118 protein-coding genes, 1 tRNA gene and 2 pseudogenes (2 of these 121 running past the window's edge) are annotated in these 114,933 nt (G+C 58.4%); 56 read left to right on the top strand and 65 right to left on the bottom strand.

What is annotated here, in order from left to right:
* The 5 genes from BGO89_08565 to BGO89_08545 all read left to right on the top strand — a co-directional run.
* Positions 1-48, top strand: the final stretch of a protein-coding gene (locus tag BGO89_08565) for a hypothetical protein (GenBank protein OJX60030.1). The gene continues 624 nt to the left of window position 1, outside the view; only the last 48 of its 672 coding nucleotides appear in the window; its start codon lies beyond the left edge, outside the window; it ends in the stop codon at positions 46-48.
* 25 nt (positions 49-73) lie between these two features.
* Positions 74-1,021: a hypothetical protein gene (locus tag BGO89_08560; GenBank protein OJX60029.1), complete on the top strand. Its 948-nt coding sequence runs from the start codon at positions 74-76 to the stop codon at positions 1,019-1,021.
* Positions 1,018-1,359, top strand: coding sequence for a hypothetical protein (locus BGO89_08555; GenBank protein OJX60028.1), 342 nt, complete (start codon positions 1,018-1,020; stop codon positions 1,357-1,359). The genes BGO89_08560 and BGO89_08555 overlap by 4 nt, the downstream gene beginning before the upstream one ends.
* A 69-nt stretch (positions 1,360-1,428) precedes the next feature.
* Positions 1,429-2,322, top strand: a complete 894-nt coding sequence (locus tag BGO89_08550; protein ID OJX60027.1) for a hypothetical protein — start codon at positions 1,429-1,431, stop codon at positions 2,320-2,322.
* 33 nt (positions 2,323-2,355) lie between these two features.
* Complete coding sequence (locus tag BGO89_08545; protein ID OJX60026.1) at positions 2,356-3,393, top strand: sn-glycerol-3-phosphate ABC transporter ATP-binding protein UgpC; 1,038 nt, start codon at positions 2,356-2,358, stop codon at positions 3,391-3,393.
* Here BGO89_08545 and BGO89_08540 read toward each other — a convergent pair.
* Positions 3,388-3,729: a hypothetical protein gene (locus tag BGO89_08540; protein ID OJX60025.1), complete on the bottom strand. Its 342-nt coding sequence runs from the start codon at positions 3,727-3,729 to the stop codon at positions 3,388-3,390. The genes BGO89_08545 and BGO89_08540 overlap by 6 nt on opposite strands.
* Positions 3,730-3,760: 31 nt before the next feature.
* Positions 3,761-4,606 carry a 3-hydroxybutyryl-CoA dehydrogenase gene (locus tag BGO89_08535; protein ID OJX60024.1) on the bottom strand — a complete coding sequence of 282 codons (846 nt, stop codon included), beginning with the start codon at positions 4,604-4,606 and terminating at the stop codon, positions 3,761-3,763.
* Between the two features lie 165 nt (positions 4,607-4,771).
* On the opposite strand from BGO89_08535, the gene BGO89_08530 reads away from it, so the two are divergent.
* Positions 4,772-5,512, top strand: a complete 741-nt coding sequence (locus BGO89_08530; protein ID OJX60023.1) for a hypothetical protein — start codon at positions 4,772-4,774, stop codon at positions 5,510-5,512.
* Here the strand turns inward: BGO89_08530 and BGO89_08525 are convergent.
* The 3 genes from BGO89_08525 to BGO89_08515 all read right to left on the bottom strand — a co-directional run bounded on the left by BGO89_08525 (position 5,454) and on the right by BGO89_08515 (position 9,948).
* A complete protein-coding gene (locus tag BGO89_08525) occupies positions 5,454-6,245 on the bottom strand; it encodes a prolipoprotein diacylglyceryl transferase (protein OJX60022.1) in 792 nt (263 codons plus the stop codon). The genes BGO89_08530 and BGO89_08525 overlap by 59 nt on opposite strands.
* A 129-nt stretch (positions 6,246-6,374) precedes the next feature.
* Entirely contained in the window at positions 6,375-8,942 is a 2,568-nt protein-coding gene (locus BGO89_08520) for a hypothetical protein (protein OJX60021.1), read from the bottom strand.
* 232 nt (positions 8,943-9,174) lie between these two features.
* Complete coding sequence (locus BGO89_08515; protein OJX60020.1) at positions 9,175-9,948, bottom strand: hypothetical protein; 774 nt, start codon at positions 9,946-9,948, stop codon at positions 9,175-9,177.
* A gap of 206 nt (positions 9,949-10,154) precedes the next feature.
* Between BGO89_08515 and BGO89_08510 the strand changes: the two genes are divergently transcribed.
* Entirely contained in the window at positions 10,155-11,486 is a 1,332-nt protein-coding gene (locus BGO89_08510) for a 16S rRNA (cytosine(967)-C(5))-methyltransferase (protein ID OJX60049.1), read from the top strand.
* 29 nt (positions 11,487-11,515) lie between these two features.
* On the top strand, positions 11,516-11,890 hold the full coding sequence (locus BGO89_08505) for a hypothetical protein (GenBank protein ID OJX60019.1): 375 nt from the start codon (positions 11,516-11,518) through the stop codon (positions 11,888-11,890).
* Between the two features lie 112 nt (positions 11,891-12,002).
* Here the strand turns inward: BGO89_08505 and BGO89_08500 are convergent, their stop codons facing one another.
* Positions 12,003-12,968, bottom strand: a complete 966-nt coding sequence (locus tag BGO89_08500; protein OJX60018.1) for a hypothetical protein — start codon at positions 12,966-12,968, stop codon at positions 12,003-12,005.
* A 79-nt stretch (positions 12,969-13,047) separates the two neighbouring features.
* On the bottom strand, positions 13,048-13,599 hold the full coding sequence (locus BGO89_08495) for an ATP:cob(I)alamin adenosyltransferase (protein ID OJX60017.1): 552 nt from the start codon (positions 13,597-13,599) through the stop codon (positions 13,048-13,050).
* 45 nt (positions 13,600-13,644) lie between these two features.
* On the opposite strand from BGO89_08495, the gene BGO89_08490 reads away from it, so the two are divergent.
* Positions 13,645-14,466, top strand: a complete 822-nt coding sequence (locus BGO89_08490; GenBank protein ID OJX60016.1) for a metallophosphoesterase — start codon at positions 13,645-13,647, stop codon at positions 14,464-14,466.
* Positions 14,467-14,491: 25 nt separating this feature from the next.
* Positions 14,492-15,952 (top strand): pyruvate kinase, encoded by a 1,461-nt coding sequence (locus BGO89_08485; GenBank protein ID OJX60048.1) that lies wholly within the window; start codon positions 14,492-14,494, stop codon positions 15,950-15,952.
* 3 nt (positions 15,953-15,955) lie between these two features.
* Here the strand turns inward: BGO89_08485 and BGO89_08480 are convergent, their stop codons facing one another.
* From BGO89_08480 to BGO89_08470, 3 genes are all read right to left on the bottom strand, one after another.
* Positions 15,956-18,757: a hypothetical protein gene (locus tag BGO89_08480; GenBank protein OJX60015.1), complete on the bottom strand. Its 2,802-nt coding sequence runs from the start codon at positions 18,755-18,757 to the stop codon at positions 15,956-15,958.
* A gap of 124 nt (positions 18,758-18,881) precedes the next feature.
* Positions 18,882-20,012 (bottom strand): hypothetical protein, encoded by a 1,131-nt coding sequence (locus tag BGO89_08475; protein ID OJX60014.1) that lies wholly within the window; start codon positions 20,010-20,012, stop codon positions 18,882-18,884.
* A 12-nt stretch (positions 20,013-20,024) separates the two neighbouring features.
* Positions 20,025-20,798, bottom strand: coding sequence for a hypothetical protein (locus tag BGO89_08470; protein OJX60013.1), 774 nt, complete (start codon positions 20,796-20,798; stop codon positions 20,025-20,027).
* Between the two features lie 86 nt (positions 20,799-20,884).
* Here BGO89_08470 and BGO89_08465 point away from each other — a divergent pair, with 86 nt between their 5' ends.
* Positions 20,885-22,030, top strand: a complete 1,146-nt coding sequence (locus BGO89_08465; protein ID OJX60047.1) for an acyl-CoA dehydrogenase — start codon at positions 20,885-20,887, stop codon at positions 22,028-22,030.
* 28 nt (positions 22,031-22,058) lie between these two features.
* Here BGO89_08465 and BGO89_08460 read toward each other — a convergent pair whose 3' ends face one another.
* A complete protein-coding gene (locus BGO89_08460) occupies positions 22,059-23,726 on the bottom strand; it encodes a hypothetical protein (protein ID OJX60012.1) in 1,668 nt (555 codons plus the stop codon).
* Positions 23,723-24,082, bottom strand: a complete 360-nt coding sequence (locus BGO89_08455; GenBank protein ID OJX60011.1) for a hypothetical protein — start codon at positions 24,080-24,082, stop codon at positions 23,723-23,725. Before BGO89_08455 ends, BGO89_08460 begins: the two co-directional genes overlap by 4 nt.
* Positions 24,083-24,213: 131 nt before the next feature.
* Between BGO89_08455 and BGO89_08450 the strand changes: the two genes are divergently transcribed.
* From BGO89_08450 to BGO89_08435, 4 genes are all read left to right on the top strand, one after another.
* The gene (locus BGO89_08450; GenBank protein OJX60010.1) at positions 24,214-24,399 is read left to right on the top strand and encodes a hypothetical protein; all 186 of its coding nucleotides are present in this window, start codon (positions 24,214-24,216) and stop codon (positions 24,397-24,399) included.
* Positions 24,400-24,525: 126 nt separating this feature from the next.
* Positions 24,526-24,834 carry a 50S ribosomal protein L21 gene (locus tag BGO89_08445; GenBank protein ID OJX60009.1) on the top strand — a complete coding sequence of 103 codons (309 nt, stop codon included), beginning with the start codon at positions 24,526-24,528 and terminating at the stop codon, positions 24,832-24,834.
* Positions 24,835-24,846: 12 nt separating this feature from the next.
* Positions 24,847-25,107 (top strand): 50S ribosomal protein L27, encoded by a 261-nt coding sequence (locus tag BGO89_08440; protein ID OJX60008.1) that lies wholly within the window; start codon positions 24,847-24,849, stop codon positions 25,105-25,107.
* Between the two features lie 135 nt (positions 25,108-25,242).
* Positions 25,243-26,226: a malate dehydrogenase gene (locus tag BGO89_08435; protein ID OJX60007.1), complete on the top strand. Its 984-nt coding sequence runs from the start codon at positions 25,243-25,245 to the stop codon at positions 26,224-26,226.
* 83 nt (positions 26,227-26,309) lie between these two features.
* Here BGO89_08435 and BGO89_08430 read toward each other — a convergent pair whose 3' ends face one another.
* From BGO89_08430 to BGO89_08400, 7 genes are all read right to left on the bottom strand, one after another.
* The gene (locus BGO89_08430; protein ID OJX60006.1) at positions 26,310-26,984 is read right to left on the bottom strand and encodes a hypothetical protein; all 675 of its coding nucleotides are present in this window, start codon (positions 26,982-26,984) and stop codon (positions 26,310-26,312) included.
* On the bottom strand, positions 26,984-27,832 hold the full coding sequence (locus BGO89_08425; GenBank protein OJX60005.1) for a hypothetical protein: 849 nt from the start codon (positions 27,830-27,832) through the stop codon (positions 26,984-26,986). Before BGO89_08425 ends, BGO89_08430 begins: the two co-directional genes overlap by 1 nt.
* A 224-nt stretch (positions 27,833-28,056) precedes the next feature.
* Positions 28,057-29,082, bottom strand: coding sequence for a hypothetical protein (locus tag BGO89_08420; GenBank protein OJX60004.1), 1,026 nt, complete (start codon positions 29,080-29,082; stop codon positions 28,057-28,059).
* Entirely contained in the window at positions 29,079-29,582 is a 504-nt protein-coding gene (locus tag BGO89_08415) for a hypothetical protein (GenBank protein OJX60003.1), read from the bottom strand. Before BGO89_08415 ends, BGO89_08420 begins: the two co-directional genes overlap by 4 nt.
* A 10-nt stretch (positions 29,583-29,592) precedes the next feature.
* Complete coding sequence (locus tag BGO89_08410; GenBank protein OJX60002.1) at positions 29,593-30,240, bottom strand: hypothetical protein; 648 nt, start codon at positions 30,238-30,240, stop codon at positions 29,593-29,595.
* Positions 30,237-30,740 carry a hypothetical protein gene (locus BGO89_08405; protein ID OJX60001.1) on the bottom strand — a complete coding sequence of 168 codons (504 nt, stop codon included), beginning with the start codon at positions 30,738-30,740 and terminating at the stop codon, positions 30,237-30,239. Before BGO89_08405 ends, BGO89_08410 begins: the two co-directional genes overlap by 4 nt.
* Entirely contained in the window at positions 30,737-31,867 is a 1,131-nt protein-coding gene (locus BGO89_08400) for an undecaprenyldiphospho-muramoylpentapeptide beta-N-acetylglucosaminyltransferase (GenBank protein OJX60000.1), read from the bottom strand. Before BGO89_08400 ends, BGO89_08405 begins: the two co-directional genes overlap by 4 nt.
* Positions 31,868-31,968: 101 nt before the next feature.
* Here BGO89_08400 and BGO89_08395 point away from each other — a divergent pair, with 101 nt between their 5' ends.
* Together BGO89_08395 and BGO89_08390 are read left to right on the top strand one after the other, a co-directional pair.
* Positions 31,969-32,718: a hypothetical protein gene (locus BGO89_08395; GenBank protein OJX59999.1), complete on the top strand. Its 750-nt coding sequence runs from the start codon at positions 31,969-31,971 to the stop codon at positions 32,716-32,718.
* Positions 32,715-34,376: a hypothetical protein gene (locus BGO89_08390; protein OJX59998.1), complete on the top strand. Its 1,662-nt coding sequence runs from the start codon at positions 32,715-32,717 to the stop codon at positions 34,374-34,376. Before BGO89_08395 ends, BGO89_08390 begins: the two co-directional genes overlap by 4 nt.
* A 36-nt stretch (positions 34,377-34,412) precedes the next feature.
* Here the strand turns inward: BGO89_08390 and BGO89_08385 are convergent, their stop codons facing one another.
* From BGO89_08385 to BGO89_08375, 3 genes are all read right to left on the bottom strand, one after another.
* The gene (locus tag BGO89_08385; GenBank protein OJX59997.1) at positions 34,413-35,270 is read right to left on the bottom strand and encodes a hypothetical protein; all 858 of its coding nucleotides are present in this window, start codon (positions 35,268-35,270) and stop codon (positions 34,413-34,415) included.
* A 66-nt stretch (positions 35,271-35,336) separates the two neighbouring features.
* Complete coding sequence (locus BGO89_08380; GenBank protein OJX59996.1) at positions 35,337-37,025, bottom strand: hypothetical protein; 1,689 nt, start codon at positions 37,023-37,025, stop codon at positions 35,337-35,339.
* Between the two features lie 5 nt (positions 37,026-37,030).
* The gene (locus BGO89_08375; GenBank protein OJX60046.1) at positions 37,031-37,495 is read right to left on the bottom strand and encodes a hypothetical protein; all 465 of its coding nucleotides are present in this window, start codon (positions 37,493-37,495) and stop codon (positions 37,031-37,033) included.
* Positions 37,496-37,659: 164 nt separating this feature from the next.
* Here BGO89_08375 and BGO89_08370 point away from each other — a divergent pair, with 164 nt between their 5' ends.
* The 3 genes from BGO89_08370 to BGO89_08360 all read left to right on the top strand — a co-directional run bounded on the left by BGO89_08370 (position 37,660) and on the right by BGO89_08360 (position 40,597).
* Positions 37,660-38,370 (top strand): hypothetical protein, encoded by a 711-nt coding sequence (locus BGO89_08370; protein ID OJX59995.1) that lies wholly within the window; start codon positions 37,660-37,662, stop codon positions 38,368-38,370.
* A 105-nt stretch (positions 38,371-38,475) separates the two neighbouring features.
* Positions 38,476-39,861 carry a hypothetical protein gene (locus tag BGO89_08365; protein OJX59994.1) on the top strand — a complete coding sequence of 462 codons (1,386 nt, stop codon included), beginning with the start codon at positions 38,476-38,478 and terminating at the stop codon, positions 39,859-39,861.
* Between the two features lie 4 nt (positions 39,862-39,865).
* Entirely contained in the window at positions 39,866-40,597 is a 732-nt protein-coding gene (locus BGO89_08360; protein OJX59993.1) for a hypothetical protein, read from the top strand.
* Here the strand turns inward: BGO89_08360 and BGO89_08355 are convergent, their stop codons facing one another.
* Complete coding sequence (locus BGO89_08355; protein ID OJX59992.1) at positions 40,598-41,485, bottom strand: hypothetical protein; 888 nt, start codon at positions 41,483-41,485, stop codon at positions 40,598-40,600.
* 45 nt (positions 41,486-41,530) lie between these two features.
* Here BGO89_08355 and BGO89_08350 point away from each other — a divergent pair, with 45 nt between their 5' ends.
* The 4 genes from BGO89_08350 (at position 41,531) to BGO89_08335 (ending at position 46,981) form a co-directional block, all read left to right on the top strand.
* Positions 41,531-43,204: a hypothetical protein gene (locus BGO89_08350; GenBank protein OJX59991.1), complete on the top strand. Its 1,674-nt coding sequence runs from the start codon at positions 41,531-41,533 to the stop codon at positions 43,202-43,204.
* Positions 43,205-43,314: 110 nt separating this feature from the next.
* Positions 43,315-45,324 carry a hypothetical protein gene (locus BGO89_08345; GenBank protein ID OJX59990.1) on the top strand — a complete coding sequence of 670 codons (2,010 nt, stop codon included), beginning with the start codon at positions 43,315-43,317 and terminating at the stop codon, positions 45,322-45,324.
* 28 nt (positions 45,325-45,352) lie between these two features.
* Positions 45,353-46,417 (top strand): hypothetical protein, encoded by a 1,065-nt coding sequence (locus tag BGO89_08340; GenBank protein OJX59989.1) that lies wholly within the window; start codon positions 45,353-45,355, stop codon positions 46,415-46,417.
* 18 nt (positions 46,418-46,435) lie between these two features.
* Positions 46,436-46,981, top strand: coding sequence for a dTDP-4-dehydrorhamnose 3,5-epimerase (locus BGO89_08335; GenBank protein OJX59988.1), 546 nt, complete (start codon positions 46,436-46,438; stop codon positions 46,979-46,981).
* A gap of 15 nt (positions 46,982-46,996) precedes the next feature.
* On the opposite strand, the gene BGO89_08330 is transcribed toward BGO89_08335, so the two are convergent.
* The 7 genes from BGO89_08330 to BGO89_08300 form a co-directional block, all read right to left on the bottom strand.
* Positions 46,997-47,767: a hypothetical protein gene (locus BGO89_08330; GenBank protein OJX59987.1), complete on the bottom strand. Its 771-nt coding sequence runs from the start codon at positions 47,765-47,767 to the stop codon at positions 46,997-46,999.
* The gene (locus BGO89_08325) at positions 47,768-48,163 is read right to left on the bottom strand and encodes a hypothetical protein (protein OJX59986.1); all 396 of its coding nucleotides are present in this window, start codon (positions 48,161-48,163) and stop codon (positions 47,768-47,770) included.
* A gap of 339 nt (positions 48,164-48,502) precedes the next feature.
* Positions 48,503-49,912 carry a hypothetical protein gene (locus BGO89_08320; GenBank protein OJX60045.1) on the bottom strand — a complete coding sequence of 470 codons (1,410 nt, stop codon included), beginning with the start codon at positions 49,910-49,912 and terminating at the stop codon, positions 48,503-48,505.
* A 22-nt stretch (positions 49,913-49,934) separates the two neighbouring features.
* Positions 49,935-51,212, bottom strand: a complete 1,278-nt coding sequence (locus tag BGO89_08315; GenBank protein OJX59985.1) for a phosphopyruvate hydratase — start codon at positions 51,210-51,212, stop codon at positions 49,935-49,937.
* Positions 51,213-51,219: 7 nt separating this feature from the next.
* Positions 51,220-51,525 carry a hypothetical protein gene (locus BGO89_08310; GenBank protein OJX59984.1) on the bottom strand — a complete coding sequence of 102 codons (306 nt, stop codon included), beginning with the start codon at positions 51,523-51,525 and terminating at the stop codon, positions 51,220-51,222.
* 3 nt (positions 51,526-51,528) lie between these two features.
* Positions 51,529-51,852: a thioredoxin gene (locus BGO89_08305; protein OJX59983.1), complete on the bottom strand. Its 324-nt coding sequence runs from the start codon at positions 51,850-51,852 to the stop codon at positions 51,529-51,531.
* Positions 51,853-51,895: 43 nt separating this feature from the next.
* Complete coding sequence (locus tag BGO89_08300; protein ID OJX59982.1) at positions 51,896-52,528, bottom strand: dephospho-CoA kinase; 633 nt, start codon at positions 52,526-52,528, stop codon at positions 51,896-51,898.
* Positions 52,529-52,580: 52 nt separating this feature from the next.
* On the opposite strand from BGO89_08300, the gene BGO89_08295 reads away from it, so the two are divergent.
* From BGO89_08295 to BGO89_08285, 3 genes are all read left to right on the top strand, one after another.
* Positions 52,581-52,655 (top strand) — tRNA-Glu (locus BGO89_08295).
* 176 nt (positions 52,656-52,831) lie between these two features.
* On the top strand, positions 52,832-53,239 hold the full coding sequence (locus BGO89_08290; protein ID OJX59981.1) for a hypothetical protein: 408 nt from the start codon (positions 52,832-52,834) through the stop codon (positions 53,237-53,239).
* A 171-nt stretch (positions 53,240-53,410) separates the two neighbouring features.
* Positions 53,411-53,689 carry a hypothetical protein gene (locus BGO89_08285; protein ID OJX59980.1) on the top strand — a complete coding sequence of 93 codons (279 nt, stop codon included), beginning with the start codon at positions 53,411-53,413 and terminating at the stop codon, positions 53,687-53,689.
* A gap of 65 nt (positions 53,690-53,754) precedes the next feature.
* On the opposite strand, the pseudogene BGO89_08280 reads toward BGO89_08285, so the two are convergent.
* A pseudogene (locus BGO89_08280) lies at positions 53,755-54,081 on the bottom strand (hypothetical protein).
* Positions 54,082-55,031: 950 nt separating this feature from the next.
* Here BGO89_08280 and BGO89_08275 point away from each other — a divergent pair.
* The 6 genes from BGO89_08275 to BGO89_08250 all read left to right on the top strand — a co-directional run bounded on the left by BGO89_08275 (position 55,032) and on the right by BGO89_08250 (position 59,144).
* The gene (locus BGO89_08275; protein OJX59979.1) at positions 55,032-55,256 is read left to right on the top strand and encodes a hypothetical protein; all 225 of its coding nucleotides are present in this window, start codon (positions 55,032-55,034) and stop codon (positions 55,254-55,256) included.
* Positions 55,257-55,363: 107 nt separating this feature from the next.
* Complete coding sequence (locus BGO89_08270; protein OJX59978.1) at positions 55,364-55,675, top strand: hypothetical protein; 312 nt, start codon at positions 55,364-55,366, stop codon at positions 55,673-55,675.
* A 175-nt stretch (positions 55,676-55,850) separates the two neighbouring features.
* On the top strand, positions 55,851-56,519 hold the full coding sequence (locus tag BGO89_08265) for a hypothetical protein (GenBank protein ID OJX59977.1): 669 nt from the start codon (positions 55,851-55,853) through the stop codon (positions 56,517-56,519).
* Positions 56,520-56,605: 86 nt separating this feature from the next.
* The gene (locus BGO89_08260) at positions 56,606-56,896 is read left to right on the top strand and encodes a hypothetical protein (protein ID OJX59976.1); all 291 of its coding nucleotides are present in this window, start codon (positions 56,606-56,608) and stop codon (positions 56,894-56,896) included.
* 47 nt (positions 56,897-56,943) lie between these two features.
* Positions 56,944-57,765 carry a hypothetical protein gene (locus BGO89_08255; GenBank protein OJX59975.1) on the top strand — a complete coding sequence of 274 codons (822 nt, stop codon included), beginning with the start codon at positions 56,944-56,946 and terminating at the stop codon, positions 57,763-57,765.
* A 902-nt stretch (positions 57,766-58,667) separates the two neighbouring features.
* On the top strand, positions 58,668-59,144 hold the full coding sequence (locus BGO89_08250) for a hypothetical protein (GenBank protein OJX59974.1): 477 nt from the start codon (positions 58,668-58,670) through the stop codon (positions 59,142-59,144).
* 320 nt (positions 59,145-59,464) lie between these two features.
* Here BGO89_08250 and BGO89_08245 read toward each other — a convergent pair whose 3' ends face one another.
* A complete protein-coding gene (locus BGO89_08245; protein OJX59973.1) occupies positions 59,465-60,124 on the bottom strand; it encodes a hypothetical protein in 660 nt (219 codons plus the stop codon).
* 199 nt (positions 60,125-60,323) lie between these two features.
* Here BGO89_08245 and BGO89_08240 point away from each other — a divergent pair, with 199 nt between their 5' ends.
* Genes BGO89_08240 through BGO89_08220 form a run of 5 tightly spaced genes read left to right on the top strand, consistent with a single transcriptional unit; the run spans position 60,324 to position 66,734 of the window.
* Positions 60,324-61,859 (top strand): phytoene desaturase, encoded by a 1,536-nt coding sequence (locus BGO89_08240; protein ID OJX59972.1) that lies wholly within the window; start codon positions 60,324-60,326, stop codon positions 61,857-61,859.
* Positions 61,834-63,696, top strand: coding sequence for a hypothetical protein (locus BGO89_08235; GenBank protein ID OJX59971.1), 1,863 nt, complete (start codon positions 61,834-61,836; stop codon positions 63,694-63,696). The genes BGO89_08240 and BGO89_08235 overlap by 26 nt, the downstream gene beginning before the upstream one ends.
* Complete coding sequence (locus BGO89_08230; protein ID OJX59970.1) at positions 63,693-65,189, top strand: diapolycopene oxygenase; 1,497 nt, start codon at positions 63,693-63,695, stop codon at positions 65,187-65,189. Before BGO89_08235 ends, BGO89_08230 begins: the two co-directional genes overlap by 4 nt.
* The gene (locus BGO89_08225; GenBank protein ID OJX59969.1) at positions 65,186-66,259 is read left to right on the top strand and encodes a hypothetical protein; all 1,074 of its coding nucleotides are present in this window, start codon (positions 65,186-65,188) and stop codon (positions 66,257-66,259) included. The genes BGO89_08230 and BGO89_08225 overlap by 4 nt, the downstream gene beginning before the upstream one ends.
* Positions 66,252-66,734: a hypothetical protein gene (locus BGO89_08220; protein ID OJX59968.1), complete on the top strand. Its 483-nt coding sequence runs from the start codon at positions 66,252-66,254 to the stop codon at positions 66,732-66,734. Before BGO89_08225 ends, BGO89_08220 begins: the two co-directional genes overlap by 8 nt.
* A 9-nt stretch (positions 66,735-66,743) precedes the next feature.
* Here BGO89_08220 and BGO89_08215 read toward each other — a convergent pair whose 3' ends face one another.
* From BGO89_08215 to BGO89_08200, 4 genes are all read right to left on the bottom strand, one after another.
* The gene (locus BGO89_08215) at positions 66,744-67,439 is read right to left on the bottom strand and encodes a hypothetical protein (GenBank protein ID OJX59967.1); all 696 of its coding nucleotides are present in this window, start codon (positions 67,437-67,439) and stop codon (positions 66,744-66,746) included.
* 159 nt (positions 67,440-67,598) lie between these two features.
* Positions 67,599-68,003, bottom strand: a complete 405-nt coding sequence (locus BGO89_08210) for a hypothetical protein (GenBank protein ID OJX59966.1) — start codon at positions 68,001-68,003, stop codon at positions 67,599-67,601.
* 4 nt (positions 68,004-68,007) lie between these two features.
* A complete protein-coding gene (locus tag BGO89_08205; GenBank protein OJX59965.1) occupies positions 68,008-68,724 on the bottom strand; it encodes a hypothetical protein in 717 nt (238 codons plus the stop codon).
* Between the two features lie 115 nt (positions 68,725-68,839).
* Complete coding sequence (locus BGO89_08200; protein ID OJX59964.1) at positions 68,840-69,268, bottom strand: hypothetical protein; 429 nt, start codon at positions 69,266-69,268, stop codon at positions 68,840-68,842.
* Between the two features lie 229 nt (positions 69,269-69,497).
* On the opposite strand from BGO89_08200, the gene BGO89_08195 reads away from it, so the two are divergent.
* Both BGO89_08195 and BGO89_08190 read left to right on the top strand, forming a co-directional pair.
* Positions 69,498-69,884, top strand: coding sequence for a hypothetical protein (locus tag BGO89_08195; GenBank protein ID OJX60044.1), 387 nt, complete (start codon positions 69,498-69,500; stop codon positions 69,882-69,884).
* Positions 69,885-69,893: 9 nt separating this feature from the next.
* Positions 69,894-70,553, top strand: a complete 660-nt coding sequence (locus BGO89_08190; GenBank protein ID OJX59963.1) for an RNA polymerase subunit sigma-24 — start codon at positions 69,894-69,896, stop codon at positions 70,551-70,553.
* A 252-nt stretch (positions 70,554-70,805) separates the two neighbouring features.
* On the opposite strand, the gene BGO89_08185 is transcribed toward BGO89_08190, so the two are convergent.
* The 8 genes from BGO89_08185 to BGO89_08150 form a co-directional block, all read right to left on the bottom strand.
* Positions 70,806-71,996 carry a cell filamentation protein Fic gene (locus BGO89_08185; protein ID OJX59962.1) on the bottom strand — a complete coding sequence of 397 codons (1,191 nt, stop codon included), beginning with the start codon at positions 71,994-71,996 and terminating at the stop codon, positions 70,806-70,808.
* Between the two features lie 467 nt (positions 71,997-72,463).
* Positions 72,464-73,183 carry a hypothetical protein gene (locus BGO89_08180; protein ID OJX59961.1) on the bottom strand — a complete coding sequence of 240 codons (720 nt, stop codon included), beginning with the start codon at positions 73,181-73,183 and terminating at the stop codon, positions 72,464-72,466.
* A 139-nt stretch (positions 73,184-73,322) separates the two neighbouring features.
* Complete coding sequence (locus BGO89_08175; protein OJX59960.1) at positions 73,323-73,892, bottom strand: hypothetical protein; 570 nt, start codon at positions 73,890-73,892, stop codon at positions 73,323-73,325.
* Positions 73,893-74,207: 315 nt separating this feature from the next.
* A complete protein-coding gene (locus BGO89_08170; protein OJX59959.1) occupies positions 74,208-74,792 on the bottom strand; it encodes a hypothetical protein in 585 nt (194 codons plus the stop codon).
* A gap of 174 nt (positions 74,793-74,966) precedes the next feature.
* On the bottom strand, positions 74,967-76,382 hold the full coding sequence (locus BGO89_08165) for an RND transporter (protein ID OJX59958.1): 1,416 nt from the start codon (positions 76,380-76,382) through the stop codon (positions 74,967-74,969).
* Positions 76,382-79,555, bottom strand: coding sequence for a multidrug transporter AcrB (locus tag BGO89_08160; GenBank protein ID OJX59957.1), 3,174 nt, complete (start codon positions 79,553-79,555; stop codon positions 76,382-76,384). Before BGO89_08160 ends, BGO89_08165 begins: the two co-directional genes overlap by 1 nt.
* A gap of 26 nt (positions 79,556-79,581) precedes the next feature.
* Positions 79,582-80,685 (bottom strand): efflux transporter periplasmic adaptor subunit, encoded by a 1,104-nt coding sequence (locus BGO89_08155; GenBank protein ID OJX60043.1) that lies wholly within the window; start codon positions 80,683-80,685, stop codon positions 79,582-79,584.
* Between the two features lie 138 nt (positions 80,686-80,823).
* The gene (locus BGO89_08150) at positions 80,824-81,138 is read right to left on the bottom strand and encodes a hypothetical protein (GenBank protein ID OJX59956.1); all 315 of its coding nucleotides are present in this window, start codon (positions 81,136-81,138) and stop codon (positions 80,824-80,826) included.
* A gap of 66 nt (positions 81,139-81,204) precedes the next feature.
* Between BGO89_08150 and BGO89_08145 the strand changes: the two genes are divergently transcribed.
* Positions 81,205-81,432 carry a hypothetical protein gene (locus BGO89_08145; GenBank protein OJX59955.1) on the top strand — a complete coding sequence of 76 codons (228 nt, stop codon included), beginning with the start codon at positions 81,205-81,207 and terminating at the stop codon, positions 81,430-81,432.
* 5 nt (positions 81,433-81,437) lie between these two features.
* Here BGO89_08145 and BGO89_08140 read toward each other — a convergent pair whose 3' ends face one another.
* Entirely contained in the window at positions 81,438-81,890 is a 453-nt protein-coding gene (locus tag BGO89_08140; protein ID OJX59954.1) for a hypothetical protein, read from the bottom strand.
* 190 nt (positions 81,891-82,080) lie between these two features.
* Between BGO89_08140 and BGO89_08135 the strand changes: the two genes are divergently transcribed.
* Together BGO89_08135 and BGO89_08130 are read left to right on the top strand one after the other, a co-directional pair.
* Positions 82,081-82,794 carry a hypothetical protein gene (locus tag BGO89_08135; GenBank protein ID OJX59953.1) on the top strand — a complete coding sequence of 238 codons (714 nt, stop codon included), beginning with the start codon at positions 82,081-82,083 and terminating at the stop codon, positions 82,792-82,794.
* 172 nt (positions 82,795-82,966) lie between these two features.
* Positions 82,967-83,926: an NAD(P)-dependent alcohol dehydrogenase gene (locus tag BGO89_08130; GenBank protein ID OJX59952.1), complete on the top strand. Its 960-nt coding sequence runs from the start codon at positions 82,967-82,969 to the stop codon at positions 83,924-83,926.
* Positions 83,927-85,026: 1,100 nt separating this feature from the next.
* Here BGO89_08130 and BGO89_08125 read toward each other — a convergent pair.
* A complete protein-coding gene (locus BGO89_08125) occupies positions 85,027-88,425 on the bottom strand; it encodes a hypothetical protein (GenBank protein ID OJX59951.1) in 3,399 nt (1,132 codons plus the stop codon).
* Positions 88,426-88,519: 94 nt separating this feature from the next.
* Here BGO89_08125 and BGO89_08120 point away from each other — a divergent pair, with 94 nt between their 5' ends.
* Complete coding sequence (locus tag BGO89_08120; protein OJX59950.1) at positions 88,520-89,962, top strand: hypothetical protein; 1,443 nt, start codon at positions 88,520-88,522, stop codon at positions 89,960-89,962.
* Between the two features lie 174 nt (positions 89,963-90,136).
* On the opposite strand, the gene BGO89_08115 is transcribed toward BGO89_08120, so the two are convergent.
* The 5 genes from BGO89_08115 to BGO89_08095 form a co-directional block, all read right to left on the bottom strand.
* Positions 90,137-90,637 (bottom strand): hypothetical protein, encoded by a 501-nt coding sequence (locus tag BGO89_08115; protein OJX59949.1) that lies wholly within the window; start codon positions 90,635-90,637, stop codon positions 90,137-90,139.
* 123 nt (positions 90,638-90,760) lie between these two features.
* Entirely contained in the window at positions 90,761-92,137 is a 1,377-nt protein-coding gene (locus BGO89_08110; protein OJX59948.1) for a two-component sensor histidine kinase, read from the bottom strand.
* Positions 92,134-92,826: a DNA-binding response regulator gene (locus tag BGO89_08105; GenBank protein ID OJX59947.1), complete on the bottom strand. Its 693-nt coding sequence runs from the start codon at positions 92,824-92,826 to the stop codon at positions 92,134-92,136. The genes BGO89_08110 and BGO89_08105 overlap by 4 nt, the downstream gene beginning before the upstream one ends.
* A gap of 99 nt (positions 92,827-92,925) precedes the next feature.
* Positions 92,926-93,444: a GNAT family N-acetyltransferase gene (locus tag BGO89_08100; GenBank protein OJX60042.1), complete on the bottom strand. Its 519-nt coding sequence runs from the start codon at positions 93,442-93,444 to the stop codon at positions 92,926-92,928.
* A gap of 2 nt (positions 93,445-93,446) precedes the next feature.
* Entirely contained in the window at positions 93,447-93,785 is a 339-nt protein-coding gene (locus BGO89_08095) for a hypothetical protein (protein ID OJX60041.1), read from the bottom strand.
* Between the two features lie 147 nt (positions 93,786-93,932).
* Here BGO89_08095 and BGO89_08090 point away from each other — a divergent pair, with 147 nt between their 5' ends.
* Positions 93,933-94,307 carry a hypothetical protein gene (locus tag BGO89_08090; protein OJX60040.1) on the top strand — a complete coding sequence of 125 codons (375 nt, stop codon included), beginning with the start codon at positions 93,933-93,935 and terminating at the stop codon, positions 94,305-94,307.
* A gap of 3 nt (positions 94,308-94,310) precedes the next feature.
* Here BGO89_08090 and BGO89_08085 read toward each other — a convergent pair whose 3' ends face one another.
* The 4 genes from BGO89_08085 to BGO89_08070 all read right to left on the bottom strand — a co-directional run bounded on the left by BGO89_08085 (position 94,311) and on the right by BGO89_08070 (position 97,621).
* A complete protein-coding gene (locus BGO89_08085) occupies positions 94,311-94,745 on the bottom strand; it encodes a hypothetical protein (protein ID OJX59946.1) in 435 nt (144 codons plus the stop codon).
* A 110-nt stretch (positions 94,746-94,855) separates the two neighbouring features.
* Positions 94,856-95,233, bottom strand: a complete 378-nt coding sequence (locus BGO89_08080) for a hypothetical protein (protein ID OJX59945.1) — start codon at positions 95,231-95,233, stop codon at positions 94,856-94,858.
* Between the two features lie 78 nt (positions 95,234-95,311).
* The gene (locus tag BGO89_08075; protein OJX59944.1) at positions 95,312-96,838 is read right to left on the bottom strand and encodes an MFS transporter; all 1,527 of its coding nucleotides are present in this window, start codon (positions 96,836-96,838) and stop codon (positions 95,312-95,314) included.
* A 204-nt stretch (positions 96,839-97,042) separates the two neighbouring features.
* Positions 97,043-97,621 (bottom strand): hypothetical protein, encoded by a 579-nt coding sequence (locus BGO89_08070; GenBank protein ID OJX60039.1) that lies wholly within the window; start codon positions 97,619-97,621, stop codon positions 97,043-97,045.
* 135 nt (positions 97,622-97,756) lie between these two features.
* On the opposite strand from BGO89_08070, the gene BGO89_08065 reads away from it, so the two are divergent.
* On the top strand, positions 97,757-98,731 hold the full coding sequence (locus BGO89_08065) for an AraC family transcriptional regulator (protein ID OJX59943.1): 975 nt from the start codon (positions 97,757-97,759) through the stop codon (positions 98,729-98,731).
* Between the two features lie 76 nt (positions 98,732-98,807).
* Here the strand turns inward: BGO89_08065 and BGO89_08060 are convergent, their stop codons facing one another.
* Positions 98,808-99,287 carry a hypothetical protein gene (locus BGO89_08060; protein OJX60038.1) on the bottom strand — a complete coding sequence of 160 codons (480 nt, stop codon included), beginning with the start codon at positions 99,285-99,287 and terminating at the stop codon, positions 98,808-98,810.
* 204 nt (positions 99,288-99,491) lie between these two features.
* Here BGO89_08060 and BGO89_08055 point away from each other — a divergent pair, with 204 nt between their 5' ends.
* The 4 genes from BGO89_08055 (at position 99,492) to BGO89_08040 (ending at position 102,838) form a co-directional block, all read left to right on the top strand.
* Positions 99,492-100,742, top strand: a complete 1,251-nt coding sequence (locus BGO89_08055) for a hypothetical protein (GenBank protein ID OJX59942.1) — start codon at positions 99,492-99,494, stop codon at positions 100,740-100,742.
* 132 nt (positions 100,743-100,874) lie between these two features.
* Complete coding sequence (locus tag BGO89_08050) at positions 100,875-101,456, top strand: hypothetical protein (GenBank protein OJX59941.1); 582 nt, start codon at positions 100,875-100,877, stop codon at positions 101,454-101,456.
* A gap of 183 nt (positions 101,457-101,639) precedes the next feature.
* The gene (locus tag BGO89_08045) at positions 101,640-102,242 is read left to right on the top strand and encodes a hypothetical protein (protein OJX59940.1); all 603 of its coding nucleotides are present in this window, start codon (positions 101,640-101,642) and stop codon (positions 102,240-102,242) included.
* 104 nt (positions 102,243-102,346) lie between these two features.
* Positions 102,347-102,838: an ATPase gene (locus BGO89_08040; protein OJX60037.1), complete on the top strand. Its 492-nt coding sequence runs from the start codon at positions 102,347-102,349 to the stop codon at positions 102,836-102,838.
* A gap of 84 nt (positions 102,839-102,922) precedes the next feature.
* Here the strand turns inward: BGO89_08040 and BGO89_08035 are convergent, their stop codons facing one another.
* Both BGO89_08035 and BGO89_08030 read right to left on the bottom strand, forming a co-directional pair.
* Positions 102,923-103,699: a hypothetical protein gene (locus tag BGO89_08035; GenBank protein OJX59939.1), complete on the bottom strand. Its 777-nt coding sequence runs from the start codon at positions 103,697-103,699 to the stop codon at positions 102,923-102,925.
* A 68-nt stretch (positions 103,700-103,767) separates the two neighbouring features.
* A complete protein-coding gene (locus BGO89_08030; protein ID OJX59938.1) occupies positions 103,768-104,190 on the bottom strand; it encodes an OsmC family peroxiredoxin in 423 nt (140 codons plus the stop codon).
* 246 nt (positions 104,191-104,436) lie between these two features.
* On the opposite strand from BGO89_08030, the gene BGO89_08025 reads away from it, so the two are divergent.
* On the top strand, positions 104,437-106,170 hold the full coding sequence (locus BGO89_08025; protein OJX59937.1) for a hypothetical protein: 1,734 nt from the start codon (positions 104,437-104,439) through the stop codon (positions 106,168-106,170).
* Between the two features lie 209 nt (positions 106,171-106,379).
* On the opposite strand, the gene BGO89_08020 is transcribed toward BGO89_08025, so the two are convergent.
* The 3 genes from BGO89_08020 to BGO89_08010 form a co-directional block, all read right to left on the bottom strand.
* A complete protein-coding gene (locus tag BGO89_08020) occupies positions 106,380-106,757 on the bottom strand; it encodes a hypothetical protein (GenBank protein OJX59936.1) in 378 nt (125 codons plus the stop codon).
* Between the two features lie 155 nt (positions 106,758-106,912).
* A complete protein-coding gene (locus BGO89_08015) occupies positions 106,913-107,494 on the bottom strand; it encodes a DNA-3-methyladenine glycosylase (GenBank protein OJX59935.1) in 582 nt (193 codons plus the stop codon).
* A gap of 25 nt (positions 107,495-107,519) precedes the next feature.
* Positions 107,520-109,784 (bottom strand): hypothetical protein, encoded by a 2,265-nt coding sequence (locus tag BGO89_08010; protein ID OJX59934.1) that lies wholly within the window; start codon positions 109,782-109,784, stop codon positions 107,520-107,522.
* Between the two features lie 133 nt (positions 109,785-109,917).
* Between BGO89_08010 and BGO89_08005 the strand changes: the two genes are divergently transcribed.
* Positions 109,918-110,556, top strand: a complete 639-nt coding sequence (locus BGO89_08005) for a peroxidase (protein ID OJX59933.1) — start codon at positions 109,918-109,920, stop codon at positions 110,554-110,556.
* Between the two features lie 289 nt (positions 110,557-110,845).
* Here the strand turns inward: BGO89_08005 and BGO89_08000 are convergent.
* Both BGO89_08000 and BGO89_07995 read right to left on the bottom strand, forming a co-directional pair.
* Positions 110,846-111,314: pseudogene (locus BGO89_08000) on the bottom strand (hypothetical protein).
* A gap of 165 nt (positions 111,315-111,479) precedes the next feature.
* Positions 111,480-111,851 (bottom strand): hypothetical protein, encoded by a 372-nt coding sequence (locus BGO89_07995; protein OJX59932.1) that lies wholly within the window; start codon positions 111,849-111,851, stop codon positions 111,480-111,482.
* Positions 111,852-112,058: 207 nt separating this feature from the next.
* On the opposite strand from BGO89_07995, the gene BGO89_07990 reads away from it, so the two are divergent.
* Positions 112,059-112,484, top strand: a complete 426-nt coding sequence (locus BGO89_07990) for a glyoxalase (protein ID OJX59931.1) — start codon at positions 112,059-112,061, stop codon at positions 112,482-112,484.
* On the opposite strand, the gene BGO89_07985 is transcribed toward BGO89_07990, so the two are convergent.
* A complete protein-coding gene (locus tag BGO89_07985; GenBank protein ID OJX59930.1) occupies positions 112,445-112,879 on the bottom strand; it encodes a DoxX family protein in 435 nt (144 codons plus the stop codon). The genes BGO89_07990 and BGO89_07985 overlap by 40 nt on opposite strands.
* 135 nt (positions 112,880-113,014) lie before the next feature.
* Here BGO89_07985 and BGO89_07980 point away from each other — a divergent pair, with 135 nt between their 5' ends.
* The 3 genes from BGO89_07980 to BGO89_07970 are packed head-to-tail and all read left to right on the top strand — an operon-like array spanning position 113,015 to position 114,810.
* Entirely contained in the window at positions 113,015-113,611 is a 597-nt protein-coding gene (locus tag BGO89_07980; GenBank protein ID OJX59929.1) for a hypothetical protein, read from the top strand.
* Positions 113,612-113,636: 25 nt separating this feature from the next.
* Positions 113,637-114,557: a dTDP-4-dehydrorhamnose reductase gene (locus BGO89_07975; GenBank protein ID OJX59928.1), complete on the top strand. Its 921-nt coding sequence runs from the start codon at positions 113,637-113,639 to the stop codon at positions 114,555-114,557.
* A 37-nt stretch (positions 114,558-114,594) separates the two neighbouring features.
* Positions 114,595-114,810 (top strand): hypothetical protein, encoded by a 216-nt coding sequence (locus BGO89_07970; GenBank protein ID OJX59927.1) that lies wholly within the window; start codon positions 114,595-114,597, stop codon positions 114,808-114,810.
* Positions 114,811-114,931: 121 nt separating this feature from the next.
* Here the strand turns inward: BGO89_07970 and BGO89_07965 are convergent, their stop codons facing one another.
* Positions 114,932-114,933, bottom strand: partial view of a magnesium chelatase gene (locus BGO89_07965; GenBank protein ID OJX59926.1) — a 2-nt sliver only. It continues 1,543 nt past the right edge of the window; only 2 of the gene's 1,545 nt are visible here; the start codon falls outside the window, past its right edge; its stop codon straddles the right edge of the window (only 2 of its three bases are visible, at positions 114,932-114,933).

Below are 114,933 nucleotides of genomic sequence, written 5' to 3'. Positions count from 1 at the left end.
ATCGGCGGTGACGACTACACGAGCTTCGCGGAACGTCACCTGCTCTGAGTTTCGCCCACCATCCCCTCATCGTATGGCACGCCTTTCGGGAGACCCGGGATTCGGCATCAAGGTCGGCTCCTCGACCGGCCGCATCCTCAACCGCGACGGCAAGCCGAACGTCAAGCGCTTCGGCGAACGGTTCCATCCGTCGGACGTCTATCACTGGCTGGTGGACATGTCCTGGATCCGCTTCGTCTGCGTCGTCCTGGCCACGTACTTCGTCGTGAACATGATGTTCGCGGGCCTGTATGTCGTCATCGGACCGGATCACATCTCCAACGTGGACGACGATCTCACACTGGAAACGCTCGAGATGACCTTCCTGTTCAGCGCACAGACGCTGACGACCGTGGGCTACGGCAACCTGGCACCGACGACGCCCGTCCTGGGCGCGATCGCCGCACTGGAGGCGCTTACGGGACTGCTGATCTTCGGCATCTTCACGGGCGTGTCGTTCGGCCGCTTCACACGGATCAAACCCCGTATCCTCTTCAGCACGTCGGCGTTGATATCCCCGCATACCAATGGCGCCAACGCTCTGATGGTCCGCATCGTGAACGAGCGCAACAGCGTCGTCATGGACGGCAACGCCACGATGATCCTCGTGATGCATCAGGGGAACGAACACCAACGCGAACGCCGCTACTATCAGCTTCCGCTCGACCTGTCGAACATCAATACGCTCGCACTGAACTGGACGCTCGTCCATACGATCACGTCGGACAGCGCCCTCTACGGCCTGACGCACAAGGACCTCGTCGACAGGAATGCCGAACTCCTCGTGACCTTCGCTGCATTCGATGACACGGTGAGTCAGCAGTTCTATACCCGCAACTCCTACAAACCGCATGAAATCACGTGGGGCGCGCGTTTCTCGCCGATGTTCTGGACGAACGAACACGGTGACGTCGAACTGCATATCGACAGGACGCACGACTACGTTTCCGCCGATCTGTTTCCTACCGGACAAGTATCATGATGCGTCATCTTACCAGGGCCCTGGTCTTCACCGTCACCATCCTCGTTTCCTATCTGCTGACCGGAGTCATCGAAGACCGCATTCTCGCCGAGACCCACCGCTTCCGCCCTGCCACCGCCACGTTGCTGGGAATGGCCTGCATCGTCCTGATCTTCGTACCGGTCTTCTCCTATACGGAGCGCCTTACCGAAGCCATCATACGCGCAGGCCTGCGCACCACGAAGTCCTCGGCGGGCAGGATCTTCGGCGCCATCCTCTTCGTCATCGTCATCTTCATCATCATCTTCGCACTTTTCCTCGATCGGTGGTTCGACCGTTCCATCGCCGACCTCTTCTGACGGTATACGAGATACGGACCTGATTCGTCATTGTCCTGTACCGAACATCATCCGCTATCATTCTCCCCTATGGACTATCGCGACTACTACAAGGAACTCGAAGTCGAACGCACGGCAAGCGCCGACGACATCAAGAAGGCCTATCGCAGGCTGGCCCGTGCCTATCATCCCGACACCAATTCGGAGCCGGGGGCGGAAGATCGCTTCAAACGCGTCAGTGAAGCCTATGAAGTCCTGAGCGATCCCGAGAAGAAGAAACGGTACGATCAGTTGTCGACGCAGTACAACTCGTTCCAGTCCAGGGGTGGGAGCAATGGCAATACGTCGTTCGACGAGTTCTCGCGTCAGCAGGACGGATTCTCGTTCGACTTCGACATCAGCGATCTGTTCGGCAAACAGGGCGGCGGTACGACGGACTTCTTCGAATCGCTCTTCGGCTCGTCGAAGGGCAGGCAGCGTGGCCGGCGTTCTTCGCGTTCGACGCAACGCCAGGAAGCGGAGCAGAAGATCTATTCCGTGACGATCACCTTCGACGAAGCCCTTCACGGCACACGCAAGCGGTTGACGATCGGCACCGAAAAGCTGGATATCCAGTTCAAACCCGGAATCGAGGACAAGCAGCGTCTGAAGATTCCCCAGGGTATTCTCGAAGTGACCGTCGCGCCGCATCCACGCTACGTTCGGGACGGTAACGACCTCAAGGTGACGGAGTCGATTCCGCTCACGACCGCATTGCTCGGTGGCTCGGTACCCATCGTGACGCCCTTCGGCACGATCACGATGAAGATTCCATCCGGCACGCGGAACGACAAGACGTTCCGCGTACGTGCCCACGGCATGCCCGTATACGGGTCGGCCGATTCCCGGGGCGATCTCTTCGTGACGGTACGGATTATATTGCCGTCCTCGTTGACGGACGAACAGCGATCCCTGGTGGAGCAGCTCAAGGGCCTGGGACTGTAACGAGAGAGAACATCAGCACATATACCATCGACCATGCCCAAGATCACCTTCTCCGACGTCTCCAAGTCCTATGACAAGGTACAGCCGCTCCAGTCGGTTTCGTTCAGCATCGAGCCCGGCGAGTTCTTCGTCCTCGTAGGCCCGAGCGGCTCGGGAAAAAGCACATTGCTGCGGATGATCGCCGGCCTCGAGTCCATTACGGATGGCACGCTTTCCTTCGACGATACCGTCGTGAACGACGTCGCATCGCGCGACAGGGACGTCGGTATGGTCTTTCAGAACTATGCCCTCTATCCGCACCTCACCGTAGCGGAGAACCTCGCCTTCCCGCTCTCCATACGACGAGAACCGAAGGACGAGATCGCCCGCAAGGTCATGGACATCGCCCGTATGCTCAACATGGAGGACCTGCTCGATCGGAAACCGAAGCAGTTGTCGGGTGGCCAGCGCCAACGTGTCGCCGTGGGCCGCGCCATCATCCGCAAGCCCAAGGTCTTCCTGTTCGACGAGCCGCTGTCGAACCTCGATGCGCAACTGCGCGTCCACATGCGCACGGAGCTGCGCCAGCTACAGCGCCAGCTCGGCATCACCACCGTCTACGTGACGCACGACCAGGTGGAGGCGATGACGATGGCGGACCGCATGGCCATCCTCAACGGTGGTCGGCTTCAGCAGATCGCCACACCGCAGGAAGTCTACGAACGGCCGGCAACGGTCTTCGTCGCACGATTCTGCGGCAGTCCGTCGATGAACATCGTCGCACCGTCGTCCATATCGGTCGGCGTCGGCGCACGCCTCCTGCCGTGGGACAAGGCCACGTTCGCGGGAGTACGGCCCGAGGACCTGCGCTATATCTCGTCGGATGCCGAACGCGACGTCACGTTGACGGGTACGCTCGTATCGGTAGAATTCCTCGGACATGAGTGGTTGTCCTTCGTGAAATGCAAGGACGACACGGTCTGCATCCGTTCGCTCGCGAAGCCGGACGCTCCGCTCGATACGCTGGTCAGGATCGGTGCGGACGCGCGTCACATACACCTGTTCGACGCGGCCGAACGGCGACTGTCATGAAAGATCGTCAGGTAGCACTGCCCTCCCGGCCTCGGACATCAGTCCTTCGGCCAGGAGTCTGCGTGCGATGGACCGATTGACCTCGGTCCAATTACTGTTCTTCCTGCGGGGCGTGAACCGCTGGGCATACGTCTCGTCGTCGATGGACTTCATCAATCCGTCGATCCAGCCGTAGCACAGGGCAGCTTCGACGAGCTGCTCATAGGTTACCGTACGCTTGCCCGATGACTTCTTGTAGATGACGAGCCAGATTTCCTTCGCCGACGGCCCGTATTTCTTCAGCCACGTCGTGAACCCCTTGGGATTCCGGACTTCGAGCGTTTCACCGATTTCCATGGCCGGCCGCCTCCTCGCCCGTGCCGGACGATCATTGATAGCTGTAGAATCCCTTGCCGCTTTTCCTGCCCAGGTGACCGGCTGCGACCATCTTGCGAAGCAGGGGGCACGGACGATACTTGGAATCGCCGAGACCGTCGTGGAGCACTTCCATGATGCTGAGGCAGACATCGAGGCCGATGAAGTCCGCGAGGGTCAGCGGTCCCATCGGATGGGCCATACCGAGCTTCATGACAGTATCGATGTCTTCCACCGAAGCGATGCCTTCCATGACGCAGTAGACGGCCTCGTTGATCATGGGCATCAGGATACGGTTGGAGATGAAGCCGGGATAGTCCTGCACTTCGACGGGCGTCTTGCCGAGGGCGATGGCGAGGCCCTTGATCTTCGCATAGGTTTCATCGCTCGTGGCGAGGCCCCTGATGATCTCACACAGCTTCATCACGGGAACAGGATTGAAGAAGTGCATGCCGATGAACTTGTCCGGACGCTTCGTTCCTGCCGCCAGGGTCGTGATCGAGATCGATGACGTGTTCGAGGCAAGGATGCACTCGGGTTTACATACGGCATCCAGGATGGCGAATATCTGCTGCTTGATCTCGAGGCGCTCGCTGGCCGCTTCCACCACGAGATCGGCGTTCCTGCCGCCTTCTTCGATGCTGGTCGACGTCGTGATCCGTGCCAGGATGGCCTGCTTGTCGGCCTCCGTAATGGCTTCCTTCTTGACCTGACGATCCAGGTTCCCTGCGATCGTCGCCAATGCCTTCTGCAGGGCGGTTTCGCTTACGTCGACGATGACGACGTCGTTGCCGAACTGTGCGGACACGTGAGCGATGCCGTTGCCCATTGTCCCTGCGCCGATTACGGTAATGGTCATGGTTTCATGATACTGTGTGATGGAACAAGTCGCAAAAATAATGGTAACTGAAGTAAGTTAGCGCCGTCGGCCGGCAGCGTCCGGTCTCACATTCACATTGTCACGGGGGTTGTCGTGGCCGAGGAATCGACTGCTGTAGGGGAACGGGAGAAAACGAAGCGGACGTTGATCATCGCCATCGCCGTAACGGTGCTCGGCCTGGTAGCGATGTTCTTCTTCTTCCAGAATATCGACGATCGTGGAGGAACGCTCAAGGTCACGGAATCCGGCGTCGAAGTCACATTGGAGAAGCCGTTGGCAGCCCAGCTCGGCACGGAGAGCCAGACGGTGAAGGTCCTGGGCGACAGCGTGACGTTCACGACCGGTACGGTGAGCGATTCGGCCGTCCGAAAGCTCATGGATGTCAAGGGTGAAGTGTCCGATAACCGCTTCACGGGCAAGAACCTGATCGACACGTCGGCTGGCTTCGTCATCTCGTCCAGGACGCCTCAACAGTGGAACGTGGAACGCACGACATCCATCAGCGGCACGACGAGCAAGCTCGTGGCACAGGACAGCAGCATCGTGAAGGTGACGACGATGACACCACCCCCGGGCAGCACGATCGCGTCGCTCACCAAGGATATCGTCGACAATCGAATGGAACGTGCTCCTCTGGCGCCGAAACCGTCCGTGCGTGTGGATACGGCCGCGAATACGGCCCTCATCTGGTTCCGCAACGAAGCGAAGGGTGCCCCTACATGCGTGAAGCTCGTCCTGGCGAACAACCTGCTCTATACGGTCGTAGCCACGTCACGCGCCACCACCGAAGCAGCGGAACGGGACGTGATCGAGATGGCATCGGGTTTCACCGTGATAGCGAAGCCTTCGGCTTTCGTAAAAGGAACCACACGCCTGCAGCGATGAACGGAAGACTGAGGATCTGCCCCATGTCGATCGGCAGCGCATTCTCGAACGAGACCTGATGTTCCTTGAGGAATTCGATCAGGAAGCGCCCTGTGAAGAGCAGGACCATGAAGAGACCGATGAGCTTTCCGGGTGCACGCTGTGCCACCCCGGCGTTGTACATGCGCCACAGGATGAGGAAGAGCGCGAGGCAGAGCAGGGCCTCGTAGATCTGCGTCGGATGACGTCCGACGGGAATGGGATCGACGTGCGCGAACCAGAATGCCCATGGTACGTCCGTTGGGCGACCATAGATCTCGGAATTGAACAGATTGCCGAGCCTGATGAACATCCCGCTCAGTGCGGCCACGATGGCCAGGCGATCCAGCAGCCATATCATCGACATCGCCGGCCGCTTGCGATGATAGAGCCACAGACCCGTGATGATGCCCAGTGCACCGCCGTGGCTGGCCAGTCCGCCATGCCAGATGGCGAAGAACTCGAGAGGGTTGCCGCTCGTGACGATGCCGGGTTCGTAGAACAGGACGTGGCCGAGGCGTGCACCGAGGATGGTGGACAGGATCATCGTCATCGTCAGTGCATCGAGATCCTGCTGCGAATGTCCCTCCCTGACGAAGATCTTCTTCATCACCTGATAGCTGGCCACGAAGGCCATGGCGAACAGGATGCCGTACCACCGTGGTGCAAGGGGGCCCAGGGTGAAGAGAATGGGATCGACGTTCCAATGGATCATAACTGACTAGACGGCGAATGTTCGAAATGAAGCATGTGCGACATGCTGTCGATCGACAAAAATCATGAAAAAAGGGAAGAACCTCAGCGGTCCTTCCCTTTTTCGATCTTCAGTGACTACGTAAGGAGATTATTCACCCGTCGTGTTGTCGTCCGAGATCGGCGTCTCGACGATGACCTGTACCGTACGGTTGAAGAAACGACCTTCCGGAAGTTCGTTCGTGTAGAGTGCTTCTTCTTCACCCGTACCACGCGATTCGAGCGAGCCCATCTTGCCGGCGGTAGCCTTCTCGATACCGGTCTTGACCGTACGCGAGCGGTTTTCCGACAGACGCTTGTTGTGGTCGAACATACCGACGACGTCCGTATGACCTTCGACCTTGACGATGGAGTTCGGCTTGACGCGCGGGAAGACGTACGTGCGCAGGATACGCTCGTTGAACGGACCTGCATCGTAACGGTCGAACGGGAAGAGGATCAGGTTGTACTTCTCGAGTGTCTTGCCCGCGGTACGGATGATGCTCTGGTCACGCGACGATACGAACTTGACGGGGATGGGCGTAGGATCGGACTTGCATTCCGTACCGTTCTTCGAAACGACGATGAGCTGTGCTTCGTACGGAGGCATGTTGAAGGCCGTGAGCTTGGGATCGCGGTTTTCGGGGCGCGGATACTCGGCATCGGCGTTCTGCCAGTCCCAGTTCTTCGACGGGTCGGTGATACCGACGTCCGTGAGTGTCTTCCAGGGCTTACCGTTGTACTTCACCTCGATGCGGCGGGAAGCGACGATTTCGTTGTCGATACCGTTCTTCATCGAGAAGGCGACGCTTGCGGGCGACGGGAATTCCGTCGGGTCGTTGTCGAGGATCGGACGCATGACCTGCCATACGTCTTCGGCATCACCCGAGAAGTGGATTTCCGTGCGGCGGTTCTCGACGATACCGAACGTGTCGTTCGGGTTCGAACGCGTTTCCGGCCAGCCACGGCCCGTGATCTTCATGCGAGCTTCTTCGATACCCCAGATGTTCTTGAGGTAGTCGTAGACGGCCTGGGCACGCTGCTTCGGAAGCGGCGAGTTCTTGTCTTCGTTCTTCTCGTCGACGCAGCCGATGAGTTCGACCTTCACGTTCGGATACTTCTTCAGGCGGTAGCCATAGATGTTCATCACGTGATAGTACTTGTCCAGCGTACCACCGGGCAGACGCTCGTCGTTGAAGCCCGTCGTTTGTGCCGGCGACCTGAAGAGCGTGTAGCGGGACGGGAAGTCTGCGCTGTTGAGATCGAAGAAGATGTAGTTCAGCAGCGGATAGAGAATGATCGTGGCTTTTTCCTGGATGACGAGACCCTTGAAGCCATCGTTCGTGAGCTTGGTATGGTCGGAGAATTCTGCATCCCACGTCAGCGTAGGACGTTGGCCGAGCGTGATCGTCTTGCGGATTTCGACCTGCTCGTTCGACTTCGATGCGTCCGTCGTCTGCCCCGGGTCTTCGATGTTCACCGTGATGCTGCGCTCGCCGTAGACAGGCGACGATGCCGTGACGACGATGTCGACGGCCTTCTCACGATTGTTCGGTTGACCGTAGTCGTCGTTGCCGACGATGATGTTCGATTCCAGACGGCTGGACGTATTGACGCTGTCCTTGACCTGGCGAGCCGTATGGGAATTGCGGAAGGCGACGGTAGCGGGAATGGCCTGGCCAGTACATTCATCGATGACGTTCACGATGAGGTTGATGGCGCGGAAGTACGTCGGAATGAAGGCCATGAAGATATCGAGGTTGCCCTGATATCCCGGAAGGTCCGTACGGCGCGACGAGAAGTACAGGACGTCGCCCGAAGCGGGCAGCGTGATGAACTGTTCGTCTTCCGGCGTGTTGATGGGCGCCGGCAGTTGGTCCGGCTTTGCCCAGCGGTCACGGCCTTCGCGGTCACGTTCACCCGTCTTGCGCGTACGATAGAAGTCGAGGCCACCCATGTTGGGCTTGTGACCGTTCGATGCGAAGAAGAGCGTATTGCCGTCGGCTGCGATGAAGGGCGATACTTCGGCCTTGTCGGTATTGACGTCGGGACCGAGGTTCTTCGCGGGCATCCATTCGTTCATGTCCGGATCCCACTCCGAGTACCAGATGTCCGTATCGTCCTGGCCTTCGCCACCCGGATTGGTCGGCGAGGGGCGGTTGGACGAGAAGTAGAGCCGGCTCTTGTCCGGCGAGATCGTCGGCTGGGAGTCCCAGTATTCGGTATTCACGTTGCGGCCGAGGTTGACCGGCTTGCTCCAGCGGTCGCCCTGGATTTCCGCGACGTAGATATCGCAGTCACCCAGACCGTCGGGACGGTTGCAACCCGTGAAGTAGAGCGTCTGCCTGTCGGCAGCGATCGATGCCACGCCTTCGTTCATCGGCGTATTCACGCCGGCGTCGACGGTATCGATGTTGTACGGGGGGAAGAATACCGTATCGAGGTTGTGGTTCTTCTTCGCGGCCCAGAAGTCGTGGGAAAAGTCGCCGTCACGCGTGATGCGGCTTCCCTTCCGGTTCGACACATAGTAAAGGGTTTTACCATCGGCACTGATGGTCGGACCGTAGTCCAGACCACTGTGGTTGATGATCTTGCCCAGATTCAGGATGCGGATCCTCTTCGGATCCTGGAGAATGTCCCCTCTGGAATCGTCCTGAGGTTGTGCGGGTGACTCGATCACCGCCCCGTACAGTTCCAGCTCTTCAGAGGGAGCGGCGGCCTGTCCGTGCCAAACAAGAACGAGCAGACCAAGACACACAGTCACAAGTCGCTGCATCATACACATCCCGTACACATGTTGAATATCGTTGCCAATCGTACGTTGAACCATGCTCTACCCGAGTCTCGGGCGACGAGGGGAAAAAATAGGTAATTGTGGAAAACCCGCAAAGGGTATGTTCAGCGAATTCTCCCTACATGATGACTCGTGCTTCCACGAGGAACTGCAACGCACGGACGGAAAACCCGTCGCCCCTTGCAGTTACTGTCGTCAAGGGCAGAATGTACTGAACCAGCGGACTCAAAAAAACCTTTTTTCCAACTCTGAATTCCGTGCCCACGGCCGCCGAAATCGATATCTGTAGCGAGTTCAATTCCGGCACTGCATGATCTTCGAGAACTACCGAACGTCCATCGGCACCCGGCAGCGATACGGAAGCCACCTCGCCCGTAGGGAAGATGACCGAATCCGACACGAGCTCCTTGGTGTGCCTGATGTTCGACGACATGATATAGGAAATGGCCGGGCCCCCGCGTACGTACAACCATTCGAGAAGATGGTACTTGGCGAAGGGCGTGAGCGTAAGGTACGACAGCGACATTTCACCGATGTGGCGGAACGTGATGGGTACCGTATACTCCCTGCCGGATGAAGGCGCCCGTTGAACGACTCCTTCGATCTCCTGATATCGTGCGTCGATACTCCTGTTTTCAAAGGCGAGAGTCGCTCCCCACGTGATCCTGGATCGCGTAAGGCGCTCGAACATGATCCCTGCGGTCAGCCCTGTCTTCGCCCCACTGCCGAAACTGCAGTTGCAGTCCGTCAGGAATGTCCCACCCTGTTGATTGTTCGACAAGCCACCGAAGGCACCATACTGATCGTACACCAGCAACCGACGCGGCCCGAGAGGATCGCTGTCCAGCACGTTGGTCTGTGCGAACCCGCAGCTCCCGCCGATGGCAGCCATTGCAAACAGGAGAAGAACGCGATGGCGCATGGAGGAAGAACAGATGGCATTGTTGAAGCGCGGGGAAACTATCATGACTGTCCCACTTTAGCAAGTGAATTCGTTTGGTATACTTGTAGCCTATGGAAACCGAACACGCACCTACGGCTTCGCCTGCAGGCGAAGCCACCGAAACCGGAACGGCCTCGACGGAAGCATCCGGTACGATTTTCGAATCAGCTCGCGGTACCGCCGTCAAACTGCTGAGCCGCTACGAAAGCAGCGACAGCTACATTGACAAGTTGCTCGAAGCGGAGTTACGCCGCACCGAGCTCTCCCCCGCGGACCGCGCGCTCGTGACGGAACTGGTGAATGGCTGCGTACGCTGGCAGACACGGCTGGACTGGGTTCTGACAGGCTTCTATCATGGTGAATTCACGAAGTGCCTTCCCTTCGTGAAGAACTCGATGCGCATCGCCCTGTATCAGATGCTGTTCCTGTCCAAGATCCCGCCCCCCGCAGCCATCAACGAGTCCGTCGAGATCGTCAAGCGCCTGAAAGGCGACAAGCATGCGGGCATCGTCAACGGCGTACTCCGCAACATCCTCCGCAACATCCAGAACATCCGCTACCCCGTCCGCGAAGAGAACCCCGTCCTCTACCATTCCGTGGTCTACTCCCATCCCCAGTGGATGGTGCGCCGTTATCACGAGCGCTTCGGCGAACACGATGCGGAGCTGCTGCTCAACGCCAACAATCAGCGCCCGATGCTCACGCTGCGCGTGAATACACTGAAGACGACGGTCGAGGAAGTGGTACGCCAACTGGAAGAAGCCGGCATCACCCACCAGGTGGGAAGGATGCACTCCTCCAGTATCCTGATCAACTCCCTGCGCGACGTCAAGCACCTGCCCCTCTTCGAGGAAGGCCTGATCGCGATCCAGGACGCCAGTGCGAGTCTGGCCGTACACCTCGCGGCACCCAAACCTGGCATGGTGGTCTTCGATCTCTGCGCCGCCCCCGGCGGCAAGGCCGTCTACGCAGCCGAACTCATGAAGAATCAGGGAACGGTCATCGCACTCGAGAAGTATGAGTCGAAACTTCGACTGATTTCCGACAACGCCCAGCGTGCGGGCGTGACCATCATCACACCGCAACAGGGCGATGCCCGGGACTTCACGTCGGACGTCCTGGCCGATCTCGTTCTGGTCGACGCTCCATGTTCCGGCCTCGGCACCCTCGCCAAGAAGCCCGATATCAAATGGAGACGCGACCTCGACGACATCCGCCAGATGTCCACGATGCAACGCCGCATTCTCGACCATGCCGCCACGCTGGTCAAACCTGGCGGCGTCCTGGTCTACAGTACCTGTACCATCGAGCCCGAAGAGAACGAAGACGTGATCCACAGCTTCCTCGAGACCCATCCCGACTTCACGCTCGACCCGGCGGAACGCACCCTGCAGCCGGAAGTATGCAAGAATGGTATGTTGCAGACGTTCCCGCACATCCACAAGATGGACGGGGCCTTCGGAGCGCGTCTGATCAAGAAACAGTGATCCCGAATTTCATTACATAACCATCCATTTTGGAGGCATTCGTGAAACGTTCGTTGTTCGCCACCACAGCATGCGTGGCCCTTATCGCCATCGGCTGCAACAAGGCCGAAGAACCCAAGCCCGCGCCGCAGGAACTTCCCCCGCCGACCACGACGACCGCACCGGCTCCTACGCCTGCTCCGGATACGGTCAAGCCCGTAACCACGACGGAGAAGAAGGCCGAACCGAAGAAGCATTCCACGAAGACGGAAACCGTACAGACGTCGACCTCCGTCTCCACGGATGGCGGCATCAAGGTGACCACCGACAAGAAGAGCAAGGATGGCTCGACGACGTCCACCACCACGACCGTCACGCCTGCCGACGGTGGTATCAAGGTAACCACCGACAAGAAGAAGAAGTAAGGAGAAACAGACTTCTTCGATCCCCGACGCCAAACGAAAAAGGGCATCCGGTTATACCGGATGCCCTTCGCTCTTATATGTCCTGGATGGGACGCGGCCGACGCCTCGAACCTTAGTTCGTGGCCTTCTTGAAGTTCGTTTCGACCAGACCGCCATCGACGGGACGCTTGAAGGGAGCGACTGCGACGTTACCCTTGAGGGCATACGGCAGGTTGGCACCCGACTGGTAGGAAACTTCGAGGTCGACGTAGCGGTTCGGCGACGTGCCTTGCAGGAGCTTGCCGTTGGAAGCCTTGACAAGAACCTTGGCGAAGTTGCCCGAAGCCGTCTTGACGACGAAGGCGAACGGAGCACCGGCCGTATTGGCCGCGTTGAAGTTGATCAGAGCTTCGCTGAGGCCGGCGGCCTGGCTGAGATCGACGGATTCATAGACATTGTCGAGCGAAGCGACGCCCGACCACGTCTTGCCGATCATCGTGACGCGAGCCTGATCGCCGTTCGGGAACTTGCCGGCATTGTCCGTGTAGGACGACTTCGTCGGCGAACCGATATCGAAGCTCGGCTCACCGCCGGAATCACGCGTATCGAGGCAGATATCCCACTGGCCGCCCTGAGCGATGCGCAGGCCCGCCGTGTTGGGGAACTGCAGGCCCGAACCGTTACTGCTTGCGGTTTCGTAGAGCGTGATGTTCGTCGTATAGCGAGCTGCACCAGCCCACTTGATGACGGCACCCGTCGTGCTCTTCGCCGTACCGTTGAGCGACTTCACCGTGAAGGTGTATTCCGTGTTGGCGACGAGACCATTGACCGAACCGGACGTCGTCGTGAATTCCTTGACGACGGACGTGCCACCGTTCGTGGGCGTAGCCGTCACTTCATAGGACGTAGCGGAAGGATTCGTGGGAGCCGTCCACTTCAGACCTACCGTCGTTTCGTTCACGGACGTAGCCATGAGAACCGTCGGCGGATTGGGCGTGGTACCCGGGTTCACCGGATCTTCATTCGTGTTGCAGCCAACCATGACTACAGCGAACAACGCCAGCAGGAGAGCGTTGATCTTCAGCATGCTTTTCACCATGCAGTTCCTCCAAAAAAGAGAGTGGGATGAAACAGAAAATTGAGATCGTTCGGCAATGACGTCTACGGCGCAAATATAGTCACGGCTTCCAAGGCACATCATCGATACCGGCCAGAAGATTCGCCATACGGGCCGCTGTAAACAAATAATCAGACAGACGGTTCAGATAACGGACCACGCTGGGACCGATATTCTCCCGTGTAGCCAGCGCGACGGCGGCACGCTCGGCCCTCCTGCATACCGTACGGGCCAGATGCAGATAGGCTGCCGCGGCCGTCCCTCCTGGCAGAATGAACGCCTTCAGTGCCCCGAGCCGCTGATCATGCCGGTCGATACGACGCTCGAGCTCTTCGATATGTTCCTCGCCTATCCGGGGTATGGTATACTTCGGAGGCGGGTCGAGAGGCGTGGCGAGATCCGCTCCAACCGTGAACAGGTGGGACGACGTCGCTTCGATCTCCTCGCGCAGCTCGTCGGCGACCCCGTGAGCGAGAACGATGCCGAGAACGGCATTCAGTTCGTCCACCGTACCGTAGGCCTCTATTCGCAGATCGCTCTTGGCCACCCTGGTGCCACCGAACAGACCGGTAGTACCGTCGTCGCCCGTTTTGGTATATATCCGTGTTGCCATCTCCTCACAAAATACGACGCAGACCTCGTTTCGTATCTTTGCCACGTGCCTAGTCCATTCAACATCGTCTTCATCGGAGATATCGTCGGACACATCGGTCTGCGCGAAGTCCTCCGACAACTCCCCACCCTCAAGGAACGCTTCACGCCGGACTGTATCATCATCAACGGCGAGAACATCTGCGACGGCAAGGGTCTTACCGAAGTGGAGGCTGCCCAGCTCTTCGAAGCCGGGGCCAATGCCATCACGACGGGCAATCATATCTGGGAGAACTGGAAGTCACGGCCTCTCCTGGCCGCCAATCCCCTCGTACTCAGACCGTTCAACTACCCGCCCGAGAATCCGGGCCGGGGCTGGACGACGATCACGCTTCCCGACCAACGCACGGTAGGCCTTCTTCAGATCCAGGGCCGGGTCTACATGCAGCCCATCGACTGTCCCTTCAAGGCTGCCGATATGGCCATCGCCCGCCTCGCGCCGAAGAGCAAGATGATCGTCGTGGACTTCCACGCCGATGCCACGGCCGAGAAGATCGCCATGGGCTGGTACCTCGATGGCCGCGTGAGCGCCGTCCTGGGTACGCATACGCACGTGCAGACGAACGACGCCACGATCCTGCCGAAGGGTACGGCATATCTGACCGATACGGGAATGTCGGGACCGTACGACTCCGTCCTCGGCATGAAGAAGGAAATCGCCCTGCGTCGCTTCCTGCTCCAGACAGCCCACAAGTATGAAACCGCCGAACGCGACTGCCGCGTCGGTGGCGTCCACCTCGTTCTCGACGAAGAAACGGGCAAGGCTCTGTCCATCCAACCCTTCATGAGCCCCCAACCACGCACGACGGTCGTGTCAACCACACAGTAGGAACATCATGTCCTCCGTCCATGGCATGCTCAATCAAAAGGCGAAGATTCTCTGCACCATGGGACCCGCCATCGCCTCCGAAGAAAAGATCGTGGCCCTGGTCAAGGCCGGAGCGAATGCCTTCCGTCTCAACATGTCGCACGGCTCCTATTCGAGCCATGAGCATTACATCGCCTCTATCCGCGCTGCCGAAGAAACGCTGAAGATCCATCTGCCCATCATTGCCGATCTGCAGGGACCGAAGATCCGCGTCGGCGATTTCGCCGACCGCGAAACGATGACGCTGGTGGCCGGACGCGAAATCCTGCTCGCCGACGCTTCCGTGATCAAGCACAGAAAGCTGAAACCGTCGGACACACTGGTACCCGTGACGTATCCGACGTTGTCCAAGGACGTGAAGAAGGGCGACGTCCTGCTGCTCGACGACGGCCTGCTGAAGATCCAGGTCCGCGACATCACGGACGACGTGGTACGCGCCCTGGTGATCCACGGCGGCGTGCTGAAGCCCCGCAAGGGAATCAACCTGCCGAACATCAACGTCTCCCAACCGGCGATGACGACGAAGGATCGTGCCGACGTGCGCTTCGCGATCGAGAAGGACTGCGACTACGTCGCCGTATCCTTCGTGCGGACGGCAGCGGATGTCGAGAACGTGCGGAGATACATCGCCAAGTACGGCGGTTCGCAGTGGATCATCGCCAAGATCGAGAAGCCCGAGGCGCTCACGAACATCGACTCCATCATCGATGCCTCCGATGCCATCATGGTCGCCCGCGGCGACCTGGGCGTGGAGATCCCCTCCCAGGCCGTACCGATCTTCCAGAAGAAGATCATCAAGCTTTGCAACGCCAAAGCCAAGCCGGTCATCACGGCCACGCAGATGCTGGAGTCGATGATCCAGAATCCGCGTCCTACGCGTGCCGAGGCCAGCGACGTCGCCAATGCGGTGCTCGACGGCACCGATGCCGTGATGCTCAGTGCGGAATCGTCCGTGGGCGCCTATCCCGTCGAGGCGGTGCATTACATGCGTACGATCTGCACCGAAGCCGAACGCGAACTTCTCGGCGATGGCCTGCTGCATCATCCCGATGCACTGCAGTACGACCCGAAGGAACAGAACACGGACTCCATCGCCATGGCGGCGGCGCGTATCGCCGAGGAATCCCGTGTGAGCGGTATCGCGAGTCTGAGCTATAGTGGCAAGACGGCGCGGCTCATCTCGAACCGCCGTCCGAAGGCCCCCATCCTCGCCATCACCACCATGAGGAGCACTGCGCGAAAGATGCAGTTGTTGTGGGGAGTGACGGGGCTGGTCGTGACCACCATCACGTCTACCGATGAAACGATCGAAACGATCAAGCAGGACCTCGTCCGCGAGAAGTACTTCCCTGCCGGCTCCATCATCGTATTTACGATCGGGCGCCCCCTTGTAGGGCGCGCCCGAACGAACATGCTTTCAATAGAAACGCTCGAAGCCGTACGCTGAGCGTTACTTCTTCTCGGGCTTGAGTACGAAGCGGCAGAAGTTGCCCGGCACGAGATAGTCCTGGGCAGCCTTGCGCACCTGCTCGGCCGTGAGCCCCTTGATGGCCACGTCACGATCGGCGATCACGCTCCACGGCTCGCCATCCGCATCGAGTTGCGACATCGAGCGCAGCCAGAACTCGTTGCGCTTCATCGCCACTTCGCGCTCCTTCGTCTGGATCTCCTTCACCTTGTGGATATAGTCGTTATCCACGGCGTTCTTGCGGAGGTTCTCCGCTTCGTTCTCGACGATCTTGATCATCTCGTCGACACGGTCGGGAGCACAGCTGAAGATGACGGCGATGGCATACTCTTCGATGGGTGTCTTGGTGGGCTGGGGCTGCACGCTCACGAAGTAGACGCCGCTCTTCTCCTCACGCATCTGCTCACGCAGACGGATCGTCATCACTTCGCACAAGGCGGCGAGGTCGTAGCGCTGGATCTGGTTGTACTTCATCGGACCATGGAAGGTCAGGGCCACGAAGCTCTTGTCTTCGATACCCTTGTAGACGGTCTTCGAAATGCGACCATCGGGCGTACGGATCTTCAGGTCCTTCCACGTTTCCTTCGTCGGCTTCGCGGGCAGGCTGGCTACGTAGGTCTTGAGATAGGATTCCATGGAATCCGGATTGAAGTTGCCCACGAAATAGAACGTGAAGCCGGCTGCATTGGAGAAGCGTTCCTTGTAGAACTCGAAGGCGCGATCGAGGTTGATCCTGTCGAGGTCTGCAACCTTGAGCGGACGCTTGCGGAAGTGGTTGCCGGTCAGCGCCACGGTGACCGTATCGAACAGGGCGCGCTCGGGGCTCTTCTCCTGATTGACGAGGGCCGTCTTCATCTTCGTCATGACGGAGCTGAAGGCTTCGGCATCCTTGCGCGGCTGCGTGAAATAGAGATTGAGCAGTTCGAAGAACGTCCGTGCATCCTTCGGCGTCGTGCTGCCGACGAAGCCTTGCGTCTCGTCGTCGATGAAGGGTGAGAGCGAGATCGTCTTGCCGTTCAGCATCTTCTCGAGCGTCGTGGCATCGACGTCGGCGATACCGCCTGCGTCGACGATCTGTGCGGCCTGCGAAGCGGAGAGGAAGTCCGCATCCGAGGCCAGCGACGTCCCACCCCATGCGCGTGCGGAGAACAGGATCTGATCGTCCTTGAAGTCCGTCTTCTTGAGGAAGACCGTAGCGCCGTTCGACAGTACGAGCTTCTTCGCGCCGATCTCCGGCACATTGGTACTGCTCTTGATCGAACCGGCGGCCGGAATCCGGGACATGAGCGGCTTCACCGGCACGGCATCCACGTAGGCATCGATGGTCTTTCCTGCGACGGCATCGAGGACGCTCTTGACATCGCTCTCCGTGGGCACCGTATATCCGTTGCCCTGGGGCACGGAGATCGTGATGACGCGGTTCTCCGGGGTGATGTTGGCCGCGAAGGCCGATGCTACGTCCTGCACGCTGATGGTCGGCATGAGCTGCTTGTAGATCTCGTACTCGCGCACGATACCCGGAGCGGCTTCCCTGGTGAGGAAGTTGCGTACGAGTTCCATGGCGAGGCCCTGGGATTCCGTCTTGTTTCGTTCGTTGTAGTATTTCTCCATCCGTGCGAGAGTCGCCTGCTTGGCACGATCGAGTTCCGTATGCGTGAAGCCGTGGCGCTTGGCGCGTTCCAGTTCCGTCATCAGGGCGTTCAGACTCTTGAGGACGTTCTTGTCGGCTGCCCGTGCGGAAGCGAAGAAGGCGCCCGTTTCGCGCGTCAGTGCGCCATCGCCCACACCCGCACCGGCGAAGGGAGGCTGTGCCTTGCGGGCCAGCTCTGCCAGGCGTGCATTGACCATGGCAGCGGCCAGCTGATCGATGATGTTCGTGCGGAAGTTGCCGAGCGTTACGGCTTCGCGGATCGCATGCTTGTTGATGACCTGCAGCGAAGCGGCGTCGAGTTCCGGATCGGAGGCGACCGAGATCAGCGTTTCCTTGTGCGGCGGCAGCGGCATGCTCGGCCTCTTGACGGCCGGCACGTTGTTACCTGCTTCGCTCGGGCGGAAGTCGAGGTACTTCGTGACGAATTCCAGCATGCTGTTGGGATCGGCATCACCGACGATGACGATGGCCATGTTCTCCGGACGGTACCACGTGCGGTAGAAGCGACGCAGATTGTCCGGAGGACAGTGCTTCAGCACGTTCGTATCGCCGATCACGTTACGCTCGGCATACTTCGATCCGTAGTAGAGCTTCTTGCTGTGCTTCTCGGACACGCGATCGTCCGCACCCTTTCCGAGGCGCCATTCTTCCATGATCACACCGCGCTCTTCCTCGATGTCCTTGTTGTCGTAGGTCACGAAGCCGGCCCAGTCGCGCAGGACCTGGATACCCTTGATCACCGTCTTGCTGTCTTCGGACGGAATCGTGAGCATGTAGACCGTTTCGTCCTGGTTGGTGTAGGCGTTGAGGTCGGCTCCGAACCGGATACCGGTGGACTCGAGGAACTTCACCAGCTCCTGCTTCGGGAAGAGCTGCGTACCGTTGAAGGCCATGTGCTCGCAGAAGTGGGCGAGACCATTCTGGTCGTTATCCTCGAGAACGGCGCCGGCATTGACGGCCAGGATCATCTCCACACGCTTTTCGGGCTTGCCGTTGCGCATGATGTAGTACTTCATCCCGTTGGACAGCGTGCCCATCTTGATGTCGGGATTCGGTTTGATGATCTCCGAATAATTCAGATTGCCGTTGCCGCCCTGGGCGGCAAGCAGCATCGGCACGAGAAGTAGCGTCAACAGCGCGAAAGCGCGCCGTAGAACGGATCGTTGCATGATCTGCTCCGAAGTGGGTGGATCGTAGGAAGTCGGGGCAAAGCTACGAACGTGTCAGGATTGAGTTTCGGCGGCAATTGCTAAACGCTCACCTGCCGGTCCTGATGACCGTTCCCTGTTCGCGGGCCTGGTGAAGAACGGCGACCAGCGATTCCTGCTGGTCGGACGGGTCGAGGTGGAGATACCTGCTGCACAGCAGCATGACGTCCGATGTGCTCCGCGCCTGGAGCAGCCGCAGCACGGCTTCCATTCCGTGGGTGTCGTGGACGACCTTGCAGAGGGCGGCACCGACGATGTAGACGTCGTCCTGCGACCGGTCGGGGTCCGTGAACAGAGCTACGAAGGAAGGAATCTCATCCGGCTGCTTCTCGCCCACGTATCGGTCCACGAGCGTATCGAACGGAACGCCGAGACTGCCGCCGAGCCATGTGGCCATACCTTCGCGTATGACCGGATGGGCGTCATCGAATCGGGCCAGCACGACGTGGACCAGTTCATGCGGATACCACTCGCTGCCGAGCCCCGTCATGACGATGCCCTCCTTCGGGAAGGCGAGCCCGCTGGGTGGAAGGGCATGATACTCCACGCCGAGCAGCCGGCACAGTTCGTCCCTGTCCTTCGCCACGTAGTAGGTGATCGCTTTCGGAAGCGGCTGACCCGTCGCTCGTGCGACGTCTTCCACGAAGCGCACGGAAGCGCCGGTCCGGCCGTGATCCATGATGTGATGCGGCGAATGGACGTAGGTGATCATTCCCACCTTCTCCCTTGGCCACGTCTTCGTGGCCCGGTCGAGCGGCGATACGACGCCCCAGTGCCCCGTCGCGTCGGAGAAGGCCGCCTGGACGATACCGAGGGGCTGGATATGACCCGACACCGTGTCCGTCATGCTGAACATCGTGCGTACGATCCAGGCGTCGCCTTCATGTTCGACCCTCAGGATCGTCGGCGGAAAGCTCCGTACCGTCCGTTCGTTCTGGATGAACCAGTCCCGCACGACGCCGCCCACGGCATGACGATCGTTCGCACCGCTCATCGCGATGGGACGACGCCATACGTCCAGGCTGTCGAGCCATGCCGTCAGCACGGCCCGTACGACCGGATGCGCCGTGTCGACGCGAGGCATGATCTGGACGACGGGAATTTCGTCGACACCCTTCCCTGCCGCGATGAAGGCGGAGATGGACAGGGCGAGGATGGAAAGGAAATGGCGCACGATCAATGTTACGAAGAATCAACCCCTGCCGTGTCGGCCCCAGAGCTCCCACAGGGCGATCGACGTCGCCGCTCCCACGTTGAGCGACGTATCGGCAAGATCCATGGGTATCTCCAGACGCACGTCGCAGACCGAAAGTATGTGTGGTCGTATGCCATGGCCTTCGTTGCCGACGACGAGCACGTCCGGACGACATCCCGCTTCATGTAACGGGCGTGCATCGGGACCCTGTTCCAGCGCCGCGACGCGGCGCCCCTCTCCTCTGACGTCGCGAAGGAACCTCGACAGATCGTCGATCTTCCCCACCGATGCATGGAAGCAGCAGCCCATACTGGTGCGTACCGCTCTCCGCAGGAACGGATCCGAACATCCCCCATCGACGGCGATGGAACGTATGCCCAGACCTACGGCGCTGCGCACGATGGCCCCCACATTGATGGCATCCGAGACGTCGTTGAGCGCGAGCACCGGGAAAGGGAGCTCGTCGACGGCGATGACCTCCGGTACCGGTACGAGGGCGATGATGGCACTGTGTGGACGGAACCCCAGTATGCGCGTCAGTTGTTCTTCCGTCGTCGGATGGTAGGCGGCATCGGACGGCATGACGTCGATGAGGGAATACTCCGCTTCGTCGGCGAACAGCGTGACGGGGCCATGGCCCGAGGCCAGCAGCATACGGACGGCGGTGCGCCCTTCCGTCAGGGCATAGCCCATACGCAGGGGGCGTTCCGGCATCTGCCGGAGATCGCGGATGATGTCGAAGGCGGAATGATGATCGTCGAATGTGGTCATGATCCGTTAAGGCCAGGTTCATTAAGTTTGTGGCTTCCCCATGATACAACAGGGACATGAGAATGTCTGAACATGCAGTAGACGGAATTTCCTTCGACCTGAGCGACGAGCAGAACGCGTTGCGCGATCACATCCGTGCCTTCGTCGAAGAAGAGATCAAGCCGGTAGCACTTCAATTCGACGAGACCCAGGAATTCCCGACGGAGATCTTCCGCAAGTTCGGTGAACTCGGATATCTCGGCATCGTCATTCCCACGGAATACGGTGGAAGCGGCATGGGCTATCTCGAGTACGCCATCATCGTCGAAGAGGTGGCACGCGGATGTCCTGCCATCGCCCTCGGCGTGGCAGCGCACAACGGCCTCTGCACGAGTCACATCTTCCGCTTCGGCAGCGAGGAACTGCGTCGCAAGTACGTACCGCGTCTCGCCAAGGGCGAAACGATGGGCGCCTGGGCACTCACGGAGCCGAACGCAGGCTCGGATGCCGGCGGCACGCAGACCACGGCCGTACGCGATGGCGACGACTGGATCCTCAACGGTTCGAAGAACTTCATCACGCACGGCAACGTCGGCGACATCTGCGTCGTCATGGCCGTCACCGATCCGTCGAAGGGCAAGAACGGCATTTCCGCCTTCGTGGTGGACAAGACCATGAAGGGCTTCTACGGCTCGAAGAAGGAGAACAAGCTCGGCATGCGCTGCTCGGATACGGCCGGACTGACGTTCGACAACGTGCGCGTTCCCGGAGGGAACCTGATCGGCGAAGAAGGAGAAGGCTTCAAGCAGGCGCTGAAGATCCTGGATGGTGGACGGATATCCATCGCTGCGCTGAGCGTGGGCCTCGCGCAGGGAGCCTTCGAGGCCGCCCTTCGCTACAGCACCGAACGCCAGCAGTTCGGCAAGCGTCTGGCCGACATGCAGGCCATCCAGTTCAAGCTCGCGAAGATGTCCATGGACGTCGACTCGTCACGCCTGCTCACCTACCGTGCGGCATGGATGCGCGACAGCGGCATGGACTTCACGACGGCAGCGTCGGAAGCCAAGCTCCTGGCCAGTGAAGTTTCGGTACGCGTCGCCGAAGATGCTATCCAGGTCCATGGCGGCTACGGCTACGTCAAGGATTATCCCGTCGAGAAGTACTTCCGCGATTCGAAGCTTCTCACCATCGGCGAGGGTACGTCGGAGATCCAGAAGATGGTCATCGCACGACAGTTGCTGTCGGCACTCTGACGCCCCGCCTCACCTATGAACGATGATATTACGGCCTGCCTCGTGCGGGCCGTTTCTTTTTCGGCACGTTCGACGGCGATACAGGAAGCGGCTTGCCGTCCACACCGGTCAGGAAGTCGTCGAGGCCGAGTATCCGGGCGATCGTCGGTGCGATGTCGACAGGCGCCACGCTGGCATCCGAGGTCGACCCCGTGAAGCCGCCGCCCATGACCATCAGCGGAACGTAGCGATCGTAGTCGTATGGCGTTCCGTGCGTGGCCGGAGTACTGCCGAAGATCCAGTACTGTGCCGGATAGAGAATGACGTCGCCCGAGCGTTCCGGATGGACGGAACGACGTATCCTGTCGAAGAAGGTCACATTGATCGAGACCGGACGTCGTCCGGCGAGAACGTCGCGGCGCGTCACCGCATAGGCGATCTGCGGAATCGAGCGCAGGGCATCGACCATGGCGTCCGCAGCAGCATCGATGCCGATCCCCATCGAATCGAGGGCCCCGGTGTTCAGATAGATGCTCGGATAGTTGACTTCCGTGATCCACACTGCACCCGGACGCTGGAATCGCGCCGACATCGCACTGTCGAGAATGTGCGTCAGTTCCTTTCGCTTCATCCGTCCGCTGAACACGGGCGGACGTCCCGGTACGGTCTGTGCCTGCAGGAGTTCGGGAATGGGCGCCACACCATGATCCGCGGTGATGACGAGCATGTAGTTCTTCCTGCCCACACGGGCATCGAGCGTATCGATGAAGGAACCGAGGATGCTGTCGCAGGCGACGTACATCTCCTGCACTTCGCGGCTGTCCGGTCCGAACGTATGTCCGAGTACATCCGTGCTCGAGATACCGATGCTGAGGATGTCGGTATGGTCGTCGCGTCCGAGGCGTTCCCTTTTCAACGCGAGGGTGGCTGCAGCGAACAGGTCGCGCACCGAATAGGGCGTGCGGAGATAGTCCCATGCATAGGCTTCATGATCGGACGTATCCGGCAGGGTGTACGGGAAGGTCCTGCGGCCATCCGTCATCGTGCCCTCGACGGCCTGGTCGTCGACGGCGGGGTCGAGAGCGGTCGGGATACCGGCCTTCCACACCGCGCCCTGCCATCTGGCGGGCACGATCGTGGAATGGAGCTCGCCAAGCCATGGAATGGACGGATAGTAGTCGCTCGACGTGAACCGGAGCGCCTTCGTATCGAACCACAGCACGGCCGTAGGACGATGACCGCTCATCATGATGGCGGCACGATCCTTCAGTGCCACGCCCACGACCTTGCTGGCCGGGTCCTTCTTCCGCAGGACGTCGCCGACGGTGGGAACGAGCAGATGGTTGGGCGATTCTCCGTGCTCCTCGTCATGCGTGCTTTCCACGCAGCCGAGACCGTCGGTATCGCACAACTGGTTGTTCGTGATGCCCGTCTTCCAGGGATAGCAGCCCGTGAGCAGCGTCGCATGACCCGGTGCCGTCGTCAGCGTCGCATGGTCGTAATAGCACTTCGTGAACCACGTACCGTCGTGCGCCACACGGGCGAATCCGCGACTACCGGCGAATCGGGCGAAGGACGAAGGATAGTCTCCCCGCATCTGGTCGTAGGAGAGGACGACGACGAGCTTCGGCCTGTTCCCCTTGTCGGCGCCGTATGCCCCGATGGACGTCGATATCATCAGACCGAGCACGAGGCCCAGCGACAGTACGGACCTCACATACCACCCATCGCCTGCATGATCTGCGCTACCTCGTAGGCCTGCTTCTGATTGTATTCCGCCGCCAGCCGGCGATAGTTCACCAGGTCGATGATCGTTCCGATAGCGCACAGCCCACCCGTGAAGAAATACAGAAGTCCCATACCCGGTTGCTGTATGACGAAACGCTGGATGCCCGAAATGCCGAGGAAGCCGAGAAGGGTCAGGACGAGGATCATCTGGGGGTCCTTGCGACGCGCCCTGTACATCATGGAGAACTGCATCGCCTTCTCGTCGTTGAGCGGGGCAAGGAGCATCTGGAGATAGGAGAGCTCCTCACCTTCGATGTCAGGCAGAAATTGGAACACGTTTGCCATGCGAACCTCCGGCGAATGTAGGGGTTGAACGAAGAAGTGCCACGATACGAATCAGCAATATGACGATCGCAGGCATTCCCAGCGGGTGTGCGTTCCAGCTTCGGACGAGATCTCCGTGCAGGGCATGCCCTATGGACCGTCCTATTCCGCATCCCCAGCAACCGTCGAATCCGAGCAAGGTGGGAATGCAGAAGGTGACGTGGCCTTCCATCGACGGCCCGAAGATTCCCAGGCCGACCAGGGCCAGGGTCCAGATATATACCTCGAGGGGTACCGAACGGAGTTTCTGCATCGTCATGGCTGGCGGGTACGTGTGAAAACACGAAAGGTTACCTTCTTCCCCGATGGAAGGTCCCTGTGGAAAATCCAGCAACTCATTTGTGTGTAACGGTTGGATACGGTATATTGCGGGTCCTTTTTTCGAACACAGCCTGATAAAAGCTATGTACGCAGTCGTAGAAATCGCCGGCCAGCAATTTGCCGTCGCTCCGAAGCAGACGCTTACCGTGCCGTTGCTGGACGGTAATGTCGGCGACACGCTTGAATTTACCAACATCCTTCTCGCTTCCGACAACGGCAAGGTGAACGTTGGCGCTCCGTACCTCAAGGGTTCGGTGAAGGCTACGGTCAAGGCTCACGGAAAGGGAGACAAGGTTCTCGTGTTCCACAAGAAGCGCCGCAAGGGCTATCAGAAGCTGAATGGCCACCGCCAGCACTTCACGAGCATCACGATCACGGACATTAACGTTTAACAAGGAACTGTCATGGCACACAAAAAAGGGGGCGGCTCTACCAAGAACGGCCGCGACTCCAATGCCCAACGCCTTGGCGTGAAGAAGTTCGGCGGTCAACAAGTCGTTGCCGGCAACATCATCATCCGCCAGCGTGGCACCAACGTCCATCCCGGCAATAACGTCGGCCTCGGCAAGGACTACACGATCTACTCGCTCATCGATGGCGAAGTGAAGTTCGAACGGAAGGACAGGACCCGCCTCAAGGTCTCCGTCTACCCGAGCGTCAACTAATGCCACAACGTCGCAACTACAACGCCTCTGCATAGAGGCGTTTTTTTTTGCCCTGAGAAGAAGAAATAGGACCGGCCGCCCGATCATGCGAGCATCGGGCAGCTACATCAACAACCCATAACCCGACGCACTACCATGTCCAAATCCCCTGTTCGTGTTGCCGTTACCGGCGCCGCCGGCCAGATCGGTTATAGTCTGTTGTTCCGCATCGCAAGCGGTGAAATGCTGGGCAAGGACCAGCCCGTTATCCTCCAGTTGCTCGAGCTGACGCCTGCGCTGAATGCGCTCAAGGGCGTGGCCATGGAGCTCGAGGACTGCGCCTTCCCCCTTCTGCACGGCATCGTCCAGTCCGACGATCCGATGGTCGCCTTCAAGGATGCCGACTACGCCTTGCTCGTCGGTGCACGCCCCCGCTCGAAGGGCATGGAGCGCAAGGACCTGCTCGAAGCCAACGCACAGATCTTCACGGTACAGGGCAAGGCCCTCAACGCCGTCGCCAACCGCAACGTCAAGGTCGTCGTCGTCGGTAACCCCGCCAACACCAACGCCCTGATCACGCAGAAGAGCGCTCCGGATCTCGATCCGCGCAACATCACGGCCCTGATGCGCCTGGACCACAACCGCGCCCTGTCGCAGATCGCCGGCAAGACGGGCAAGCATACGACGGATCTCACGCACCTCACGATCTGGGGCAACCACTCGGCAACGCAGTATCCGGACATCTTCCAGGTGAAGGCCAACGGCGCCGATGTATGGCCGACGATCAACGACGAAGCGTGGCTGACGGACAACTTCATCCCCACCGTCCAGAAGCGTGGCGCAGCCATCATCGAAGCGCGCGGCTTCTCGTCCGCCGCCTCGGCCGCCAACGCCGCCATCGAACACATTCGCGACTGGGTGCTCGGCACGCCGGCCGGCGACTGGACGACGATGGGCGTACCCAGCGACGGTTCCTACGGCATCCCCGAAGGCGTGATCTACGGCTATCCCGTCACGTGCGTCAACGGCCAGTACACGATCGTCCAGGGACTGAGCGTGTCCGACTTCTCACGCACGCGTATGGACGCCACCTATCAGGAACTGCTCGAAGAACGCAACGGCGTCCAGCATCTCTGGTAAGGCGTCGCATAGCACAAGACAAGAATGATAAAGGGTGTTCTCGCGAGAGGGCACCCTTTTCTCTTTGACAGGATGCTTACCACCTATTCTATTTCTTCTTTAGGAACTCTCCCTTCCCCGTGCTCTCCCATCTTGAGTTTCCGATCAAGTTCGTCACGCTTTCGCATAACCCATGTGTTACTTACTGTCGTATTAACAGCAGTGTAACGATGAACTCGTTGTAGTATCATCAGCAATGTCATAACGAAAACCATGCTGAGGCAAACAATGGCACCACTGGTCACCGACAATATCCACTCGTATGGCGCCTCGATATTGGCCATGAATGATACTACAATAAGAATAACTGCCGTTAGAATGGCGAACGAAACATTGAAGAATGTACATTCAAGCAAGTAGGCCATTACCGCCAGTATATCCTTGTTGAACATGCCTTCCTTTGTCATTAGATTGAAGTGCGGATGGGACTTGAGCTTGTCGCGTTGATCCATGCAGCGGTCAATTGAGGAGGTTACTAATACTTGAAGATTTAGAAGTAGTGCAATAAAAATAGCGCTGACATTAATCAGGGCACTATTAATGCTTACTGCAATATCTGACTTCCAGCATGCTGTTAGGAATCCAACAATCACTGGAAGAATGAAGAAGAGTATGAGTTGGGGCCAATCAAATCGCTCACTATCAAATCGACGAAATGTATTGACATGGTCTTTGATAATGACCCATGGGCTTAGACGTACCAACATACCATCCTCCATTATCTGAAGTACTCATCCGCGATATCGTTACATGCATTTCGCAGCTCCGATATAGCTGGCAATCCTGTCTCATGATCGTAATCAGTAGTCTCTATAAGCATATCAATTCCTTTAAAACCTGCCTTTGATACAACAATTCGCTTTTTTCGCCCGCCTATCACAACCTCAACAGAAACATCGTGGTACGGATCAGTAAAGCTGAATATCTCACTAGGACTCATTCCGCCATCAAAAAATTTGCTAACTCGTTGATTAGCAGCGTTCTTAAATCTTTTCTCCACACTATGTGGGATGACTTTTAGTTTGTATGAATAATCCTTGGATACTCCTTGGAGATAAGGCTGCATGACTTTCTCAACACTGGCAGGAAGATGATGACCAATAATCTCTATCTCGTTCAAGGCTCCGTTCTCGACATACTGTTTTGCGACATCTGCATTTAAGACTGCGGCATAGGACAGGACGTATCCGGGATACAAGTGCTTAAATGTTTCGCTAAGGCATTTCCAGAATACTTCGCGGTGTGAAACACGTCCAATTTTCAGCGCACAAAGGAGTGCTTTAGTTGAATTCTGTTTATGTCTCACTTGAAAATAGCTATGAGGAAAAGCCGCCTCTTCCGGTGAAATTGTATGTGTTTTTTCCTTAGTCTTGAGATCATGTACAGGTGCTGCGTTCGTATGCTCAGCACAGTTGGCAATGAACTCATGAGCGTACTCTTGGATTGTATTTGTTTCCTTGAAGTATATGTATTGGTCTCGATTTTGAATAGGATGCTCATAAATATGATCACTGCCATACCAGTCTATACTGATTTTTTTGAGGGCAGATACAAGACTATACTCCATCGATTCTGTTGGCAATGAAGCCTTTTCCTTTCTTGAGCTCGCTCTCTTGACAGTAATATAGTATGGCTGGATTTTCACGCTTGGCATAACATATCCTTAGATAAAGCATTTACACGATTAGCTAACTGTTACAAAGATAGCAGACGCCAATAATAAGATTGCCGCACTATTACAGTTGCATGCAGCCCATACGACGCCTCGTGACCGCATATATCGCACGGAGCCTACCTCCCGTACAACCTCTTCTTCCTCTCCTGCAGCAGCCCATCTACGCGCATATCTCCGAGCTGCGTTCCGATGGTACGGTAGAAGCCATCCACCATCGTTCCGTTCTCTTCCGATTTCGGCAGTACCGTCGCGAGACTGTCCAGCAGGTTCACGGCAAGGATCGTCCGAACGAAGACGTGCTTCGTCGTATCGCCGATGACGCGCCGGACATCGGCGACGATCCTGTCCGCATCGACCTTCTCATTCTTCGATCCGTGCTCGACGTCGTTCAGGAGTTCGATGCAACGGATCCTCGACATGTACGGCATGTAGGAGAAGTCCTGCCACCCGTCGGCATTGCATGCGACGGCCGTACGGAGGCGATTCATGACGCCGGAAACGACGTCGGCAGGAACGGCGATCTTGCGCGCCTTCCATTCCCGCACTGCCAGTGTCGCGACCATCTGCGAACGATAGCAGTGGAGATCGTAGGCGATCCACGTGTAGAGCGGACGTACCTGACGTGGAGCGGCGGCCTGACGCCATTGCAGATCGATGGAAAGCACCCTCAGACTGTCGTCGATCCGCTTCAGGATGGAAGAGACGCCATGCTTCTTCGTTGGCGAGGAAATCGATCCGGAATAGATGTCTCTCACCTTGAGATAGTCGTCGTAGGCCTTCTGCATCGACGTGTCCTGATAGACGGCCTTGCGCCATAGCGTGTTGATGCGGACGCTCGTCGTATCGTGTCCGACCATGACGATGTCGACTCCGACCTGTCTGGAACGCAACGACGCACGGACGAGCGTGAGTTCCTGCGACGGCACTTCGACGACGACGCGGCGTCTGTCCTGCGACGGCTTCACCTGCAACGGCACCGTCCTGCCGATCGGCGAATACAGCTCGACGACGATATCCCGGAACTCCTCACCGGGCCAGACGAGATCGAGGATGGCAGGCTGGGCCGACGCCATCGTCGCAGACGACATCATGACGCAGACGATGATCGCCATATGCCGGATCGTTCTTTCCCTCTTCATCATTCCCGGTAGTATTTACGTGGATAATCGAACGAACGGACGTTCCCGGTTCTCACACCGATGTCTCGCCAGCTTCGCAACGACGGGAAGGCGAGCGTGACGACGCCGCACGTGGGCACGTTCTCCAGTTCCGTATCGCCGACGATGTTCACGAACTGCGTTAACGCAGGGTTGTGCCCCACGACCATCGCGCAGCGGAAGGCATCGTCGATCTCCCGCACCAACGTGATCAGCTCGTCGGCCGTGGCATCGTAGAGCGCATTGGAGATGATCATGTCGTGCATCGGAAGGTCGAGCAACTGCGCCATCACACGGGCCGTGGTGACGGCACGCACGGCGCTGCTCGTGACGATGACGTCGGGACGCTCCGGTCCGTCACGGAGAATGGCGGCCATCAGAGGAGCATCTCTCCGGCCACGTGCGCTGAGAGGACGTTCGAAGTCGGACAGTTCGGGATAGTCCCAGCTCGACTTCGCATGCCTGGCCACCAGCATCGTGAACATGATGCCCTCGTTACTGTGAGCGGACGGTGAACAAGAGGACGACGGTGACGACTGCCGCCGCCACGAAGACGACGGGTTCGACGATATCGCTCCACAGCGACGTAGGCCGTGCGGGCATCGTTCCGTGCGTCGATCGATGCTGCGTCGATTCCGTCCTGCTCGCTTCTTCGCGCGACATCCGCGTGACGTCGCGGAACGTCCGTTGCGGAAGCGTGCGCTCGACGCCATCGACGACCGTCATACCGCCGACGTCGACGGTGATGATACGTTCCACCGTATCCCGTTCGTCGGTGGCACGGTAGATCGTGGAAACGTCGTGAGGAACGATGACGAGTCTGTTTCCCGACGTATCGCCCGATTCGGCGACGACGACGTTACGTCGTCCGGCACGATCCAGTGCGATGCTGCGGATGAAGTACTGGTCGGGATGGATATTGACGAGGAGTGAAATCGTGTCCAGCGATCCCGCATTGTCGTAGAGCTGGTCGATGCTGCGGACGAGATATCCCCGTACGATGTCGACGGTCGACAGGATGGTATCCCGTCGCAGGGCTGACGAATCGGTAACGGTAGCCTGCGCGGCGACGGTCGACAGCATCATGACCACGGCCGTCGTGAGAACACGCAGGATGTTGCGCATGATCATGTCTCCGATCATGCCTTGCGGGCCAGACCGTGTTTGCGGAAGCCCAGCAGCGCCGAGACGAGGGCATGTTCGTTGTCGTACAGAGCGGGGCGTATGCGGATGAGTCTACGGCGACCGACGATGCGGATCTTCACGACGGAGAACACGCCACGCACCCGGATGCGAACGTCACGACCGACGGCCAGACGTTCGATCTCCGCCCTCACGAACGTGCGTTCGTGGAATCTGCTCGTGAACGTGATTCCTTCGTCCGTGACGATGATCGTACGGCGGGCGACGGCATTGACGATCAGACCGACCGTCGATATCAGAACGAAGGAACCGAGCAGGACGACGACGGGATCCGTGAGGACGACGTTGACGAGACCGGACTGCAGCGTGCTTTCCCACAGGGCGCGCACGACGATATAGACGATGAGCGTCACTGCATAGACGGCCATCGACTGCCAGTAGAAGTCCAGTCTATATCTGAATTCGGCCGGCAGATGGACCGGTTGAAGGGTATCGGTCATTGCTCGTCTCCGGTATTCAAGGCATTGCAGAGCTGCAACACCAGCCGTGCAGTATCGGCCGCCGCATTGGGTCGGCCCAGTTGCCGTACTGCCTCGCCCATGCGATGACGTCGTTCGGCATCGCGCATTACACCGTCGATGGATGTCACCAGCGTCGGCGCCACATCGGCATCCCTGATCACGAGCGCTCCGCCGTGCTGTTCGACGACACGGGCGTTGTGCATCTGTTCGTTCGTCGACGCCGAAGGCAGCGGCACCAGGATCGACGGCTTGCCGAGGATACCCAGTTCCGAGATCGTCGTGGCCCCGCTTCTCGAGACGACGAGATCGGCGGCCGCATAGGCCAGGCCCATATCGTCGATGAACGGTTTCACGACGACGTTCGGTGGAATCGTTCCGCCGGGTTCGAAGACCTTGCCCGTCTGCCACAGCACCTGATATGGCGACGTGGCCAGCATCGGCAGTGCGGCATCGACGGCCATGTTGATGCTCCGTGCACCGAGGCTGCCACCGAAGACGAAGACGACCGGCCGATCGGGATTCAGCCCGAGCTTGTGCCGTGCCGTCGCGGGATCGATGGACGGATCGATCTGCGTACGGACGGGATTGCCGAAGACGTGCAGTCGTTCCTGCAGGTCTTCCGGATAGAAGGCCCTGCTTTCTTCGAAGGCCAGGACCACTGCCGTGGCCCGTGGAGCGAGCCGGGCATTCGTCTTGCCCGGATTGAGATTCGATTCGAGGACGAAGAGCGGCACGTTCTCACGCAGCGCGGCCAGACCGGCCGGATAGCTGATGTAGGCACCGGTGCATATCACGGCTTGTGCCCGATGGCGTTTGATCGCTTCCCGCGCGATGCGTACGGACCGGAGAATCTTGAAGGGCAGGGTCAGGACGGACGGACTCAGGATTCCCCGGTAGCCTCTGATCGGCATCGGAACGAAGGGAAATCCCAATCCCGGAATCAGCGTGGTCTCCATGCGGTCGTCGCTACCAAGGAACAATGCGGAGCATCGTCCGTTCGTAAGCACCTGCAATTGCTCCACCACCGCTACAGCCGGAAAGATATGTCCGCCGGTACCTCCTGCCGCAACGACAACGCGGAACGGTTCCTGTGACGTGCGGTACATGTGCCGGTAATTGCCTTCATAGTGATGGAATGTCGACCGCCAAAATAGGCCCGTTTCCGTAATTTCCGAGGTACTCTCGATCCATGATCCCACCCCGCAGCATGCAACGTTCCATCAAACCCCTCTTTCTTCTTCTGCTGTTCGTTGCCGGCCTGCCTCTCCTTGCGCAGGCTCCCAACGTACGCCCCTTCATCCAGCAGATCGCCAACGGCTGGACGGCGGACGCCAAGAAGGCCCTGCCCGATCTCCTGATCGACCATCCCAACGATCCCGGCGTGATGTTCCTCCACGCTTCGCTCGTCGAGGATCCCGCCCGCGCCATGCCACTCCTCGAGCGCATCGTGGAAGCCTATCCCAAGAGCGAGTGGGCCGACGATGCCCTGCTCCGCATCATCGTCTATTCGTCCGTCAAGAACAACACCGACAAGGCGCGGAAGTCGCTGGCCATCATGCGTGACCAGCACGGACAGTCCGACCTGCTTCCCATCGCCGCCGATGTGGTACGGATGACGGTGGGCCTGCCGCTCGCCGCAGAACGCACGTCCACGGTGAAGAAGTCCGAGACCCCGGCACAGGCCCCGTCCACACCCGCCATCGAGAAGACGCCCGAATCCGCTGCGACGAAGTATTCGATCCAGACGGGTTCCTATACGGACAAGACGCAGGCCACGAAGCTGGTGGAATCGTTCCGCAAGAAGCGTATGAAGGCGCGTCTTGCCGAATCCACGTTCAAGAACAAGAAGCGCTACGTGATCCTCGTCGGCGAATACGATACGGAAGCCGAAGCCGGCAAGGACGTCAACGCGGTCCACACCATCTGCAGCTGCAAGCCCTTCGTGGTGAAAAAATGATGCGTCGTTTCGCGGCGATGATGGCGATGTGCTGCATCGCCTCCGTACCGGTGTGGGCGCAGAGCGCCGATGTCAATGCCGAAGTGGTGTCCTACGACATGCAGTTGCTGCGGGCCATCCGCGGCGACGCTTCCCTCGGCAGTGCGGCCGTATGGCCGCAGACGATGCAGTCCATCGAACGGTCCTCGCGCGCCACCGACGACGCCTTCGCGCGATATGTCCGCGCCTACTACCATCCATGGCTTTCTACGGCCGACACGACGGACGGCATGAAGTTCTTCGACGATGCCGACGGCAGGATACGTCTGCTCAGGAGCTTCGACGGTACGCTGCGCTTCACGGCCGACGCATCGCTGATGCTGCGTCCGGGATTCTATGATGACGGCACGACCGACGGCTCCTTCCTGCTGGGGCGGCCCGCGATGCGCTTTGCAGGCTCCTTCGACGAACATTTCGGATTCTTCCTCGACCTGTCCAACGGTGCACGCCTCTCGGGCACACCGCAGATGATCGCCAGAACCGATCCCGTGCTCGGCCGCACGTTCAAGTTCCAGGTAGAAGAGCAGAAGTTCTTCGATCGCTACATCGGATACGTGCAGTACCAGAACGACTACCTGCGCATCCGCTACGGACGTGAACCCGTCCAGTTCGGCTTCAGCCCCATCGACAACTACGTCCACTCGCTGCAAGCCGCACCGATGGACGGACTCCTCATCGACGTCCCCTACAAGAGTGTCCGCTTCACGTCGACGCATTCGCTGGTGGAAGGTGTGGACACGTCGGGCCGCGCAGTGCCGGGCAAGTACATCGCCACTCACCGCATCGCCGTCGATCCCTGGCCGTGGATGAGCGTCGCCGTCAGCGACATGATCACGTACTGGGGCCGAGGGCTCGACCTCTCCTATCTGAATCCCCTCGCCTTCTTCGTCAGTGCCGGCCTCGGCACCGACGAACGGAGCCGCAACGACAATTCGATCATCGGCCTCGACCTCGCCGTACGTCCGGCGAGCGGTTCGATGATCTACGGTTCGCTGATGGTCGACGATCTGTCGTATTCATCGCTGTCGGATACGTCGCAGGCGGGCAACAACAACAAGTTCGCCTTCCAGCTCGGCATGTCCCAACTTCTGCCGTGGCACGTCATGGACGCCCCGACCCTCGTCAGCATGGAGTATGCGCGGATCACGCCCTTCACGTTCTCGCACCGCAGCATGAACGCGTCCTATACGCACCTCGGCGCTCCCGTCGGCTACGACATGCAGCCGAACAGCGACAGGCTCGCGCTGCAGGTACGGCAGTGGTTCACGCCACGGACATTCCTGCGCATCGATCTGGACTTCACGAGACACGGCGAGAACCTGCTGGACAGCACGGGGCACATCGTCATGGGAGAGGATCCGCGATTCCCCGGATCGGGTGTGATGACGCCGATCGGCAACGTCGGTGGCGACGTCTTCCGCGGCGACGGAGACTTCCTCCAGGGCAATCGTTTCCTTCGCGGCAACGTGAGCTATAGCCGTCGTGTACGACTCTGGTTCTCCGCGGAGTGGTATTCGAACATCTTCACCGATCTGCGCATCGGCTACGAAAACCGCAACGGCGGCAATGCACCGGGATCGTTCCTTTACGGTTCCTTCGAGATCAGGATAGGGTACTGATCTTCACATCACGCGCAGGGGCCCCAACGGCCCCGTTCACTTGATCAGCTTGGTCTGCTTCACCTGAAGCACTTCCTTCGTCGTGTTGTGACGATGGACGTAGACGACGACCGAGCAGTTCTCCGGCTTCCACGTCTTGTCCGCAGGAATGGTATAGGAGATCGTCTTCTGTATGGTCTGTCCGGCGGCCACGGGCTGGGCACTGAGAACTTCGCCCCACGTTCCGTTCATGGACGAACGCATGACGTGTTCGAATTCGTAGTCGGGAACGTGCGACGGATTGACGCGATAATCCTTCTGATCCGAGATGATCTTGCTTTCCGTAAGCAATGCCACGATCTGGTAGTCGCTCGTACCTGCGACGAGATACTTGACCTTCGCCGTGATATCGATGGCCCTCGTAGCTGCATTGTAGGTGTGCGAGATATCGAGATCGACGGCAGGCTTGTTACCGAGAAGTCCCGCCACCACCGTGGACCACTGGTCCTTGCCGAGGATCACCTTGCCGTTACGCGCGGTGCGATTCACCATACCGTTGGGATTGCCCGCGCGGCTGATACGGAAGGTATTGTCGAGCTGCGTCGCGTCCGGCGTCTGGAAATCCATGGGATAGTCCGGCAGTTCCGGATAGGCGAACGGACCGGCATGAACGGCGACGATGACGACACGATCCGCACCGTACGTCGTCTCGAGCTGCTTGGCGATGGTGGCGGCTTCCGGACAGTTTCCACACGTGTGACCGGTGTAGTCCTCGAGCAGGATATTCTGCTTGATGGAATCGCCGCCGCCGGGATTGACCGGCGTTTCACGATACGGAGCGTCGATGACGTCGCAGGCACCCACGAGGGTGGCCACCGCAAGCGCGAGAAGAGGGAGTCGGATACGTTTCATCATGATGGTTCTCCATTCGGATCACCGACAACGACACGATTCGGGATACCGTGTTACCGTCGGCCGGGATCAAAACGTATAGGTCAGGCCCAGCGTGAAGCCGTTGGACGCAGGAACGGGACGGCAGATACCGCCCACGCAGAGGATACCGCCGCGGACACGTCCGTAGCCGGCCTGCAGGCGAAGGGCATCCTTCACGTAGGCAACCGTGGCATTGGGATAGTGGACGCGCAAGGCTTCGTCGTTGTTGCCGAAGTTGTATTCGTCGAAGACCGTGAAGAACCATGACGGCGACACGGTGTATTCGAAGAGTGCCATGGCCCAGTCACCGTTCTGCAGTGCGAGCTGGGCACCGGCTTCGTGCGTGACCTTCATGTACTGGAATTCCGTGCGGAGGCTCTGGCCGCGGGCCGTCTGCCACCAGAGTTCGAGGACGGCGAAGTCGGCCGTGATCAGACCGTACTTCTTTTCGGTAGGAGCGGCACGGCGTTCGATGATGTCCTGGTCGTACTTCAGGTGGATGAAGGAGAAGGTCGTTTTGAACTTCCGCCCCCATTTCCGCTGGATCTCGATATTGGCATCCTGATAATACTTGCGATCGCTCCACATGAACTTCGCATCGTAGCGCAGGTCCGTCGTCCAGGTCGTATCGAGGGCACGGACTTCGGAGTAGTTGAGGGAGACCGTCGTTTCGTCGTCACCGAGGAACGATCCCTTGGGAATCGTGAACGTCACGTCGGCCTGGACGGCGAACTCGCCCGTCGGCTGGGTGGCATAGGGATAGAGCGTGATGAGGCGCCACGTATGCTGCTTCGTGAGCGCGGGGAGGTAGTTGACGGTCTGGACGTTGCCGGTGGCCGTGCGGTCGCTGCGGAAGTCCATGTTGTCGATACGCTTCGCCGCCAGGTTCACGCCGAGGCCCTGACGGGCATAGGACAGGTTGGCATAGATGGCGTTACCGGTATTGAAGGACTGGCCGTTCGCGGCGCTCGGATCGTTGATCTTGTGGGCGTACTCCATGTCGAGGTTCACATCCTGATATCCCAGGCGTGCTCTCGTACTCCATGCCATCACGTTCTCGGGCAGCTTGAGGAAGTCGTCGAGGTCGGGCTGGAAGCGGCTCACCATGCTTCCGCCGAGCTGTACCTGCATGTCCCTGGGCAACAGGTTCTCGTCGATGGAGTTGATATCGAGGCTCAGATCGGCTCCCCGCATGATCCCTTCGCTCAGATCGAAGAAGGAACGCTGGCGTCCGATGAAGCCGGTCAGCTTGATACCATCGATGGGCATGAAGCGTGCGCGCACGCCGTCGATGGAATTGTCGAAGCCGAGGTTCCGTTCTTCGTAGGTCCGCAGGATCATACCGCTACCGAACTGCTCGTAGAAGTTCCCGCCCGTGATCTCGAAGTGCGTGTCGCTGTAGGTGAAGAAGCGGTACGGAATACCGATACCGGTTCCTGCTCCCGTCGACGCATAGCGAGGATCGATACCCAGAAGAGGATTCTGATACGATTCGAAGCGCAGACCGGCCGTGAACTTGCCACGTGTGTAGAGCAGGTTCACGAAGGCGTTCGAGAGGATCTTCTCGGGAACTTCGGGGGCACCGATGAGCGTATCCTTGGAATACGTCTGGGCGTCGAGCTGGACGCTGCCCGTGATCTTGCCGAGATCGTCGAATTGCGCAGATGCCGATACGATAGCGAAGGGGGCTATCAGCGTGCACAGGACGCCGATGGCAAGAGGTGTTGGTATGGTCATGAAAATCAGCCTTCTGTAGGACGACCGAGGAGCTTCTTGATCTCGCGTTCGAGGTCTTCCTCGTCGCCAGCCGCATAGGCACTATGTTGCCAGACGATCTTACCGTTCTTTACCAGGAAGGTGTGCGGCACGTTGTTTACGTTCATTGCGCGCTTGAAGTCGCCGTTCACGTCGAGCAGGACGTTGAAATCCCAGCCCCGGCCCTTGATGAAGGCAGGAACTTTCTGCGCATTGCGGCTATCGTCGATGGACACGGCCACGACGGTCACGCCGAGGTCCTTGCGCCATTGTTCGTACAGTCCATGATAGGTATTCAGCTCCTGGATGCAGGGCTTGCACCACGTGGCCCAGAAACTGATCACCACCGGAGCGTCGCTCTTCGACAGGTCGGCGGTATTGACCAGCTCGCCGGCGGCGTTACGGATCTTGACGGCGGGGAGAGAGGATTGCGTCGAGTCCTGTGCCGACATGCTGGCGGCGCCGAGGAGGACGAGAACCGCCACGAGAAGAAAATGAAGGCGCATGGTGCTTCCGGTGTAACAGACGCCCGAAAGTCGGGTCTGTACACCCGCTTGGCACGACGTCCGTCGTTTTGTAGGTTCGTATGACATACTACTCTGAGGAGCGAAAAAATATGAAAAATCAGACACTTGCGTTGGCCGCTGCCCTCATGCTCGCCTTCGGCGTCGATGCCTCGGCCCAGTCGCTGAAGCTCGATTCCCAGGATCCACAACCCGTGAAGGCTACGCCTGGTGGAGGGACGGCTACCACCCACGCTCAATTGCGTAATGTCGGCTCAGGTACGGTTCCCGTCAATTTCCGGGCCGATCTCTCCCGCGTCGTCGATGGACATAACGTCAGCATCTGCTTCGGCGACCTGTGCTACTTCGTGTTTCCGGACGACAACCCGGCCGACCGCGACGGCTTCGACGTCCTGCCGGACGGCACGACCGATCTGAAAGCCCAGCTTTCGCCCGGCGGCATCGAAGGCACGAGCACGATCACCTATACGCTGTTCAACAACGGCAATCCCGGCGACAGCCTGCAGTACACCGTGACGTTCGTCATCGGTAACGCGACCTCCGTCCGTGAGATCGGCGAAGCGTCCGGCGTCCGCGTCGGGCCCAATCCTGCAACCGGCATCGTCACGATCCAGGGCGACATCATCTCAACGGTCATCGGCGTGGACATCTACGATGCCCAGGGATCGATCGTACGTTCCGTGATGCCGAGCCGAACGTCCACGCTCACGCTGCCGGTGAACGGCCTGGCCGCCGGATCGTATCATGTCATCCTCACCACGGACAAGGACGTCTTCCGCGCGCCCATCACCGTAGTCCACTGATAATCGACCGATTCCATGCGGCCGCTCTGATGCCATGTATATTTGCGCCGGTCATCGACCGGCGTTGTTATTTCATGGCGGTGTTACGGGAACAGAGGGATCATCATGAAACGGACGAAGAGGACATTAGGGGGCGCGATCGGCGTACTCGCCATCCTTGCATCGGGCTGTGCCACCTATCAGGAACCGCCGGCCACGGCCGACGCAACGCCACCACCCGGATATGCTCCCGTCTTCGTACGGAACGTGGCGCCGATGCCCCAGAAAAAGACGCAATCCATGGCCATTTCGCCGGGCCGCGTCGACATCGGCGACGCCGGCAAGGTCCGCATGTACATGCATATCGTGGACTCCACGGGAACCTACTTCCAGGGCGCGTCACAGGGAGCCTTCAAGAACATGTGGTGCAGGATCACCGAAACCGTCGGCGATACGAAACGCGACGTGAAGAAGTTCACCGTCCGCGAAGTGTCGGAACGTGATCACGAACCGATCGCCGTGGCCCTCGTCACCGACCATAGCGGATCGATGGGCGACGCCAGAGCGAGATCCGTGCAGGAGGCCGCAGCGGCGTTCCTCGACAGGAAGGCCGCCGAAGACGGCATCAGTCTCGTCCGCTATGACCACCGTATCCAGGTCGAGGCACCGCTCTCGAAGGATGGCACGGCACTGAAGGGACTGCTCGCGAAGAACGGCCTGGAAGGATTCGGGGGAGGCACCGCCATCCATTCGGGCGTCGCCGGAGCCATCGACCACCTCAACGCCTCCGCGAACGGATATGTACGCAAGGCCGTCATCGTCTTCACGGACGGCCAGGAGAATTCGTCGAAGATCACACGCGACTCCCTCATCCGCTATGCCAGGAACAGCCATGTGGCCGTCTGCGCCGTCGACTTCGGCGAAGGTATCAACGAAGGCTACATGGAAGGTATCGCCCGCGCCACCGGTGGGTCCTACCATCACATCTACCGGACATCGGAATTCGAACCGATGTTCGAGGATGTCTACCGTCGTCTGAAGAACGCCTACGTCGTCGAGTACACACCACAGGAATATGGCCTGCATACCGTCAAGATGTCGTTCTGCTTCCCGAAAGACAGCCTGGCGACGGAGTTCGCCTACGACAACACACCGGACGTCGGATCCATCACACTGCTGAACGTCTTCTTCGACTTCAACAAGTCGACGCTCACCAAGGAGTCGAAGGCTGCCATCGACAACGTCGTCACCATGCTGAAGGCATTCCCAACGATGACGATCGAGGTGAGAGGTCACACGGACAACATGAACCGTACGTCGGACAGCACCTACAACGCAACGTTGTCCGAACGCAGGGCCCAGGCCGTACGTGAAGCCATCGTGCGTGCCGGCGTCGACGGCAAACGCGTCAGTGCGAAAGGCTTCGGCGACGCCGTACCTATCGCATCGAACGACACGGACGAAGGCCGTGCCCTCAATCGCCGCACCGAATTCATCATCCTCACGAAGTGATGTCATGGAAGAACAATTCCTCGTCTTCGACCTCGAAACCGTCGGCCTTCCGCTCGATCACTTCGACGATGCGCAACAGGAATACCTGTTGCGGAATACCGTGACGGACGAGGAACGTGAAAAGAAGATCGGCGAGTTCGCCCTATCACCGATGACGGGACGCATCGTCTGCATCGGCATGCAGCTCATGAAGGCCTCCGGCGACGAATGGAACGGTCGTTCCGTAGCCTACATGGTCGACGATTCCATGACGGACGAAGACGGTGTCCGCACGGACACGCTCCCGTCCGGTGCGGCCTGCCACTACAGCTCCGAGCGCGTCATGATCGAGAACTTCTGGAAGCTCCTCACGCAGTACAAGGGCATCACCCTCGTCTCGTTCAACGGCCGCGGCTTCGACGCCCCCTGGCTCATGCTGCGAAGCGCCGTCCTCGGCATACGCCCAGCCCGCAATCTCATGGACGGTACGCGTTTCAGCTACAGTGCCCATATCGATCTGCTCGACCGCCTCACCTACTTCAACGGTCAGGCCAGCGGCGCCACCCGGCGTTTCAACTTCGATTTCTTCGCCAAGTCCTTCGGCATCGTCTCGCCGAAGGCCGAAGGTGTGGACGGCTCCATGGTGAGTGATCTCTTCGCGCAACGACGCCTCACCGAGATTGCCGACTACTGCCTGCGCGACGTCCGTGCCACATGGGAGCTCTATCTCAAGTGGAACAGCCTGCTGCGCTTCTGATCACACGTCGGGCGGACGGTGCTGCGTGCGCTTGATGTAGACGAATTGCCCGATCTCGGCCGAGATGAGAAAGACGAGCGAAAGATAGTAGAGCCAGAGCGCCAGCGAGGCGAAGGCCACGTACCCACCGTAGAACCTGCTGAAGTTCGTGGCCGTATTCATGTACCAGGAGAAGAAGGCACGGGCCACTTCCCACAGGACGAAGGCGGACAGCGTACTGATCAGGATGATGGGCCAGGGAAGCTTCTTGTTGGGCATGAATCTGTATAGCACGAAGAACAGCAGGATGGCCGTGGCCATGCTGATGATCTGGGCCGTGATACCGGAGACGACACCACTGAGGCTGTCGGGCAGCATGCTCGTACCGTAGTTTCCGATCAGGGACACGAGCGGTGTCACGAGCGTCGTCACCATGACGAGGATGGCCGTGATGATCGTCAGCAGCATGTCCTTCAGCCTGTAGAGCACGAAGAACTTCGGCGTCGGGATGTGGAAGATCGCATTCAGTCCCGTACGCATGGAACTGAACAACGCCGAGGCCGTCCACAGCAGAGCCACACCGGCAATCCAGCCGGCGATCGTACTATAGCTGAATACCGTGCCGAGTTCGAGCAACACGGCCGAGATCGCATCCGTGGTCTTGACGTTGGGCATGATGCCGACCAGGAAGTTCCGTACGGATTCCTTCGTGGCCTGCTCGTCGATGAAGCCGCTGATGATGGAGATCACGAGCAGGACGAGCGGGATCAGACACAGCAACTGATTGTAGGCGATACCGCTTGCCAGCAGAAAGATGTGCCGGCGGTCCGTGATCTCGCCGAACTCGTAGATGGTGCTCCACGCCTCGTGCAGCCAGGCGCGGATCCGTGGTGGTATTGGATTGGTCACAGGCACAAAGATAGCAGTCGACTGCCTGCGGCGTAGTTTTGCGGGATGATGATGTACGTTCGTGTCGTGTCGAACATAGTTCTCCTGTCGCTGTCATTGTTCCTGACGGCATGTGCCGTACGTATCGCTCCGTCCGGTGGTCCACAGGACAAGACGCCGCCGTCGGTCGATACGACGTCTCCACCCCAGCGCACGCGCAACTTCACGGGCGACGGCATCACCATCCGCTTCTCGACCTACGTCCAGCCAACCGTCCGCAATGCCATTTCGGTACAGCCGACGGCAACCTTCAACTCGTCCTATTCGGGCGATGAAGTCGACGTGACCTTCACGGAACCGCTGACGCCGAACACGACCTATACGGTCACGATCGGTTCGGACTATACCGATACCCGTGGCAACAAACCCGCGGAAGCATATTCCCTCGTCTTCTCCACCGGCAGCAGTATCGATACCGGTACGGTTTCGGGATCCGTCACGGCAACGTCGATGGACAACATCACGATCTTCTGCTATCAGGGTGCGGATACGCTGACGTCGGCCTTCACTCCGCGCAACCGGCAGCCGAAGTATCGCCTGCCGGTCGGGACGTCTGGGGCCTTCACCGTCAATGGTCTCGCCGACGGAACCTATCGCGTCATGGCGGTACGCGACGTCAATCGCAATGGCCTGCTCGATCCCAACGAAGAGTTCGGCATGGCACGCGCGGACGTCACCGTGCGCGACGGACGCAGCACGCCTATCGCTGTCCGGATGGGACCTCCGATCGACGTCCTCCGTCCCTACATCACGCGGGTACGCGCACTGTCGTCGCGCCGGCTCCTTGTACAGTTCAGTGAACCGGTCGTTCCCGCGCAGGATGCCATGTCGATCGGCGTCACCGATACGCTCGATCACACGACTCCGGTCATGGCGATGGTACAGGCACCGGGTGCGAAGGACCGCTTCGTCGTTCTGACGACGGAATCGATGATTCCCGGCAACCACAAGGTCCACTTCGATACGACGACCGTCCGCGATACGACGGGCAATGCGTTGTCCGATACGACGCTGTCCCACGACGTGAACGTGCCTGCACTCGACGACACGACCTCCCTTCGACTGATCGCCGTTTCCGTCAGGGACAGTGCGCGCAACATCACGTCATCGACGCCATTCGAAATCGAATTCAGCGACTTCGTCAACCGTACGACGGTTTCCGTACGTGGTACGATAACGGGAGGAACGGATACCGTTCCGTTGTCCGCCGAGTGGAAGAACGACCGTACGCTCGTCCTGAAGATGAGCCAATCGCTCAAGGCATCGTCACAGTACGATGCGCGGATCTCGTTATCGGGATTGCAGTCGCTGACGGGCGTCGGCATGCCGGATACGACCATCGTCCGCACCTTCAGGACGTCCGACCGGACCGACCCGGGAACGGTGAATGGAACCTTCAGGGATACATCTTTGGTCGGTGGGCCGTATCTTCTACGGTTCATCGACGACCGCGGCGCAGTCGTCCGGACCCTCGAGGTCCGTAGTGGAGAGACATGGGTGGCCGACAGTCTCCCGGCCGGGACATATTCACTGGACGTGATCATCGATACGAACCGTAATGGGCGGTTCGATCATGGGACTTCCGATCCATACACTCCATCGGAGCGCTGGATCCGGTTGCCTGCTACCGTTCTGGTACGGCAACGCTGGACCCTCGATGGTATCCATCTCGTCATCTAACCATCTGCCCTTTCGATCGTGAAGCGGCAGATGCCGCTTTTTTGTTGATCGATCGAGGTTTGGTCATGACAGTTCGTCGTTTTCTTTCCGTCTGCTGCATCCTGTTCGGCATGCAGCAACTTCAGGCACAACAGGACTTCACCGTACGCCGGGTTTCCGACAGTCTCCGCGTCGTATGGGAAGTGACGTGGGGACCGGACAATCATCTCTGGGCTTCCGAGCGCAAGGGCTACATCAGCCGCATCGACCCCGAAACGGGCGAACGTCAGGAACTCCTCGACGTTCACGAACGGATGCACCAGATCATGGAAGGCGGCCTGCTCGGCCTGGCCCTCCATCCCGACTTCCCCGATTCTCCCTATGTCTTCACGGGTTATATCGCCAACGGTCCCGAAGGCTCGATCTACAAGGCCTACTTCCGCTATACGTACGATGGCACGGCCCTCGTCGACCCTGTCGAGATATTCCGTCAGGAGGAAGGATGGGCCTGGCATCAGGGCGGACGCATGAAGATCGGCCCCGATCGCAAGCTCTACATCACCAACGGCGAACTGCCCCATACCGAACTCGTCCAGGATCCCTCGTCCATCTACGGCAAGACGCTGCGCATGAATCTCGATGGTTCGATTCCCGACGACAATCCGTATCCGGGCTCGTACATGTGGACGATGGGACACCGCAACCAGCAAGGCCTCGTCTTCCTTCCCGACGGCACCTTGCTCAGCGCCGAACACGGACCGGACACCGATGACGAAGTGAACATCCTCGTCAAGGGACGCAATTACGGCTGGCCCGACGTCGTCGGTCCGGCGGATACGGATGACGAGAAGGCCTACAGGGCCGAACACGACACACGGGAACCGTTCTGGACGACCGGGCCTTCCACCCTCGCCCTGTCCGGCATGAGTTACTATTCCGACGGGCCCTATACGGCGTTGGGGAACTCGCTGCTCGTGACGAGTCTCAAGGCCATGTCGATGACGCAACTCAAGCTGAACGCAACGCACGATTCCATCGTGAACGTGAAGCACTGGTTCCCCATTCGTTACGGCCGCCTGCGCGACGTCTGCGTCACACCATCGGGACGCATCTTCATCGCGACGAGCAATCGCGATGGCGGACCCGTTCCCGAAGAGATCCGTCCCTACGATGACTGCATCTACGAGCTGATTCCCGTTGCGGACGATGCGAAGCCCGAACTGACCATCGACGACGACACGACCGTCGTGCGATGCCTCGTCGGTGATGCCTACATCTTCCGTACCTACATCCGCAACACGGGCGACGCCCCTCTCAACATCACGAGTGCCTACACCTACTACTTCGGTGAAAGCTTCAACGGCGTGTCCTCGCGCATTCCATTCTCCATCGAACCCGGCCGCAGCTTCTATGTCGAGACGCAGTACCGTCCGTCGAAAGAAGGTCCCATCGACGACATCCTGCACATCGAGATCGGCCACGCATCCATCGGTGCCGTCAAACATCCGCTGCGCGGACTCACCGTCAGCGGCAAGCTCGTTCCCGATCACGACGCCGTCGTCTTCCCGACGTTCGACGGCAGCATGGTCGATGCATCCGTCACCTTCACGAACGTCGGCAACGATACGATCACGCTCCAGGGCGTCATGATCGGCGGTGACGGTGCGGAAAGCTTCCGCGTCCAGCATGTCGATCCCGTCACGGTTGCCGTCGGTGAGAAGGTCACGGTTCCCGTCGAATTCTATCCGTACGAAGCGGGCACGAACCTGGAGACGATCGTCGCCGAGCTCACGCCGATCACGACGTCGTACTTCACACCGGTCGTCGTGCTTCAGGGAACGTCGCTGATTACGTCCGTCGCGGATGCGGACGGGACCTTCGCGCCCGAACTGGCCATCGCACCCAATCCATCCACGAGTCGTACATCCATCATGCTTCGAGGATGGACCGGAGACGTCGAGCTTTCCGTTACGGATATGTTCGGCCGTATCGTCTGGTCTTCAATAGTCCAGTCGGCGTCGATGCCGCATATCATGACATGGAACGGAACGTCGGATGGCCCGACCGTAACGGCTGGAACATATATTGTCACGGCACGAGCCGGACATCGCGTCGCCTCGCGCCTTCTGATCCGCGAATGACATGTTCGACTTCCATACGTAGCAGCCCGTGATCATCATCGATGCGAACATCCCTCTTCTGGCCGACCTGCTGTCGCCTTACGACGACGTCCGCATCGTCGAGGGAAGACATCTGCGTCGTGACGACATCATCGACTGCGATGCCGATACCCTGCTCGTGCGGTCGACGACGAAGGTCGGCCGCACGTTGCTCGACGGCACGAATGTCGGCTTCATAGCCACGGCCACGGCCGGCATGGATCACATGGATCTTTCCTGGCTCTCGACGCATTCCATCGCCGTCGCGAGCGCGCCCGGCAGCAATGCGGCGGCCGTCGCCGAATACGTCGTCGCGGCGATGCTGGAATGGTCGACGTTGCTGGAAGGCAGGACGATCGGCATCGTCGGATGCGGCAATGTCGGCCGCAGGATCGTGGACCATGCCCGTGCTCTCGGCATGGACGTCGTGGTGAACGATCCTCCCTTGCGTGATGCCGGTATCGCGATGCCCGCACCGCACATGGAACTCGACGAGCTGTTGACCATCGTCGACGTATTGACCGTCCATACACCGCTCGTCGTCGACGTCCCTTATCCGACCGCCGGACTCATCGATGCCGCACGATTGCGCAAGCTTCGTGACGAGGCGCTGGTCATCAACGCGGCACGAGGCGGCATCATCGACGAGGCGGCACTACTCGACGACGTCCTGCGTACGCGGAGGGCCCTCGTGCTCGACGTCTTCGCGAACGAGCCGTCGATCGACACCGCATTGCTTCCCCATACGCTCGTCGCTACGCCCCACGTGGCGGGACATACGCTGAACGGCAAGTACAACGGTGCGCGCATGATCGGCGAAGCATGGTTGCGCTGGAAGGATCTGCCCACCGACATCTTCCTCGAAGCGGTGGATGCCGTCATCCCCAAGCCGTCGGTCATCGTGGACACCGATACGGAAGCCCTGCGCGACCATCTTCGCGTCAACCGTCCGCTCGTCGAGGACACGGCCCGCTTCGTACACGGTATGATCGCCGATCCGTCGGCAGCGACGTTCGACCGCTTGCGCAACACGTATCCGCAACGTGCGGAAACGCTCGTCTCCATCAATCCGTAATCGCAATCCCTGCATATCATGGCATTCACCATCGTCTCCACGCATCTCGACGGTATCGTCGTCCTGCAACCGCAGCGTCACGACGACAACCGCGGATGGTTCATCGAATCGTTCCGTGAAGATCAGCTACGGGACCTCGGCATCGCAACGGACTTCGTCCAGGACAACCATTCGCACAGTCGCCGCGACGTCATCAGGGGCCTGCACTACACCGTCGGTCAGCCCATGGGCAAGCTCCTGCGCGTCGTACGTGGAGCCATCCAGCTCGTCGAGCTCGATGTCCGCTCGTCATCGCCGACGTTCGGCAAACATGTGACGCTCGACGTCAACGAAGAGAACCAGCACATCGTGTGGATTCCACCGGGCTTCGCCAATGGCTTCTGCATCGTCTCGGATGCGGCGGACGTACTCTATCGCTGCACGCATGTGTACAATCCCGTCAACGAACGTTGCATCAACGCTCTGGACCCCGTTCTCGCCATTCCGTGGAAGGCAGCGACTCCCATTCTGAGTGGGAAGGACGAAGCGGCGCCGGGCTTGAAGGATGCCGTGGATGTGTTGTAACCAGGGAGCCTTAGACTACGACATCTCGCGTTGCAGGTAGTCCTTGATGCGATCGCGATTACCTTCCAGAGATGAAAACTGTTTACCACATACGTCTGAGAAGCGGGCGAGGCGGTCACGTGATATCGTCGATTGCTGCTCGAATATTCCAACTCCTTCGAACGCCGTTCCCCAGGACTCATGTTTCAGCATCACGATGGTAGCGTCCTGAACCGTACTATCACTTTGTATCGGGAAGACCCAGAGAGGGTTACGCACAGTTTCGATCGCATACGGTACCCGATATCTCGCTTCACTATCATACTTCTTGTCTATCCAGTCTTTTACCAGCCCGGTACCGACTACTTCCCGCAGGAAATTGTCCACGTCCTCCAGAAATGTACTTCTGACACGGTCACGTGACAGCATAGATACATCGGACACCTTGACGATTGCCTGGATGAAGGAATATAGGGCATTGCCAAAATCGTCATCCTCTACGTCCTTGACAAGTACGCCACGCTTGTTCTTCACGTCGAACGGCGACAGCGTACCACTGATGATCTCGGCCCTATTCCCTTTCTGGAGCATGGCTTCATCGATTCTGTACGACAGATGCATCAAGGTATGCCCTTCGTCGCTGAAGTACCAGCGGTTCTGGTCCTTATGCAAGGCTATCACGAAGCTGTCTCCATCATCGAACCTGAATGGCGTGAACACCAGCCATCTCGAACCTTCTCGATGGAGGACGACTTCCCTGCTGATGGAAGCTCTCAATTCGGATTCTATGCTGGCATCCTCGTTCATTCACTCCTTCTCCGGAAACAATGGCATTGCAGGCCCTTCATAATAGAACCCGCAATCCGACAGCAGGCAATCTACTGCTTCGGCGATTGTCGTGTACCGGTCAGTAGGTTCCGCGAAACCGTCTGGATTGCATCCGCGTTCGAAATATCGCCTTGTAGCGGTATGTATATGATAGTCATAGAACTTGTCCTGCTCTATCTGATTCCGATGCTCATGTGATCTACCGTTATAGCGACGCAGTATGACATCTTTTCCTGCGATACTGACGACCAGAATCACCGAGAAATCGAAAACATTCTCCGCATTCTGCCGAAGCTTGACACAATAGGTATTTCCATCATCCCCTTCGACGGTTCGGGACGATCTCCTGTGCGCCATGTTCGGCACGGCATTCATACGGAGGATATGCAAAGGAAGTCTCCGTCTATCTTTTTCCCGATATAGAGCATGCGTTCTATCTCGTCATCGGTCAGCATTTGCACTCCTGCAACACAGGCATAGTATACTACTGTCATCATTCCATCTGCACATCATCCGGCATAATACTATTCCCTATCGTATTTCGGCTCCAAAGTACTACAGATCTTTATAAAATCACGCTCTTCATTCATGTACCAGTCTCAACCGCTCATCCTCCTGCATACCGGAAGCACACACATCGCCCTGCTTTTCTACGACGAAGGCGCCACCCCTTCCGGGACGACGCCTTCCGTGATTCGTCGATATGTCCGCTCGTCACTTGAGCTTCAGGGCTTCCTCGATCAGTTCGTTCACCGTCGCGATCGACGCGGCTTCGCTGTAGAAGCGGATGAGCGGCTCCGTGCCCGACGCGCGGATCAGCAGCCACGCTCCACCTTCCACATAGAACTTGTAGCCGTCGCGCGTATCCACCTTCAGCACGTTGTAGCGACCGATCTTCAGGGGCTGCTTGGCGCATGCTCCGAGGATGGCCTTCTTCTGCGATTCCGTGACGTGGACGTCGCGACGACGGTAGCGGTGCGGACCGAATTCCTCGTCGAGTTCCTCGCACAGCTCGTGCAGCGTCTTGCCACGCTTCGCGATCATCTCCAGCAGCAACAGACCGTTGAAGATGCCGTCGCGCTCGGGAATGTGGAGCGACGTTCCGAGACCACCGCTTTCCTCACCGCCGATGAGGATCTTCTCCTCCGCCATCAGCTTGGCCACGTACTTGAACCCGATGGGCGTTTCGTAGACCTTGATGCCGTGCTTCTCGCAGTAGGCGCTGACCATCGACGTCAGCGATACCGTCTTGACCACGGCGCCACGACGCTTCTTGTCCTCGTACAGATACTTCATGAGCAGCATGAAGATCCTGTGCGGGTCGACGAAGGCACCCGTATGATCCACGGCACCCAGACGATCGGCGTCGCCATCGGTAGCGAGACCCACGTCGAATTTCTTCTTCTTTACGGCGTCCATCAGCGGACGCAGGCATTCGGCGATGGGCTCGGGATGATCCACTTCGCCGAAGGACGGATTGTACTCGCCGTGGATTTCGGCCACACCCGGAAGGATGCGATGCATGAAGTCGATACCGGCGCCGTGCATGGGATCGTAGAGGACCTTGATACCGCTCTTCACGATGAGATCGAGGTCGATCTTCTTGCGCAGATAGCGGATGTAGGATTCCTTCGCATCGAACGGACGTATCAGGCGCTGGTCGATGTAGTCGTCGTACGACGTCGACGAAGCCTTCGGAGCCTTGCCCTTCAGGGCCGCCAGTTGCGATTCGATCAGGGCGATCTGCTCCGGAACGGCCGGGCCCCCGAAGCTCGCCTTCACCTTGAAGCCGTTGTAGATGGGCGGATTGTGACTTGCCGTGATCACCACGCCGAGCTGTGCGCCCTTCTGCTTCGTATGGAACGACACCTGCGGCGTACTCGAGAACGTCTCCGTCAGGTGCACGGTGATGCCATAGGAAGCCAGGATGCAGGCCGTATGCGAAGCGAATTCCTTCGAGAGGAATCGCGTGTCGTATCCGATGACGACGGCAGGACTCTTCGCCTTGAGCGTCTTGACGTATCGTGCGGTGGCATGGGCCACCAGCGTGAGATTGTCGAACGTATAGTCGCGGGCGATGACGCCACGCCATCCGTCAGTGCCGAAGACGATGTTGTTGCTCATGTTGTCCGTATGCTGTTGATCGTTAGGCGATGGTCTGATCTGCGGCATACTCGGCATCTTCGCCGAGCATTTCCTCGATGCGGAGCAGCTGGTTGTACTTTGCCACCCGGTCACTGCGGCACGGTGCTCCCGTCTTGATCTGACCGGAGGATACCGCCACGGCGATGTCGGCGATGGTCGCATCTTCCGTTTCACCAGAGCGGTGCGAGATCACGGCACTGTAGCCATAGCGGTGGGCCAGGGATACGGCATCCAGCGTTTCGCTGAGTGTGCCGATCTGGTTGACCTTGATGAGGATGGAGTTGGCCACGCCTTCGGAAATCCCCTTGGAGAGGAAGTCGACGTTCGTGACGAACAGATCGTCACCGACGAGCTGGACGTGATCGCCGACGGCATCGGTAAGGCCCTTCCATCCGTCCCAGTCGTTCTCGCCCATACCGTCCTCGATGGAAACGATGGGATAGCGTTCGCAGAGCGACGTATACCACGAGATCATCTCCTCGCGGGACTTCTTTTCCTTCGTCGACTTGTACATCACGTAGCCGTCGTCCTTCCACATCTCGCTCGCAGCCACGTCGAGGGCGAGCACGATGTCGTCGCCCGGCGTATAGCCTGCGGCGGCGATGGCTTCCATGATGACGTCCAGGGCCTGTTCGTTGGATGCCAGTGACGGTGCGAAGCCGCCTTCGTCGCCGATTGCCGTGGACAGTCCCTTCTTCTTGAGCACGGACTTCAGCGTATGGTACACTTCCGTGCCCATGCGCAGTCCGTCGGAGAAGGTATCCGCCCCGAGCGGCATGATCATGAATTCCTGGATGTCGACGTTGTTGTCGGCATGACGTCCGCCGTTCAGGATGTTCATCATCGGCGTGGGCAGCATCGTCGCATTCACGCCACCGAGGTAGCGGAAGAGCGGCAGGCCGTGATATTCGGCTGCGGCCTTGGCGACGGCCAGCGAAACGCCGAGGATGGCGTTGGCGCCCAGGCGTGCCTTGTTGGCCGTACCGTCGAGGTCGCACAGGATGCGATCGATCTGGCGCTGGTCCGTTGCGTCCATGCCCAGCAGGGCATCGGCGATTTCCGTATCGATGTGTTCCACGGCACGGAGTACGCCCTTGCCGTGATAACGTGCTTCGTCGGCGTCGCGCAGTTCGACGGCTTCGTGTTCACCCGTGCTGGCGCCGGAGGGCACCGCGGCTCGGCCCATCGAACCGTCGTCGAGAACGACATCGACTTCAAGGGTAGGATTACCGCGCGAGTCCAGAATCTCGCGGGCCGTGATATCATGGATTGCTGACATGGGCAGATTAGGCGATGGTAGAAAAGGCGAGTGCGTCGATCTGTTTGGCCAGGCGGATGTCGAGAATCGTCAGTCCCCCCTGGTCATGCGTCGAGAGCGTGACGCGCACCTTGTTCCAGCCGTAGATCAGCAGATCGGGATGATGGTCTGCCTTCTCTGCGAGCAGTGCGATGGCGTTCACGACACCGACGGCGGCCGCGAAGTCGGAGGCGGCTATCTCCCGAACGATTGTGGCGCCATCGCGGCGCCACAACGGAATGTCCTTGATATGTTCGGCCAGTTCGTCTTCGGTGAGAAGAGAAGGGCGTGCCATGGCTCAGTTCACCTGGGCGTTGAGGCGGTCCGTGATATAGCTCTTCGGCACCGCGCCAACGATCGTGTCCACGACCTTGCCACCCTTGAAGATCAGCAGGGCGGGGATCGAACGGATACCGTACTGCAGCGCGACGCGCGGATTGTTGTCCACGTCGACCTTGGCGATGCGGGCACGACCATCGTACTCACCGGCGAGCTCGTCGATGATGGGTGCGATGGCACGGCACGGGCCGCACCAGGCTGCCCAGAAGTCCACGAGGACGACGGCGCCTGACTCGATTTCCGGTTGGAAACTTTCATCCGTGAGATGGAGCGGGGAAGGCATAACAGAATGACCTTTGAATGAAGGATGAGACGTGAGTGCAAAACTATGAAACTTGTCCGTCGCCTGCCGAAGCTCCTGCTTCGATCCTCGCCGCCACGGCGTTCGTGGACTCGGTCAGGGCTTCCAGGCCGGCATCGTTGCGTATGACGAAGTTCGCCCTGGAACGTTGTTCGGCCATCGGCATCTGGGCTGCGATCCGTGCAAGGACCTGTTCGCGGGTCAGCTTGTTACGCTCCATCACCCGCCGGATCCGCACGTCGTCGTCGGCATCCACCACGACCACGACGTCGACCTCCCGGTCGAGTCCGGCGTCGAACAGCAGTGCCGACTCGATGGCCATGACGGGCGTTCCCATGGCGCGATGTTCGGCCATCCGGGTCCGGTGTTCCTCCCGCACGCGGGGGTGGACGATGGCGTTCAGGGCCGCCAGACGTCGGCGGGCCTCCGGATCGTCTCCGAACACCAGAGCGGCGATCGCCGTGCGATCGGGCGTTCCGTCGTGCATGGCTGAGGGCCCGAACAGCTCCACCAGTTCGCGGTGAACGTCGGCGTCGTTCTCCATGATGGTTGTGGCCGTGTCGTCGGACGCATAGACCGGCCATCCCCGTTGACGCAGGATCTGCGCCACGGTGGACTTGCCCGTTCCTATTCCGCCGGTGATTCCTACGGTTGTCATCCTGCAAATTTGGCAATAACGGCCCAGACCCCTATATTTGTGATCCGTTTTTGCACCGTTCGTCTAGGGGTTAGGACACCGCCCTTTCAAGGCGGTAACACGGGTTCAATTCCCGTACGGTGTACAAAGGCTTCTCAACCATGTTGGGAAGCCTTTTGTCATTTTGGGCGATAGCCTGTGGACATCGCACAGGCAGCGGGATTGAAGGGAAAGTCTCCTTGGGTTTTTGGGCGATAGACAGTCTTACAGGGAACTGGAGGACCACCACTGGTGCCACCACTTTCCAACCCAACAGGAGACGTAATGTCTTACTCTCAAACGATCGGCATAGGACGCGATGCTCTGCACGTATCCTTCCTCTACAAGGTGGCCTCGGCCAAGGCAACCAAAGGCACCTTCATCTGTACGGTGATCTGCGAACGGTGGATCGGTCCGGCAAACCCTAAGGGAAGAACCCGGAAGTCCACGGGTATTTCCGTGCCGAGGAAATTCATCCTCAAGGATGGGAAGTTATCGGAGAAGGCCCCCAACGTGAACGAAATACGAAAGAACATCGACGCCGTGTTCACCCGGATTCGGAGGGTCTATGAAGAGCACATGCGTCATCGCTCGTACCACGAAGATTTCCTGAGGAAATCCAAAATCGAGGATGGCGGTACTGCATCAGCCACGATGTACTTGGAAGTCTTGCCCGAAGCTCTTCTCGTATGACAGGAAACTCAGTATACAGACCGTGGTGATCATGACCACACGATGGATGGATGTGCTTGCCATTGCCGAGACCATTGATTATTGGTACTAGTCTGCCTCCAGCAGACGTGAAAGAATCCATTTACTTCTATAGGAGTAATTGCTGCCCCCTTGCTCGGATAGCTTGGTCGTATGGCTAGACCGCTCAAGGAATTAGTGATACACAAGGGACAAAAGGCCAGTACTGCACAAGCACTTGGGCTACTGATCCGTGAACGGAGACTTGAATTGGGTCTCTCACAGGAGGCCGTGTCGGACGAGGGGTTGGAGCAGGCGTATGTCTCGAAACTCGAAAGGGGCGAGTCCGAGATCAGCCTGAACTCGTTCCTGCTACTGGCACCCAAACTCCAGCTCACACCAGTGGAACTGCTCCAGCGGTTCTTGAGCACCTTGGGACGGCACGGGAAGTAGCCTCATCCTTCCGTTGATAAGCCAATACTTATCACGGACAAGCTCAATCCCTGATACCATAACGTCTAGTTGTTCTGTCCAACTCGGTTCTGAATATGCTTCACCGTTGCCAGTAACTCCTCACGGAACTGCTCGGGTTTGTCCATATCGTACAGAATTCCACGTCGATGGGCTTTGTCGAAGAAGATTGAGCCTGCACTGCGGTTTTGCATTAGGATCAGCTCTTTGCCTTTGGCATCAGCATATCCGATTTCATAGAACACGTTCTTGTTTGCCGTGGACGAATCTGCGATTATGATTGCTGACTCCTCGATTAGCTGGAGCACAGTGTCGCTGATTACGTCGTTATCATGCACAGAATCAGCACGTTGGACAATGAGGCCCATTTCCTGCGTTAGAAAATCTCTAACGTTGACGGTGTAGAACTCTTGTAGAGGACCCTCTTCGAAGGGCATGACCATGAAGATATGGCGGCTGTTAATCTTCTTGGGTGAGTCAATGCGTTTCCAGTACCACAGGAGCGGTTCACCAGCCCGTGGCTGAATCTGTAAGAGACGATGAACGGTCACTTGGTCGAATGTCACGTAGACAGGCTTGCCCTCGGCGTAGTCGATAAAGTAGGTGTAGGACTGCCGATAGACCTCATGATGAAACTTCGCCGTGCCTGCTCTACCACGGCTCTCCACGTGTCCCAGATAGCCCACAATAATGTCCTCGCCCATGTGTTCTATGGGCTGGAAGTACGTACTCGGGTTGTAGTTGAGAGGACGGCGGTCATCAACCAACCTGTTCTTTTCACTTTCATCCAACGTCCACGCAGGGATACAACCTTCAGGGACACGGATTCCGTTTACCAGCACATCATTCGGATTACTACTCACCTTATCTACTCCTTGGTAGTTATCTACAACGTTACTAACATCAAGGGATTCGGTAGACCATAACACATACTCTCCCCTACATCAGTTGCTCGTGTGGAAAACATTCTATTGCTCAGAGTCATAGGGCTCAGTACTTTCGTATCACGTTCTTTGAATGACTTGCCTGATTCGGATCGGATGACAATGACCACCGCTGGAGATACCATCTTCGGCTCCACTCCTCGTGTGTGGATTCATGGCGCATGCAGTATGTGATGCCGCATGTCTTCGTCGTACCGTGTACGATGCCGCTTGGCACCGCAACGCTACGACGATGCTCGTACACCCCCTGTAGATAGCTCCGGAAGTGTGAGAGGTCCTAGAGCGGACTATGTCGAAACTGTCACCCCGACCGGGAATGAACACCCCCCGCCCGCAAGTGCGGGCGTGGCAGTTTCTTCCATATTCAGAAAGGAGATGTTATGAAACATCTCTCCCGCCTCAGCAATGAGGCCAAGTCGCTCATGCGGAACAGGTCCGCTCTTTTTGATCACGACGCACGATGGCGTCTTCAAGAAATCATCGAGGAGCTTGAAGGGATGTTCGATCCCGATGCGGGTTTCAGTGATGGAATGAAGACAGAAGCCAAGTGGCTTTGGATATTGATTCGCGACTTCCAGTTGGAATTCCTTCTTGATCGCGAGTAACGGTACTGGAAAATTCCAGTGGCCTCAGGTATTCCAAGACCAATCCCAGCGTGTTGAATGATCAGCCTCTCTACTACTTCTCCCATTGAATCTTTGCGCATCTCCGTATGGACGTTGGCAGCACAATGAAAAAACTCCGTGAGCTCCACGGTCTGTCGCAGACCGAGCTTGCACGACGACTGGAGATCACCCAATCCCACCTTTCTCTTGTGGAGAAGGGAGATCGGACGCTTCACCAAAGTGTTCTTGAAAGGGCAAGTGTTGTATTTGGAATGCCATTGAGTGTATTCGTTTTCCTCTCAATGACCGAAGATGAAGTAGCCCCAGAGAAACGAGAGTACTTCCGACAAACCCAACCGCAGATCAATGCCTTCCTCAGAGAAATCTTCCCGCTTAAGACCGAGACTAATCGGGAATAAGCAATACCTTCTTCGACAGATTGGTTTCACTCAATCGTGGGAAGACTTTGTTCGGTACTGTGACAATGCCAATCGGAATGTTGACGGCAAGTTCTACGCTTTTGATTCTGTACCGAAGCCAAACAACCATAATGAGTCTCGTGGAATCGAGAAACCACGCCACAGACTCAAACAATTGCAGGAGAAGCTTTACGAGTTCCTGAAGTCACGTATTGAATTTCCCACATGTGTTCACGGAAGTGTGAAGGGAAGAAGCTACATCTCGAATGCTCGCCAGCATCTACGCAGCGAATTCTTCTTCCTTGTGGATATTGAGAAGTTCTTCCCGTCTGTTACCATGAGCATGGTGTACTCGGCACTCAAGACCCTCACTACACCTGAAATTGCTGAGGTTCTGACCAGACTAGTCACCATCGAGAATAGAGTGCCTACCGGTTCCCCAATCAGTTCTTTCATCGCAAACGTCTCCTTGCGAGAACTCGACGTACAGTTGATGGCCATATGCCAAGAACGCGGTCTAGTGTATTCCCGTTACGTTGATGATCTCACGATCTCTGCACAATGGGATTTCCGTCATACCGATGTTTCCAAAAGAGTGCTGGCCATACTCCACACCACTGGTTTCAGGCACAAGAAGGAGAAGACCCACTTCTCTAAAGGAAGAACTGAGATTACAGGTGTTGTGGTTGCCAGATGTCGGCTCCGCCCAACAGCTAAAGCACTGAAGAACTTGCAAGAAGCCAAGGGGAAACAAGCAAACGAGCCCCGGCTCAGAGGTCTACGACAACACATTAGGAATATCAACAAGGTCAACGAAGAACGGTTTTCAACACGTCAACTCTGATGTTCGGATTGATGCTATGTGATGTTCCCCCGGTTTGGTTGACAGTGTAGAGGTCTCGAACTTCCAACAAAGGAAGGAGATCAACGATGGGAAGTCCCAAAGGAGAACGGTACGACGAGGCATTCAAGCGAGAAGCGGTACGTTTAGTCGTCGAAGAGAAGCAACCCTACACGCGTGTGGCACGAGACCTTGGCATAGCCGAAGAAACGCTTCGGCGCTGGATACTGGATGCAGGCCAAAGGACGGTGGATGAGACAGAGAAGACGGATAAGCAACGGATACGCGAGCTGGAGCGTGCGCTGAAACGCGCGGAAATGGAGCGTGACATCCTAAAGGAGGCCGTCGGTCTGGCTTCCTTCTCGCAACGCCCGAAATGAAGTGCCGTTTTGTCGATGAACGTCGGGCGAAGTGGCCTCTGAAGCTCATGTGCAGTGCTCTGGGTATCAGCCGCCAGGCCTATCACGCGTGGAAGTCCCGTAGGCCATCGGAGCGGCATCTTCGGCACGAGCGCCTGAGGTTGCACATCCGTCAAATGCACGAAGCGAGCAACGGTAGCTACGGCAGTCCGCGCCTGACGCATGCCCTGCGCCGTGAGGGCGAGGTTATCAGCCGCAAGACCGTAGAACGAATCATGCAGGTAGCTGGTATCCGTGCCAACGTGAAGCGTCGATTCCGCCCTACGACGGATTCATCGAAAACCTTGGTTCCGGCGGCCAACCTCCTGCAGCGATCATTCGATGTCCATCGCCCTGACAAGGTCTGGGTGAGTGACTTCACGGAACTGCCGTGCCGCAATGGCAAGGCCTATGCCGTGGCTATCATGGATCTGTGCTCCCGACGTATCCTGGGCATGGTCGTCTCGCATTCGATGCAGACCCGGACACTGCTCAAAGCCTTCGACGATGCCTGCCGTGTACGCCGACGTCTACCGCCGGAGCCGATCATCTTCCATTCCGACCGTGGTAGTCAGTACAATGCAGATCTGTTCCGGACTGAACTTGCCAAGCGGAACTTCATCCAGAGCATGAGCAACAAAGGAAATTGCTACGACAACGCAACGATGGAATCATTCTGGGCACGGATGAAGACCGAGCTCGGACGTCCACTGCTCTTCGACGACCTCAGAGACGCACGATCGACTGTCTATCGCTGGACGCACCTGTTCTACAACAGACAACGCATCCATTCTTCGATCAACAACATGACACCTGTCCAATTCGAACAACAACTATTTTCGCAAATCTAGAGTTCTCATACCCTGACAAGCCTAACGGGGGAAGATCAGGCATATACCTCAAGATCATATCGGCCATATCCAAGTCGAAATTCGCAGCAAGACTCATGAACCTGAAAATGATGATACGCGGCTACTCCCGTTTCTCCAACAAATAACCCACTGCCTTGTACCAGCATGTCGGTTTCATACCCCCATGACGTAAACTTCTGACAGACACCTTTCAGTGAAAGACATACATGTAAACTTTCTACATGTCGGCCTCGTTTGGAGGTTGAAAATAGCAGGGTTCTTAGGAAAATCTTCGGAGGCGCACTCTGCAACGTCCTGTTTATTGGATCAGGGGCAAATATGACCACCGTCGGCTGGGTCATTCTCACGGCACCCTTCCGTAAGAGTGCGAACCAAGCCGTTGTCGCTGCGATGAGTAGGGATAGGATTGAAACGCCAAGGCTAATGAAGGCAAGATCAGGCATGACATTCTCCATAATGAGTATCACGATGCTGCCACGACCATCCGATCGCATTCAACACATATTCCTATTCCGGATCAACCCGGAATCCCTGCTTTGGGCGCCCTCTTGGTACACCGAGATCGAGAACCCAGTATTCATGCTAGCCCGGAGCGAAGATGTGACACTCATACGGTGTACGAAGCCTCCTCAGCTTAGCTGGGAAGGCTTTTGTGTTTTTATCCGCGATTACCGTTCACGCGGATTTCGTGCACGGCCCTCTTCGGATCGCCTTCGGTCTCTTGCAAGGATAGCGCCTTACTGTGGTCGGCGTCCCACGGGGAGATTGACACAGTACTCCTCGTGCATGCTCTATTGATAACTTCGCGCTTGGTACGTGTACTTGCATCACCGCATGCAACACAACCATCCTCTTGTCATGCAATGTTATCAGGTGAGAGTATGCAGCTCCGTGATCTGATCGGCAGGGAAATACAGGATATTCTCTTCACGGAGGAGACGTACGATAAATCCGAATATATCGCCCTCATGACGGCTGACTGCTATATGGTCCTTGATGAGGGCCTGGTGATCGGCTTCCCTTTATCCATCAGCGGGGACACGGTCTGGATCAGAGAGCTGGATCCCTCTGCCCGAAGCTACTTCCCGCCGATGAAGAAGATGTGGTGGCAGCGCAGAGGGCAGGTTTCGGCGGCCTCCGACATCAAGGGTCGAAGGATCACGAGTATCGTAGGGTATACGAGTGAGGATGTGGGTGAAGACGAACCGGACCGGACATTCTTCGAGCTCGACAGCGGAGTCCTCATTACCCACGTGCCGATGCGGCCTGTCGGCATACACGTCGGCTTGTACGTTCATGCGTCGATCCGGGAAGTGGAGGTGCAGTATGGCAAGGACTGGATACGTATTTCCGGATAGGATGGAAGGCATCGACGACGAACGTACTCGCACCGGAGCTGGAATGTTCGCTCATGGTTTACCCAGGGTGAACAGCGGTGGCATATCGATGACGGTTGCCGATGTACCTACCATACCATCGGGCAGAACGTAGCAGCCTGATAGTGTATCGTTCGTACCTCCAGTGATATGGAATCCGATCGTATGCCCACAGCTCGGATCGGGATATCCACTGGTATTCATCAACATGAACGAATCGATGCAACGCTGGTATGACCTCGGACACGATCGTGCGTCAGTACCCTTTCACGAATCAGTATTTGACTTGTCCGATTCATCCCCTACCTCCCCCTCGGCCTGGTCGTACCAGGATCGTCTCGTCGTTGCACGTCGATCGGGGCGTTGGCAGCACGATAGACGGATATGCCCGTAAAGCCCCAGCCGGCCCCTTTCAACCCGGTGATCGTGATCGATGAGACGCCCGCTGCGTTCAACCGGATATCCTGATACGAATAGTTGGCCTCGGATGGTGTGTTGGCGCCGACGAGGAGTCCGTTCGCGAACAATACTCCATCTGGTCCGGGCGATGTGCCACAGACGACCTTGGCCTTATACGACGCCGATGCCATCGTCAACGGATAGGATGCGCCGTTGACGCTCACGGATGCCGTGTCGTCGGTATTCATCCCCCAGACCCTGAACGACGGGTTGGCTTCGGGTCGTGTGAACATAATGGTTACGGAGCAGCCGTTGCCCGTCATCCAGTAGGCAGGATCCACAGGTTTGCATCCGTAGCTCTTGAACGCGCCACCCGCAAGCTCGAAGGCCACGGTGTCGTTCCCTTGCACCGTCGCAGGAATGTAATACCAGTCAGTACGGGTGGATTGCCCTTCGCCCCCTTCACCGCTCACCCGCTGATCATTACCGTTCGTCTGCGCATTCGTCGCTGCGGTAGCCACGGCGAAGAGGATCGGCAACACCAACGCAAGTCCTCTGTTCATCTATCATTCCGGGAAAAATCATCGATTCACGTGGTACGAATGTATGCACCTGCCGAAATAGTGCCGTACTTTCGCTGATACATAATATCGGATCGGACGCCATCGTCATCGCATGGGGAAACCGGCGCAGCAGGTAGATTATATCTCATTACCACAGGCGGTGGAGTATCTACCGCCTTCCTGAACCTTCCAAGATCGTATGAGAAAGCCCTCGAAGAAGATCGTCATCGTCGGCGCCGGCCCCGGCGGGACCGCCGCCGCCATGCTCCTGGCTCATCGCGGATTCGATGTCCACGTGTACGAACGGAATGATGCCATCGGAGGCCGAACCGGCGAGGTCCGCATGGGCGACTATCGGTTCGACCTGGGGCCGACCTTCCTGATGATGAAGTTCCTGCTCGACGAACTGTTCGAGGAAACCGGCAGGTCGGCATCGGATTACCTGACGTTCCAGCGTCTGGAGCCGATGTACGATCTGGTGTTCGCCGATCGCCGCATGATGGTATACGACGACAAGGTGCGGATGCGTGAGGCCATCGAGGCCTGTTTCCCTGGAGAGGGCGAAGGTCTGCAACGGTTCCTGGACCGCGAACAGGAACGGTTCCGGGTCCTGTACCCATGCCTCCAGCGGGACTACGCTTCCCTGACTTCCTACGTGAGCGTCGCCCTTCTCAAGGCCTTTCCGCAGATCGCGCTCGGACGTTCGCTGTACGACGTGCTGTCCGACTACTTCCAGTCCGAGGACCTCCGCCTGGCCTTCACGTTCCAGTCCAAGTACCTGGGCATGGCCCCATGGGAGTGCCCCGGCCTGTTCGGCATGATTCCCTACGTGGAACATGCCTACGGTGTATTCCACGTGCACGGCGGACTCAACCGTATTCCATCGGCGCTGGCACAGGTGGCGACCGAGGCCGGAGCCACCTTCCATCTTTCCTCGCCGGTGCGGCAGGTCGTGCTCGACGGGCGTGCAGTCCGCGGTATCGAACTGGAATCCGGTGAACGCGTGATGGCGGACGAGGTGATCCTGAACGCCGACTTCGGCTATGCGATGCAACGACTGTTCCCGCCAGGATACCTGCGCAAGTACGCCCCGAAGCAGATGGAGCAGCGGTCGTTCTCATGCTCCACCTTCATGCTCTACCTGGGTGTGGACCGCCTGTATCCCGCCGAACATCATACGATCATCTTCGCCGAGGATTACCGCAGGAACCTTACGGACATCGGCCGTCACATCCATACGGAAGACGATATCTCCGTCTACGTACGCAATGCCTCCATCAACGATCCCAGCCTGGCTCCGGAGGGTCACTCCTCCCTCTACGTGCTCGCACCGGTGAGCAACAACCGGGCCGACGTGAACTGGGACGAAGCGAAGGGCCGTTTCCGTGAGCGCGTTCTCGACATTCTGGAACGGCGCGGTGGCTTTCCCGATCTCCGCTCGCATATCGTGACGGAAACGATGATCACGCCGTGGGACTGGGACCGCAAGCAGAACGTTCACCTGGGTGCCACCTTCAACATGGGGCATAGCATGGGACAGCTTCTGTACTTCCGTCCGCACAACAAGTTCGAGGAGGCCGACAACTGTTACCTGGTTGGCGGTGGTACGCATCCCGGCAGCGGTCTGCCCACGATCTTCGAATCCGCACGCATCTCGTCCAACCTGATCTGCGACAAGTATGGCGTACCGTATGCCCGACCCCGTTCCTATGACGAGATCCACCAGGATGGATGACGTCGTCCAACGCGCTCGTGCGGCCTCCGCGGCGTGGTCGGCCGTCCCCATACGCCAACGCCTGGCCATCCTGCGCAGGGCGCGCCTTGCCATGGTGGACGCCATGGATGCCATCGTGGCCACCATCCGCGAGGAAACGTCGAAACCCGCCCTGGATGCCTTGTCCGGCGACCTGCTGGTGACCCTCGAGTTCATCCGCTATTGCGAGCGCAATGCAGTGCACGCGCTGCGTCCGCTCCGCATCGCATCGGAGGGACCCTTGCATTGGTTCACCACCACGGCCGAGCACTACCGTGCCCATGGTGCCGTGCTGGTGGTATCGCCCTGGAACTATCCCGTACAGCTCGCCTTCGTTCCTGCGATCACGGCCATCGTGGCGGGTAACGGCGTCATCCTCAAACCCTCCGAGCAGACGCCGCGGACGGCCGACCTGGTGCGTTCCATCCTTGTGGATGCAGGCCTGCCACCGGACGTCCTGCAGATCGTTCACGGCGATGCGGCGGCGGCGACGGCCATCATCGATGCAGTTCCGGACTTCATCTTCGCCACCGGGGGCACGGCCGCCGGACGATCCATCGCGGCCCGCGCCGCTCTCCATCTCATCCCATGTGTCCTGGAACTCGGCGGCAACGATGCCATGATCGTCTGCGAGGATGCCGACATCGAACGCGCCGCTCGCGCCGCCGTCTATGCACTGTGTCTGAACGCAGGCCAGGTGTGCGTATCGGTCAAGCGCCTGTTCGTCCATGCGCCCGTGGCCGACGCTCTTGTGCACAGGATGGCCACCCTGCTGTCCGAACGTTCCGTGGGAGTTACGGATATCGACGACGTAGCTCCCATGACACGTGACCGTGAAGTGTCCATAGCCCGCGACCATATCGAGGACGCACTCCGGTCGGGTGCCGTGGCCACGCCATCCGTGGACATCCGCGGACGCTCAATCCGTCCCCTGATTCTTACCAACATCCATCCGGATGCACGGATCCTCCACGAAGAAACGTTCGCACCGGTTCTGCCCGTGGTCGTGGTGGCATCCGATGAAGAAGCCATCGCCCGTGCCAATGACGGCGGATACGGACTTTCCGCCAGTGTTTGGAGCCGCTCGCGCGACAGGGCCATGCGCATCGCTGCGGCCTTGCGCACGGGTTCGTGCTCCATCAACGACGTCATCCGCCACGTCGCCAATCCGGCCGCACCCTTCGGTGGCACGGGCCGCAGCGGATACGGAAGGTACAAGGGGCTGGAAGGCTTCCGTACGTTCAGCCGCCGGCAGACCGTGATGCGGTATTACGGCTTCCTGTCGAACGACATAGCCTGGTTTCCACATACGAGATCGAAATTCGAACAACTACGAAAGGTCATCATGTTCCGTCACGGTGGACTCACGTCGTTCAAACGTCTGTTCCTCGGCGCTCTGGCCTTGCTTGCCACCATGTCCATCACGGCATGGCAGGATGGCGGCGGGCACACCCTTACCGTTCGTGTACAGAATTTTCCGAATGCCGAGGGCGTAGTGCGATACTGCGTGTTCACGTCCGACGATGGATTCCCGCGCGATGTCACCAAGGCACTGCGCTCCGGCACGCTTGCACCACCTGCTTCAGGTGAGCTCAGGTTCACGGTGCAAGGACTGACACAGGGCGACTACGCCGTGTCCGTCTATCACGACGCCAACAACAACCGGGAACTCGACAAGGGGCTGTTCGGCATTCCCAAGGAGGCCGTCGGTGCATCCAACAACCCGCGCCCCCGGTTCGGCCCGCCGGATTTCGATGATACACGGTTCCGGTTGGGTACGAAGGACACGACCATCATCATTACGCTGGTACAACCATGAAGAAGACCGTCATCGTCATCGGCGCCGGCCTCGGTGGAATGTCGGCAGCGATCGCACTGGCCATGCGCGGGTTCGGCGTAACGGTGTTCGAAAAGAACGCCCAGGTGGGCGGTAAGCTCAACGTCCTGCGCGACCACGGATTTTCGTTCGATCTCGGCCCTTCCATCCTCACACTGCCCCACGTGTTCCGTCCGCTGTTCGAGGATGGCGGCAGAACACTGGACGACTATGTCACCCTGCACCGCGTGGATCCGCAATGGAGGAATTTCTTCGAGGATGGTACCGTCCTCGATCTGTGGGAGAACCACGAACGCATGCGGGACGATCTGGAACACCTGGCACCCGGTACGCATGCGCAGTACGTCCGGTTCCTGGAATACGCCCGACAACAGTACCATGAGGTGGAACGCGGCTACTTCAATGAAGGACTCGATACCTTCATGGACTTCGTGCGGTTCTACGGCCTGTCGTCCACCGGTATGGACTTCCGCCACACCATGGCGGCCGGCATCGCCAGGAGAGTCACCGAGCCCCATCTCCGCGATACCCTCGAGTACTTCATCAAGTACGTGGGTTCATCTGCATACGATGCTCCCGGCTTCATGAACCTGATGCCTACCATCCAAACCGACTACGGACTGTGGTACGTGGAGGGAGGCCTGTATCGCCTTGCCGAAGCGTTCGAACGAAGAATGGCCGAACTGGGCATCGAACTCATACTCGATGCCGACGTGACCCGCATCAACCGCAATGGCCGAAACGTGACCGGCGTGGACGTTCGAGTGGGTAACGGTACGACGCGCACCGTATCGGCCGATGCCGTGGTATCCAATATGGAAGTCATACCCGCGTACAAGGACCTACTGGACGAGCCCGATTCAGGCCGCACCATGCGACGTCTGAAGAAGTTCGAGCCGGCATGTTCCGGTATCGTTCTCCACCTTGGCGTCGATCGCGTCTATCCCCAACTGGCACACCACAACTTCTTCTATGCCCGCAACCAGAAAGACCACTTCCATCGTGTGTTCCACGATGGACTCCTGCCCGACGATCCCACGATCTACCTTGTGGCACCTACTCGCACCGATCCGTCGCAGGCACCGGCCGGACACGACAACATCAAGATCCTGCCGCATATTCCTCACCTCGGTACGCGACAACCATACACACATGCCGACTGTGTACGTCTCAAGGACGTTGTGATCGACAAACTCGAACGTATGGGACTCACGGATCTGCGCAAGCATATCGTCGTGGAGGACTTCTGGACACCATTCGACATCCAGCGCATGTATCGGTCGAACCAGGGTTCCATCTACGGCGTGGTGAGCGATCGCCGCAAGAACTTCGCCTTCAAGGCACCCAAACGCAGTACGTCCTACCGCAACCTGTACTTCGCCGGAGGCAGCGTCAACCCCGGCGGCGGGATGCCCATGGTAGTGCTGTCGGGCCGGCACGTGGCACGGATGATCACCGAGGACCTCGTGGCGTGACGATCGTCCTGACCATCGTGACGATCCTCCTATGCTGTACGGGATGCATCGTCCTGCACCGTCGGCGCACGGCAGTGTATCCGCGTACCGAACGTACGATCTCCATCGTCGTGCCGGCCCGGAACGAAGCGCACAATCTGCCTCGGCTGCTCTCCTCCATTCAGCCGTATCGCGCCCTGGTCCGTGATATCGTCGTCGTGGACGACGCCTCCACGGACGCTACGCCGGACATCGCGCATTCTTTCGGCGCCACGGTGGTGCAGCCGCCGCCGCTGCAAGCGGGATGGACCGGAAAGGCATGGGCCTGCCACCACGGCGCCCAGTCCACCGACGCCGACGTCCTGTGTTTCCTCGATGCCGATACGTGGTTCGAAGGCCGTGCCCTGCCAGGATTGCTGGAACGATACCGACCCGGCACCGTGCTGTCCGTTCTTCCGTATCACCGTGTGGTGGCATGGTACGAACAGGCATCCCTGTTCTTCAACCTGCTCATGGCGATGGGATCCGATGCCTTCACCATCGGCACCGCTACCCCACGGCTGTTCGGACAGTGCATGGTGGTGGATCGTGACGCCTACATACGGGTTGGCGGACACGCCGCCGTGCGCGGACAGATCCTCGAGAATTTCCACATGACGGACCTGTTCTTCGCTCATGGCATCCCTACGGCGTCGATTGCCGGCCGTGATATTCTCGCCATGCGCATGTATACCGGTGGCCTCGCCCAGGTGATACAGGGTTGGAGCAAGGCCTTCACACGCGGGGCGGGAGCGTCCAGGCCATACACCGTATTGCTGACCTCGTTGTGGCTTACCGGCATGATCGTGGCACCGGCACTCTTCGTGCTCGGACCGTGGTACGGGCTGGCGGCCTGGATTGCCGCTTGTAGCGTGCTGGTCACGATGCGCCCGCTCGTGGGCACATACCGGCCATGGGCCGTGTTGCTCTACCCAATCCCCCTGAGCCTGTTCGTCGTCGTGTTCTTCCGCGCGCTGATCCTCCAGCGGCGTGGGACGGCCGTCGCATGGAAGGGACGCTCCGTAGACCAACCGGGGATCGGCGATGCCTGAAACCCTCGTGTGGATCCTCAATATCGGCGGTTGGCCCGTGATCCACCTTGCGACGTCGTGGTTCGCGTTCCGTCTTCCTGCCAGCATGTTCGAACGCGACACATGGCTGTACCGGCAGCGGGCGTGGGAGGACGGTGGCCAGGCGTACAGACGCATACTGGCCGTGCATCGATGGAAGATGCTCCTGCCCGACGGTGCGCGCTTCTTCGGTGGCGCGGTCCGGAAGGAACTCCCACGTACGCGTGACGTGGCCTCCTACACCACATTCATCACGGAAACGCGCAGGGCCGAATGGGCGCATCTCGTCACCTTGCTGTGGTGCCCCGTGTTCTTCCTGTGGAATCCGCTGTGGGCTGCCGGAGTGATGGTAGTCTACGCTATCGCCTCGAATGTCCCCTGCATCGTCACGCAGCGCTACAACCGGATCGTGCTCACACGCATTCGGGCGAATCTTTCCGCCAGATCGTCGGCGTAACGGTCTACTCTACCGGAGGGCCGATCGTTCTCGTTCGCTGCTGCAGGGCGGCGACGATCTCCGCCGATTCTCTACAACGCGAACAGAAGGGACAACGCGATACTCACCCGGGTCTGCGGGAGTCCGGACGTAATCACGGGGGCTCAAGGTTCTGGAACTGCCGATCTGATAGGCACCAATGCAGTCGTTGAGGAAGTCGTGCTGGAAGCGCAGCTCGCCACGAACGCTCCAGTCCTCGGTGAACTTGTAGTCGCCGCCGGCGATGGCCGAGATGCCGATGATGGGTTCATCACTGAAGCGGTTCGAAGCCCCTTTCCGGGATATCGGAGCCGATTGTCCCGCTCCTTCGCCGTCGAGCTTCGTTACCGTACCATTGATCGTGTTCGACGTGGACATCCGGAATCCGGGACGGGCTCCGATACCGATGATCGGCCTGAAGTTCTCGCCCGTCGGCTTGCTCAGAGTGAACAACAACGGCATCTCTATGACAGTTGCCGCTGTTCCTACCGTACCGTCGACGTTGTAGCAGCCGTTCTGGTAGAACGTCGCACGTGTCTCCTGCGATATGGATGCCGTTCGTATAGTCATGTCGGCCTGCAGCCCCACCTTCTCGTTGAAACGCTCACCTACTGTCACTCCGTAGACGCTTCCGATGTTGTTGGTCGAGTTCGCGACAGGTCCCGTCTCCTGTCCATCAGCCAGCACGACGACTGCTCCTCCCCGGCACCGACACACCCACTCGCACAACCACCCGACAATGCCGCACAGATGCACAGAACGAACAGGCTCTTCACATCTGATTCTTCCTGGATACCGAACGATGATACAGTTTTCCCGGTTGCGCCGATGTAGCCTCCCCTACCCTCACAGACGCTCGCTGCCCTTGATCATCACCAGCACACCCTTGCGCTTGACGATGTTCTTGTAGTCCCACTGGATGGCTTCGGCCTTCGCGAGCCACCTGCGCACATCCTCCGCATCGATCTGATCCACCGCCGTGTATCGCGCCTCCGCGGCCTTGAAGGTGCCTTCGTTCCTGAGGCCGGGTTCGTCGAACGACTGTCCGCTCCAGAACAGGAGCCGGACACATCCCTTCAGTTTGCTGTAGCCCACGACGGGATTCCCGTCGAGGAACCATACGGGATGGGCATGCCATATCCTGTTTTCGGCATCGGGCAGACCGGCGTCGATCAACGTCGCGAGCGCGTTGCAGATCGCCGCATCCTCCGATGACTGTGCGTCGTTGTATGCCTTGACGGTCGGATTCATACGCTCACTTGCTCACATGGTACTTCGTAAGAGTTCTCTCCGTCGATGTCGTCGTGGTCCTTCCCGCGTCGTCGGCAACCGTCTCCGTCGTCACGAACCTGGAGAAGTAGCCTGTCGAACGCGGATACCAGAATTGCTCGACCAGGACGGTTTGACGCTGGATATCTCCGGAGGATGATCTTCGCATATCCGTCCGTATGTCCTTGGCGATCTGGCATGACAGCACCTCACCTCCGCTCAGGATCAGATTCTCCGAACCTGCGTGTGCCCTCGTCTTCTTCACCTGATAGCTGCTACCATCGTCATAGGTCGTGTCCGATAGCGTCCACGAGCGTGCGGACTTGCTCGCGAACGGATAGATCTGCCATTCATGATCCAGCTCCGCCGTCGTGATGGCGAGATCCCCGTTCGCTTCGTAGCAGAGGAAGATCGTATCCACTTCGGGCCGACCCTTGAACAGCCCGAGCACACCTCTCTTCCCATACCGTTGCATCGCTTCGATGACGACGAACACCGTGTCCAGGAACGGTCCGGTGCGAATACCCTCGGCGTCCGTACGGTACGTGGTGAATTCGTAGTACGACGAGGCCTTCGGTTGAATGGCACCATCGGCGGCCACGACGGCACCGTCGCAGGCTGCAAGGACAGGTATACAGAAGGCCCCGATAAGGATCAGGAAACAGTTCATGGTGTCCAACGGAATGAAGAACGGTTCCGGCATGCAAAGAATATGGGCGCTATGGGATAGCGTTCCATGATGGTTGTCTATTTCTCATGACGGCCGTGCAGACAGGCCGCACATCGATCGCATCCGGAGAATGCCGAACCTGTTTCCCCTATACGCCTGCCGCGTGCGGCCGCACTCCCGTCCTGTATCCCAGCAATGCCATGGGGAAGTAGCACAGACCGAGATCGGCGATCATGAACCACACCGGCGTAGCCGGAATCTGGATCACCATGGACAGCCCGCCGATGAAGAACGCCGCACCGACGATGAGCGCAGGCCAGCGAGAGGTCGTACCGGACCATCTGCTCGCCGCCCACGCGCCTGCCAGCGTGCCGATGGCATGTGCGAGCAACGGAACCAGGAAGTTCGCGAACGTGAACAGCGGCATCGCGGCCTGGATGCCTTCGGGTGTATTGACGTCGGTACCGGGCGGCAAGGGTACGACGACCATGCCGATCCGCAGGACGGCCATGTTGGCGATGGCACCGACGAGGAGGCCGATGATGACGAACAGAATAGGGCGAACGACGGGAAGCATGGCGAGCTCCTGAATGTGACGCCCGATAATACGCAACGTTATGGCCCGAACTACTACTATGGACTGGCCACGATACCTACCGACCCTCATGTCTTCCGGACAGGCGTCCATTCGAGAGAAATGCCCACTATGTTCCGGGGGCCGATGTCCCGTGTTCCGATTCTGTAACCTTTACAGGACCGACCATCACTATATGGGAAACGAACATCATCACTACAGGAATACGGACATGGACAACGCATCGACGACGACCACACTCCGGTCGACCGTAGGGCTTCTCAAGATCACCTTCGGCATCGTTCCAATGGTGGCCGGGCTGGACAAGTTCACGAACATCCTCACCCAGTGGGACAAGTACCTCAATCCTGCGCTCGCCGGAATGCTTCCCTTTTCCGCATCGACCTTCATGATGATCGTCGGAGTCATCGAGATCGTGGCCGGGATCATCGTCTTCAGGAATGCCCGGGCAGGCGGATTCATCGTCGCCGCCTGGCTGACGGCCATCGCGCTTACGTTGTTGCCCGGACTTCAGTACCTTGACGTCGCGGTACGCGACCTCGTGATGGCGATCGCAGCGTTCTCGATGGCACGGTTGTCGACAGTCGTCAAGGAATAGGACGAACTCATGATTCCATCGAACGATCAACCGAAGCGGCAGCTCGACGATGCCGAGATCGTCGGGCGCATCCTCGCCGGTGAAACGGCCCTGTACGAGATCCTGATCCGGAGGAACAACCCGTATCTGTACAGGGTGGGCAGGGCTTATGGCTACAGCCATGAGGACTCGCAGGACCTCATGCAGGATACGTTCGTCGACGCATTCCTGAGCCTGTCGCGCTTCGAAGGCAGATCGACGTTCACGACGTGGATCATCCGGATCATGGTCCACAACTGCCACAGGAAACGACAGAAGTGGAGTACGAAGAACGTCGTGGCGTCGGACATATCCGACGAGACCATTCCCCTTTTTTCGAACGAGGATCGAACAGATACCGGCAGGGCCGTCATGAACAGGGAACTGAATACCGTCATCGAGAATGCCTTGCAGCGAATTCCTGCCGACTACAGCGTCGTCTTCACCCTGCGGGAGATCAACGGCATGAACGTGGCCGATACGGCACATGTTCTCGATATCTCGGACGTGAACGTGAAGGTGCGGCTCAACAGGGCCAAGGCGATGCTCCGTAAGGAAATCGAGAAGTCCTATTCGTACGAGGACATCTTCGAATTCAACCTCGTCTATTGCAATGCGATGGTGGATCGCGTGATGGCGGCGCTGGGATAGATCCGGCATGCCGCTTTCCGATCTTGCATCGATTCTTCTTCCCGCATTGTTCTTCCGTTAGCTGGACCGTTACTTCATCCTATCAGAATTCCGTTCAGATTCATCATCCTGAACATCCTGAAGTTCAGGAGCGACTGCATCAGGCCGTACGTCCCGAACACATATCGCCGTACCGATGACTTCTCTGCATTGAACCGATCTCCGAGTGGAGTACGTGATGGACAATACACATCTCTTGGTCGCGACGCTGCCCTAAACCTGATTTCGCAATGGCTCGCCATCCTCGTTCAGGATACGCATGTATGCATCGTAGATGAAGACGCGGCTGCGCTGCTGGCCTGTGATCTCGCTGACGATACCGAGATCCTGGAGTATCTGTATCGTCGTGGATACCGTAGGGAAACTGAGGCCAAGGGTTGCCGACAGATTCGTGAGTGTCTGCAGTGGACGCTGACGTAATGCCCCGAGTACTCGCAACGCGTTGGAGCTTCTGCGACCGGTCTGCTGCACACGCAGACGGTCCGCTTCGAACAATGCCACCAACTGTCTTGCCGTTTGCACGGCGCCGGATGCAGTACGTTCCACACCCTCCAGAAAGAAATCGATCCACGACTCCCAATCACCCCTGGTGCGGACACGATCGAGCAATTCGTAGTATGTCGCGCGGTGCTGCTTCAGGTAGAGCGAGAGATATAGGAGGGGTTCCGACAGCAGCGTACCGTTATGCAACATGAGTGCGATGAGCAATCGTCCCAACCGGCCATTCCCGTCGAGGAAGGGATGGATACTCTCGAACTGCACGTGCGCCAGGCCTGCACGAAGCAGTACGGGTAGACCGCTGATTTCTTCATGCAGGAACGTCTCGAGTGCCGCCATACATGAGCCGACCTCTTCAGGAGGAGGTGGGACATAGTGGGCATTCCCCGGGCGGGTACCGCCGATCCAGTTCTGACTCCGTCTGAACTCACCGGACATCCTTTCACCACCACGTCCCCCGTCCTCACCACCACGTCCCCCGTCCATAAGTTTGCCATGCATCTCGCAGATCAGCCGGTTGGAAAGTGGGAACCCTTCCTTCAATCGCGCCATGCCATGGTTCAGTGCTGCTACGTAGTTGGATACCTCCACGACATCGTCCACCATCCCGGGAGCTTCTTCGAGTTCGAACAGGAGGAGATCGGACAGGGATGACTGCGTGCCCTCGATCTGGGACGATAGAACGGCCTCACGCCGCACATAGGAATAGAGGAACAGGTGCGGATCGGGGAGCAATGTGCTGATGCTGTCCAACCGGCCCACGGCTATCGTGGCCCTCTCGAGTAGTTGCTGACGCTGACCGATGATCGCGATCGGCGGGTCCGGCGGTAATGGCTTCGGAATGAAGGTCCGTATCTTCTCGCCCACCGTCGTCGTCGTGCGATATGCTCCTGTGATACGATCCATAGGCCGAAACATACATAAGATTCTCTTTTATTTAAAATTTCGGCCAATTCCTTTAATAACCCGGACCCTTATGCAGAGAACCTTTAATAGCTCTGCCATCTATTAAAGTTTCGGCCAAGAACCTTAAATAAGAAAGAGGCTCCCAGAAGGGTGATCCTATCCCGATTGGTTCCCATCGCATCGTCACTATGACCAATCTTTACATCGACCGCTTGCAGCCCCATCCTACGTGGTGACCGTCTAGATCGCAGGGCAGATCGGCAGGACGTCCTTCGTCGCCGAGAGCAGGCAGTCATGGTGAAACCGAAGTCCGCATTTTCTCTGGTTCCCATGCTAGCCGGCCAATCAGGATTCGTATGCGGGCCTTCCCAACCGTGTTGGGAGGGCCTTGTACGTGTTCGCGATTCTTCCGCTTTTTCCCGGTATTCGATAGCGCACCGATCACGTGTCGAACGTATCGGAACGCATTACAGAGCGAACACCAGGGAGACCGCGACGGACAGACGGGTCGGTGGAAGCTCGGATGTAACCACGGGGTTCGAGCTGGATCTGCCGATCTGAAATCCTGTCGGGCCGTCATTGAGGATGTCATGCTGGAAGCGCAGCTCGCCGCGAACACTCCAGTCCTCGGAGAGGCGATAGTCACCACCGACGATAGCCGAAACTCCGATGATCGGGTCGTCACTGGGGTTGCTCGCAACCACCTTTTCGGACATCGGCGCCGTCTGCCCCGCACCCTCGCCCTCGATCTTCGTGATTGTCCCCTTGATCGTCCCTGACAAGGATGTACGGAACCCGAGATGGGATCCGATTCCGATGAGAGGTCTGAAGTTCGTGTTCACAGGTTTGCTCAGGATCAGCATCACGGGCACTTCGACGATACCTGCCGACGTCTCGACGGTGCCGTCGAATAGGTAGCTGCCATTCTGATAGAATGCGGTACGGACTTCCTGTACGATGGTACTCGACCGTATGGTGGCATCCGCTTGCAAACCGACCTTCTCATTGAAGCGTCCACCCACCGTCACTCCGTAGACACTCCCGATCCTGTTGGTGGAGTTCACCACCGGTCCCGTCTCCTTTCCGCCTGCCAGCGTAACGACGGCGCCTCCCCGGGCACCGATGAAGCCGCTGCTACAACCACCGAACAGCACTGCGCAGAGACAGAGAGCGAACGTATACTTCATCCGGATAGACCTCGGCATACACCACCACTAGTTATTCCATGCCCTGCAAGGATACAATAACAATCGCAACGTATTCCCGAAGTATCGACAACAGGGTAATGTGAGTTCCTCCGGATTCACGCTTGGATCAGGCTCCCTATCACACCCTCACCATTCCCCTGAAGCCCCTCGCCGCATAGTACGACTCCGCGCCATTGTGGTAGAGGAAGACGGTATCGTATCTGCGGTCGCAGAACAACGCGCCACCGAGCTTCCTGATCGCCGACGGCGTTACGATCCAGCTCGACGTCTTCGTATCGAACGTGCCGAGCTTCTGCAGATCGCGATACTGCTCCTCGGTCAGGAGATCGATGCCCATGTCTTCCGCCATGCCGACGGCACTGCCCTCGGGCTTGTTTTCCTTCCTCGACGCCAGCGCGTCGTCGTCGAAGCAGAGACTGCGGCGCCCCCTGGGACTTTCCGCCGAACAGTCGCAGAAGATGTATTCGCCGGTCTTCCTGTCGTAGCCGACGACGTCGGGCTCTCCACCGGTACGTTCCATCTCCCCTATCGACCACAGCTTTCCGGGATGAGCTTCGAGGTTCTTCTGCACGTCGGACCACAGGAGGCCCTTATGGCGCTTGCCATTCTTCTCGAAGCGCGTCTCCAATGTGTCGAGCAGTTCTTCACGTTCCTCTGCCGAGAGCTTCCTGCTTCCCGTCTTGCTCATGATGTGTCACCGATGATTGTGATCCGTTGTCATCGAATGTAACGATCGTCCGGTTCTTTCCTATCGCCGACGGATTGCAGATGTTCCTGTCTTCGATTCTTCCCAGGTGAGGCGGTGTACTCGACGTCGTATGGATGACATCGATTGGTTGGTGTCGATGGCCCTTGTGACTCATGAGCTATGGAGGCATCGCTCCTGGGATGAGATCGACATTGTGTGAACGATAGCTCATATACGACAAGCCATCGCGAGGTGGGCTGAACATTCCGGGGTATGAGGATGCGGGAACGACGGCGATGTCATCATTTCAGCACATCAGTCGTCCATCCCCTTGCCATCGAGGATGTACGGTATGTACTTCTCGATCCGTGCTTCCCGCGTCTTCGCCTGCCTGGCCGAGCCGAAGTGCAGGAGATAGGCTCGCTGACGTCCGGGTGTAAGCGCCTCGAAGGCCGTTCTCAGGGCCGGCATCTCGTCCAGCTTCTTCCCGAATTCTTCGGGCATGTCGAAGTCCGCGACATTCTTGAGCGCGACCTTCAGACCCGCCTTCTCGATCTCGACAGCTTCGTGGACGTAGGCCTTGAGCGTGCGTTCCATCGCGACGATGTCCCGAAGCGCGGAGAACCGTATCTGTCGTCCACCCTGCACGTTCTCCGTCTGCTGCACCAGAATTCCTTCGGGATCCGTCAGCAACGCTCCCTTCACGAAGAGCATGGCGCAGTAGTCCTTGAATGCATGGATGAGGACGACGTTGCCCTTTCCGGCCGTATAGCAGGGTACGCCCCACTTCAGCTCTTCCGTCAGTCCGCAGTCGAGGATGATGGTCCTGAGCTTCTCGAGCTCGGCCTGCCATTTCCCGGCCTTCCGGAAATAGAAGTCGACCTTGGGATTGAATTTCATGGGAGTCTCATTCGCACTGGATATCCACGTTCATTCCTGCCGGACACGTTCCGAAGGATGGCAAGACCACTCTCGAAGTTTACAAAAAAGCCCCGTCACGTTGACGGGGCTTCGGAACCTATCGACCATCGACATCCGGAATGCCCGGAGACCGATCATCCGGCGCTACACACATCACCGCCATCCGCCACCCAGGGCCCGGTAGACGTCGACATAGGCGCGCATCTGCTGCACCTTGGTCTCGATGAGTTCCATTCTCGCTTCGAGGGCATCGCGTTGCGTCAGCAGCACTTCCATGTAGTCGGCACGCGCGGAGAGAAAGAGGCTGTTGGCGATATCGACCGATGCCGTGAGAGCTTCGACCTGCCTGTTCCTCCGTTCGTAGCTCTGACGCAGGTTTTCGAGCTTCGACAGTTGATTCGCTACTTCGATATAGGCGTTGAGTACGGTACGCTCGTAGTTGTAGGCGGCCTGCACCTGATGCGCACCGGCACTGGCATATGCGGCCTTGATGGCGGCACGATTGATGACCGGCATCACGAGTTCGCCGGCGAGGTTGTAGATGAGGGACGCAGGCGTGGTGACGATGTACTTGGGATCGAAGGTCTGGAATCCGAGTCCGGCGAAGATGCTGAACGACGGATAGAACCGTGCCCGTGCCACGTCGATGTCGAGATCGGAGGCCTTGAGTTCGAGTTCGGCCTGCTTGACGTCCGGACGATTCTGAAGCAGCAACGACGGAATACCGGCCTTGATGGAATCCGGCATCATGGTCAGGAAGCGCTCGGACGGACGCTGGACGTGCTGCGGGTATCGACCGAGAAGAAGATTGATCCTGTTCTCGACTTCGACGATGCGCTGCAGGATGTCGTAGCGACGACTCTCGTTCTTCGACACTTCGGCATCGAACCGTCGCACGGCGAGCTCCGTGGCCTTGGCCGCCTCCTTCTGCTGCTGGACGATGGCGAGGGCCTTGCGCTGGATGTCGATGGTGGCGTCGAGAGCCTCCAGCAGGTTGTCCAGCGCCATGAGTTCGTAGTAGCTGCCAGCAAGTTCAGCGACGATGTTGACGACGAGGAAGCGCGTTCCCTCCACGGTGGAGAGGTATCGCAACGTCGCGGCATCGCTGGCGTTACGCAGCTTCCTCCAGATGTCCACTTCCCACGAGATCCTCGCACCGATGGTGAAGTCGGGAAGAGGTTCCGGGAAGCGCTGTCCGGGTGTGGCTTCGAGCTGTTCCTCGACGACGCCGTTGCGCGTATATCTGCCGGCCTTCTCCAGACCGGCACCGGCGCCGACGTTGACGAAGGGCAGGTATTCACCGGCCTTCGCATTCGCTTCGTTCTGCGCGATGAGGATATCCTGCATCACGGCATTGAGTTCCTGGTTGTTCTTCATCGCCGTGTCGATGATGGCGATGAGATTGCTGTCGGCATAGAATGTCCGCCATTCCATCATACCCGTGGACACCGTATCCCGCGTGGCGTCGAAGCGCTCGGGCATGGTGGTGTTCACTTCCTTGCGGACGATCGTCGGCACACAGGACGTCACGATGATGGAGATGGACAGGACTGCGAGAAACCCTCTCATTATCGTGCTTCCTCACGCTTGTGGACATATTCTTCGGAAAGGGGTTCGTCGTGTTCGTCCCTGATGAGCTGACGACCCTTGATCATGGAGGCGAACACGTAGTAGAGTCCGGGAATGACGATGACGCCGATGACGGTACCCACGAACATCCCACCGAGCGAACTCGCACCGATCGTTCTGTTGCCGATGGCGCCCGGCCCCGAGGCCGTCACCAGAGGTATGAGACCGGCAATGAAGGCGAAGGACGTCATGAGGATAGGCCGCAGCCGCACCTTGGCCCCTTCGATGGCCGCATCGAGGACGGACGCTCCCTGCTGCTGTCGCTGCACGGCGTATTCCACGATGAGCACGGCATTCTTCCCTAATAGACCCACGAGCATGATGAGCCCCACCTGCGCGTAGATGTCGTTGGCCAACCCCATGAGGTCGAGAAGCAGGAAGGCGCCGAAGACGCCGACAGGCAGGGAGAGGATGACGGCCAGCGGCAGGACGAAGCTCTCGTACTGTGCGGCCAGTACGAGGTAGACGAAGATGAGCACGACGAGGAAGACATAGAGGGCTTCGTTCCCCCGATCCGCTTCGTCGTAGGACAGTCCTTCCCATGCGACGTCGTAGCCACGTGGGAGCGTCTGCTTCGCCACTTCCTTGATGGCGGCGATGGCATCGCCCGTCGTATGACCCGGTGCCGGCAGACCACGGATGGCCGCGGAGTTGTACAGGTTGTAGCGCGTGATTTCGTTCGGCCCCTGGGTCTTTTTCACTGTCATGAAGGACGAGTACGGAACCATCTCTCCGTGATCGTTCTTCACGAAGAGATTCTCGAGGTCGGACGGATACCGGCGATATTCCGGCGACGACTGGACGTAGACCTTGAAGAAGCGTCCGAACTTGATGAAGCCCTGTTCGTAGGTACTGCCGATCATGATGTTCAGGTTCTCCATGGCCTTGCCGATGGACACGCCCTTCTGCATGGCCGCGCTGTTGTCGATCAGCAGCTCGAACTGCGGATAGTTGGCGGCGAAGAACGTGAACAATCCCGTCAGCTCCTGACGCTTGGCGAGCGCATGCATGAACTGGGCGTTGATCTTCTCGAACTCGTGATAGTCGGTACCGTTCGTCTTGTCGAGGAGACGTACAGAGAAGCCGCCCGACGAGCCGAAGCCCGGCACGGCCGGCGGTTCGAAGAATTCGATCACGGCGCCGAGGTCGCGCGTCTTGCGCTCCAGTTCTTCCATGACTTCATGGACGGAATGGTCGCGGTCCGACCAGTCCTTGAGGTCGATGAGACACGTACCGGCATTGGAGCCACGGCCTTCCGTCATGATTTCATAGCCTGCCAGACCCGACACCGATTCCACGTCGGGGATCGTCTTGCAGATGCGTTGCAGTTCGCGCGCCACCTGATTCGTCCGCTCGAGCGTTGCACCCGGCGGCGTCTGGATGATGGCATAGATGGTACCCTGGTCCTCACCCGGAATGAACCCGGCGGGTATCACGACGTTGATGAGGACGATACCCGCGCCGAACAGTGCGAGGACTCCGAACGTCAGGACCTTCCGCTTCACGGTCTTCCGCAGCAGCCACTCGTAGCGTCCGGCGACCTTGTCGAAGCCACGGTCGAAGGCCCTGATGAATCGCGTGACGATGGATGGCTTCTTCTCCTGACCGTGCGTGTTCTTGAGGATCAACGCACTGAGGACAGGCGTCAGCGTCAGTGCCACGACGGCGGAGAGGATGATAGCGCTGGCCATCGTGATGGAGAACTGCCGGTAGAAGGCGCCGACCGGGCCCGACATGAAGGCGATAGGAAGGAATACGGAGACCATGACGAGGGTGATGGCGATGATAGCGCCACTTATTTCCCGCATCACGGCCTTCACCGCCTGATACGGCGATAGGTTCTCCTCGGCCATCTTCGCATGCACGGCCTCCACCACCACGATGGCATCGTCCACCACGATACCGATGGCCAGTACGAGGGCGAAGAGCGTGATGAGGTTGATGGAGAGTCCGAATATCTGCAGCACGAAGAAGGCCCCGACCAGTGAGACCGGCACGGCGAGCGTCGGGATCAGCGTCGAGCGCCAGTCGCCGAGGAAGATGAAGACGACGAAGGCCACCAGGATGAAGGCGTCCCGCAGGGTATGGAGTACCTGCTCCATGGAAGCATCGAGGAACTTGGACACGTCGTAGCTGACCTTGTAGTCCATGCCTGCGGGGAAGCGTTCCTTGAGCTCTTCGAGCTTGCCCTTGATGGACTCGATCACTTCCGTCGCGTTGCTGCCGTATGTCTGCTTCAGCATGATGGCGGCGGACGGATGACCGTCGAGGTTGGAATAGATGTCGAAGAACTCCGATCCGAGCTCGACCGTGGCGACGTCCTTCAGGCGTATGTTCTCGCCGTTGGAATTCGACCGCAGGATGATGTTCTCGTATTGTTCGGGCTTGTCGTAGCGATCCTGGTACTTCAGGACGTATTCGAGCGATTGCGCATCCTTGCCCGATGCCAGACCGAGACGTCCGGGCCGGGCGATGATGCTCTGTTCCTGCATCGCCTGCATGACTTCTTCGGCGGAGATGTTGTAGGCACGCATCCGGTCCGGCTTCAGCCAGATCCGCATGGCGTACTGCCGGCTGCCGAGGATCGTGGCCGAGGCGATTCCCTTGATCCGCTTGATCTCCGGAATCAGGTTCACGTTGGCGTAGTTGTAGAGGTATTTCTCGTCGGCATGCTCGTCCGTACTGTAGAGGTTCACGTACATGAGCATGCTGGGCTGCACCGGGGTGATCACCACGCCTTCGCGCTGCACGAGGGGCGGCAGCAGCGACATCACCTGGTCCACGCGGGTCTTCACCCACATCATGGCCTGGTTGGGGTCCACGCCCGGATCGAAGATCACGCGTACGGTGGCTTCGCCGGCACTGGTCGCATCGGAGGCGATGTACCGCATGCCCTGCACGCCGTTGATGGACTGTTCGAGAGGAATGAGCGTGGACTTGACGAGGACGTCGGCACTCGCGCCGGGATAGGCGATGGCGATGTTGACGGTAGTCGGTGCGATCTCCGGGAACTGCGCCGTCGGAAGCTGTTTGATGGCGAGCGTCCCGACGAACACGATCACGATGGAGATCACGATCGCGAAGACCGGCCTATGAAGGATGTTGCTGAACATATCTGCAGGATCCGTGTGGTTGGGAGTTATTCGGCGTAGAGCTCGAGAGTACGGAGTGCATCCTGCGGTGCCAGGTACTTGTAGGCGATCTTCTCGTTCTCCTTCACCTTGCGGAGACCCTCCAGCAGGACCCTGTCACCCTCGACGAGTCCCCCACCCACGACGTAGACGTGGGGCAGTTCGGCACGGATCGATATCGGACGGGAGTGGACGACGTGGTCATTACCCACGACGTAGACGAACTTCTTGTCCAGCACCTCGAACGTGGCCTTCTGCGGAATGATGAGAGCGCCCTTCAGCGGCTCCGTCATGAGGATGTTGCCCGTTTCTCCATGACGCAACAGGCCGTCGGGATTCGGGAAGGTGGCACGGAAGGCGATGTTGCCCGTTTCGTTGTTGAAATCGGCCTCGATGGTAGTCACGATGCCTGGCTGTTCGAAGACCTGGCCATTGGCCATCTTCAATCGTACGTGCTCCTGCCCGCTGTTCTTGTCGGCCGCCTTGTAATTGAGGTACTGAGCCTCGGGTACGTTGAAGTAGACCCACATGGAACTGTTGTCGGACAGGGCCGCCAGCATGTCGCCTTCTCCCAGCAGACTGCCGTGCCGTACCTGCAGACGGTCCATGATTCCACTGAACGGTGCGTTGATACGCGTGAATTCCAGGTGTGCCTTGGCCAGTGCCACGCTTGCCTGGGCCTGATCGAACTTTGCCTTGGCCATGGCGAGCTCGTTCTTGGACACGACGTTCTTGTCGGCCAGCGACTTCGTGTTGAGATATTCGATCTCGGCGACCCGTGCCTCGGCCTGCGTATGCTGGTATTCGGCCTGATAGATCACGGGCATGATCTGGAACATCGGCTGCCCCTTCTTCACCACCTGCCCTTCATCCACGAAGATATGTTCGAGATAGCCACGCTCCAGGGCCCGCAGCTCGATGTGCTGGATGGCGTGTATCTGGCACACGTATTCGCGGGTGGTGAAGGTGTCCTTCTTCATAGGACTCGTGACCACGAAGGTGACGCGTTCCTCTCCGGCCTCCGCGTGCTTGGCGCCACATCCGGTGATGCCGAGAATGGAGAATCCGCCCAGCAGGAACAGCAGGACGGTCACGGACGTCGACGTCCGCATGAAACGGTTGCTCATGACGATGATGGTGATTCGTGAATGGACAGAGGGACGGCGTGGCTTCGGCCACGGATTCGGATCGGCACGTAGTGCAGGTGCAAGGTCCGGTATCTCATGCGTACCGGACGGAAATGCGAGTGCCTAGATCAGCAGGCGCCGTATGGCGATGTAGATAGGTGGCTGGTCCATATCCGCCGGAAGGATTCCGGCGCGGTAGGCATCGTCCGTCTGGACCGTCGTCCGGGCATCCCCTGCCACAGCGTCGAAGAGAGGAATCAGGGGATCGCGATCCTCCAATTCATCGGCGACGTCGGCTACGGCCAGGGTCTGCACTCCGCACATGTCCGTTGAGGACAGTTCATGCCTGTGTCGGGCGGTCGTCGGGTGTGCAGAGGCTTCTCCGGTGATCACCAGAAAGAGACAGGAGAGAACGAGAATTGCGATAAGACGTGCCATTGGATGTCGCGGTTGACGAATAGCGACCCGGCCGTCGTGTCCCGAACTCATGAGAAGGTCATTAGAATGAACATGCGGACGATGCGGCTCCAACGACCGGATCGAAGGAACGTGAAAGACTGCCGATCGGGATCGGTCATGAGCCTGGCCGAGTATCCGCTCTGGACGGAAACGATCCTCCCGATCGTAGACGGAAGCACAGGTAGCCCGGAAAAGGATGAAGGCTCATCGACATACGTCGATGAGCCTTCACTCTCCTATCTCTTTCGTTCGACCTCGCTACCGGTCGAATGACCCGATCACAGCTTGATCGTGAATGCTCCCTTCGTCACCACATAGGAGCCGGCCGTGCCTTCGAACTTGCCGATGATCACCTCGGAGGTACTCTTCGTGATCGTCACCGTTCCGCTCGTGGCGAACTGGGGGTCCGTCGATTCTCCGCCGTTCTCGTATCTGACGACCGAGAACCAGTTGCTTGCCGTGGAGACGTTGTACGTTCCTTCTCCGATGTTCCGCATCTGGACGGATATCTGATAGCCCGACGACAGATTCGCCGACCCGCCGGTGATCTGCCGTATACCACCGGCAGCTATCGAGACGACGTTCGTCCCGACCCAGTCGGTTCCGTTGATGGTCGCAGACAGTGTCGTGGTCAATGCAGGAGTCGGGTCGGGGTTTACCGCACCACCGTCCTTGCTGCAAGCGGAAAGAAGGACCGTGGATACGACGACGATGATGGCGAACAACTTCATGGCGTCCTATGGTTGAGAGTGATGGTTCGATGCTCTAGCACGACGACGTCTCGAAAAGTTACACCCGCACCTCCTCCGGGACGACCGACAGACCCGCGATACCTGGCGGAATACCGTCTCCGGATATCCGCACAACCTCCTATCTTCACGACGATCATTCCCGTCCAATGCCAACCCTCGTCGATCAGGTATGACGAATCACTGCAAGAACTGCCGGGCCGCCATCGCCGGACGCTACTGTTCGAACTGCGGACAGGCCACGTCGACCGCGCGGCTGGACCTCCACGTCGTGTGGCACGATCTTCAGCACGGCCTTCTGCACATTCACAAAGGTATCTTCTATACGCTGCGTGAGTTGTTCCTGCGCCCGGGCCTGACGATCCGCTCCTATCTCGACGGACAGCGCATACGCCACTTCCAGCCGCTGTCCATGATGATCGTGCTGGCCGCGCTCTATGCATGGCTGAGCCATCTCGTCCACAGGCCCATGACGACCCACGACGGAATCGCCGGGACGACGATGGCCATCATCGTCGACTTCGTCGAGCATCACTATGCCCTTGCGGAAGTGATCCTGCTGCCCGTCCTCGCCCTGTGCAGCTACCTGCTCTTCCGCAGCCGTGGCGATCGCTATGTGGAATGGATCGTCATCCATGCCTTCATGGCCAGCCAGCGCCTGGTCGTACAGATCGTCGCTCTTCCCTTTCTGTCGATCCTGTCTTCCGGAACCGCGGGCACCGTCAGCTTCATCGTCAACATGTCCTATCTCGGCTGGGCCACCCTTCAACTCTATCCCTCCTGGCGTGCGGTACCTACCCTGCTGCGATGCTGCATGTCGATGGTGCTGACGCTCGTCGTCGTCATCGTCGTCGTCGGAGCGTTCGTCCTGGCACTCGATTATTGACGACGCTTTCGGGTCGTCGTGCGCTGCGGGATACGATCCTTCAATATCGACGTTCCGTTCGATCGCAACATCCTTTCCGTCCGCACGTAGACCGTGGTCGCCATCATACCGACCACCCACATTCGAGTTCACCGAATCGATGCAGACACCACCCATACCATTGCCGGCGACGATGAAGGCCGCCGTCCATCGCGTGTACGGTCCACCCGAAACGGTTTCCATCGAACGCATCGCCGTTCCCGTTCCGGCGAAGGGCGAGCTTCTCGTGCGTGTGCGGGCGACGACGGTGAACAGAACGGACAGCGGATTCCGCAGCGCCGAATACTTCGTCTCCCGCTTCTTCAGCGGACTGTTCCGTCCGAAGTTCAACGTGCTCGGAAACGAGTTCGCCGGCGACGTCGTCGCCACCGGCGGTGCAGTGACGTCGGCCAGGATCGGCGACCGGATCTTCGGCTTCAACGACGTCCACTTCGGCGCCCATGCCGAATACATGCTGGTGAAGGATTCGGATGCGTTCGCGACGATACCCGACGGACTGTCGTATGCCGAAGCGGCTCCGATCACCGAAGGCGCACACTATGCATTATGCAACCTGCGTGCGGCGAAGGTGAAGGCGGGACAAACCATTCTCGTCAATGGCGGTACGGGAGCGATCGGGTCCGCGGCCATCCAGTTGTCGAAGGTCATGGGGCTGACCGTCACTGCCGTATGCGGTCCGGATCATGTCGAACTGGTGCGTTCGCTCGGCGCCGACAGGGTACTGGACTACAGCAGGGAGGACTTCACGACGCTCGGCGATCGCTTCGACGTCGTCTTCGATGCCGTAGGCAAGAGTACCTGGGCGAAGTGCAAACCCCTGCTCGAGGAACACGGCATCTACATGTCCACCGAACTCGGACCGTATCTTCAGAATCCGCTGTTCGCCCTCTTCACCCCATTGGCTGGCGGCAAGCGCCTGCTGTTCCCCCTGCCGACCATCAGCAAGGACGACGTGAACTATCTCCGCGAGCTCGTCGCGACCTCGAAGTTCCGTCCACTCATCGACCGCTACACGGCGCTCGAAGATATCGTCGAGACGTACCGATACGTGGAGAAGGGATTCAAGGTGGGGAATGTGGTGGTCCAACTGTGAGTACTATCTCTTGGCGAACCTGCAATGTCATGGCTCGTCATCAAGTACTACTATAAGCTATCTTACAGACCCGTAGGATATGCCATATATACCAATTCAATATGGAAAAGAATCAACATCTCTATTTCTTGAAAGGCACCGAACGCGAGCGTGAGACTATCGAGCGCTTGTTTCTTACTCCATATGGGCAACAAGGCCTCTCTTCTCACATCGCAGGACGGCATAACATACATCCTGAGAACCACGTTCTCATAACAGACATCAGGTTCGAAAGTATCAATCCTTCCTGTCCTGTGAATGGCGACATTGACTTGCTTCTGCTACCGTGCAGAATGCGTGATACTGGTTACGAGAATGGATTGACAGAACTGACCTATGACTATAGTAGGATGCTACTTCTAGAAGTCAAAACAACACTTGCTGGAAAAGGAAACAGGATCTCCTCAAGTAAGCTGAACCCAAAGAAACAATCCTCTTTGATTGGCCAGTTGAAGAAGTATCAGCGACTCGGATTTTACAGATGTGCAGTGGCACATCTATTCATCGGAGAGCCTCTCGTATTCACGGACAGTACAGGTCAAACGATTCAAGATACTCGAGCAGTGCTTGCATCATCTGACATCCCAATCCACTGTGCCAAGCAAGAACTTCTAGGAGCAGCAGACACTGATGGAACAATTGAGATACCACACTATGCGATAGCTATTGGCAGTGTGCCCGGGCATAGTGAAGCCGCCCATTCTTCGATCCATGTTAATGCGTCAATACTCCATCGTGTTCAACAGCAGGCTATCACTTATGATCTCCGCGCTGATGTGGAACGACTACTGGTTAGTGTACTTCCTACTACATGGGGTATAAAGAACGATTTTCGTTTTCATCCGATGCCGATTGTCCGTGAATGCCAAGCATGTCACCATCTCTTTATTCAACACCGATGGTATCAATACGGAAGAGTCTGCCGCTCATGCCTAACACTAGACAACGGAGACAAGCGAACCTTTTGATCCGTACTACTTATACGACGATCCCGACCACAGGCACAGCCCCATGACCGGGATCGGCAACAGCACTACTACGAGGTGATGGTTTCTTCCTAGCTAGCGCACGACCCTCACCGTGCTTGCTACATACTTCTCTCCCACCTGGGCGATGAGCACATAGGTTCCCGTCGCAAGACCATGCAGGTCGAGCGTCGTACCACCGGTACCGGAACCTCGCTGTACGAGAACGACGTTCCCCATGATGTCGACGAGCCTGTAATCGACGATGGCAGCTTCATTGGTCGTACGCACCGTCATCCGGTCCGATGCAGGATTGGGGGCCAGCCATATCGACATGCCTTCGCCGCGATGCTCGACTTCCCGGACGTCCGTGACGACATCGATGGCGTCGCCCATGCAGCCCGTACGTCCCTTCGCATCGACGGCTGCGATCTTGAGTACGGCGCCTTCCGGATCCTCCATCGTGAACGTGAAGGACGTCTCGTAGCCATAGGCGGAAGTCACGACGTCATGACGACCAGCGTCAACACGATAGACGACGACGCCACTGACGAAGCCGTTGTCGATCGGACTCCATGATATCGTGGTGACGCCCCGACGATCGGTCGTCGCACGTGCGTTGGACGGAGGCGTGAGGTAGTCCTTCGTATTCGTGAAGGTACCTTCGGCGGTCGCCTGCCTGCTCACTCCACGACCCAGCAGATTGGCACCGATCCTGAAGGAGCACGGGGCATTGCTGTCCGAAAGCGGAATGCGGACGGGCGATACGCTGGCCGCTCCCGTATAGAGTATCCGGCCCGTTCCTCCCGCCCCGGCTCCGGCTTCGTCCTGATCGGCGCTGATGGCGATGCGCGCATCCGCGGGATAGTCGGCGGCATTCCACGATACGTCGATGGACGTTCCGGACTGCGTCGCAGTCAGCACGAGATCGGGATACGTCCGCGTCACACCCGCCATGATACTGTCCCCCGTCCTGCCCTGCGGCTGGATGGCACTCCATGTTCCCGGTGCGGGATTCCTGATGACCCAAAGGACGACTTCACCATCCGGTGACATGACCCTGTGGATTCCCCTGGACGGATCGGATACCGTGAGTTCGGTGCCCGACGGCGTATGCAGCTTGACGTCGGCCGGAGGCGTCGTGGTCGACGACATGACGATCAGCTCCGTTTCGCCTTCTGCGATGACGAACGTTCCGACGCCTGCCTGAACGCTCTCCGACGGTTTGCCCGGGGGAATGCCTCGCAACTCGCCGAAGAGTCCGTTCAGGACGTTGGCGATTCCCGCATCGACGACGATGGCCGATGGCGACGGAAGCTTGCGGAAATCGACGTAGATGGATCCCTTGCCGATGGCACGGATCGCGTCCCGTATCTCCGGCACGAGCGTTCCGCCTGCGTTGCGGAAATCGAGATTCGCCGAAAGGTATCGCTCGCCTTCCATGGTGATCATCATGCTGAAGTCCGCCGTACCGATGGGTACCGGCGCATAGCCGTTGATGAACCGTCCGAGCATTCCCATCTGCTTCGCCTTCGCGGGATCCATCGCAGGGAACTTCGTCGTGGCACTGCCGCTGCACGAGATGAAGACGTCGGGCTTGAGACCGATCTTCGTCGTGTATTTCGCATCGATGAAGTAGTCACCGCCGAGATGCAGCGCCTTCAGCGTGCCGCTGTCGGCAAGGGTGTAGTTGTCCAGCGAGAACATGCGCGACCCGCTGCCTTCGATCTGCCAGGGCTTGGTGGCGGACACCGAGGGTACGTTGAGCATCCGGAGAATTCCCGTCGCGCGGATCGTATTGGGTGGCGATTCCAGTCCACCCTGTATCTCCAGTTCCAGAAGATCGGGCTCGCCATAGATCTGGAACGTCGAGGCGATCTGCATCCTGAACGGATTGCCGATGGAAAGATTCTCCACGGAAACGCTGCCGCCCTTGAAGCATGCAGGCGTTTCGGGAATGGGTGTACATCCGTCGAACCGGAAGTTTCCCGAGAACTTGTTCAGCTCTCCGCTCCTGAACGTCACCGACGCGCCGATCTCCTCGAACAGCGGCGTCTTCGCCTTGCCTGCAAGCGTGAATTCGGACTTCGCACCGTCGTAGGAAGCCGACATCTCCTTGACGCAGATGCTCGGTCCCATCATGACGTTCGACGCCTTCGCCGTGAAGCCGAGATACCATTGTCCGAGACTGTCCAGGATCCGCACTTCACCGGTGAACGACTGCTTCTTGTTGGGCAGCCATACGGTACCGAAGGGCAGCGCATCGTTACAGCCTTCGGCCATGTTGCGGCCACCCTCGATCGTCACCGACATCGCCGCACCTGCTGACTGCGAGAAATCGCCGAGCAGACGGAGCTTGAGTTCCTTCAGCTTCGAGCCCGCCATCTGCTGTGCGATGGGCACGGCGAGAAAGTCGATCATGGCGTCGCATCCGAGCGACGGGAAGCTGAAGGCGCCGTCGTAGAAGACGAAGTCCTGGAACCGTCCATCGATATAGACGGCGGGGATCGAGATCTTTCCGTCGCCGGAGAACTTCACTCCGCCACCGATCGTATCGATGTCCACCCTGCCGTCGATGGTCAGCAACTGATTGATCCTGATCGTTCCGGTCGACGTGATCGTGGTTCCCCCACCATCCTTCCACTTCTCCCCTATACCGGCATCGAATTCGATGAACGGGACCCCGGCGCATTTGCCGTAGTAGAATCGCAGTGTGGAATCCACCTTGAACTTGAACGTATCCAGACGGCTGTCGTCGAAGCCCTGCTTCTTCGACGAGACGAGAATCCTGTAATCGCCGCCCTCGGCATCGTCCTTGACCTTCAGCAGCCATTCGGCCCTGCCGTTACCGTCGGACGTCTTCGTCGTCGGAATGTCTTCGAAGATTCCCGGCGGAAGGACGATCTTCACGTCGGCGTTGCCGACCAGTTGTTGCGACTTGTCCTTGCGCGTGAGGACGGTGAGCTTCACCCGTTCTTCCGGACGCCACTTCACACCGTTCTTCGGAAGGATGTCATGTGCGAGTTGCGGCGTACGACGGATGCTGACCGACCCCTTCGATATCGTCGAGTTGAGGATGACGCCGCTCGGCAGCGTCGCCTTGCCCGACCACTGGAAGGTTGCGTTCATTCTGTTCGTCGCGGTATCGATCTCCGATATCGTGATGCGGCCGCTCTGGCATATCACGATCTGACCCGTGTTATGACCGTACTTCCACGTGGTGGTCGACGTCAGGCCGAAGTCTCCCGACGATCTGGTACCGAAGCCCGGCATGACGAGCTCCATGTAGAGCAATCCCTGTGCGGAGGAATCGGTGATGGCCGTCACGCGAAGTGTTCCTCCTGCATCGACGCTCCATCGCGTACCGTCCGTGATCACGTAGTCTTTCTCGGGTCCGTTGTTCGACCGCGTCGTGAACCTCACCGTGTCCATTTCCGCTGCCCGGGCGGTGAATACGGTCAATACGACCAGCAGGGCAGTCATCAGGTTCTTCACTGTCACTCCGGAATAATCGACGCTGTAGTTGCGAAGCCCTAATTTGGGTATGGATTCTCCCTACGCTTTGGAAACTATTCCGGGTTTTTCGCCGATGCGTGATCCGAAACTCATTCAGTTGCTCAGGACGTTCACGACGAAGGAGATGGGACGGTTCGTCGACTACGTGGCCTCACCGTTCTACAACAAGAACCAGGCGTTGACCGATCTCTGCAGGGTGCTCGGCGACTTCCATCCGTTCGATGGCGGGCCTGGCGACGAAGAGATCCATACGAAGGCATTTCCGGGAGAAGCCTACGACTACCACGCATTCCGTCACCGGTTGTCCGACCTGCATGCCCTCGCGATGAACTACATCGCCCTGCTCCACACCGACGACGAGGTGGCCATGCAGATGCGCATGGTGATGACCTGGTCGAAGGCCTCCATCCTCCGATCGCGGCGTCTGCATGCGCAATTCAAGGCCTTCGTCGCGAAGACGCGCAAGGAGATCGGCGCACGACCCGTCCTGGACGACTTCTCGTACGAGTTGCTATGGCGTCTTGCGGAGGAGGAGTCGATCTACGAAACGCTCGTGCGGCCGACGACGAACAGGATCATCCTGCAGGACCAGCTCGACGCCGTTCTCCAGATCATGTCGATCCGTCTCCTCCGCCTGTATACCCTCATGCAGCACGAGCGTCACAGCAACGACGCTCCCTTCCGGCTCCATATGGCACCGGATATCGTACGATTCCTCCGTGACAACGACGGCCTCGCCAGCGCGCCCGTGGTACAGGTCCTGCTGGCCGTCTACGAACTCGAGGAGCATCGATCCCACGAAGCCTTCCAGAAGCTCGTGTCACTGTTCCAGGAGCACCGGGAGCGTCTGGACTACATGGATGCCTACATGACCCACCTTCATCTCACCGGTTATTGCTCGGCACAGATCAATCTGGAAGGCGACGAGCGGTATTTCCGGGAAGCGTGGCTCCTCATGCAGGAGAACATCGCTCTGGGCTACATGCAGGAAGGCAATCTTCTCTTTCCGGACTTCATCTACGTCGTACGTCTGGCCGGCATGAGCGGTGAGGACGCCTGGGCCCGGGACTACATGAGGCGCTTCGCTCCGGCCCTTCAGGATGACGTACGGTCGGATGTCGTCGCCTTCGGCGAGGGCTTCCTCGCCATGTGCGCCGGGCATGACGACGAAGCCCTGCGCTGGTTCGCCCAGAGCTCCATCGCCTCTCCCATCTGCAACGTCCAGGTCCGTGCCTATACCATTTCATGCCTCTACAGAGCGGGGATGTACGAGCAGGCGCTTGCGGCATGTGACACCTTCCGCCATTATCTGCAGAAGGAGAAGACGCTCACACCCTATTACATGGATGCGCTGAAGGACTTCATCAAGCTCGTGCCGCGCCTCATCACCATCAGGACGAAGCCGTTCAACAAGCAGATGGCCACACGGCGCAAGGAACTCCTCGCGGATATCGGTGCCATGCCCACGAACGTCTTCAACCTGCGGAACTGGCTGACGAAGGTGGCGAGGGAATAACGAATAACGCGATACCCCCGCTGAAGGTATCGCGTCATTCCGGACATCACCAGCCTCCCAAGCCGATGGTGCCCTGTCCTGAGGGTGGTGCCCTTGTCTACGATGTCGTCGATGCTTCGCCCATGAGGAAGAGCTTCGACCTGACCGGTGACATCATCGGTAACGTCGTCGGATTCATACCGGATCGAGTCCCGGCGTGTTGCTGAACAGCGAATCGAGATCGTCGCGGCCACAGGCGTCGGAGCGGATGTCCCAATCCACTTCATGGACGGATAGAGCGCTCTTGCGTATGTACGGCAGGATGTCGAAGCCCCGTTCCATGACGGCAAGCCTGTAGCGGCGCGGCACATAGGCTTCCTCGACGCAACGCGCTTCGATGAACGAGGCGAATGCACTCTGCGTCACACCATGGAAGGGCTCCACGACGATCCGCTTCACGATCGACGCATGCTTGTTCTTCAGGATGGCCAGGGCTTCTTCGAAGGCTGGCGTCGAGTACGCAGTTCTCATGCGCTCCCGCGAATAGAAGAGGAGATCGGTGATGGACATCGTCAGCGCGACGGCATAGACGAGAACGACGACGACGTCCTGGTCTGCATGATGACTCAATGCGAACTTCAACGTATTGAGCGATTCGATACGAAAATCGATGGGGATGAGTATCGATCTCGGCATGCATGTCCTTCGTGCTGAAGTATGATGCCGCAAAGGTCCGACCGCCGTATTGGTATGCGGTTAGAATGGTCTTAGAGCCGGATTAGAATATGAAACCACGGTGAGGAATGCCGGGAAGGTGGCCTATCCGAGTGGCAATCTGATGCGCACGGTCGTACCGACGTTGACGACCGACAGGACGTCGAGCTGGCCGTCGTGCAGGCGGACGATATTCCGGGCCAGTGGCAGACCGATGCCGTAGCCGTCGAAGTAGGTCGTGTTCGACGCCCTGAAGAACGGATCGTAGATGAACTGCTGTTCGGCATCCGGAATGCCTACGCCTTCGTCCTTCACGACGATGACGACGTGCCCGTCGCTTGCGGCGATGCTGACGAGGACAGGCTTGTTGTGGGAGTACTTGCAGGCATTGCCCAGGATGTTGGCCACGGCGAGATGGAGAAGTTGTGCGTTGCCCTGGACCTTGAGTTTCATGGGGTCTTCGGGGAAGAGACTGGAATCGATGTGGATGTCGTTCTGGGGATCGATCCGGTCGATCGTCTCCTTCGCCTGCCATACGAGTTCGTCGATACGAAGCCGTTCGAACGATGCAACCTTGCCGCGGTACCCCGCCTGCGCGAGGAAGAGAAGGGACTTCGTGATCTGGTCGAGGCGGTCGGCCTGTTCCAGAATACTTTTCAGGACGTCCCTGTATTCATCGGCCGTCCGCGGCTTCAGCAGTGCCACGTCGGCTTCGCCGATGATGGCCGTCAACGGAGTCCCGAGTTCGTGCGAAGCATTGCTGATGAAGTTCTTCTGCGTTTCGAACGCCGTTTCGATCCGGTCGAGGAGATCGTTGAAGGTGGACGACAGCTCGCTGATTTCGTCGTTGCCCTCCGCATGTTCGAGACGGAGATGGATGTTGTCCGTGCTGATCTTCCTCACCTTGTCGGTGATGTCCTTGATCGGCGAGAAGATCCGCCGGGAGAAGTAGAGGGAGAGCCCCGCCGTGATCAGGGCCACGAAGACGATACTGCCGAACAGGATCGTACGCAGGAAGGAAAGGTGATGGGACGAGAAGTAGTTGTCGGCGGAGATGATGACGATGTATCGCTCCGCTCCCCTGTCGTGCCTGACTCCCGCATAGAACGTGTCGCCTTCCTTGTGCGTGGCCCTGGCGTCGCGCCATATGGTACGGAGGAAGGATACGGGAATCCCTTCGCGCATGGCGATTCCCTCCAGTTCCGTTTCCGACACGGCACGGAGGATATACTCCCGTTCGTGCGAGAGCCTCTCCAGGTACTGCGTACGCAGGATCCGCACGGCTTCGGCGCTCTGTGTGTCCAGCTCGAGATTGTACCGAGCTGCGATCGTCGCTCGCGTTTCCAGTCGTTTGTAGAAGTCGGCGTACGAATATTTGTCGAGGAAGTAGTAGATGGCCCCGGCGAAGATGAGGAGCGTCGTCAGGCTCGAGCCGAAGAGCAGAAGAGCGATCTTGGTGTTGGTCGTTATCCTGGCCATCATGCCTCCCGCAGTACGTAGCCCATGCCGATGACCGTATGTATCAATCGTACGGAATTGCCCTTCTCGAGCTTCTTCCGCAGATAGTTGATGTAGACGTCCACGACGTTCGTTCCTACGCTATGGTTGATGTCCCAGGCGCTTTCCAGCAGATCCATTCGCGAGAGCACGATGCCTTTGCTGCGTATCAACGCCAGCAACAGTCGGTATTCCGTCGCCGTGAGACCGATCTGGACGTCGCCTCTCTTCACCGTCTTCGCCCGGTCGTCCACCACCAGGTCGGCGAGCGTGTAGACATCCGTCGTGACGTTGCGTGCATCGACCATGGTATCCATGCGCCTGAGCAGTGCCTTCACGCGCGCATGCAATTCGATGAACTTGAAAGGCTTCACGAGGTAGTCGTCAGCGCCGACGTTCAGCCCATGTGCGACGTTCTCGGCCGTACTCAGTGCGGTGAGGAAGAGGATGGGCACGGTACTGCCGGATGTCCGGATCTGCTTGCAGACGTCGAGACCGTTCATATCGGGCAGCATGATGTCGAGGATGACCAGATCGTACGGATCGGCCATGGCCATGCCGAGACCCGTGGCCCCATCCAGGGCTACCGAGATCTCGTATCCTTCCTCGGCCAGACCTTTCGTGATGAAGCCTACGACGTGAAGTTCGTCTTCGACAAGGAGTATTCTCTTCATTGATGCATGCGGTCCGAATGTGTCGACTCCGATCCATGGACGCCGTCCGTCGTCATGTGCGGACGATAAAAATCACGATTCGGCACTTCATACCAAACCTCACGGGCCGAGTTCCCGCTGCATCATCACGCTGTCCAGCCAGCGGTCGAACTTGATGCCGATGGCAGGAAGCAGACCGACGTGACGGAATCCGAGAGTCTCGTGCATGCGGATCGACGCCACATTCGCACTGTCGCCGATGACGGCCACCATCTGTCTGTAGCCGCGGACCGTGCATTCGTGCATGAGTCGTTCCATGAGCAGGCGCCCCACACCGCGGCCACGGGCCTCATGATGGATGTAGACGGAATTCTCCACGACGTACCGATAGCCGATGCGCGTGCGATAGGCGCTGGCATAGCTGTAGCCGACGACCGTTCCGTTCGACGTCGCGACCAGATACGGATAGCCTCCATCGACGATGGCATCCATGCGTCGGCGCATCTCTTCCATTCCAGGAGGATCGTATTCCCACGACGCCGTATCGTTCAGGACGTTCTCGGCATAGATATCGGTGATGGCTGCGATGTCACGATCCTCGACATCGCGTATCGAGATGTCGGTGGAGGGAGTCTCCATCGTCATTTGCCGTATTTGGGTTGATACAACTGGATGTTGAAATCGCCCGGCACCCGCATGTAGATCACGAAGCCGTAGCCATGATCTTCGACGGGACCGGTGAATTCGGCTCCCCTGGTCTTCAGGTCGGCGACGGTGGCTTCGATATCGTCGCAGTAGAAGGAGATGTCCGCCGTACCCGAGGGCGGTTCCGGTCGGTCCGTCGGATGCACTCCCAGATCGGCTTCCGGTGGCGTCAGAATGAGCCACCCGTCTCCGATATCGACGGCGGGCAGTTGCAGCACATCACGCAGGAAGGCGCGTAGTTCCGCGGCCTTCGACGAATAGAACATACCATGCATTCCCTTGATCACGGTTCCTCCGTTCGTTGGTTCTCACGATACCGGATGCACGATCGCGCCGGGCCGCATTCGATATGCGACGGATACGATAATACCGAAAAACGCAGGTGTTATGTTTGTATTGGTTCCACAGCATGGACGGCCCTCATGAGCAGTCTTCACATCCGTATCTCCGCCCTTCTCGGCTTCATCGCCGTCGTCTGCGGCGCCTCGGGCGCCCACGGCGGTCTTCACGACTACGTCGCGGCACGCGGCGAGCTCGGACACTGGGAGACAGCCGTCCTCTATCATCTGCTGCATGCCGTCGTCCTCACCGTCCTCGCGATGGCAGGATCGCGCGGTGGTACGCGGGTGGTCTGGGCATGGCGATGCATTCTGACCGGCATCGTGCTGTTCAGCGGGTCGCTCTACACGATGGCTCTCACGCAGCAATCGTGGCTCGGTGCCGTCACTCCCCTCGGAGGCCTGTTCCTCCTTCTCGGATGGCTGCTCGTGGCGCTTGCGCGGTGGGAACGTCCGTGATCGTCACGGACGGATCACCTGGCCGACGGTGAGTTTTCCGAACACTATCCTCTGTACGACGGTATCACCGGGTGAGCGGAGTTGCACGTCGTCCCCGTTGTTGTTCAGTTGAGCATTCACGCTGCTGACGTACTGCTTCGCTTCGCCTGGAGCGAGCGTCCCGAGTCCGTCCATCGCCCACGTGTAGCTGCGTACCGCTTCGGAATCGACGACCGTCCAGCCCCGCATATCCACGGACTTGTCGTCGAAGTTCCTGATCGTCCACCGTTCGACGGCGCTGTCACCGTCATCGTTGACGTAGGGAATGAGTTCGACGATGCGGATCTTGAACCGCGCGTCGCCGTCCGGCATGGTCTTCGTGGTGTCCGGTGCCGACGCTGAATTGCTGCAGGCGATATTCAGCAAGGAGAGAAGCGACAGTGCGGTGATATATCTCATCGGATGTATGTATTGTTCTACGGATCCTGTACTGCGCGAACATAGTACAGAATCGCAGCATACCACAATACCGGATCGGCTGCACGACGTACGATATCACAGGAACGACGCTATTCTTCCCTTCGTCGATTCACGAAATAGCTGGTGATCGTCGCCACGCAGTTGCCCTTGGCGCTCGTGAAATCGAAGACGTGACTGAAGCGCCGGATCGTACCATCGGTCAACGTCGCGATGCCATTGGCCATGGCTGCCTTGCCGTGCGAGATCGCATGATCGATCACGAGGGACTGGACGGCCGGCCGTTTCGCCATGGTCTGGCGAACGGCGGCGATCCCCTCGATGAGCCCGGTGGCACGACCATGCCAGACGACGTCGTCGCTCAGCATTCCCGTCGGAATCTCGCCTGTTTCCAATGCGATGGCGACGTCCTGTGCGAACAGATTTTTCGGCGAGTTCCCGCAGTCCTTGCTTCCGGTGATGTGGACCATCGTTCTTCCTGTCCGATCATTGACAACGGGTGTGGATTCTGTCGATGCGCCGGTTTCCACCGATCGTCGTGCGGGGCATCACTCATGCTGTTCCACCACGTCCATCGACATCGACGTCGTGCGCTTGCTGGTGAAGTAGATGACGATGGCGCACAGACCGAGTAAGGCTGTCGCGACGGCGGCGATCGTCTGCAGCGCTTCCGTGAAGGCGGCGGACGATATCGTCCGTATGGACGAGGCCAATGGTTCTTCGACGGTCTTCGCCACCGCCATCGCCTCGTTCAGCGAATGCGCTGTCGCAGCGGGCAGCCCATGATGCGCCATGACCTGTGTGCGGTAGACGATCATACCGAGGCTACCGAGCACGGCGATGCCGATGGCTCCGCCCAGTTCGGCACACGTTTCGGAGAGAGCGGCCGCGGCACCCGAGCGCTCGGCAGGTGCCGATCCCACGATGCTGTCGGTGGCGAGCGCGGCGAACGGTGTGATGCCGAAGACCAGGAACGACTGTGCCGTGACGACGAGAGCGATATCGCCGTCCGCTCCGGCGAACAGAAGCAGAACGACTCCCGTGGTCGCCATGAGCAGTCCACCCACCATGAGCGTCCGCACCGAGAACCATCGCAGCATATGCGACACACCGAGGGAACCCACGATGGACAGGATGAAGGCAGGTAGAGTATAGACTCCCGACTCGAGTGGAGTGAGTCCGCAGACGAGCTGGACATACTGGTACAGGAAGACGAAGACGGCGAACATGCAGAAGAAGCAGAGCATGTATGCCGCGAGATAGAGCGTGAAGGAGCGTGACCGGAACAGCTTCAGATCGAGCATCGGCACGGGAATGTGCCGTTGTCGACGCAGGAAGACCAGGCCCAGGATCACTCCCGCTCCGAGAACGGCAGCGGCCAGGATCGACATACCGTGTTCTGCCGTGGACTTCAGGGCATAGACCAGACTAAGGATGGAGGTGATGGACAGAAGCGTACTTGGAATGTCCAGACGCTGCGCATCGGGATTCCTGTACTCCGGCAGGAGGTATGGACCCGTCACCAGCAGAAGGAGCATGATCGGAACGCCGGCGAGGAAGGCGGCGCTCCAGTGGTAGTGTTCGAGAAGCAGACCGCCGGCCAGTGGCCCCAGTACCCCACCGACGGAATAGCTCGTGATCCAGATCGAGATGGCGAAGGTCCGTTCCTTGTCGTCATGGAACATGTTCCGTATGAGCGACAGCGTGGATGGAGCCACCGTAGCACCCGCGACGCCAAGCAGGGCTCGCATGGTGATGAGCATGGCAGCCGAATCGGAGAAGGCCGCGGCGATGGAAGCGAGGCCGAACAGTGCGGCGCCTATCAACAAGAGCTTGCGTCGGCCGATGATGTCGCCGAGCGTTCCCATCGTGATCAGCCACCCCGAGACCATGAAGCCGTAGATATCGACGATCCACAGGATCTGCGATGCCGAGGGATGGAGATCGGCGCTGATGGCAGGCAGGGCCAGATTGAGGATGGTGAGATCCATGGAATACAGCAGGCACGGCAGGGCGATCACTGCCAGGCCGATCCATTCCTTACGAGTAGCCTTCATCGTAGCGCTCATAGACACCGTATCGTATCATCGTCATGAAAAGATATTCCCGTCATCGTCGGCGACAGTACCGGAGCGTCCTGCTTGCAGGCCATACGTATGACACACCCCCGCATCTCCATCGGACATGTTCCGTCGTCGGAACATCGGACGCACGAATATGCCACCTTGTCGACGAACCGTCCGGATCCGATTCGCACGGCACGCACGAGGTATCGGCGCTCAGTTCGTCACCGATGCGAAGCACGTCAGTACGACGCCGTTGCCGAAGACCCTGGATTCGAGATGCTGCAACGGACGGAAGGCGATGCCCTTCGGGAAGAGCCGCTGCCCGCCACCCAGCATGCACGGTGCCGTCCATATCCTGTATTCGTCGATCAGGTCGTGCTCGATGCAATACCGCACGAGGCGTACGCCGCCCCACATGATGATGTCCAGTCCCGGACCGTTCCGGAGCCGGGCCAGTTCACCGGCGACATCGTACGTGGCCAGGCGGGCATTGTTCCAGGACAGCGTATGGAGCGTGGACGAGAAGACGATCTTCGGCAATGCGTTCATACGTTCGGCGAACAACCTGTCCTTGCTGCCGATGGATGGGTCCAATGCGGCGCCGGGCCAGTACTGGGCCATACCTTCGTAGGTCGTGCGGCCGACGATGATGGTGTCCACGGTCTGCAACTGCGCATCGGCATAGGCCGACATCTCCGGATTCCAGTAATCGAAATGCCAGTCCAGTTCGCCGTCGGGTCCGGCCATGTATCCGTCCAGTGTCACGTTCACGCTAAGTATGAGCCGTTTCATTCTGTCCTCGTCATAGATGATTCGTCGCAGGAAGCGATGCTGCGAATCTATCCGTGCCGGCCATCGTGAGGAGTCCTGCTTTGCGACGATCCTGAGGGTCGATCGCGACAATGTCATTATCGTTAGGTTTGTCGCATGAAACACGTCAGCATTCTCGTTCCGCAGCATGCCGTTCTCGCCGCCGTGGAGGATCCGCGGTACATGCTCACGATGGTGAACGGCTTCCTGCAGGACAGCGGACATCCGCCGCTGTTCGACATCCATCTCGTCGGTACCACCAGACAGGTAGAATTGCACGACAGCCGATTCACCGTCAACGTCGATACGCTGATCGACGACGTGAAGAAGACGGACCTCGTCTTCGTCCCTGCCATCACGGGCGACCTGCACGAGGCGATCGAGGCGAACCGCAGCCTGTATCCATGGATCGTGAATCAGTACCGCAACGGGGCCGAAGTGGCCAGCCTCTGCATCGGTGCCTTCCTTCTGGCATCGACCGGATTGCTGGACAACAGGCAATGCTCGTCGCATTGGCAGACAGCCAACGACTTCCGGATCATGTTCCCGGACGTCACGCTCGTGGACGACCGCATCATCACCGAGGATCATGGACTGTATACGAGCGGCGGGGCCAACTCGTACTGGAATCTCCTGCTCTATCTCGTCGAACGCTACACGGATCGCAAGACGGCCATCACCGCTGCCAAGGTCTTCGCCATCGACATCGACCGTACGTCGCAATCGCATTTCATCATGTTCCGCGGGCAGACGCGGCACGGCGACGAACATGTCCGGAAGGCCCAGGACTTCATCGAGGAGAACTATCAGGAACGTCTGACGGTGGATCAACTGGCGAACCTCGTCGCTATCGGACGACGCTCCTTCGAGCGAAGATTCAAGAATGCCACGCGTAACACGGTGAACGAGTACATCCAGCGTGTCAAGATCGAGGTGGCGAAGAAGCAGCTCGAACAGGGCAGCAAGCAGGTCGCGGAAGTGATGTACGACGTCGGCTACTCCGATACGAAGACCTTCCGCCAGATCTTCAAACGGATCACCGGACTCACGCCGGTCGACTACCGTAACAAGTACAGTCGTCAGCACCCATAACCGTCACGCATACGAACGACGCAGGCCGGACGCCGCATGGATATCCGGCCTGACTGAACCACTTGCGCATCGACCGTCACTTTCCGTCGTAGGCTCGCTCGAGCGCGACAAGATCGATCTTCGTCATCCCCATCAGGGACTGCATGACGCGCATCGACCTGTCCGGATCCGACAGGTCTGTGAGCCGTTCCAGGACGGAGGGCACGATCTGCCATGCCAGACCGAACTTGTCCTCCAGCCATCCACAGTCCATCGGTTTTCCACCGCCCGCGAGGAGCTTGTTCCACAACTCGTCGATCTCTTCCTGTGTATCGCAATTGACGTAGAGCGAGATGGCGGGTGTGAACTTGAACATCGGGCCGCCATTCAGTGCGAAGAACGTCCTTCCTTCCAGTTCGAATATTCCGTAGACGAGCTCTCCGATCGAGCCGTCCGGCATCGGCGCCTTGCCCTTGAAGACACTGACGATTCTGGAATTCTTGAAGATGGATGTATAGAAGGCCATCGCTTCTTCGGCCGTGTCGTCGAACCACAGGTGCGTTACGATCTTTTCCATGATGGTTCCCTTGCAGGAATGATGAATGATGGTGCAGTCGTCATGATTCGAACCTACCGACATCGTTCCACCTTGCCGGGGTGGGATTACGACATAGATTGTGGCTGTTTGCGGCGACCCTCCGTAGTAGAATGGTAGTAGGATACGGATGGAGCGTATCGACGATGTTGAGGTTCCCTCATCACTTCCAACAGGAGAATTCGCATGTTGCTTCGTACGGTACTCGTCTTCTGCTTCGTGCTCATCGTACATACTGCCCACAGCCAGGACTGGGTGCTGGCTTCTTCGACATCACTGGGTGTGACCACCAAACTCGCATGGACACACAAAGGACTGTTCATGTACGACGGGGATACGGTACGGCGCTCGATGGATGAAGGGGCGACATGGTCCGACGTCCCGCACGGCATGCCGGGCAACGTCTATGCCGTGATCGAGTCGGACGGAAGCATCTATGCCGTCGGACCCGCTCCCGGTGCGACCGTCGGTATCTTCAGGTCGGCTTCGGGAGGCGACGCCTTCACGCGCGTAGGCGACATCACCCTGCCCTCCGGGACGATCACGCAACTCGCCGTGAACGGGGGCGAACTGATCGCGGTCAGCAATCGGTCCAGCGTCTTCGTCAGTACCGATGCCGGTCTGACATGGGCGGAGCGAACGGTGCCGGCATCCGTTTCGAACATGGTCGACTTCGCAGCGGACGGTGACCATTGGGTCGTTGCAGGTGTCGGCGGTGCAGCACGGTCGACGGATGGCGGCATCACGTGGACGGCGTTGTCGGATCTTCCGGGATTCGGTGGGAAGCCCAATCATCTCGGCTTCTCGGGCAGCACGGTAGTCGCCAGCGGTACGATGGGTACCTGGCGGCTCACGGACAACGGGTGGGCAACGATCTCCGGTCTTCCCGTGGCCGCGACATTGCCCGCCACTGTCCAGGATCTCACCTCGTCCGAAGGAACGGCCTTTGCCGTCGCCGTGCCGTTCGGTGGTAGCGTCGGTACCTACTATCTCACTCCCGATGCGACGGAGTGGCGGCAACTGGGCACGACGACGTATCCCGCAGGTCATGGAGCCGCGCGGAATATGATGACCGTGTCTCCGACGAAGGTCTTCATGCACTACGTCGGCGTCGGCCACCCGCTTCGCGGAACCTTCACGATCACGAATCCAGCGGGCGGTACGTCATCGGTCGCGGAGAATGTATCGAATCATGTTCCCGTGTATCCGACTCCATCCCATACGTCATGTACGATATCACTGCCGGAGAACATCGACGGCGAGCGTATCGACGTCGATATCCACGACATCGGTCTCGGACGTGTCCGCGCGTCGGCGCATGCTTCGCGTGACGCCATCACTATCGATGTCTCGGGTCTTCCATCCGGTATCTATACCGTCCTGTGCCATCAGGAAGGAAAGATCGTTCTCAGCACGAGGATGATCGTCGTCCATTGACGAGGACCAACGATCGGACTATCTGGCCAGGCCGACGTCATGTCGGTCTGGCCAGATTCGCAGGAAGCAGGATCCTGATCCATCCGACGATCTCCATGCATATCTGATCCACCTGCTTCGAGGTTGACCATCATGGATGCTCCGGCAGACGATATGGCGGCCTTGCGGACGTCGATCATGTCTGGCGATCTCGAGCCTCTACATCGCTATCTCGCGTCCGGTGGCGATCCCGACTCGGTCAACACGAAGGGTATGTCACTTCTGATGCTCGCCGTATGGGCGGACAAAGGACCCGACGGCCCACGACTCCTGCTCGAAGCCGGGGCCGATATCTCGTTCTGTCAGCCAGGCACAGGATGGCGCGCATTCCACTTCGCCGTCGTGAACGATCACCTCGACGTGCTCCATCTCCTCCTGCATCGCGGTGATGCGTTTCATGCACCGGATGACTGGAAGGCCCTCCACTATGCCGTGCAGTATCGCGCCTACCGTACCCTGTCCGCTCTCGTCGAGCGTGGCGTCGACATCGAATTGCGCGACGATGAAGGCAGAACACCCCTCATGCGGGCGGCACGTACGGGTATCCCGCAGATGATCACGTTCCTGATCGAATCCGGTGCGGATCCGTACGCCAGGGACTCCGATGACCGCAGCCCGTACGATCATGCTGTCCATGCCGGCAAAAAGAAGGCTGCGATGCTTCTTCGGATCTAGGTCCGGTTCCCGCAGGTAGTGCAACACCTTTCGCACGCAGCAAGCCTATTCCCGCATGTAGATCGTGCCTGACCTTCCTGGTCATCGCACGGACAGGGTTCGACCTTTTCCTTTGCCTATTGCGTAAGTGATTACTTACACATATATTCGTAAGTGATTGCTTACTTATTTGACGTGACTACGATGAGAAGAGACGTCTATCAGGCCATTGCCGATCCGACACGGCGCGACATCATCAACCTGATCGCCTACAGGCCGATGAACCTCAATTCCATCGCCGACAACTTCCGAATGAGTCGACCGGCCGTCTCGCAGCATATCAAGATACTCGCCGAATGCGGTCTGGTACATATCAGGCAGGAAGGCCGCGAGCGCTTCTGCGAAGCGACGCTGAAACCGCTCGGCGAGGTATCGGACTGGATCGAACGCTATCGCAGGCACTGGGCCGAACAGTACGACGCACTGGACGACGTCCTGCTACGCCTCCAGAAGGAAGAGACAGCCCCGGACGATACCGGCATGGCGAAGAACGTAGCCATCGTCCCTCCGCCTCCAGGCACGAAGAAGACCCCGATGTCCGTACCCGATGACACGACCGGAAAGAATACGAAGGACGGCAAGCACGCGAAGCGCAAGAAACACGGGAAGACTGACGCAAAAGATCCGATGCTGGTGGCTTCCGCCACTGGTCCCCGACGGAACAAGGGCAAGAAGCACAAGGACAATGCATCGAAGCCCGGAAGAAAAGAGAAGAAAACCAAGGCTGGACGTGCAGGAAAGAAGTAGGTCGGATATCCCATACGTCACGGACACCATCATCGACGTCGAACCGCACGGTGCGGCCGCCCATGCGGATCGATCAATCATCATCCACATCCAACTACATCATCATGGCAAGCAAGAACGAGACGACACTCGTCGTCGAACCCGGCAAACAGGAAATCCTGGTCACCAGAGAATTCGATGCACCGCGCGAGCTGGTCTTCCGCGCCTATACCGATCCGGCGTTGCTGGTACAATGGCTCGGTCCGCGTTTCCTCACCATGCGCCTAGAGAAGTTCGAACCTCATAGCGGTGGATCGTATCGCTACGTGCAGACGGATCCGGCCGGCAACGAATACGGATTCCACGGCGTCATTCACGAAGTCGAGAAGCCGGAGCGCATCATCCAGACCTTCGAATTCGAGGGCCTGCCCGAGAAAGGCCACGTCGTTCTGCAGACCGCACGTTTCGAGGCTCTCCCGAATGACAGGACTAGGATCACGACGCAGTTGCTCTTCCAGTCCGTGGCCGATCGTGACGGCATGGTGCAGTCCGGTATGGAAACGGGTATGGAGGACTCCCATCAGCGGCTGGACGATATCCTCGAGCAAGGCAAGTAGGACCTCATCATGCAGCGAGCCGGATATCGTCGATATCCGGCTCGTTACTTCATTCGTATCGCTCATGAGCGTCGTGGATCGGCATCATGCCCACGCGTCGACGATCGTCCTGCGGAACAGCTCGTTCAACGGCTCGATTCCGATATCCGTATCCGGCTTGTGATCGGCGATCGCACGGAGCCGCGGAAGATGACCCTCGATATAGTCATGTATCGCCGGGATGATGGCACCGACCATGGATTCCGGTGAGCGTTGTTTCACGACGAGCAAGGCATCGATCGCTTCACGTACGGATCCGTCCGGGAGACCCGCGTCGAGCAATCTGTCGAATTCGATCGGTACCCGACCTCGCCCTTCCTCCAGCCATCGCATCGCGAGGATCGGTCGTAGGACGTAGAGGTACTTCTTATGGCGAACCGCATCTCCTTGCAGAGAGTCCTTCAGGTTACCCTCGGCCATATGGAGACAATGCAGGAAACTACTTCGCTGCGAGAACTGCTCATCCGCCATCATACGCAGGGACCGGGCGAATGACGTATGGATAGGGTAGATGATCGGACAGTTCAGCCATTCCAGGAGCGGAGAGTTCGATTTACGGAAGAGAACGAGCGCCTTCCTGATATCCCACCCGGCCAGATCGATCTCGTCGGTGATCGGACGCTCTATGACATCGCGGAATGACTCGATCGTGAGATATCGCTCCTGACGATGGCAATAGACGAATCGGACATCATTATCGCTATCGGGCGATGCGAATCCGCAAGCCCGGCTTCCGGACTCGACAGCCAACAGGACCCTGACGTCTTCCTCATCTTCCACTCGCCGCAGATCATGCTGGATCCGCTCATGTCGTTCATACATTCCTGACGCTGGATCCTATGATCGGATTCAGCACAGACGGACATGCCGCTAACCACAGGAAACGCATCCTATCGATACTCGACGTTGAGCATGATCGTCGCCCCGGCAAGGACCTTCGACACTGGGCAGTTTTCTTTCGCACCTGCCGCGATGGCCATGAATTTGTCGCTGGCCACGCCAGCGATCTGATCCGCCTTCAGATTCAGTACGATGTTCGTAATCGTCAGCGACGGCACATCGAGTTCCACCTCGGCGGTCGTTTCGAGATTGCCTGGTGTGATACCGGCCTGCGTGAGCGCTGCGCTCAGAGCCATGGTGAAGCAGCCTGCATGGGCGGCCCCGATCAGTTCTTCCGGATTGGTGCCGACTCCGTTGTCGAACCGCGTATTGAAGGCATAGGGCGTCGCCTTCAGAACTCCACTCTGTGTGGTAATGTCGCCCTTCCCCTCCTTGATCGTTCCGTTCCAGTGGGCTGTGGCTGTGCGTTTCATGATATCGTCCCGGAAAGTGATGATGATGACGTGATGTCCAACGGTTCGGCGAACCTACTCAATTCCTTCTGCTTTCTCCCGTGATGCTCCGATGATACGAAGACTCGAACGGTTCCCATCGATGATGTCCCCGGGGCGTGCGATGATGCCCTCCGCCGGATCGACGTCGTACACGTGTCGTCATACGCATATCCCTATCTTGGCCGGATTCGTTCCGACGTCATTACCGCTATCGATCGGATTGTCATGGCAATTGCCGCACGTATGTCGACGTGTCTCATATCGGGCTTTCTTTTCATCGCATCCTCCTACGCGAGGTCGCAGACGTTCGGCGACGAATGCCAGCCATGGGTACGTCCCGTCACGACGCACCCCGATGAACCCGTTGCCCGCCCCGGTGATTCCCTGAACCTGTTCGACTGGCGTCGTGCCGTATGGCCCGTGAACGCATATCAACGAATCAATCACGGCGACCGGATCGACGTCGTCGACATCGATTCGATCCCGGCGCCCTCACACGACGTCGTCAACAGGCAGTTGCCCGGAATCGTCGATCCCGACGTTCTGAATCCCGATCTCGGATGGGAGTTGATACGTTTACATGATGGCGTCAAGCCCGGTAATGATCGCCGGTTTCGGACACCATGCGTTACGGCTCTGTTCTACAACAGGTATTCGGGCATTATCCGGCCGATGTTCTACTTCGTGGAACTGCACGACAAGCGCTTCGATCTTCTTTCCTGTGAGATGAGTATCCACGTTTCGGATGGTCCGACTCCATCGTTCGTGATCGTCGATGCCCTGAACGAGGAAGCGCTCGATTCGAACATGCTCGTCGATATCCGGTACACCAAACACCGTTCGATCGCAGCACCTCTCGAGGTCAACGAACGGGCGTGGATCTACGAGGACTTCCCTACAGCCTATGATCCATGTGCGTGCAACCAGGCAACGACGGTGTTCTTCACCAACATATGGCGTTCCGTAGAGTCCGTCGTACGCAACGATTCCCTGCTCAGGATCACCTACGGTCCGTACCGCTTTGCGGACGTCGGAACGTATACACCGGGTTCCCGCCCCGACCTGCGTAGCGATTATCTGGCTTCGCGGATACCGTTCTACGATGCACCGCTCGGCCTGTGGAATCTCCTGCGTACCCCACGGATACGACTCGTCCAGTACGATAGCGTTGCCATCAATACCGGCGAGCATACGGTCAGCGGTCGGCTTCTCCTGCAGGAATCCCTTCAGCAGACGGTGAACGATCACGTATTCCGTACCGATGTTCCCATCCGGAACGTCATGGCCTACATCCTCACGATTCGTGGTGAGGTCGCAGGTATGACGGGACTCCGTCGTGTGAACGATTCCCTCTATGTCACCGACGATATCGATGCCGAATGCGCCAACGCCATACCATACCGATTCTCGTTCGTGCCCCGCGATACCTGCACCATCACGTCGGCACGTCTTGCCATACGACCGACGTTGCACTCACGGTATACGGATCGTATCGGTGAGGTCAGTCCGGAGAAGTTCTTCGCCAGCATTCTCATCCATACCGATTCACTCGCCCCATCCTCTATCTGTGCAGGCGTCGTCAGACCGACGCCCGACGACCTGGCTTCATTCTGTTCGAGCCCGGTGTACATGCAGAGATCCAGGTTACGACGAGCGAATCTGCCACTGGCCGATACGATCATGCTCCGACGGGAGATCGAACGATCCCTTCACGTCTATCCGAATCCGACCGTGGACGATGTAACGATCAAGGTCCGGACTTCCATCGGCGAGCAGATCGACAGGATATGGCTGGTAGATCTTACCGGCAAGACGATTGCCGTCATCGCCCTCGATCCAACGATGTCCACGTCCTCGACCATGACGTTCCGGACCGCCGACATCGCCTCGGGTACCTATCATCTCCTCGTCACGACATCGCAACGCACGATGGGAACGACGCTCGTCATACGTCATTGACGTCTTCTGCACTTCTCATCGATGCATTCCAATCGATGGCATCCCATCGGATGCGGAGTCTCGTACACCCGCGATGAATGACGTGTCCCAGCGCGGTACGATATCCGTGGACGGCGCTCCTGATCCCATGACCGGAAAGGAACGAACCATGACCATCATGCACAGGGTGATGATGGTCACGGTTCCAGGTAGTGGTCAGGAAACGTCGTCTAGCGACTTCCGGGCAACGGATTGCCGCTCACATCGAACAGCAGATCCTTGCCACCGACTTCAGCCTCGTATGTGACGACACCGGCGATATCCGTGATCTTCGCCGCTTCGGTGATGTTCTGGCTCCTGTAGTTCTTCGCGACATACTGGCGGACGGTCTCGGGCAGTTCCTCGACGGGGATGGAGACTTCCGTCTCTACGATAGTACCATCGGCTTCGAAGAGGATACTGTGTTTCCTGTCGGCATCCCTGAACGTGGCTTCGTATTTGTTGCCCTTCTCCTTGTCCCATTTCACATGGTGGGCCTTGGGATACTTCGACGTCAGTGCCGAGACGACCTTGGCTGGAACGTTCTTTTCGTCGGTCTTTGCGACCATGGCTGTACAGAGGACGAGAGCGAGGAGAACTCCCGTACATATTGCTTTCATGTCCGATCCTTTCGGAAAGTGTGATCAAACAACCGGAGCGGATTAGATGGTATTCCACTCCGAATGTTCCCGGACCGGTTCGACACCCCCAAGATATACCGGACCTATTTCATTCTGCTGGTGGCGGCATATCTCCAGCAATCCTTGACATGGTCATTCACCAGACCACAAGCTTGCATGTGGGCATAGATGACGGTACTCCCGACGAATGTGAAGCCACGTTTCCTGAGATCCTTGCTCAGGGCATCGGATTCCTTCGTGGTAGCGGGTACTTCGCGGAGCGAGGCCCAGGAGTTGACGATGGGTACATTTCCGACGAAGCCCCAGATGTAGGCGTCGAAGGTCCCGAATTCCTTCTGCACGTCGAGGAATCGCTTCGCATTGTTCCGCGCTCCATAGACCTTGAGACGATTGCGCACGATACCGGGGTCGAGGAGGATCTTCTCAAGCCTGTCATCGGTGAACCGCGCCACTTTCACCGGATCGAATCCGGCGAAAGCCTTGCGATAGCCTTCCCGTTTCCTGAGGATGGTAGACCAGCTCAAACCGGCCTGTGCTCCCTCCAGGATCAGGAATTCGAAATGGACATTGTCATCGTGTACCGGAACGCCCCATTCGTTGTCGTGATAGACAACATAGTCGTCGAATCCCGTACACCATCCGCAGCGGATGCGATCGTCGTTCATGATGATTCCATGTTCTGATGAATGTCTATCGGACGATGAAGTATCCCGTTCTTACGCTACCGTTGCCCACGAGTCGATAGAAATAGGCTCCACTGCCCCATGTTCGTACGTCGAACCTGCATGACTCCACCGATGGACCGGGTACCCGCTCTTCCATGGTACGCCCCGTGACATCCACGATATGGATCGACGTCCATGGTCTGTCAGCAGGGATCGCGATGGTCACTTCGGTCGTTGCAGGATTCGGATAGACCCCCGTCATATCGATCGACGTTCTCTCTTCGGCGACGTCCGTCTCGATACCGCCCATGGCAGCGAAGATGTCGAGCTTCCCGTACCCCCACGTCTGGTTGGGAAGGGTACCCACGCTTCCGGTATAGAGGTCGTGCCGGGCATGGGTAAGGACAGCCTCCTTCACCTGATCGAACGTCGCTTCCGGATGCTGCTCGAGATACAGGGCCAGTGCCCCCGTCACGAAGGGACAGGCCATACTCGTACCGCTGAAGACGGCCGTCAGAGGATCCGTCATCTGAGTGCTGTCATGATCCGCATAGCGGGAGAGGGAGGAGGCCACATTCAGACCTGGAGCCGTGATCTCGGGCTTGAGTCGGCCATCGAGGGTCGGCCCGACGCTGCTGAACGGCGCCATGGCGCCCTGAGCAGCCCGCCCACCATTCAGACCTGCCTGCGTCCTGCCACGGATATCCGTGTAGTTGACCTTGTTGACATAGGCGCCCACCGCCAGGACGTTCCGTGCGGTTGCGGGTATACCGATACCCAGCTTGTTGTCGCTGCCCCGGTAGTGTGCATCCGTACGTCCACCATAACCGGCGATGTTGGCCGCGAAGCCGTTCAGTGCCTGTGTCCAGGCGTGAAAGCTTCCCGAACCCTTGACGTGCACCCTGTAGAGGTTCGCTCTATGCGAACCGGAATCCGTCTTCACCACGAAGGCATCGCGAGCCTGGATGTACCATTCCGTCCGTCCTTCATCGTAGGCAGCGGCAACGAGCCGGATGGTTCCTGCCGTATCTCCGTTCGTGTAGCGCACCGTGAAGTGGACACCGTTCACGGAGTCCTTGAGATCCTTGAGTCTGAGCCAGGGCGTCATGAACATGTTCTTCTGCCCGATCGCTCCCGAACCGCGGAAACTCGCCTTGATGCTGTCGAGAGATACCGCGATCGAGAGACTGTCGTCGTACTTCGCCTCGTTCACTCCATACCACGTTGCCCCATTCAGCGTGTTGATGTAGGTCCACACCGAGTCATCGGATATAGGATAACCGCCATGATGACTGAAGCTCCCGCCTTCATTACCGGCGGAGGCACAGACGATGAAGCCGCGGCCACTACCGGTCATCTGGTCCAGACCCTGCTCGAAAAGACTGGTGCCATCGTGCGGCGCACCGAAGACGAAGCCGAGACTGAGATTCACCACTGCCGGACGACCGAGAGCGCGTGCTTTCCGGTAGATGTAGTTGACGGCATCGAGGGTCTTGACGGAATTGGAGAACGTATAATCGCCATTACCCACGAGACGCGTCTTCACCATCATCAGGTCTGCATCGTAGGCCACTCCGCGCAGTCCGCCTGCCGTTCCCATCACATGCGTACCATGTCCCGCACTGTCGCGCTGCGTGACGATTCCGGGCGAAGATTCGAGCTCCGTCTGGATCTGCTGCATGGTCCATTCCGACCCGTATCCGGGTTCCGATGGTGGAATGCCGCCGGACGCCGTCTGATCCCAGATCGACAACACACGTGTCTTCGTCGTGTCGTCCTTCTTGCGGAAGTCCGGATGGAGAAAGTCGAGACCTGTGTCCACGACACCCACGATGATACCCTTTCCCGTGAACGACATACTACCGGGCAACGCGCCACTGGACACCTTGTCCGCACCGATGAGCCGCCGTCCGGTATCGTTGTGGAGTTGCATCGGTTGCGGTGACTCCACGCGCACGACGTCCGGCTCTGCAGCGAAGCCAGTAATGGCGTCCAACGGCAGATCGGCGGTGCAGATGCTTCCCATGACGGACCGCAAGGTACCCCCATGGCGTTCGACGAGGCTGCGGACATCCGTCTCTTTCGTCTTGAAGATCACGGAGATGACGGGCGCCGCAGCCACGGCATTCGCGGGCAAGGGCGTCTGCCGTTCGAGAACCAGGTGCGGATTTCCGATCCATAACTTCAGTTGGGCATCGATTTTTTCGATGCTTCGCCGCTGCTGTCCTGTCAGTGTGGTTACCGACAACATCAGGAACGACGCGAATGCGAGTGCGGATGTACGATTCATGACGCAAGAATATGAAAACCCCGGATGGTCGGAACCTTCGTGAATGGGTCGCGCGACAACCTGGATCGTCGATGTATTTTGGTCCTTCCCTTCCTGGGGCAACATTTTTCCCACTTCACTGTTCATCACCGCTATGGCAACGATCAGACTGGGCGACACCGCCCCGGACTTCAATGCGGAATCCTCCGAAGGACCGATACGTTTCCATGAATGGCTCGGCGATACATGGGGCGTACTCTTCTCCCATCCCGCGGACTTCACTCCGGTATGCACGACCGAACTCGGTACGGTAGCCAGGTACAGGAGTGAGTTCGACAAGCGTAACGTCAAGGTTGTCGCCCTCAGCGTCGACCCCCTCGACTCCCACGCATCGTGGATCAAGGATATCAACGAGACACAGCACACGACGGTGAACTTCCCCATCATCGCGGATGAGGATCGCCATGTCTCCGAGCTGTACGATATGATCCATCCCAATGCGAGCGAGAAGGCAACGGTACGCTCGGTCTTCATCATCGGTCCGGACAAGAAGGTGAAGCTCATGATCACCTATCCTGCATCGACGGGGCGCAACTTCGACGAGCTGCTGCGTGTGATCGACTCGCTCCAGCTCACGGCCTACTACAAGGTGGCCACGCCGGCGAACTGGAAGAACGGCGACGACTGCGTCATCGTTCCCGCCGTAACGAACGAGCAGGCCATGGAGCAGTTCCCCAAGGGCTTCACCGAAGTAAAGCCCTATCTCCGCATGACTCCGCAGCCGAACCTTTGATCGGCATCATCGACATCGTTCGGAAACGGCGTATCGGCGGCAAGCCATACGCCGTTTCACGTTACGGGATGATATGGCTCCGATAGGACCAGGTCGAACCGACACATCCGACCGAGTACGTTGTCAATGAACCATCGACAACGTATACGTGACGGTATGGGAGCACTTCGTGACAACAGTACTGAATGGGTCCGTGCATTCGCCTCATTGTCGGTTGATCGACCGACGATGCGGGGTCGGCGTCACATTCACGGACCCTATCATCACATATGAACGAGAAGTTCCCGAATCACTTCGACCTGCCTCGTTCTTCCAGTGCCTTGATGCGAGGCAGGGGCTTGTTCGTTTCGAGAAGGGTCTTGAGCGATGAAAGGATCGGCGACCATCCCTCACGGAATCCGGCAACTTCTTCCTCACTCCGGAGTTCGTCGTGTACGAGGGTGAGTTTCATCATACCATCGACGGGCTCCATGGTGAAGCTGACGCGCGATGTTCCCATCTCCTGCACCTCATCATCGAACACAGGGCGGAAACTGTAGGAAAGGCGACGTGTAGGATCGGTTTGGAAGACCTTCCCTTCATCGGTCACGACATTCGAGTCTCCATCGTAGAACCGTACGGGAGAACCGACGCTCCACTCCGACTCGATGCGCCGATCGTACCAGTAGAGTCTCGTGATCGCTCCCGATGTGAGACTGCTACAGCTTGTCCGGCGTCGTGGCGATATAGGCGACGTAGACGAATTCCGGTCCGTCCATCGGTCTTCTCCAGTATGGTTGCGAGGTCATCAGGAGCTCGATGATGTCCATACATGTCTTGCCGATCCCGCTCTTCGGTACCGGGTCCAGACCGGCGGATGCGGTCCCCACGGACGAGCCAGGCCTGCGAGATACCATCCGACATCATGGTCTGTTCCTCCGTTTTCAGATCACTATCACTTCCTCAGGCGAGCTATCGTCTTCGGCCGGACCGAATCGCAGGATGACGATGGGTCGTCTCATGAACGATGCTCGGCGGAGGGCCGGAGCCACCGTTTCGAACAGACGTCTGGCATCCGGTCCATAGAGGAATATCGTCCCTTCGGCAGGCTCACCACCCACTTCGTGACCATCGCACAGGCCGATCCGCTTGTCGAGCAGATTCTCGAGTTCTTCTTCCAGCTGATAGAGTTCTTCCAGATCGATCGTTCCATCATCGAACAGGAAGTGGACGATCACGGCTTGTTCACGCGGATCCGGTTCGGCCCCGCGACCGAACAAGCCGCCGAAGGTGAACAGGTTCTTCAACCATGACATCGGTGCGTCTTCCGGACTGGTATGTCGTACATGCTCCGTCATATCGTCCGGTCCATTCCGGTCACATATATGCCATCGTACCTGTGATCGGTCTCGCACAATAATAGTCAGGTATACTAGGTTTGACGGTGTCGGCAGCGTTCGTACCATTTCATCGTCGATCTTCCCCTGACGGATCGACAGGAGGTAACCGTGACACTTCCCCGCATGACGATCGTGACACTCGGCGTGACCGATCTCGAACTCTCCACGACATTCTACCGGATGGTCTTCGGAATCCATCCCAACAGCGACTTCGACGGAATCGCATTCTTCGAACTGCCTGGAGTATGGCTGGCGCTCTATCCCCTCGACAAGCTCGCCGAGGACATCGATCCCGGCCTTGCCTTCGATCGTACCGGCGGGTTCAGAGGCATGACCCTCGCCTACAACGCCCGCTCGAAGGACGAAGTACTTGCCATCTTCGATCACGTCGCACAGGCAGGTGCCACCATCGCCAAACCTCCCCAGGATACGTTCTGGGGAGGCTTCAGCGGGTACTTCGCCGATCCCGACGGATTCCACTGGGAAGTGGCGTGGGGACCGATGTTCGATCATGCTCCGGACGGTTCACTCCGGTTCAGGTCGGCCTGACCGGCAAGGCCACCGCGACGGTCGAGGCTCAATGGACCGGTACCGAAGTACGCAATGATGAGGGCCGCACCGACCATGGAGAGGTTCTTCATGAACATCACCATGTCCATCCGTGCCATCATCGGATCCTGGACCTTCCAGAACGTATGCATGGTGAAGGTGACGGGAAGCAGGAACAGCACGATGAGCCAGGCACCCCACCGGGCCTTGTAGCCGAACAGGATACTCAACGCACCGATGAGCTCCATGATGCCCGACAGCGGCACCAGTACGCCGGCCATCGGGACGCCCTGTGCTGCGGCGAAGCCGATGCTTTCGCTGCTGAAGTGGCCGAATGACGACATCACGAAAATGACGACGAACAGGATACGGCCGAGGAGAGGAATACTTTTCATATCGACGCTCTGTTTTGGATGAGACAAACGACTGTCGTTGATTAAACAACAACTGTTGCCTAACTTACAGGCGTCGAGTTTCGAGCCAAGACGACAGAAGGCCCATTCTGTCGCCTAACCAACAGAACGAGCCTTATGTCGGATACCGAACTTCAGGTCGACCCCCGTGTCGTCCGCACACGCAGACTGCTTCTCGATGCCTTCATCGGTCTGATGGGCGAGAAGCCGTTCGAGGATATTTCCATCACGGAGATCGCCACCAGGGCGACCGTGAACAGGGCCACCTTCTATGCCCATTTCGCGGACAAGCAGGAGCTGGCCGATGCCTTTCTCCGTGAAGGTTTCGAACGGATCCTGCAGAAGCACACGGCCGTCAAGGGCAAGACGATGCACGAATGCCTCCATAACCTGTTCATGGCCACGCTCGAACATCGCCGGACCGTCCATGCCGACTGCAAGGCGAAAGGAAGGAATTCGAACGAGCTCCGCGTCTTCGAGGCCTCCATCGAAGTCGAGGTGAAGATGCAGTTGCGTGAATACATCCACGAGCGACTGCTCGACGATGCCGGCAAGAAGACGAGTACCGCGAAACAGCAGGCCGATATGATGGCCGCGGTGATCAGCTCAGCACTCTATGCCGCCGTCGTTCACATCTCCACCATGCCCGCATCGCAATCGACCTCACACATCGACGTCATCGTCGACCGCATCGCACGAACCCTCGATACCTGATCCACTTCACCCTTCTTCATCGACCATGACCATAACCATCATCGGCGCAGGCAGCATGACCGCAGGAGCGTTGATTCCGATGCTGCTGGATGAAACGGACGCCACACTGCATCTCATAACGTCACGCGAACTACCGTATGCGCATGACCGTGTGGAGACGAGCATCCTGGACATCACGGACCGGAACGCCCTGAAGGAAGCCATCCTTGGCCGACTCCCCAACGTCATCGTCAACACCGCGGCTCTCACGAACGTCGACAAATGCGAGACCGACCGCGGACTGGCATGGAGCCTGAACGTCACACTCGTAGAACAACTCGCACGCATGGCTCGCATCGCCGACGCCCATCTCGTCCACTTCAGTACGGACTACGTCTTCGACGGGCAGAAGGGACCATACTCCGAACTCGACACGCCTCATCCGATCAATTATTACGGCAAATCGAAGCTGGCGGGCGAGAACGTCTGCCTCGGTTCGGGCATCCCGTCGACCGTCGTCAGGACCAATGTCGTCTATGGCCCCGACGGCGACCGTCCGGACTTCGTCCGCTGGGTACTCCAGTCCATCGACGCCGGCATTGCCATCCGCGTCGTCAACGACCAGTATTCGAATCCGACGTATGCGGAAGATCTGGCCGAAGCCGTGACGCGCATCATCCGGCGTCGCAGGACCGGCCTGTATCATGTCGGAGGCGCGGACTACATGACCCGCTATGACTTCGCCCTGAAAATCGCGACCATGTTCAAACTCGATGCGTCGCTCATTTCCCCGGTGTCGACGAACGAACTGCAGCAAGCCGCCAGGCGACCCGTCCACGGTGGGCTGGTGACGCTGAAGGCGGAAACCGACCTGATGATGAAGATGTCGAGCGTGGAAAGCGGCCTCGCAAGCCTGCGCCACAAGCTCGTCACGAAGCAGCAGCGACCGCCGCTTCCGGAGCGGTGACCGTCTCTGAAAACAAAACAGGCCTCATCGTGGTGCGATGCGGCCTGCATGGGACGTAGAAGAACAGGGGACGTTGTTCTTCCTCGAGATGTATGTGAAAGAGGGACGGAACGAGTTACGGGAGGCCCAGGGAAAGGTTTCACTCATTCCGGAGCTTATCTTGGTCCATGGGGCGCATATGAACCATTCTACCGGAATGGAACCACCAACGTCCCTGTTCCTCTACGTCCTATGCTACACGTACTTGTTATGAGCATGAACCGCATGGCGGAACATCGTCCCACCTCCGGGCAGATATTTTTTCGCACTGCCCTGCCCGTATGCGGCACGGTTCGTGCACCGCAGTCGTGTCGCGAGACAGATTCGACCGCGGCTC

The organism is Candidatus Kapaibacterium thiocyanatum (assembly GCA_001899175.1).
Classification (GTDB): domain Bacteria; phylum Bacteroidota; class Ignavibacteria; order Kapaibacteriales; family Kapaibacteriaceae; genus Kapaibacterium; species Kapaibacterium thiocyanatum.
Note: the sequence above shows the minus strand (reverse complement) of the source record. Positions and strands in the feature narration are given on the sequence as shown.

What these genes read in the sequence shown, in the direction of transcription:
- BGO89_08560 (OJX60029.1), top strand. Translation starts at nt 74, where the DNA reads ATGGCACGCCTTTCGGGAGACCCGGGATTCGGCATCAAGGTCGGCTCC.
- BGO89_08555 (OJX60028.1), top strand. Translation starts at nt 1,018, where the DNA reads ATGATGCGTCATCTTACCAGGGCCCTGGTCTTCACCGTCACCATCCTC.
- BGO89_08550 (OJX60027.1), top strand. Translation starts at nt 1,429, where the DNA reads ATGGACTATCGCGACTACTACAAGGAACTCGAAGTCGAACGCACGGCA.
- BGO89_08545 (OJX60026.1), top strand. Translation starts at nt 2,356, where the DNA reads ATGCCCAAGATCACCTTCTCCGACGTCTCCAAGTCCTATGACAAGGTA.
- BGO89_08540 (OJX60025.1), bottom strand. Translation starts at nt 3,729, where the DNA reads ATGGAAATCGGTGAAACGCTCGAAGTCCGGAATCCCAAGGGGTTCACG.
- BGO89_08535 (OJX60024.1), bottom strand. Translation starts at nt 4,606, where the DNA reads ATGACCATTACCGTAATCGGCGCAGGGACAATGGGCAACGGCATCGCT.
- BGO89_08525 (OJX60022.1), bottom strand. Translation starts at nt 6,245, where the DNA reads ATGATCCATTGGAACGTCGATCCCATTCTCTTCACCCTGGGCCCCCTT.
- BGO89_08515 (OJX60020.1), bottom strand. Translation starts at nt 9,948, where the DNA reads ATGGCTGCCATCGGCGGGAGCTGCGGGTTCGCACAGACCAACGTGCTG.
- BGO89_08500 (OJX60018.1), bottom strand. Translation starts at nt 12,968, where the DNA reads ATGGTGAAAAGCATGCTGAAGATCAACGCTCTCCTGCTGGCGTTGTTC.
- BGO89_08495 (OJX60017.1), bottom strand. Translation starts at nt 13,599, where the DNA reads ATGGCAACACGGATATATACCAAAACGGGCGACGACGGTACTACCGGT.
- BGO89_08485 (OJX60048.1), top strand. Translation starts at nt 14,492, where the DNA reads ATGCTCAATCAAAAGGCGAAGATTCTCTGCACCATGGGACCCGCCATC.
- BGO89_08470 (OJX60013.1), bottom strand. Translation starts at nt 20,798, where the DNA reads ATGACCACATTCGACGATCATCATTCCGCCTTCGACATCATCCGCGAT.
- BGO89_08455 (OJX60011.1), bottom strand. Translation starts at nt 24,082, where the DNA reads ATGGCAAACGTGTTCCAATTTCTGCCTGACATCGAAGGTGAGGAGCTC.
- BGO89_08450 (OJX60010.1), top strand. Translation starts at nt 24,214, where the DNA reads ATGGACCGTCCTATTCCGCATCCCCAGCAACCGTCGAATCCGAGCAAG.
- BGO89_08445 (OJX60009.1), top strand. Translation starts at nt 24,526, where the DNA reads ATGTACGCAGTCGTAGAAATCGCCGGCCAGCAATTTGCCGTCGCTCCG.
- BGO89_08440 (OJX60008.1), top strand. Translation starts at nt 24,847, where the DNA reads ATGGCACACAAAAAAGGGGGCGGCTCTACCAAGAACGGCCGCGACTCC.
- BGO89_08435 (OJX60007.1), top strand. Translation starts at nt 25,243, where the DNA reads ATGTCCAAATCCCCTGTTCGTGTTGCCGTTACCGGCGCCGCCGGCCAG.
- BGO89_08430 (OJX60006.1), bottom strand. Translation starts at nt 26,984, where the DNA reads ATGGAGGATGGTATGTTGGTACGTCTAAGCCCATGGGTCATTATCAAA.
- BGO89_08425 (OJX60005.1), bottom strand. Translation starts at nt 27,832, where the DNA reads ATGGAGTATAGTCTTGTATCTGCCCTCAAAAAAATCAGTATAGACTGG.
- BGO89_08420 (OJX60004.1), bottom strand. Translation starts at nt 29,082, where the DNA reads ATGATGAAGAGGGAAAGAACGATCCGGCATATGGCGATCATCGTCTGC.
- BGO89_08415 (OJX60003.1), bottom strand. Translation starts at nt 29,582, where the DNA reads ATGTTCACGATGCTGGTGGCCAGGCATGCGAAGTCGAGCTGGGACTAT.
- BGO89_08410 (OJX60002.1), bottom strand. Translation starts at nt 30,240, where the DNA reads ATGATCGGAGACATGATCATGCGCAACATCCTGCGTGTTCTCACGACG.
- BGO89_08405 (OJX60001.1), bottom strand. Translation starts at nt 30,740, where the DNA reads ATGACCGATACCCTTCAACCGGTCCATCTGCCGGCCGAATTCAGATAT.
- BGO89_08400 (OJX60000.1), bottom strand. Translation starts at nt 31,867, where the DNA reads ATGTACCGCACGTCACAGGAACCGTTCCGCGTTGTCGTTGCGGCAGGA.
- BGO89_08395 (OJX59999.1), top strand. Translation starts at nt 31,969, where the DNA reads ATGCAACGTTCCATCAAACCCCTCTTTCTTCTTCTGCTGTTCGTTGCC.
- BGO89_08390 (OJX59998.1), top strand. Translation starts at nt 32,715, where the DNA reads ATGATGCGTCGTTTCGCGGCGATGATGGCGATGTGCTGCATCGCCTCC.
- BGO89_08385 (OJX59997.1), bottom strand. Translation starts at nt 35,270, where the DNA reads ATGATGAAACGTATCCGACTCCCTCTTCTCGCGCTTGCGGTGGCCACC.
- BGO89_08380 (OJX59996.1), bottom strand. Translation starts at nt 37,025, where the DNA reads ATGACCATACCAACACCTCTTGCCATCGGCGTCCTGTGCACGCTGATA.
- BGO89_08375 (OJX60046.1), bottom strand. Translation starts at nt 37,495, where the DNA reads ATGTCGGCACAGGACTCGACGCAATCCTCTCTCCCCGCCGTCAAGATC.
- BGO89_08370 (OJX59995.1), top strand. Translation starts at nt 37,660, where the DNA reads ATGAAAAATCAGACACTTGCGTTGGCCGCTGCCCTCATGCTCGCCTTC.
- BGO89_08365 (OJX59994.1), top strand. Translation starts at nt 38,476, where the DNA reads ATGAAACGGACGAAGAGGACATTAGGGGGCGCGATCGGCGTACTCGCC.
- BGO89_08360 (OJX59993.1), top strand. Translation starts at nt 39,866, where the DNA reads ATGGAAGAACAATTCCTCGTCTTCGACCTCGAAACCGTCGGCCTTCCG.
- BGO89_08350 (OJX59991.1), top strand. Translation starts at nt 41,531, where the DNA reads ATGATGATGTACGTTCGTGTCGTGTCGAACATAGTTCTCCTGTCGCTG.
- BGO89_08345 (OJX59990.1), top strand. Translation starts at nt 43,315, where the DNA reads ATGCAGCAACTTCAGGCACAACAGGACTTCACCGTACGCCGGGTTTCC.
- BGO89_08335 (OJX59988.1), top strand. Translation starts at nt 46,436, where the DNA reads ATGGCATTCACCATCGTCTCCACGCATCTCGACGGTATCGTCGTCCTG.
- BGO89_08330 (OJX59987.1), bottom strand. Translation starts at nt 47,767, where the DNA reads ATGAACGAGGATGCCAGCATAGAATCCGAATTGAGAGCTTCCATCAGC.
- BGO89_08325 (OJX59986.1), bottom strand. Translation starts at nt 48,163, where the DNA reads ATGAATGCCGTGCCGAACATGGCGCACAGGAGATCGTCCCGAACCGTC.
- BGO89_08320 (OJX60045.1), bottom strand. Translation starts at nt 49,912, where the DNA reads ATGAGCAACAACATCGTCTTCGGCACTGACGGATGGCGTGGCGTCATC.
- BGO89_08315 (OJX59985.1), bottom strand. Translation starts at nt 51,212, where the DNA reads ATGTCAGCAATCCATGATATCACGGCCCGCGAGATTCTGGACTCGCGC.
- BGO89_08310 (OJX59984.1), bottom strand. Translation starts at nt 51,525, where the DNA reads ATGGCACGCCCTTCTCTTCTCACCGAAGACGAACTGGCCGAACATATC.
- BGO89_08305 (OJX59983.1), bottom strand. Translation starts at nt 51,852, where the DNA reads ATGCCTTCCCCGCTCCATCTCACGGATGAAAGTTTCCAACCGGAAATC.
- BGO89_08300 (OJX59982.1), bottom strand. Translation starts at nt 52,528, where the DNA reads ATGACAACCGTAGGAATCACCGGCGGAATAGGAACGGGCAAGTCCACC.
- BGO89_08290 (OJX59981.1), top strand. Translation starts at nt 52,832, where the DNA reads ATGTCTTACTCTCAAACGATCGGCATAGGACGCGATGCTCTGCACGTA.
- BGO89_08285 (OJX59980.1), top strand. Translation starts at nt 53,411, where the DNA reads ATGGCTAGACCGCTCAAGGAATTAGTGATACACAAGGGACAAAAGGCC.
- BGO89_08275 (OJX59979.1), top strand. Translation starts at nt 55,032, where the DNA reads ATGAAACATCTCTCCCGCCTCAGCAATGAGGCCAAGTCGCTCATGCGG.
- BGO89_08270 (OJX59978.1), top strand. Translation starts at nt 55,364, where the DNA reads ATGGACGTTGGCAGCACAATGAAAAAACTCCGTGAGCTCCACGGTCTG.
- BGO89_08260 (OJX59976.1), top strand. Translation starts at nt 56,606, where the DNA reads ATGGGAAGTCCCAAAGGAGAACGGTACGACGAGGCATTCAAGCGAGAA.
- BGO89_08255 (OJX59975.1), top strand. Translation starts at nt 56,944, where the DNA reads ATGTGCAGTGCTCTGGGTATCAGCCGCCAGGCCTATCACGCGTGGAAG.
- BGO89_08250 (OJX59974.1), top strand. Translation starts at nt 58,668, where the DNA reads ATGCAGCTCCGTGATCTGATCGGCAGGGAAATACAGGATATTCTCTTC.
- BGO89_08245 (OJX59973.1), bottom strand. Translation starts at nt 60,124, where the DNA reads ATGAACAGAGGACTTGCGTTGGTGTTGCCGATCCTCTTCGCCGTGGCT.
- BGO89_08240 (OJX59972.1), top strand. Translation starts at nt 60,324, where the DNA reads ATGAGAAAGCCCTCGAAGAAGATCGTCATCGTCGGCGCCGGCCCCGGC.
- BGO89_08235 (OJX59971.1), top strand. Translation starts at nt 61,834, where the DNA reads ATGACGAGATCCACCAGGATGGATGACGTCGTCCAACGCGCTCGTGCG.
- BGO89_08230 (OJX59970.1), top strand. Translation starts at nt 63,693, where the DNA reads ATGAAGAAGACCGTCATCGTCATCGGCGCCGGCCTCGGTGGAATGTCG.
- BGO89_08220 (OJX59968.1), top strand. Translation starts at nt 66,252, where the DNA reads ATGCCTGAAACCCTCGTGTGGATCCTCAATATCGGCGGTTGGCCCGTG.
- BGO89_08210 (OJX59966.1), bottom strand. Translation starts at nt 68,003, where the DNA reads ATGAATCCGACCGTCAAGGCATACAACGACGCACAGTCATCGGAGGAT.
- BGO89_08205 (OJX59965.1), bottom strand. Translation starts at nt 68,724, where the DNA reads ATGCCGGAACCGTTCTTCATTCCGTTGGACACCATGAACTGTTTCCTG.
- BGO89_08200 (OJX59964.1), bottom strand. Translation starts at nt 69,268, where the DNA reads ATGCTTCCCGTCGTTCGCCCTATTCTGTTCGTCATCATCGGCCTCCTC.
- BGO89_08195 (OJX60044.1), top strand. Translation starts at nt 69,498, where the DNA reads ATGGACAACGCATCGACGACGACCACACTCCGGTCGACCGTAGGGCTT.
- BGO89_08190 (OJX59963.1), top strand. Translation starts at nt 69,894, where the DNA reads ATGATTCCATCGAACGATCAACCGAAGCGGCAGCTCGACGATGCCGAG.
- BGO89_08185 (OJX59962.1), bottom strand. Translation starts at nt 71,996, where the DNA reads ATGGATCGTATCACAGGAGCATATCGCACGACGACGACGGTGGGCGAG.
- BGO89_08180 (OJX59961.1), bottom strand. Translation starts at nt 73,183, where the DNA reads ATGAAGTATACGTTCGCTCTCTGTCTCTGCGCAGTGCTGTTCGGTGGT.
- BGO89_08175 (OJX59960.1), bottom strand. Translation starts at nt 73,892, where the DNA reads ATGAGCAAGACGGGAAGCAGGAAGCTCTCGGCAGAGGAACGTGAAGAA.
- BGO89_08170 (OJX59959.1), bottom strand. Translation starts at nt 74,792, where the DNA reads ATGAAATTCAATCCCAAGGTCGACTTCTATTTCCGGAAGGCCGGGAAA.
- BGO89_08165 (OJX59958.1), bottom strand. Translation starts at nt 76,382, where the DNA reads ATGAGAGGGTTTCTCGCAGTCCTGTCCATCTCCATCATCGTGACGTCC.
- BGO89_08160 (OJX59957.1), bottom strand. Translation starts at nt 79,555, where the DNA reads ATGTTCAGCAACATCCTTCATAGGCCGGTCTTCGCGATCGTGATCTCC.
- BGO89_08155 (OJX60043.1), bottom strand. Translation starts at nt 80,685, where the DNA reads ATGCGGACGTCGACGTCCGTGACCGTCCTGCTGTTCCTGCTGGGCGGA.
- BGO89_08150 (OJX59956.1), bottom strand. Translation starts at nt 81,138, where the DNA reads ATGGCACGTCTTATCGCAATTCTCGTTCTCTCCTGTCTCTTTCTGGTG.
- BGO89_08145 (OJX59955.1), top strand. Translation starts at nt 81,205, where the DNA reads ATGAACATGCGGACGATGCGGCTCCAACGACCGGATCGAAGGAACGTG.
- BGO89_08140 (OJX59954.1), bottom strand. Translation starts at nt 81,890, where the DNA reads ATGAAGTTGTTCGCCATCATCGTCGTCGTATCCACGGTCCTTCTTTCC.
- BGO89_08135 (OJX59953.1), top strand. Translation starts at nt 82,081, where the DNA reads ATGACGAATCACTGCAAGAACTGCCGGGCCGCCATCGCCGGACGCTAC.
- BGO89_08130 (OJX59952.1), top strand. Translation starts at nt 82,967, where the DNA reads ATGAAGGCCGCCGTCCATCGCGTGTACGGTCCACCCGAAACGGTTTCC.
- BGO89_08120 (OJX59950.1), top strand. Translation starts at nt 88,520, where the DNA reads ATGCGTGATCCGAAACTCATTCAGTTGCTCAGGACGTTCACGACGAAG.
- BGO89_08115 (OJX59949.1), bottom strand. Translation starts at nt 90,637, where the DNA reads ATGCCGAGATCGATACTCATCCCCATCGATTTTCGTATCGAATCGCTC.
- BGO89_08110 (OJX59948.1), bottom strand. Translation starts at nt 92,137, where the DNA reads ATGATGGCCAGGATAACGACCAACACCAAGATCGCTCTTCTGCTCTTC.
- BGO89_08105 (OJX59947.1), bottom strand. Translation starts at nt 92,826, where the DNA reads ATGAAGAGAATACTCCTTGTCGAAGACGAACTTCACGTCGTAGGCTTC.
- BGO89_08100 (OJX60042.1), bottom strand. Translation starts at nt 93,444, where the DNA reads ATGGAGACTCCCTCCACCGACATCTCGATACGCGATGTCGAGGATCGT.
- BGO89_08095 (OJX60041.1), bottom strand. Translation starts at nt 93,785, where the DNA reads ATGCATGGTATGTTCTATTCGTCGAAGGCCGCGGAACTACGCGCCTTC.
- BGO89_08090 (OJX60040.1), top strand. Translation starts at nt 93,933, where the DNA reads ATGAGCAGTCTTCACATCCGTATCTCCGCCCTTCTCGGCTTCATCGCC.
- BGO89_08085 (OJX59946.1), bottom strand. Translation starts at nt 94,745, where the DNA reads ATGAGATATATCACCGCACTGTCGCTTCTCTCCTTGCTGAATATCGCC.
- BGO89_08080 (OJX59945.1), bottom strand. Translation starts at nt 95,233, where the DNA reads ATGGTCCACATCACCGGAAGCAAGGACTGCGGGAACTCGCCGAAAAAT.
- BGO89_08070 (OJX60039.1), bottom strand. Translation starts at nt 97,621, where the DNA reads ATGAAACGGCTCATACTTAGCGTGAACGTGACACTGGACGGATACATG.
- BGO89_08065 (OJX59943.1), top strand. Translation starts at nt 97,757, where the DNA reads ATGAAACACGTCAGCATTCTCGTTCCGCAGCATGCCGTTCTCGCCGCC.
- BGO89_08060 (OJX60038.1), bottom strand. Translation starts at nt 99,287, where the DNA reads ATGGAAAAGATCGTAACGCACCTGTGGTTCGACGACACGGCCGAAGAA.
- BGO89_08055 (OJX59942.1), top strand. Translation starts at nt 99,492, where the DNA reads ATGTTGCTTCGTACGGTACTCGTCTTCTGCTTCGTGCTCATCGTACAT.
- BGO89_08050 (OJX59941.1), top strand. Translation starts at nt 100,875, where the DNA reads ATGGATGCTCCGGCAGACGATATGGCGGCCTTGCGGACGTCGATCATG.
- BGO89_08045 (OJX59940.1), top strand. Translation starts at nt 101,640, where the DNA reads ATGAGAAGAGACGTCTATCAGGCCATTGCCGATCCGACACGGCGCGAC.
- BGO89_08040 (OJX60037.1), top strand. Translation starts at nt 102,347, where the DNA reads ATGGCAAGCAAGAACGAGACGACACTCGTCGTCGAACCCGGCAAACAG.
- BGO89_08035 (OJX59939.1), bottom strand. Translation starts at nt 103,699, where the DNA reads ATGTATGAACGACATGAGCGGATCCAGCATGATCTGCGGCGAGTGGAA.
- BGO89_08030 (OJX59938.1), bottom strand. Translation starts at nt 104,190, where the DNA reads ATGAAACGCACAGCCACAGCCCACTGGAACGGAACGATCAAGGAGGGG.
- BGO89_08025 (OJX59937.1), top strand. Translation starts at nt 104,437, where the DNA reads ATGGCAATTGCCGCACGTATGTCGACGTGTCTCATATCGGGCTTTCTT.
- BGO89_08020 (OJX59936.1), bottom strand. Translation starts at nt 106,757, where the DNA reads ATGGTCGCAAAGACCGACGAAAAGAACGTTCCAGCCAAGGTCGTCTCG.
- BGO89_08015 (OJX59935.1), bottom strand. Translation starts at nt 107,494, where the DNA reads ATGAACGACGATCGCATCCGCTGCGGATGGTGTACGGGATTCGACGAC.
- BGO89_08010 (OJX59934.1), bottom strand. Translation starts at nt 109,784, where the DNA reads ATGAATCGTACATCCGCACTCGCATTCGCGTCGTTCCTGATGTTGTCG.
- BGO89_08005 (OJX59933.1), top strand. Translation starts at nt 109,918, where the DNA reads ATGGCAACGATCAGACTGGGCGACACCGCCCCGGACTTCAATGCGGAA.
- BGO89_07995 (OJX59932.1), bottom strand. Translation starts at nt 111,851, where the DNA reads ATGTCATGGTTGAAGAACCTGTTCACCTTCGGCGGCTTGTTCGGTCGC.
- BGO89_07990 (OJX59931.1), top strand. Translation starts at nt 112,059, where the DNA reads ATGACGATCGTGACACTCGGCGTGACCGATCTCGAACTCTCCACGACA.
- BGO89_07985 (OJX59930.1), bottom strand. Translation starts at nt 112,879, where the DNA reads ATGAAAAGTATTCCTCTCCTCGGCCGTATCCTGTTCGTCGTCATTTTC.
- BGO89_07980 (OJX59929.1), top strand. Translation starts at nt 113,015, where the DNA reads ATGTCGGATACCGAACTTCAGGTCGACCCCCGTGTCGTCCGCACACGC.
- BGO89_07975 (OJX59928.1), top strand. Translation starts at nt 113,637, where the DNA reads ATGACCATAACCATCATCGGCGCAGGCAGCATGACCGCAGGAGCGTTG.
- BGO89_07970 (OJX59927.1), top strand. Translation starts at nt 114,595, where the DNA reads ATGCGGCCTGCATGGGACGTAGAAGAACAGGGGACGTTGTTCTTCCTC.